103 protein-coding genes, 1 tRNA gene and 4 pseudogenes are annotated in these 112,412 nt (G+C 67.1%); 48 read left to right on the top strand and 60 right to left on the bottom strand.

The features are described 5' to 3' along the window. Positions 1-120 precede the first annotated feature (120 nt). Positions 121-357, top strand: a pseudogene (locus CEX88_RS18865) (DUF1707 SHOCT-like domain-containing protein); the annotation flags it as partial. An 11-nt stretch (positions 358-368) separates the two neighbouring features. Here the strand turns inward: CEX88_RS18865 and CEX88_RS18860 are convergent. From CEX88_RS18860 to sfnG, 8 genes and pseudogenes are all read right to left on the bottom strand, one after another. Beyond that, entirely contained in the window at positions 369-2,351 is a 1,983-nt protein-coding gene (locus CEX88_RS18860; protein ID WP_094294630.1) for a VWA domain-containing protein, read from the bottom strand. Beyond that, positions 2,344-3,726, bottom strand: a complete 1,383-nt coding sequence (locus CEX88_RS18855) for a sigma 54-interacting transcriptional regulator (protein WP_066841634.1) — start codon at positions 3,724-3,726, stop codon at positions 2,344-2,346. The genes CEX88_RS18860 and CEX88_RS18855 overlap by 8 nt, the downstream gene beginning before the upstream one ends. A gap of 92 nt (positions 3,727-3,818) precedes the next feature. Then, the gene (locus CEX88_RS18850) at positions 3,819-4,478 is read right to left on the bottom strand and encodes a hypothetical protein (protein ID WP_094294648.1); all 660 of its coding nucleotides are present in this window, start codon (positions 4,476-4,478) and stop codon (positions 3,819-3,821) included. 51 nt (positions 4,479-4,529) lie between these two features. Continuing rightward, positions 4,530-6,095: a bifunctional phosphoribosylaminoimidazolecarboxamide formyltransferase/IMP cyclohydrolase gene (gene purH, locus CEX88_RS18845; protein ID WP_094294628.1), complete on the bottom strand. Its 1,566-nt coding sequence runs from the start codon at positions 6,093-6,095 to the stop codon at positions 4,530-4,532. Then, entirely contained in the window at positions 6,092-6,721 is a 630-nt protein-coding gene (gene purN, locus CEX88_RS18840; RefSeq protein WP_066841586.1) for a phosphoribosylglycinamide formyltransferase, read from the bottom strand. Before purN ends, purH begins: the two co-directional genes overlap by 4 nt. 10 nt (positions 6,722-6,731) lie before the next feature. Next, on the bottom strand, positions 6,732-8,174 hold the full coding sequence (locus CEX88_RS18835; protein ID WP_094294627.1) for a cell division protein PerM: 1,443 nt from the start codon (positions 8,172-8,174) through the stop codon (positions 6,732-6,734). Between the two features lie 71 nt (positions 8,175-8,245). After that, complete coding sequence (locus tag CEX88_RS18830; protein WP_094294626.1) at positions 8,246-9,139, bottom strand: DUF5336 domain-containing protein; 894 nt, start codon at positions 9,137-9,139, stop codon at positions 8,246-8,248. A gap of 52 nt (positions 9,140-9,191) precedes the next feature. Then, positions 9,192-10,321 (bottom strand): annotated as a pseudogene (gene sfnG / locus CEX88_RS18825) (dimethylsulfone monooxygenase SfnG). Positions 10,322-10,425: 104 nt separating this feature from the next. On the opposite strand from sfnG, the gene CEX88_RS18820 reads away from it, so the two are divergent. Further along, complete coding sequence (locus tag CEX88_RS18820; RefSeq protein WP_064399500.1) at positions 10,426-11,274, top strand: LLM class F420-dependent oxidoreductase; 849 nt, start codon at positions 10,426-10,428, stop codon at positions 11,272-11,274. Here CEX88_RS18820 and modA read toward each other — a convergent pair whose 3' ends face one another. The 4 genes from modA to sucC form a co-directional block, all read right to left on the bottom strand. Then, positions 11,275-12,018 carry a molybdate ABC transporter substrate-binding protein gene (modA, locus tag CEX88_RS18815; RefSeq protein ID WP_238382114.1) on the bottom strand — a complete coding sequence of 248 codons (744 nt, stop codon included), beginning with the start codon at positions 12,016-12,018 and terminating at the stop codon, positions 11,275-11,277. A gap of 19 nt (positions 12,019-12,037) precedes the next feature. After that, positions 12,038-13,576: an acetyl-CoA acetyltransferase gene (locus CEX88_RS18810; RefSeq protein WP_094294625.1), complete on the bottom strand. Its 1,539-nt coding sequence runs from the start codon at positions 13,574-13,576 to the stop codon at positions 12,038-12,040. 186 nt (positions 13,577-13,762) lie between these two features. Further along, entirely contained in the window at positions 13,763-14,665 is a 903-nt protein-coding gene (gene sucD / locus CEX88_RS18805) for a succinate--CoA ligase subunit alpha (protein ID WP_094294624.1), read from the bottom strand. Positions 14,666-14,677: 12 nt separating this feature from the next. Further along, positions 14,678-15,859 (bottom strand): ADP-forming succinate--CoA ligase subunit beta, encoded by a 1,182-nt coding sequence (sucC, locus tag CEX88_RS18800; protein WP_094294623.1) that lies wholly within the window; start codon positions 15,857-15,859, stop codon positions 14,678-14,680. 282 nt (positions 15,860-16,141) lie between these two features. On the opposite strand from sucC, the gene CEX88_RS18795 reads away from it, so the two are divergent. After that, positions 16,142-17,206 carry a M23 family metallopeptidase gene (locus tag CEX88_RS18795; RefSeq protein WP_094294622.1) on the top strand — a complete coding sequence of 355 codons (1,065 nt, stop codon included), beginning with the start codon at positions 16,142-16,144 and terminating at the stop codon, positions 17,204-17,206. A gap of 9 nt (positions 17,207-17,215) precedes the next feature. Then, on the top strand, positions 17,216-17,869 hold the full coding sequence (locus tag CEX88_RS18790; RefSeq protein ID WP_369829760.1) for a hypothetical protein: 654 nt from the start codon (positions 17,216-17,218) through the stop codon (positions 17,867-17,869). Here CEX88_RS18790 and pcrA read toward each other — a convergent pair. Then, positions 17,866-20,196, bottom strand: a complete 2,331-nt coding sequence (gene pcrA / locus CEX88_RS18785; protein ID WP_094294645.1) for a DNA helicase PcrA — start codon at positions 20,194-20,196, stop codon at positions 17,866-17,868. The two genes, CEX88_RS18790 and pcrA, sit on opposite strands and share 4 nt — an antisense overlap. 225 nt (positions 20,197-20,421) lie before the next feature. On the opposite strand from pcrA, the gene CEX88_RS18780 reads away from it, so the two are divergent. Continuing rightward, positions 20,422-20,742 carry a chorismate mutase gene (locus CEX88_RS18780; protein ID WP_274381124.1) on the top strand — a complete coding sequence of 107 codons (321 nt, stop codon included), beginning with the start codon at positions 20,422-20,424 and terminating at the stop codon, positions 20,740-20,742. 64 nt (positions 20,743-20,806) lie between these two features. Here CEX88_RS18780 and CEX88_RS18775 read toward each other — a convergent pair whose 3' ends face one another. Both CEX88_RS18775 and CEX88_RS18770 read right to left on the bottom strand, forming a co-directional pair. Then, complete coding sequence (locus CEX88_RS18775; RefSeq protein ID WP_420799231.1) at positions 20,807-22,807, bottom strand: acyltransferase family protein; 2,001 nt, start codon at positions 22,805-22,807, stop codon at positions 20,807-20,809. Positions 22,808-22,865: 58 nt separating this feature from the next. Beyond that, complete coding sequence (locus CEX88_RS18770; RefSeq protein ID WP_094294620.1) at positions 22,866-24,314, bottom strand: NAD-dependent succinate-semialdehyde dehydrogenase; 1,449 nt, start codon at positions 24,312-24,314, stop codon at positions 22,866-22,868. Between the two features lie 48 nt (positions 24,315-24,362). Between CEX88_RS18770 and pgi the strand changes: the two genes are divergently transcribed. Continuing rightward, a complete protein-coding gene (pgi, locus tag CEX88_RS18765; RefSeq protein WP_094294643.1) occupies positions 24,363-26,030 on the top strand; it encodes a glucose-6-phosphate isomerase in 1,668 nt (555 codons plus the stop codon). Position 26,031: 1 nt separating this feature from the next. On the opposite strand, the gene CEX88_RS18760 is transcribed toward pgi, so the two are convergent. The 6 genes from CEX88_RS18760 to CEX88_RS18735 all read right to left on the bottom strand — a co-directional run bounded on the left by CEX88_RS18760 (position 26,032) and on the right by CEX88_RS18735 (position 29,749). Next, entirely contained in the window at positions 26,032-26,397 is a 366-nt protein-coding gene (locus tag CEX88_RS18760) for a hypothetical protein (RefSeq protein WP_064399493.1), read from the bottom strand. A 57-nt stretch (positions 26,398-26,454) separates the two neighbouring features. After that, a complete protein-coding gene (locus tag CEX88_RS18755; RefSeq protein WP_094294619.1) occupies positions 26,455-27,000 on the bottom strand; it encodes a hypothetical protein in 546 nt (181 codons plus the stop codon). Continuing rightward, complete coding sequence (locus CEX88_RS18750; protein WP_082962156.1) at positions 26,975-27,286, bottom strand: helix-turn-helix transcriptional regulator; 312 nt, start codon at positions 27,284-27,286, stop codon at positions 26,975-26,977. Before CEX88_RS18750 ends, CEX88_RS18755 begins: the two co-directional genes overlap by 26 nt. Before the next feature lie 215 nt (positions 27,287-27,501). Beyond that, on the bottom strand, positions 27,502-27,879 hold the full coding sequence (locus CEX88_RS18745) for a hypothetical protein (protein ID WP_094294618.1): 378 nt from the start codon (positions 27,877-27,879) through the stop codon (positions 27,502-27,504). 68 nt (positions 27,880-27,947) lie between these two features. Continuing rightward, positions 27,948-28,937: an NAD-dependent epimerase/dehydratase family protein gene (locus tag CEX88_RS18740; protein ID WP_094294617.1), complete on the bottom strand. Its 990-nt coding sequence runs from the start codon at positions 28,935-28,937 to the stop codon at positions 27,948-27,950. A 62-nt stretch (positions 28,938-28,999) separates the two neighbouring features. Next, positions 29,000-29,749 carry an SDR family oxidoreductase gene (locus tag CEX88_RS18735; RefSeq protein ID WP_094294616.1) on the bottom strand — a complete coding sequence of 250 codons (750 nt, stop codon included), beginning with the start codon at positions 29,747-29,749 and terminating at the stop codon, positions 29,000-29,002. 41 nt (positions 29,750-29,790) lie between these two features. Between CEX88_RS18735 and CEX88_RS18730 the strand changes: the two genes are divergently transcribed. Then, positions 29,791-30,357, top strand: coding sequence for a chorismate mutase (locus CEX88_RS18730; protein ID WP_094294615.1), 567 nt, complete (start codon positions 29,791-29,793; stop codon positions 30,355-30,357). On the opposite strand, the gene CEX88_RS26390 is transcribed toward CEX88_RS18730, so the two are convergent. The 3 genes and pseudogenes from CEX88_RS26390 to CEX88_RS18720 form a co-directional block, all read right to left on the bottom strand. Further along, positions 30,350-30,838 carry a zinc finger domain-containing protein gene (locus CEX88_RS26390; RefSeq protein ID WP_420799232.1) on the bottom strand — a complete coding sequence of 163 codons (489 nt, stop codon included), beginning with the start codon at positions 30,836-30,838 and terminating at the stop codon, positions 30,350-30,352. The genes CEX88_RS18730 and CEX88_RS26390 overlap by 8 nt on opposite strands. A 132-nt stretch (positions 30,839-30,970) precedes the next feature. Further along, positions 30,971-31,213, bottom strand: a pseudogene (locus CEX88_RS26385) (DNA-formamidopyrimidine glycosylase family protein); the annotation flags it as partial. A 16-nt stretch (positions 31,214-31,229) separates the two neighbouring features. Then, positions 31,230-31,622 carry a phage holin family protein gene (locus CEX88_RS18720; protein ID WP_064399488.1) on the bottom strand — a complete coding sequence of 131 codons (393 nt, stop codon included), beginning with the start codon at positions 31,620-31,622 and terminating at the stop codon, positions 31,230-31,232. A gap of 40 nt (positions 31,623-31,662) precedes the next feature. Between CEX88_RS18720 and CEX88_RS18715 the strand changes: the two genes are divergently transcribed. After that, positions 31,663-32,145 carry a nucleoside deaminase gene (locus tag CEX88_RS18715; RefSeq protein WP_068199451.1) on the top strand — a complete coding sequence of 161 codons (483 nt, stop codon included), beginning with the start codon at positions 31,663-31,665 and terminating at the stop codon, positions 32,143-32,145. Positions 32,146-32,193: 48 nt separating this feature from the next. Here CEX88_RS18715 and cobF read toward each other — a convergent pair whose 3' ends face one another. Together cobF and CEX88_RS18705 are read right to left on the bottom strand one after the other, a co-directional pair. Next, positions 32,194-32,985 (bottom strand): precorrin-6A synthase (deacetylating), encoded by a 792-nt coding sequence (gene cobF / locus CEX88_RS18710; protein WP_202931563.1) that lies wholly within the window; start codon positions 32,983-32,985, stop codon positions 32,194-32,196. 16 nt (positions 32,986-33,001) lie between these two features. Then, a complete protein-coding gene (locus CEX88_RS18705) occupies positions 33,002-34,054 on the bottom strand; it encodes a YihY/virulence factor BrkB family protein (RefSeq protein WP_066841569.1) in 1,053 nt (350 codons plus the stop codon). Positions 34,055-34,157: 103 nt separating this feature from the next. On the opposite strand from CEX88_RS18705, the gene CEX88_RS18700 reads away from it, so the two are divergent. Beyond that, positions 34,158-35,066: an AurF N-oxygenase family protein gene (locus CEX88_RS18700; RefSeq protein ID WP_094294613.1), complete on the top strand. Its 909-nt coding sequence runs from the start codon at positions 34,158-34,160 to the stop codon at positions 35,064-35,066. Continuing rightward, positions 35,063-35,335, top strand: coding sequence for a DUF4873 domain-containing protein (locus tag CEX88_RS26615; RefSeq protein WP_082961569.1), 273 nt, complete (start codon positions 35,063-35,065; stop codon positions 35,333-35,335). Before CEX88_RS18700 ends, CEX88_RS26615 begins: the two co-directional genes overlap by 4 nt. Positions 35,336-35,387: 52 nt before the next feature. Here the strand turns inward: CEX88_RS26615 and CEX88_RS18690 are convergent, their stop codons facing one another. Continuing rightward, entirely contained in the window at positions 35,388-35,654 is a 267-nt protein-coding gene (locus tag CEX88_RS18690) for a DUF4235 domain-containing protein (RefSeq protein ID WP_066841566.1), read from the bottom strand. A gap of 65 nt (positions 35,655-35,719) precedes the next feature. Between CEX88_RS18690 and CEX88_RS18685 the strand changes: the two genes are divergently transcribed. Further along, positions 35,720-36,586 (top strand): LLM class flavin-dependent oxidoreductase, encoded by an 867-nt coding sequence (locus CEX88_RS18685; RefSeq protein WP_094294612.1) that lies wholly within the window; start codon positions 35,720-35,722, stop codon positions 36,584-36,586. Between the two features lie 39 nt (positions 36,587-36,625). Beyond that, the gene (locus CEX88_RS18680) at positions 36,626-37,375 is read left to right on the top strand and encodes an STAS domain-containing protein (RefSeq protein WP_066841564.1); all 750 of its coding nucleotides are present in this window, start codon (positions 36,626-36,628) and stop codon (positions 37,373-37,375) included. On the opposite strand, the gene CEX88_RS18675 is transcribed toward CEX88_RS18680, so the two are convergent. Next, the gene (locus CEX88_RS18675; protein WP_238382113.1) at positions 37,325-38,488 is read right to left on the bottom strand and encodes a helix-turn-helix transcriptional regulator; all 1,164 of its coding nucleotides are present in this window, start codon (positions 38,486-38,488) and stop codon (positions 37,325-37,327) included. The genes CEX88_RS18680 and CEX88_RS18675 overlap by 51 nt on opposite strands. A 146-nt stretch (positions 38,489-38,634) precedes the next feature. Between CEX88_RS18675 and CEX88_RS18670 the strand changes: the two genes are divergently transcribed. After that, positions 38,635-39,639 carry a hypothetical protein gene (locus tag CEX88_RS18670; protein ID WP_094294611.1) on the top strand — a complete coding sequence of 335 codons (1,005 nt, stop codon included), beginning with the start codon at positions 38,635-38,637 and terminating at the stop codon, positions 39,637-39,639. Between the two features lie 56 nt (positions 39,640-39,695). After that, entirely contained in the window at positions 39,696-40,307 is a 612-nt protein-coding gene (locus CEX88_RS18665) for an FHA domain-containing protein (protein ID WP_066841562.1), read from the top strand. On the opposite strand, the gene CEX88_RS18660 is transcribed toward CEX88_RS18665, so the two are convergent. After that, positions 40,300-43,299: a serine/threonine-protein kinase gene (locus CEX88_RS18660; RefSeq protein ID WP_094294610.1), complete on the bottom strand. Its 3,000-nt coding sequence runs from the start codon at positions 43,297-43,299 to the stop codon at positions 40,300-40,302. The genes CEX88_RS18665 and CEX88_RS18660 overlap by 8 nt on opposite strands. Before the next feature lie 196 nt (positions 43,300-43,495). Between CEX88_RS18660 and CEX88_RS18655 the strand changes: the two genes are divergently transcribed. The 3 genes from CEX88_RS18655 to CEX88_RS18645 all read left to right on the top strand — a co-directional run bounded on the left by CEX88_RS18655 (position 43,496) and on the right by CEX88_RS18645 (position 45,443). Beyond that, positions 43,496-44,143: a VOC family protein gene (locus tag CEX88_RS18655; RefSeq protein WP_094294609.1), complete on the top strand. Its 648-nt coding sequence runs from the start codon at positions 43,496-43,498 to the stop codon at positions 44,141-44,143. A gap of 35 nt (positions 44,144-44,178) precedes the next feature. Next, the gene (rnhA, locus tag CEX88_RS18650; protein ID WP_094294608.1) at positions 44,179-44,631 is read left to right on the top strand and encodes a ribonuclease HI; all 453 of its coding nucleotides are present in this window, start codon (positions 44,179-44,181) and stop codon (positions 44,629-44,631) included. 119 nt (positions 44,632-44,750) lie between these two features. Continuing rightward, positions 44,751-45,443 carry a DUF1326 domain-containing protein gene (locus tag CEX88_RS18645; RefSeq protein ID WP_094294607.1) on the top strand — a complete coding sequence of 231 codons (693 nt, stop codon included), beginning with the start codon at positions 44,751-44,753 and terminating at the stop codon, positions 45,441-45,443. A 9-nt stretch (positions 45,444-45,452) separates the two neighbouring features. Here CEX88_RS18645 and CEX88_RS18640 read toward each other — a convergent pair whose 3' ends face one another. Continuing rightward, positions 45,453-47,729, bottom strand: a complete 2,277-nt coding sequence (locus tag CEX88_RS18640) for an ATP-dependent DNA ligase (protein ID WP_094294606.1) — start codon at positions 47,727-47,729, stop codon at positions 45,453-45,455. 34 nt (positions 47,730-47,763) lie between these two features. Between CEX88_RS18640 and CEX88_RS18635 the strand changes: the two genes are divergently transcribed. Continuing rightward, positions 47,764-47,991, top strand: coding sequence for a hypothetical protein (locus tag CEX88_RS18635; protein WP_064399473.1), 228 nt, complete (start codon positions 47,764-47,766; stop codon positions 47,989-47,991). A 138-nt stretch (positions 47,992-48,129) separates the two neighbouring features. Then, positions 48,130-48,995, top strand: a pseudogene (locus CEX88_RS26380) (hypothetical protein). 50 nt (positions 48,996-49,045) lie between these two features. Here CEX88_RS26380 and CEX88_RS18625 read toward each other — a convergent pair. The 5 genes from CEX88_RS18625 to CEX88_RS18605 are packed head-to-tail and all read right to left on the bottom strand — an operon-like array spanning position 49,046 to position 54,391. After that, the gene (locus CEX88_RS18625) at positions 49,046-50,125 is read right to left on the bottom strand and encodes an ABC transporter ATP-binding protein (RefSeq protein WP_094294605.1); all 1,080 of its coding nucleotides are present in this window, start codon (positions 50,123-50,125) and stop codon (positions 49,046-49,048) included. Positions 50,126-50,163: 38 nt separating this feature from the next. Beyond that, positions 50,164-51,033, bottom strand: a complete 870-nt coding sequence (locus tag CEX88_RS18620; RefSeq protein WP_094294604.1) for a carbohydrate ABC transporter permease — start codon at positions 51,031-51,033, stop codon at positions 50,164-50,166. Between the two features lies 1 nt (position 51,034). Continuing rightward, on the bottom strand, positions 51,035-52,009 hold the full coding sequence (locus CEX88_RS18615; RefSeq protein ID WP_094294603.1) for a carbohydrate ABC transporter permease: 975 nt from the start codon (positions 52,007-52,009) through the stop codon (positions 51,035-51,037). Beyond that, positions 52,009-53,361, bottom strand: coding sequence for an ABC transporter substrate-binding protein (locus tag CEX88_RS18610; protein ID WP_094294639.1), 1,353 nt, complete (start codon positions 53,359-53,361; stop codon positions 52,009-52,011). The genes CEX88_RS18615 and CEX88_RS18610 overlap by 1 nt, the downstream gene beginning before the upstream one ends. 25 nt (positions 53,362-53,386) lie before the next feature. Then, positions 53,387-54,391, bottom strand: a complete 1,005-nt coding sequence (locus CEX88_RS18605; RefSeq protein WP_274381123.1) for a sugar-binding transcriptional regulator — start codon at positions 54,389-54,391, stop codon at positions 53,387-53,389. Between the two features lie 106 nt (positions 54,392-54,497). Here CEX88_RS18605 and CEX88_RS18600 point away from each other — a divergent pair, with 106 nt between their 5' ends. From CEX88_RS18600 to CEX88_RS18535, 14 genes are all read left to right on the top strand, one after another. Beyond that, positions 54,498-55,499 (top strand): NAD(P)-dependent alcohol dehydrogenase, encoded by a 1,002-nt coding sequence (locus tag CEX88_RS18600; RefSeq protein ID WP_094294602.1) that lies wholly within the window; start codon positions 54,498-54,500, stop codon positions 55,497-55,499. Further along, positions 55,496-56,917: a mannitol dehydrogenase family protein gene (locus tag CEX88_RS18595; RefSeq protein ID WP_094294601.1), complete on the top strand. Its 1,422-nt coding sequence runs from the start codon at positions 55,496-55,498 to the stop codon at positions 56,915-56,917. Before CEX88_RS18600 ends, CEX88_RS18595 begins: the two co-directional genes overlap by 4 nt. Further along, a complete protein-coding gene (locus tag CEX88_RS18590) occupies positions 56,914-57,855 on the top strand; it encodes a carbohydrate kinase family protein (RefSeq protein ID WP_094294600.1) in 942 nt (313 codons plus the stop codon). The genes CEX88_RS18595 and CEX88_RS18590 overlap by 4 nt, the downstream gene beginning before the upstream one ends. Then, positions 57,855-58,814, top strand: a complete 960-nt coding sequence (gene ku / locus CEX88_RS18585) for a non-homologous end joining protein Ku (protein WP_094294599.1) — start codon at positions 57,855-57,857, stop codon at positions 58,812-58,814. The genes CEX88_RS18590 and ku overlap by 1 nt, the downstream gene beginning before the upstream one ends. Positions 58,815-58,998: 184 nt before the next feature. Then, entirely contained in the window at positions 58,999-59,790 is a 792-nt protein-coding gene (locus CEX88_RS18580) for an SDR family oxidoreductase (protein ID WP_094294598.1), read from the top strand. A 10-nt stretch (positions 59,791-59,800) separates the two neighbouring features. Beyond that, positions 59,801-60,877 (top strand): NAD(P)H-dependent amine dehydrogenase family protein, encoded by a 1,077-nt coding sequence (locus CEX88_RS18575; RefSeq protein ID WP_094294597.1) that lies wholly within the window; start codon positions 59,801-59,803, stop codon positions 60,875-60,877. Between the two features lie 33 nt (positions 60,878-60,910). Further along, positions 60,911-61,180 carry a hypothetical protein gene (locus CEX88_RS18570; protein WP_064426413.1) on the top strand — a complete coding sequence of 90 codons (270 nt, stop codon included), beginning with the start codon at positions 60,911-60,913 and terminating at the stop codon, positions 61,178-61,180. Positions 61,181-61,269: 89 nt separating this feature from the next. Then, a complete protein-coding gene (locus CEX88_RS18565; protein ID WP_066840852.1) occupies positions 61,270-61,503 on the top strand; it encodes a hypothetical protein in 234 nt (77 codons plus the stop codon). 77 nt (positions 61,504-61,580) lie between these two features. Then, complete coding sequence (locus CEX88_RS18560; RefSeq protein WP_094294596.1) at positions 61,581-62,807, top strand: Nramp family divalent metal transporter; 1,227 nt, start codon at positions 61,581-61,583, stop codon at positions 62,805-62,807. After that, positions 62,807-63,868, top strand: coding sequence for a poly-gamma-glutamate hydrolase family protein (locus CEX88_RS18555; RefSeq protein ID WP_094294595.1), 1,062 nt, complete (start codon positions 62,807-62,809; stop codon positions 63,866-63,868). Before CEX88_RS18560 ends, CEX88_RS18555 begins: the two co-directional genes overlap by 1 nt. Continuing rightward, positions 63,868-64,953 carry a serine hydrolase domain-containing protein gene (locus CEX88_RS18550; RefSeq protein WP_238382112.1) on the top strand — a complete coding sequence of 362 codons (1,086 nt, stop codon included), beginning with the start codon at positions 63,868-63,870 and terminating at the stop codon, positions 64,951-64,953. The genes CEX88_RS18555 and CEX88_RS18550 overlap by 1 nt, the downstream gene beginning before the upstream one ends. 44 nt (positions 64,954-64,997) lie before the next feature. Next, positions 64,998-65,771: a DUF1365 domain-containing protein gene (locus CEX88_RS18545; RefSeq protein ID WP_066807810.1), complete on the top strand. Its 774-nt coding sequence runs from the start codon at positions 64,998-65,000 to the stop codon at positions 65,769-65,771. Further along, complete coding sequence (locus CEX88_RS18540) at positions 65,768-66,349, top strand: sigma-70 family RNA polymerase sigma factor (RefSeq protein WP_094294594.1); 582 nt, start codon at positions 65,768-65,770, stop codon at positions 66,347-66,349. The genes CEX88_RS18545 and CEX88_RS18540 overlap by 4 nt, the downstream gene beginning before the upstream one ends. Further along, a complete protein-coding gene (locus CEX88_RS18535; RefSeq protein ID WP_094294593.1) occupies positions 66,346-67,068 on the top strand; it encodes an anti-sigma factor in 723 nt (240 codons plus the stop codon). Before CEX88_RS18540 ends, CEX88_RS18535 begins: the two co-directional genes overlap by 4 nt. A gap of 88 nt (positions 67,069-67,156) precedes the next feature. On the opposite strand, the gene CEX88_RS18530 is transcribed toward CEX88_RS18535, so the two are convergent. After that, on the bottom strand, positions 67,157-68,257 hold the full coding sequence (locus CEX88_RS18530) for a glutamate--cysteine ligase 2 (protein WP_094294592.1): 1,101 nt from the start codon (positions 68,255-68,257) through the stop codon (positions 67,157-67,159). Positions 68,258-68,440: 183 nt separating this feature from the next. On the opposite strand from CEX88_RS18530, the gene CEX88_RS18525 reads away from it, so the two are divergent. After that, complete coding sequence (locus tag CEX88_RS18525) at positions 68,441-69,259, top strand: LLM class F420-dependent oxidoreductase (protein WP_094294591.1); 819 nt, start codon at positions 68,441-68,443, stop codon at positions 69,257-69,259. Here CEX88_RS18525 and CEX88_RS18520 read toward each other — a convergent pair. Beyond that, positions 69,256-71,223 (bottom strand): flavin-containing monooxygenase, encoded by a 1,968-nt coding sequence (locus tag CEX88_RS18520; protein WP_202931561.1) that lies wholly within the window; start codon positions 71,221-71,223, stop codon positions 69,256-69,258. The two genes, CEX88_RS18525 and CEX88_RS18520, sit on opposite strands and share 4 nt — an antisense overlap. Before the next feature lie 126 nt (positions 71,224-71,349). Between CEX88_RS18520 and CEX88_RS18515 the strand changes: the two genes are divergently transcribed. Further along, positions 71,350-71,425, top strand: a tRNA-Arg gene (locus CEX88_RS18515). A gap of 33 nt (positions 71,426-71,458) precedes the next feature. On the opposite strand, the gene CEX88_RS18510 is transcribed toward CEX88_RS18515, so the two are convergent. Next, a complete protein-coding gene (locus CEX88_RS18510; RefSeq protein ID WP_094294636.1) occupies positions 71,459-73,135 on the bottom strand; it encodes a GAF domain-containing sensor histidine kinase in 1,677 nt (558 codons plus the stop codon). Positions 73,136-73,332: 197 nt separating this feature from the next. Next, positions 73,333-74,025, bottom strand: a complete 693-nt coding sequence (locus tag CEX88_RS18505) for a GAF and ANTAR domain-containing protein (protein WP_094294589.1) — start codon at positions 74,023-74,025, stop codon at positions 73,333-73,335. Positions 74,026-74,223: 198 nt separating this feature from the next. Between CEX88_RS18505 and CEX88_RS18500 the strand changes: the two genes are divergently transcribed. The 5 genes from CEX88_RS18500 to CEX88_RS18480 all read left to right on the top strand — a co-directional run bounded on the left by CEX88_RS18500 (position 74,224) and on the right by CEX88_RS18480 (position 81,882). After that, the gene (locus CEX88_RS18500) at positions 74,224-75,438 is read left to right on the top strand and encodes an acetyl-CoA acetyltransferase (RefSeq protein WP_238382111.1); all 1,215 of its coding nucleotides are present in this window, start codon (positions 74,224-74,226) and stop codon (positions 75,436-75,438) included. A gap of 1 nt (position 75,439) precedes the next feature. Next, positions 75,440-76,993, top strand: coding sequence for a carotenoid oxygenase family protein (locus CEX88_RS18495; RefSeq protein WP_094294588.1), 1,554 nt, complete (start codon positions 75,440-75,442; stop codon positions 76,991-76,993). A 45-nt stretch (positions 76,994-77,038) separates the two neighbouring features. Beyond that, entirely contained in the window at positions 77,039-77,905 is an 867-nt protein-coding gene (locus tag CEX88_RS18490) for a winged helix-turn-helix transcriptional regulator (protein WP_094294634.1), read from the top strand. Between the two features lie 109 nt (positions 77,906-78,014). Further along, complete coding sequence (locus CEX88_RS18485) at positions 78,015-78,464, top strand: Hsp20/alpha crystallin family protein (RefSeq protein ID WP_064399443.1); 450 nt, start codon at positions 78,015-78,017, stop codon at positions 78,462-78,464. A gap of 133 nt (positions 78,465-78,597) precedes the next feature. Further along, positions 78,598-81,882, top strand: a complete 3,285-nt coding sequence (locus tag CEX88_RS18480; RefSeq protein WP_094294587.1) for a LuxR family transcriptional regulator — start codon at positions 78,598-78,600, stop codon at positions 81,880-81,882. Here CEX88_RS18480 and CEX88_RS18475 read toward each other — a convergent pair. Together CEX88_RS18475 and CEX88_RS18470 are read right to left on the bottom strand one after the other, a co-directional pair. Continuing rightward, a complete protein-coding gene (locus tag CEX88_RS18475; protein WP_420799230.1) occupies positions 81,873-82,511 on the bottom strand; it encodes a GNAT family N-acetyltransferase in 639 nt (212 codons plus the stop codon). The two genes, CEX88_RS18480 and CEX88_RS18475, sit on opposite strands and share 10 nt — an antisense overlap. Further along, positions 82,475-82,891, bottom strand: coding sequence for a hypothetical protein (locus CEX88_RS18470; protein WP_094294586.1), 417 nt, complete (start codon positions 82,889-82,891; stop codon positions 82,475-82,477). The genes CEX88_RS18475 and CEX88_RS18470 overlap by 37 nt, the downstream gene beginning before the upstream one ends. 78 nt (positions 82,892-82,969) lie before the next feature. Here CEX88_RS18470 and CEX88_RS18465 point away from each other — a divergent pair, with 78 nt between their 5' ends. Next, positions 82,970-83,416 (top strand): cupin domain-containing protein, encoded by a 447-nt coding sequence (locus CEX88_RS18465; protein WP_064418962.1) that lies wholly within the window; start codon positions 82,970-82,972, stop codon positions 83,414-83,416. A 2-nt stretch (positions 83,417-83,418) separates the two neighbouring features. On the opposite strand, the gene CEX88_RS18460 is transcribed toward CEX88_RS18465, so the two are convergent. Further along, entirely contained in the window at positions 83,419-83,784 is a 366-nt protein-coding gene (locus CEX88_RS18460) for an RNA-binding S4 domain-containing protein (RefSeq protein WP_094294585.1), read from the bottom strand. Between the two features lie 119 nt (positions 83,785-83,903). Between CEX88_RS18460 and CEX88_RS18455 the strand changes: the two genes are divergently transcribed. After that, positions 83,904-84,482 carry an SDR family oxidoreductase gene (locus tag CEX88_RS18455; RefSeq protein ID WP_066840889.1) on the top strand — a complete coding sequence of 193 codons (579 nt, stop codon included), beginning with the start codon at positions 83,904-83,906 and terminating at the stop codon, positions 84,480-84,482. A 7-nt stretch (positions 84,483-84,489) separates the two neighbouring features. Here the strand turns inward: CEX88_RS18455 and CEX88_RS18450 are convergent, their stop codons facing one another. From CEX88_RS18450 to CEX88_RS18385, 14 genes are all read right to left on the bottom strand, one after another. After that, positions 84,490-85,263, bottom strand: coding sequence for a VOC family protein (locus tag CEX88_RS18450; RefSeq protein WP_094294584.1), 774 nt, complete (start codon positions 85,261-85,263; stop codon positions 84,490-84,492). A gap of 71 nt (positions 85,264-85,334) precedes the next feature. Beyond that, entirely contained in the window at positions 85,335-86,237 is a 903-nt protein-coding gene (locus CEX88_RS18445; protein ID WP_094294583.1) for an amidohydrolase family protein, read from the bottom strand. 167 nt (positions 86,238-86,404) lie between these two features. Next, complete coding sequence (locus tag CEX88_RS18440; RefSeq protein ID WP_094294582.1) at positions 86,405-87,841, bottom strand: aldehyde dehydrogenase family protein; 1,437 nt, start codon at positions 87,839-87,841, stop codon at positions 86,405-86,407. Positions 87,842-87,892: 51 nt separating this feature from the next. Continuing rightward, positions 87,893-89,608: a thiamine pyrophosphate-binding protein gene (locus CEX88_RS18435; protein WP_066840897.1), complete on the bottom strand. Its 1,716-nt coding sequence runs from the start codon at positions 89,606-89,608 to the stop codon at positions 87,893-87,895. 19 nt (positions 89,609-89,627) lie between these two features. Then, positions 89,628-90,581, bottom strand: a complete 954-nt coding sequence (locus CEX88_RS18430; RefSeq protein WP_094294581.1) for an acyl-CoA dehydrogenase family protein — start codon at positions 90,579-90,581, stop codon at positions 89,628-89,630. Continuing rightward, the gene (locus CEX88_RS18425) at positions 90,581-91,786 is read right to left on the bottom strand and encodes an acyl-CoA dehydrogenase family protein (RefSeq protein WP_094294580.1); all 1,206 of its coding nucleotides are present in this window, start codon (positions 91,784-91,786) and stop codon (positions 90,581-90,583) included. Before CEX88_RS18425 ends, CEX88_RS18430 begins: the two co-directional genes overlap by 1 nt. Further along, the gene (locus CEX88_RS18420) at positions 91,783-92,709 is read right to left on the bottom strand and encodes a Gfo/Idh/MocA family protein (RefSeq protein ID WP_066840903.1); all 927 of its coding nucleotides are present in this window, start codon (positions 92,707-92,709) and stop codon (positions 91,783-91,785) included. Before CEX88_RS18420 ends, CEX88_RS18425 begins: the two co-directional genes overlap by 4 nt. Further along, entirely contained in the window at positions 92,706-93,623 is a 918-nt protein-coding gene (locus CEX88_RS18415; protein ID WP_066840906.1) for an acyl-CoA dehydrogenase family protein, read from the bottom strand. Before CEX88_RS18415 ends, CEX88_RS18420 begins: the two co-directional genes overlap by 4 nt. Next, positions 93,620-94,759 carry an acyl-CoA dehydrogenase family protein gene (locus CEX88_RS18410; protein WP_202931564.1) on the bottom strand — a complete coding sequence of 380 codons (1,140 nt, stop codon included), beginning with the start codon at positions 94,757-94,759 and terminating at the stop codon, positions 93,620-93,622. Before CEX88_RS18410 ends, CEX88_RS18415 begins: the two co-directional genes overlap by 4 nt. 14 nt (positions 94,760-94,773) lie before the next feature. Continuing rightward, positions 94,774-95,991: a CaiB/BaiF CoA transferase family protein gene (locus tag CEX88_RS18405; RefSeq protein WP_094294578.1), complete on the bottom strand. Its 1,218-nt coding sequence runs from the start codon at positions 95,989-95,991 to the stop codon at positions 94,774-94,776. Then, positions 95,984-96,931, bottom strand: a complete 948-nt coding sequence (locus CEX88_RS18400) for an SDR family NAD(P)-dependent oxidoreductase (protein ID WP_094294577.1) — start codon at positions 96,929-96,931, stop codon at positions 95,984-95,986. Before CEX88_RS18400 ends, CEX88_RS18405 begins: the two co-directional genes overlap by 8 nt. Positions 96,932-96,993: 62 nt before the next feature. Continuing rightward, on the bottom strand, positions 96,994-98,838 hold the full coding sequence (locus CEX88_RS18395; protein ID WP_094294576.1) for a flavin-containing monooxygenase: 1,845 nt from the start codon (positions 98,836-98,838) through the stop codon (positions 96,994-96,996). 3 nt (positions 98,839-98,841) lie between these two features. Further along, positions 98,842-100,212 carry an aromatic ring-hydroxylating oxygenase subunit alpha gene (locus tag CEX88_RS18390; protein WP_094294575.1) on the bottom strand — a complete coding sequence of 457 codons (1,371 nt, stop codon included), beginning with the start codon at positions 100,210-100,212 and terminating at the stop codon, positions 98,842-98,844. A gap of 10 nt (positions 100,213-100,222) precedes the next feature. Then, positions 100,223-101,068: an SDR family NAD(P)-dependent oxidoreductase gene (locus CEX88_RS18385; RefSeq protein ID WP_094294574.1), complete on the bottom strand. Its 846-nt coding sequence runs from the start codon at positions 101,066-101,068 to the stop codon at positions 100,223-100,225. 138 nt (positions 101,069-101,206) lie between these two features. Between CEX88_RS18385 and CEX88_RS18380 the strand changes: the two genes are divergently transcribed. From CEX88_RS18380 to CEX88_RS18355, 6 genes are all read left to right on the top strand, one after another. Continuing rightward, entirely contained in the window at positions 101,207-102,814 is a 1,608-nt protein-coding gene (locus CEX88_RS18380) for a Vgb family protein (protein ID WP_094294573.1), read from the top strand. Further along, positions 102,811-103,548, top strand: a complete 738-nt coding sequence (locus CEX88_RS18375) for a GntR family transcriptional regulator (RefSeq protein ID WP_094294572.1) — start codon at positions 102,811-102,813, stop codon at positions 103,546-103,548. The genes CEX88_RS18380 and CEX88_RS18375 overlap by 4 nt, the downstream gene beginning before the upstream one ends. An 8-nt stretch (positions 103,549-103,556) precedes the next feature. Beyond that, positions 103,557-105,101 carry an AMP-binding protein gene (locus CEX88_RS18370; protein ID WP_094294571.1) on the top strand — a complete coding sequence of 515 codons (1,545 nt, stop codon included), beginning with the start codon at positions 103,557-103,559 and terminating at the stop codon, positions 105,099-105,101. A gap of 22 nt (positions 105,102-105,123) precedes the next feature. Continuing rightward, positions 105,124-105,903: an SDR family NAD(P)-dependent oxidoreductase gene (locus CEX88_RS18365; protein WP_068199549.1), complete on the top strand. Its 780-nt coding sequence runs from the start codon at positions 105,124-105,126 to the stop codon at positions 105,901-105,903. Beyond that, positions 105,900-107,372 (top strand): acyl-CoA synthetase, encoded by a 1,473-nt coding sequence (locus tag CEX88_RS18360; RefSeq protein WP_094294570.1) that lies wholly within the window; start codon positions 105,900-105,902, stop codon positions 107,370-107,372. The genes CEX88_RS18365 and CEX88_RS18360 overlap by 4 nt, the downstream gene beginning before the upstream one ends. A gap of 85 nt (positions 107,373-107,457) precedes the next feature. Beyond that, positions 107,458-107,745, top strand: coding sequence for a hypothetical protein (locus CEX88_RS18355; RefSeq protein ID WP_094294569.1), 288 nt, complete (start codon positions 107,458-107,460; stop codon positions 107,743-107,745). Positions 107,746-107,761: 16 nt separating this feature from the next. Here the strand turns inward: CEX88_RS18355 and CEX88_RS18350 are convergent, their stop codons facing one another. From CEX88_RS18350 to CEX88_RS18335, 4 genes are all read right to left on the bottom strand, one after another. Then, positions 107,762-108,211 (bottom strand): type II toxin-antitoxin system Rv0910 family toxin, encoded by a 450-nt coding sequence (locus tag CEX88_RS18350; RefSeq protein WP_068199551.1) that lies wholly within the window; start codon positions 108,209-108,211, stop codon positions 107,762-107,764. 3 nt (positions 108,212-108,214) lie between these two features. Beyond that, positions 108,215-108,484, bottom strand: coding sequence for an antitoxin (locus tag CEX88_RS18345; protein ID WP_094294568.1), 270 nt, complete (start codon positions 108,482-108,484; stop codon positions 108,215-108,217). 10 nt (positions 108,485-108,494) lie between these two features. Next, positions 108,495-110,879, bottom strand: a complete 2,385-nt coding sequence (locus CEX88_RS18340) for a cation-translocating P-type ATPase (RefSeq protein ID WP_094294631.1) — start codon at positions 110,877-110,879, stop codon at positions 108,495-108,497. Positions 110,880-110,893: 14 nt separating this feature from the next. After that, positions 110,894-112,412: serine hydrolase (locus CEX88_RS18335; protein ID WP_202931559.1), on the bottom strand; the 1,519-nt coding region annotated here is incomplete at its 5' end.

Raw genomic sequence — 112,412 nt, 5'->3', positions numbered from 1 at the left:
ATTCCTTTGCTCGAGTGACTTTGGACGGTCCCTCGAAGAATCACGCGATGACCTTCAATCACTCGGCTACGACACGCCGGTACCGCCGATCAGGTCCGACTCGTACACCACTCTGCTGGACGCAACCCCGACTTCACCTCACCGGAGGTGGAAATCCACTCGTACTCGATCTTCGGCGGCCAGACGATCCTGGTGCCGCCGGAGGTAAACGTCGACCTGCGTGGCGTCGGTGTGATGGGCACCTTCGACCGGTCCGTGGAGGGTGAGGGCTCGCCTGGCGCGCCGTGCGTGTGCATCCGCGGCTTCTCCCTGTGGGGCCGAGTCGGCGTCAAGCGCAAGAAGCGCAAGGCCACCTGATCCCACCGGCGTCAACGTCGTCGGCGAGACCTCAGATAGTCGCCGACAACCGCGGCGCCCAGCCCGTCGAGGTCGGGCACCACCACGCGGCCCTCCACCCGCCGCGCCACCTGGTCGATGAACCGGGCCAGCCCCGGATCGTTGCCCAGCCGGAAGATCGTCACCTGCGCGCCGAGCGCGGCGACCTCGTCGAAGCCCTTGACCGTGTGGGCGATCGTCCTCGGATGCGGCGGGTAATCGAAGAACACAGCAGAAGAGCGGTCGTCGTTCGCGCCGCGCTCCAAGTGTGCCGTCGGCTCCCCGTCGGTGACGACGAGCACCACCGGCTGGGCGTTGGAGTGACGACGCAGATGGCGCGCGGCCAACGAGAGCGCATGGTGCAGGTTGGTGCCCTGCTCGTACACGCCCTCCAGGCCGGTGAGCTCGGCGGCCGTCACGGTGCGGGCATAGCGTCCGAACGCGATGATCTGTAACGCGTCCGACCGGAACCGCGTGCTGACGAGATGGTTCAGCGCCAGCGCGGTGCGCTTCATCGGCAGCCACCTGTTCTCCATCACCATGGAGAACGACGTGTCGACCAGCAGCGCCACCGCCGCCTGGGTACGCGTCTCGGTCTCGGAGATCTCGACGTCCTCGACGGTGATCTGAATAGGTGAGGTCGGGCTCCGTTCTGGATTCCCGGCTTGCCGCAGCACCGCGTTGGTGAGGGTACGCGTCACGTTCCACGGCTCGGTGTCGCCGAACGCCCACGGCCGGGTCGCGCCCGTCAGCTCGCCGGCCGCGCCCGCCCTGCGGGTGTCACGCTCACCGTGTCTACCCGAAAGCTGTTGCGCCACATCGCGCAGCGCCGTCTGCCCGAGCTGGCGCATCGCCTTGGGCGACAGTCGCCACTGGCCATCGGACCCGCGGTCCAGGAACCCCTGGTCCATCAGCGCCCGTTCCAGCTCGGCCAGTGTGCGCGCATCGACGGCGGCGTCCTCCCCCAGCTGGCGGGCCAACATGTCGAGGTCGACATCCTCCATCGTGGCCCCGGCATAACTCTGCGACAGCGCCTCCGCCAACTGCTCGAGTTCGGCGATGTCGGCCATCGCCTGAGCGCCCTCACCCATGCCGAGCGGATTGTCCCCGGAGAAGTTCGACGAACCGCCCCAATCCTCCCCGGGCCGGGCCGCCTGCAGATGGGAGTCGAGGCGGTTCAGCGCGTTCATCAGGGAGGGGGAACCGAATGCCTGTTGCGCCAACGCATCCAGCTCCGCGCGCTGCTCGGCGCTCAGGCTGTTGCGGAAGCGCTGGGCGGCCGCTGCACGTTGGGCCAGCGAATCCAGCAGTTCGTCGACGTTGCGCGGGTTCTCCGGGAAGAACTCGCCGTGCTTGTTCATGAAGTCGTCGAAGTCTTCTTGGGAGTCCTCGCCCTTGGCATGCTTGTCCAGCAACTCGTTGAGGTCGTCGAGCATCTCGTTGACCCGCTGCCGGTCCTCGTCGGTCGCGTTCTCCAGCGCCTGCTTCATACCCGCGAACCGCTGGTCGAGCATCTCGCGGCCGAGCAGATCCTTGATCTGCTCGTACTTCTCGCGTCCCTCGGGGCTTCGCCATTCGTAGTCCGACAGCTCCTGGACGGCCTTGGCAGGCGACGGCGGCAGCGACTCGATGCGCATCTCGTTGAACCGCGCGTCGTCGTCGAGGGCACGCGCCAGCTCCTTGCGCTCGGCGAGCACCGCCTCGTCGAGGAGCTTCTTGACCTCGGCCAGTGTGCCGTCGAGGTTGTTGCGAGCCAACAACTCCCGGCGACGACGGTTGGCCTCGGCGGCGAGTTTGTCGGCGCCGCGCATATTCTTGGTGCCGCGGCGCAACATCTCCGACAGCGCGCGGCGCGGCGAACTGCCCTCCATCACGTCCTGGCCGATCTGCTCGAGTGCCTCGCGCAGATCGATCGGGGGCGCCAGCGGGTCGGGCCCGCCGGTGTATCGCGAATACCGCGAGATGTGTCTAGCCATAGGTCGTTTCGCCCTCGTCGGACACCTTGTCTATCCGCTTGGCCAGATACAGCGCCTCGAGGGCCAGCTCCACCGCGGCCGCTCGCTGCCCGTCGGACTTCGCGTCGAGCCGCTTCTGGATCTCGGCGATCGCGGGCACCTCCGGCACCGCGGCCAGCACCTCGCGCGCCGAGACCCGCTCACCGGTGGTGACGGCCGAGCCGTTCTCGATCGCGACCACCAGCGGTCCGACGTCGATGCCGCCGAGCAGGCGCTGCGCGGTGTCCGCGGTGGCCCGGCGCAGCAGGTGCTCGAGCACCGCCTGCTCGCGACCCTCCTCGCCGGACTCGAACTCGAGCTTGCCGCGCAGCACGTCGACGACCGAGCCCAGGTCGACCACGCGGGCCACCGGCTCCTGCTCCCCGAGCACCGCCGACCGGTGACGCGCGGCCGCGGCGACGGTCTCGGCCGCGGCGATCGCGAAGCGTGCCGAAACCCCTGAGCGCTGGTCGATCGACCGCGACTCGCGTAGATGACGGGCGAACCGTGCCAACACCTGGATCAGGTACTCGGGCACCTCGGCGGCCAGGTGCGCCTCTTGGGTGATGACGCCGACCTCCGCCTCGAGCTCGAGCGGGTAGTGCGTACGGATCTCGGCGCCGAACCGGTCCTTGAGCGGGGTGATGATCCGGCCGCGGTTGGTGTAGTCCTCGGGGTTGGCGCTGGCGACCACGAGGACGTCGAGCGGCAACCGCAACGTGTACCCGCGAACCTGGATGTCGCGCTCCTCCATCACGTTGAGCATCGACACCTGGATGCGCTCGGCGAGGTCTGGCAGCTCGTTGATCGCGACGATGCCCCTGTGTGCCCTCGGGATCAAGCCGAAGGCGATGGTCTCCGGATCGCCGAGGCTGCGGCCCTCCGCGACCTTGATCGGGTCGATGTCGCCGACCAGGTCGGCCACGCTGGTGTCGGGGGTGGCCAGCTTCTCGGTGTAGCGCTCGCTGCGGTGCCGCCACGCGATCGGCAGGTCGTCGCCCGAGTCCGCCGCGCGCCGGATGGACTCGGGGGTGATCGGGTCGTACGGGTGCTCGCCCAGCTCCGAACCCGCGATCACCGGGGTCCACTCGTCGAGCAAACCCGTCAGCGCGCGCAGCAGCCGGGTCTTGCCTTGCCCGCGTTCGCCGAGCAGCACCACGTCGTGGCCGGCGATCAGCGCCCGCTCCAGCTGCGGAATGACGGTGTCCTCGAAGCCGAGGATGCCCGGCCACGCGTCGCGTCCCTCCGCCAGAGCGGCCAGCAGGTTGTCCCGGATTTCTTGCTTGACGCCCCGCTCGCGATGGCCCGAGGCCCTCAGCTCGCCGACGGTGCGGGGTAGATCTTGGGGTTGAGTCACCACTCCAAGCTACGACTTGTCTCGCGAGCGTGCGGGTTTCCCATGCCTGCGGCGTTCACGTCCGCCCACTTCTGCACGCTCACCGCGGCGTCTCACCCCGCCGACGGCGGCAGAAGTTGGAACCCGTCGAGGATCGTCTGGCTGTCCCGCTGATACGTCGGGTCCTCGGGGACCAACGTCTGGACGGTCACGCTGACCGCGAAAGTCCGTCCTTCGGTGCGCATCACCGCGCCGAGCGCGACGGCCGGATGCGGCGCGACGTTGCCCATCACCGGCATCTGGTAGTCGAACATCCTGGCGGGCACGCCGCACACCGTGCCCCCGGTCTCGCGAACGTCCGTGGCGCCGATGCCCGACTCGAGCGCATCGCGCATGTTGGTGAAGATCAGGCCCGCGTCCTGCACACCGGGCGCGCTCTCGAGCGTCACCACGACGTTCGGCGTGAACCCCTGCGCGGTCAGGTCGTCGTTGCGCATGGCGAAGCGGATCAGTTCCGAATCCATCATTGTGGTCCGCTCCCACCCCGGCGGCGTCGGGATCCGCATCACCGGCTCGTTGTCGTTCTTGGCCGGGATCGTCGTCAATGGGTCGTCGACGGCCTCGCATTGCGACGAGTCGAGTGCCCCGGAATCGGCCGCCGCCGACAGGTCCTCACCCGCGACAGCGCGTGCGTCGTCCACGGTCCGCGTGCACGAGACCAGCACAAAGGTCGCCAGCAGCAGGGCGGCGGCGGTGCGCGACGCAGTGAACATGCTGTGCAACATAACCACCTCCCGCCGTCTTCGGCCGAGATCAACCAGACATCAGTGCGCGAAGTGCCGTGCACCGGTGAGGTAGAGCGAGATACCCGCTCTGGCAGCGGCTTCGGTGACCTGCTCGTCGCGCACGGAACCGCCCGGGTGGACGATCGCCTTGACGCCGCCTTCGGTCAGCACCTCCAGCCCGTCGGGGAACGGGAAGAACGCGTCGGAGGCGGCGACCGCGCCGCGTACCCGGTCGCCTGCCCGTTGCACCGCGAGCCGGGCGGCGTCGACGCGGTTCACCTGGCCCATGCCGACGCCGACGGTGGCGCCGTCCGCAGCGACGACGATCGCGTTCGACTTGACCGCCCGGCATACCCGCCACGCGAACTTCAGGTCCGCCAGGGTCGCCGGGTCGGCGGGCTCGCCGGTGGCCAGGGTCCAATTGAGCGGGTCGTCGCCGTCAGCGGTGAACTCGTCGCGTTGCTGTACCAGCAGACCACCGCTGACCTGACGGAACTCGGTGCCGCCTGGCTGCGGTTCGGCGGCCACCAGCACCCGGATGTTCTTCTTACGGGTGAGTACGTCCACCGCGCCGGCTTCGTAGGCGGGCGCGATGATCACCTCGGTGAAGATGTCGGCGACGGTCTCGGCCATCTCGACCGACACCGCGGTGTTGGCCGCGATCACACCGCCGAACGCCGACAGCGGATCGCATTCGTGGGCTTTGCGGTGCGCGTCGGCCACCGACTGCGACGAGATCGCGATACCGCACGGGTTGGCGTGCTTGATGATCGCCACGCAGATCTCGGGGTGGTCGAAGGCGGCCCGCCAGGCAGCGTCGGCGTCGGTGTAGTTGTTGTAGGACATCTCCTTGCCGTGCAACTGCTCGGCCTGCGCCAGGCCCGGCCACCCGGCGTCGTCGCGGTAGAGCGCGGCCTGCTGATGGGGGTTCTCGCCATAGCGCAGCACGGCGTTGCGCCGCCACGTGCCGCCCACCCACGCAGGCAGCTTCTGAGCCGGCTCCTCCGGCGCGAGCACGGCACCCATCCAGGAGGCGACGGCGACGTCATATTCGGCCGTGTGCCGAAACGCCAGAGACGCCAGGATCTTTCGTTCGGCCAACGTGAACCCGCCGGAGCGCACCGCGGCGAGCACACCGTCGTAGCCCAGCGGGTCGACGACCACCGCGACGCTGGGGTGGTTCTTCGCGGCAGCCCGAACCATCGACGGACCGCCGATGTCAATCTGCTCGACGCATTCGTCGATGCTCGCTCCGGAGGCGACGGTCTCGGCGAAGGGGTAGAGGTTGACCACGACGAGTTCGAAGGCCTCGACGCCGAGATCGGCCAGCGCCGAGACGTGTTCGGGCTTGCGCTGATCGGCGAGCAGTCCGGCGTGCACATGCGGGTGAAGGGTCTTGACCCGACCGTCGAGCACCTCGGGGAAGCCGGTGACCTCTTCCACGGGTGTCACCGGAACATCTGCGGCGGCAATGGTTTTCGCGGTCGACCCGGTGGAGACGATGCTGACCCCGGCCTCGTGCAGCCCGCGGGCCAGCTCGGCGAGGCCGGTCTTGTCGTAGACGCTGATCAGCGCCCGCCTGATCGGCCGCTTGCCCTCGGTCATCCCAATGTCGCCTTTCGTCCCGTCCAGGTCACACCGCGGACAGCCACCGCGGCCAGTATCTCGGCCAGAAGTCGCCGTTCGACGACCTTGATCCGTTCGTGCAGTGTCGCCTCGTCGTCGTCGTCGAGGATGGGCACCGCCTCCTGCGCCAACACCGGCCCCGTGTCGGTTCCCGCGTCGACCAGATGCACGCTGCAGCCGGTCACCTTGACGCCGTAGGCGAGCGCATCGGCCACCGCATGTGCGCCGGGAAAGGCGGGCAGCAGCGCCGGATGGGTGTTGATGATGTGGCCCATGAACCGCGAGAGAAAATGCGGCCCAAGGATTTTCATGAACCCAGCGGAGACGATCAGGTCGGGCTCGTAGGCGGCGGTGGCCTCGGTGAGCGCGGCGTCCCACGCCGCCCGGTCCGGGTAGTCGCGCAGTCGCACGGTGAAGGACGGAATCGAGGCGGCCGCGGCGATGTCGACGGCAGCGCAGTCGCGGTCCACGCCGACGGCGACGATCGATGCGGGGTATTCGCCCGCGGTGGCGTCCAACAGCGACTGCAGCAGCGAACCGGTCCCCGACGCCAGCACAACGACCCGCGCAGGAACCTTCGGCGGTACGCGGAGGGGTTGCTGCACGCCTGGCAGCCTAATGGGTGCCGGGCGGACCGTCGTCGTCCGCCATGAAGTGCTCTTCGGGGTCCTCGACCGTGTCGTTCGCGGTGTCGTTCGGCGGGTCCCCGGGGGTGTCAGCCTGGTCCGCGGCTTCGACGCCCGCATCAACGTCGGATTCGGCTTCGAGGGGCTCATCGCCGACGACCTCGGGCCCGGGTTCGGGTTCGGCGTCGTCAGATTCCAGTTCGGATTCGCGCTCCGCGGCTACTTCAGCCTCCACGTCGGACTCCGGGTCGACGTCGGGGTCAGCAGCGACGACCGCCTTGGGCGCCCGCGGCCTGCGGGCCACGCCGCCGGCCATCACCACCGTCAACGCGCCGATTCCGGCGAACCACAGGAACACCGCGGGCCCGAACGTCGTCTGATCGACGCCGACGTCGCCGAAGTTGCCCAGCCGTCCTCCGCCGGCGTAGCCGAGAAGCGCCATGGCGAGTGCGGCCAGCGCCGACGCGACGAGCAGTTTGCCCATCGCCGGGCCCAGCGGAAGCGGACGTCGCGCGCACTGCTGCCCGACCGCCACCGCCGAGGCCGCCGCGACGATGAGCAGCGCCACCCACACCGGGCCCAGCGGCGGCGAGGGCACCGCCGCGAGCACCGGCAGCGCCGGAATGTCGCCGCCGAAGACGGTGAAGGAACTGAAGGTGGCGAGCCCGACGTGTGCGCTCGACCCGACCGCCACCGCGGCCGTTCCGATCAGCACGTTCGGGATGTACAGCACCGACAGCACGGTCAGGCTGAACTGGCCGAACATCGAGTCGGTGATCGAGTAGAGCTCGTCCATCGTCGACCAGTGCACAACCAGCGAACCCGCCATCACCACACCCGACAGGCCGACGAGCGCGAGCACACCCGCGACCGCAGCGCGGAGCGCGTCGGGCAGCCAGGCGGGCAGTGAGGCATGACCCGAGGTCGGGGCCATCAGCCGCGCGCCGATCCGGGACCCGACGCCGACCACCGCGCCGATCGCGTGTACGGCCAGCACGCCGCCGAAGGCGCGCAACGCGTGCGGGGTCTGCAGTTCGGTGAGCACCGAGGCGGCGTCGTGGACGACGGCCAGCGCGATCGCGGCGATCAGCAGCGGCCCGCCCAACGCCGAGGCCACCACCCACCGCGTCACGAACCACGAGGCGTTCGGACTGGTCGCCGCCGCGGTGGTGCGCGCAGTGCCCCACACCATCGCCAGCGCGGGCATCAGCGGCAACACCCCGAGCTCGGCGCCGCCAATGGACACCGGCACCAGGTGCACGCCGAGCCACATGCTCGCGGTCGCGCCGAGGGCGCCGGTCATGTCGCTGTTGGCGATCAGCAGTTGCAGCAACACGATCGCCGCGATGACGACAAGCGCCACCAACGACGGCCCGAACGCGACCCGAAGCAGCTCACGCGCCTGGCGTGCGCCGACTGGCCGTTGATCCACTGGTTGAGCCGCTCCTGTGTCAGGCTGCCGTGCGGCGGTGACGCACGCGCGGCTCAGACTACTGGCTCACCTCAGGAAGGCGGCGGACCTGACTGCGAGGAAGACGACGGTTGCTCAGGGTTCTGCGTCGTCGGTGAGGACGTCTGCGAAGACGACGGCGACGGCGGTTGACCGTACGCGGGGAACCCCGTCGGCGGCGTCGCCGGACCCTGCTGCCCCTGCGGACCCTGCTGCCCCTGCTGGCCGTGTTGCTGGGCTGCCGGGTAGCCGCCGGTCGACGGGCCGCCCGGATAGCCGCCCGGGTACGTCGACGGGTATCCCGGCCGCTGCTGCGGTCCGCCGTGGTGCTGCTGGCCCTGGCCCTGGTGACCGTAGTACGGGCCCGGTGCGCCGTACTGCTGATGCCCGTAGGACTGGTCGTACTTGGGACGCGGCGCAGGCGGAGTGATGACACCCGACTCGAACAGCAGCGCAGCCACCGCGATGATCGCCTGGAACAGCGAGAACGCGATGATCAGGTACAGGCCCCAATCGATCGCGGCGCCGCTGGGCCGGTTGATCACCTCGGCGATGATCAGGAGGAACGCGGCGACCGCCAGCACTGCGTACACCGACGTGTGGACGCCCTGCCTCGGCAGGAGCGCCGTTCCGGCGAGCAGGCCCGCGACGAGTGACGCCGCGACGGCGAGCACCAGACCGAACGAGCTTCCGCTGATGGTGCCCAGGCCCGGGAAATCCGACGCGGAGATCGTGAACAGGGGCGCAAAGCTCGCGAGGTACACCGCCAGTCCCAACAGCGCCACGGCGGCGGCCAGGTAGAGAGGCAGCTTGCTCGCGACGTCGGAAGCCGAGGATGAGCTCTCCGGCGTCCTGCCGAACTGCTGCGTCGGCGCGGAGAACTGGGTGGTCGGCTGCTGTGCTTGCGGGTATCCCGGGCTACCGGGTGGTCCTTGGGGGTACGACATGGCCTCTCCTGTGCTCGGGCGGGCTTTGAAAACCACGCTAGCGCACAGCGCGTTATGCAGAGACCAGCACCGGTTCACCCACGGTGTCCTGTTCGGCCTGTTCGATTTCGCGGACCAGCGGCAACACCTTTGCGCCGAAGTATTCGATCTCCTCCTGGAAGTGCAGGAAGCCGCCGAGGATCAGGTCGACTCCGCGTTTGCGATACGCCGCAATGCGTTCGGCGATCTGCTCGGGTGTGCCGATCAGCTGCGTGCGGAAGCCGTCGTTGTACTGCACCAAGTCCTCGAACGTCGAATCCGTCCACATGCCGCGCCGATCCCCGGTCGAGTTGCCCGCCTGTTGGACCGCGGCGCGGAATCCCTCCACCGCGGGTCTGTTGGCCTTGGCGACGATCTCCTTGAGCGTCTCCTTCGCCTCTTTCTCGGTGTCGCGGGCGATGATGAAGCCGTTGAGCCCGAACCGCACCTCACGGCCGACCGTGCGGGCGTGCCCGCGAACGTCGACGATCTGCTCGGTCACCCCGTCGTAGTCCTTGCCGTTGGAGAAGTACCAGTCCGCATACAGACCACCGTTGCGCCGGGCGGCCGTGGAGTACCGCCTTGGAACAGTTCGGGATTGGGCCGCTCGGGGGTGTTGAGCGGTTTGGGTTTGAGCGTGAAGTCGTGGATGCGGTAGAAGTCGCCGCGGAAATCAACGTCGTCCTCGGTCCAGATCTTGCGAAGCACTTGGAGGAACTCCGCGCTGCGCCGGTAGCGCTCGTCGTGCTCGAGCCACGGCTCACCGAGGTGGATGAACTCGTCTTTGAACCATCCCGACACGACGTTGACCGCGAACCGGCCGCCGCTGAGGTGATCGGCGGAGGCGCCGAGCTTGGCCAGCACCGCGGGCTGCCACAGCCCCGGATGCACCGCGGCGATCACCTTCAGTTTCTGGGTGGCCAGCAGCAGCGCCAGTGAGAAGCTGGTCGACTCGTGCTGGTACTCCGCGCCATAACTCGCCTCATAACGCACCTGACTCAATGCGTACTCGAACCCGTTGTTCTCCGCGGTCTGCGCCAATTTCGCGTTGTACTCGTAGTTCCAGTCGGTGCGCTGCTCGATATCGCTCGTCACCAGTCCGCCACTGACGTTGGGCACCCAGTAGGCGAACTTCACGTGATCGGCGATGCGTTCGGTCGTCATGGTCTGACATGACAACAGTGACCGGGTCTCCCGTCGCCGGTATCGCTCGCGGTGAGGGAAACCCGTGCTTGCCCCCCAGACTGAAACACGTTCTAATTCTGGGCATGGATTACGGGCTCGTTCTGTTCACCAGCGACCGCGGGATCACGCCTGCGGCGGCGGCCAAACTGGCCGATGACCACGGTTTCACCACCTTCTACGTGCCCGAACACACCCACATCCCGATCAAGCGGCAGGCCGCGCATCCGACGACCGGCGACGAGTCGCTGCCCGACGACCGCTACATGCGCACGCTCGATCCCTGGGTCAGCCTCGGCACCGCGGCGGCGGTGACCTCGCGGGTCCGGTTGTCGACCGCGGTGGCGCTGCCGGTGGAGCACGACCCGATCACGCTGGCGAAGTCGATTGCCACGCTGGACCACCTCTCCGGTGGCCGCGTGAGCCTCGGGGTCGGGTTCGGCTGGAACACCGACGAACTCGCCGACCACAATGTGCCGCCCGGGCGCCGGCGCACCATGCTGCGCGAATACCTCGAAGCGATGCGGGCGCTGTGGACCCAGGAGGAAGCCTCGTACGAAGGCGAGTTCGTCAACTTCGGGCCCAGCTGGGCGTGGCCCAAACCGATCCAACCGCACATCCCCGTCCTCGTCGGAGCGGCGGGCACCGAGAAGAACTTCAAGTGGATCGCCCGGTCCGCCGACGGCTGGATCACCACACCGCGCGACTTCGACATCGACGAGCCGGTCAAGCTGCTGCAGGACACCTGGGCGGGCGCGGGCCGGGACGGAGCACCGCAGATCGTCGCCCTCGACTTCAAACCCGACCCCGAAAAGCTCGCCCGCTGGGCCGATCTCGGTGTTACCGAAGTGCTGTTCGGCCTCCCCGACAAGTCCGAAGACGACGTCGCGGCGTACGTCGAACGGCTGGCGGGCAAGCTGGCCGCCCTGGTCTGATCAGGGTTTACCGAAGCCTGCCGCGCCGAGCACCCGCCGTCCCGCGTCGCCGGTCACCGCATCGACGAACACCGGGGCGAGGTCGCGCTGCGACGAATCCTCCAGCGTCGCAATGGGATAGACGTTGACGATATCGGTGGCCTCGGGTACGGGCACCGTGGTGACGCGTGCACCGGCGCCTCGGGCATCGGTGACATAGACGATTCCGGCGTCGGCCTGACCGCTCGTCACCTTGTTCAGCACGTCGGTCACCGAGGACTCCTCGCTCACGGGCGACAGGTCGACTCCCGCAGCCACTTCGACCCTCCGTGTCGCCGACCCGCACGCGACCTGAGGGGCACAGACCACGACGTTGATCCCGGGTCGAGCCAGATCACGTATCGTCCTGACCTCCTTGGGATTTCCCGCCGCTACCACGATCACCATGGTGTTGGACGCGAAGTTCACCGGGTCACCGGCGAGCAGTCCGGCGTCAGCGACCTTGTCCATGTTCACGGTGTCGGCGGAGGCGAACACGTCGGCGCGCGCGCCCTGCATCAACTGCGTGGCGAGGTCGGAGGAACCGGCGAAGGAAAACTTCACCCGAGTGCCGGGGTGGTCTTTTTCGAACTGCGCACCGATCTCGGTGAACGCTGCGTTCAGCGAGGCCGCGGCGAACACCATCAGCGAATCACGTTCGGACCCTTGCCCGCATCCGGTGGCCAGGGTCAAGAGCAGCGCGGCCAGAAGCGAGAGGGGCTTCACGACTGCTCCTCCCTTGTGGTCAGGCCAGGCTGGCGCGGTTGATCTTCTCCGCCGGACGCACGGTGATGGCCGCACCGAGCGGATCACCGTCCGACATCAACGCAACGAGATCCTCCTCCTCGGAGATCGCCAGGAATCGCGAGTTGTCCGATTCGAGTCTGCCGATGATGATCCCGGTGCGGACCGGCCAGTCGTAGCGAACGGAGTAGGTCTCGATCGTCGCGCGACCGTCGGCCCGCTCGGTCACCGGAACCTTCGGCAGTGCCGCGACGTCCGCGTCGAGCTTCTCGCTGTCGTTCGTCCGCCAGTCGACAGGCCGCGTGGAATAGATGCCGACCGAGTACTTGCTCATCGTGCCGCCGTTGGCTCCCACGAAGCCGAATCGTCCGGGCTGATCGCGCATTTGGGTGACGGTCTCGGCGATGGCGTGCAGCGAGTAGCTGTTCCCCGGGCCGCCGAAGTACGGCAGGCCGCCGGTCACCGTCAGGCCCCGCGGGTCGTCGCCGTCGATGCCCAGCGCCTCGCAGGCGACGTACACCGGGAAGGGAAAGCAGCTGTACAGGTCGAAGGTGGCGATGTCGTCGACACCGATCTGGGCCACCCGCAGCGCTTCTCGCACGGCGTGCACGGTCGCGGGGCTGGCGCCGAGGTCGACGCGGTCCAGCAGGTCCTGCTCGGTCAGGTCCGAATGCCCGTGCAGGTACACCCATTTCTCCTCGGGCACCCCGAGTCGGCGTGCGGCCGCCACCGACATCATGATCGCGGCGGCGCCCTGGTTGACCTGATCGCGGGCCACCAGGAGGCGGGGGTAGGGGTCGCAGATCATCCGGTTGTCATCGGTGACGGTGACGATCTCCTGCACCGACCGTTCGACCGGCGACGACGAAAACGGGTTCTTCGCAGCGACTTTCGACAATGGCGCGAACAGTTCGGCCATCTGCCTGCGGTATTCGGCGACGCCGAGTCCCAACCGGCTGCGACGCGCGTTGTCCAGCAGCCCGTATTGCACTGCGGCGCCGGTCAATCCGTGGGATGCGGTGTACTCGGTGAAGTACTTGTGGATCTGGTGCCCGCGGTCCTCGAGCTGACCCTCGACGTGTTCGGTGAAGTCGGGTTTGGTCTGTCCTTGTTCGGCGGCGCGGCGCCAGTAGCGAGCCGTCGAACCCGGTTCGGAGCCGATCACCATCGCCACGTCGAACTCACCCGCCGCGATGGCGCTGCCCGCCTCGGTGACGAGCTTCTGCGGCCCCTGCCCGCCGACCGGCTCGAGCACGACACGGGCCGGATCGCCGCCGACGCGTCCCATCACCGACCGCGGATAGTTGTTCGACTTGCCCAGCGTCGCGGGCATCGGCCCGGAGATCTCGAACTGGCGCAGCGCGTACACCGTCTCGATGGCCTGTGCGGCCGCCTTGGCGTCGAGCCCGGTGTCGGCGAGCGCGGCACGCACCGCCTCGGTCGCGAGGTCAACCGCCGACATGCCCCGATAGCCGGGATCGTCGATGCGCTCGGTGAACTGCCCGACGCCGACGATGACCGGGGTCCGGGAATCGACCATTACAGACCTCCTGACAACTGTTAGTTCGTCAGGCTAATCGAGCAGGAGAACGTGTTCCTAATCCTGCGGCACACTTCACACCCCGCGCAGGGCCTCCCACAAGCCGCGAGCGACCGCTTTTGCACACCAGACCGCGGCGTGTCGCGCACAAACACGGTCGCTCGCGCCAAAGAGTGGAGCCGCGCGCTACAGGCTCTGCAGGATCTCCCTGGCCAGGTTGGCGGTCTCCGACGGTGTCTTGCCGACCTTGACGCCCGCGGCCTCCAGCGCTTCCTTCTTCGCGGCGGCGGTGCCCGAGGATCCCGACACGATAGCGCCGGCGTGGCCCATCGTCTTGCCCTCCGGCGCGGTGAACCCTGCCACGTAGCCGACGACGGGCTTGCTGACGTTTTCCTTGATGTAATCGGCCGCGCGCTCTTCGGCGTCGCCGCCGATCTCACCGATCATCACGATGACCTTGGTGTCGGGGTCCTTCTCGAACGCCTCGATCGCGTCGATGTGCGTGGTGCCGATGACCGGGTCGCCGCCGATGCCGATGGCGGTCGAGAACCCGAAATCGCGCAGCTCGAACATCATCTGATAGGTCAGCGTGCCGGACTTCGACACCAGGCCAACCGGGCCCGGACCGGTGATGTTGGCAGGCGTGATGCCGGCCAGCGCCTCGCTGGGCGTGATGATGCCCGGGCAGTTGGGGCCGATGATGCGGGTCTTCTGCCCTTTCTCAACGTTGTAGGCCCACGCATACGCGGTGTCCTGCACCGGAATTCCCTCGGTGATGACGACCAGCAGCGGGATCTCCGCGTCGATGGCTTCGATGATCGCGTCCTTGGCGAACCTCGGCGGCACGAACACCACCGACACGTCGGCGCCGGTCTCCTTCATCGCCTCGGCGACGGAGCCGAGCACCGGCAACTCGACGTCCTTGCCGTCCTTGTCCTTGTGCGAGACCGTCGTGCCGGCCTTGCGGGCGTTGACACCGCCCACCAGCTGCGTGCCGGCCTTGAGCATCAGCGCGGTGTGCTTGGTGCCTTCGCCACCGGTGATGCCCTGGACGATGACCTTGGAGTCCTTGTTCAAAAAGATCGACATGAGGTGCGTCCCTTACTTGTTCGCCAGCTCGGCGGCTTTGTCGGCTCCGGAGTCCATGGTGTCGGCCTGAATCACCAGCGGGTGATTGGCCTCGGCCAGGATGCGGCGACCCTCTTCGACGTTGTTGCCGTCGAGACGGACCACGAGCGGCTTGTTGGCCTCGTCGCCGAGGATCTTCAGCGCGTTGACGATGCCGTTGGCGACGGCGTCGCACGAGGTGATGCCGCCGAACACGTTGACGAACACGCTCTTTACCTGCTCGTCGTTGAGGATGACGTCCAGACCCGCGGCCATCACCTCGGCCGAGGCGCCGCCGCCGATGTCGAGGAAGTTCGCCGGCTTCACGCCGCCGTGCTTCTCACCCGCGTAGGCGGTGACGTCCAGCGTCGACATCACCAGGCCCGCGCCGTTGCCGATGATGCCCACCGACCCGTCGAGCTTGACGTAGTTGAGGTCGTGCTCCTTGGCCTTGAGTTCCAGCGGATCGGTGGCGTCGCGGTCCTCGAACTCAGCGTGCTCGGGATGCCGGAAGTCGGCGTTGCCGTCGAGCGTGACCTTGCCGTCCAGCGCCAGGATCTGACCTGGATCGTCTCCACCGCGGGAGGGCGTGCGCACCAGTGGGTTGACTTCCACCAGCGTCGCGTCTTCGCCGACGAACACCTCCCACAGCTTGGCGATCGTCACCGCGGCGGCGTCGAGCACCTCCTCGGGCAGGTGGCCCTTCTTGGCGATCTCACGGGCGAAGGCCTCGTCGACGCCTTTGGTCGCGTCGACGGGGATCCTGGCCAGCCGGTCCGGCTTGGTGGCGGCGACCTCTTCGATCTCCATGCCGCCCTCAACCGAGCACATCGCCAGGTACGTGCGGTTGGCGCGGTCGAGCAGGAAGGAGATGTAGTACTCCTCCGCGATGTCGCTGGCCTCGGAGACCAGCAGTTTCTTGACGATGTGGCCCTTGATGTCCAGGCCGAGGATGTTCTGGGCGTGGGTGAACGCGTCGTCAGCGGTGGCCGCGTACTTCACGCCGCCCGCCTTACCGCGGCCGCCCGTCTTGACCTGGGCCTTGACCATCACCGGCTTGCCGATCTCCTCGGCGATCGCCTTGGCGTCCTCGGCGGTGTCGGTCACCCGACCGGGTGTGGTGGGCACGTTGTGCTTGGCGAAGAGCTCTTTCGCCTGGTATTCGAAGAGGTCCATTGGCTGTGGAACGTCCCTGTCTCTAGCGCGTCGATTGCGGAGTTGTTGGGCCGAAGGCTCGGTGGAACTTTATCCACACGCCCAGAACGCGTTGGCACCGCCCACCGCTCCTGTGGTAGATCTCACCAGCTCGGCTCAGTGATACGAATCACAATCTCCCGCGGAATAGGCTCTCGGCTTGCAGCCGTCGTCGCGAGTTGGTTAACGTGCCTCTGGTCTCGATAACGCTTTGGTCACGACAGGCAATCCCGCAGGCTTCTCGACAGGCAAGGACACCCCAGGTTGGCTTCGCACCGTTCGTCCGGATCTCATCGCAGATCGTCGACGAACCGGCAAATCAACCGCCGTGCAAGCGAATCCCCCGCCGAAGTCACCGACATCATCCCGTTCAACGAGTTCGGCGATCTCGCTGACATCGACTTCCGCGAGAACAGCGCGTTCGACCGCGAAGCCCAGGTCATCCATGCCCCCGAACTCGATGACCTGACCGACACCGACGACCTCGTCCCGCTGCGTCTCGCCGTGCCGTCGGAGTTCCAGTCCGGAGCCCGGTCTGGTGCAAGGCACGCGCGCCGCTCGCACGCCTACCGCGACAGCCACACCGACACCAGCGACGGCATGGACGCGACCGACGTCATCCGCATCGGCAGCCGCACGCCTGCGCACCGCAAGCAGGAAGTGCCCGTCAAGGGCCGGCTGATGGTCGCCGCGATGGCCGTCGGCGCCACCGCCGCGGGCGCGTACTCGATGGCCAATGCGGCCCACGAGAAGTCCTCGGAGGCCGTCCTGGCCGTCGGCCAGTCCACGATGGCCAACCCGGTGAGCGAGACGTCAGGCGGTATGCAGGTGGTCGCCGTGACACCGGCCGCCAGCTCGGCAATGCACACCGAGGAGATCCAGAAGGCGGCCGCATTCGCCCAGGAGCGCGCCGAGCGCGAAGCCCGGCTGCAGCGGCCGATGTTCGTCACGCCCACCACCGGCGTGTGGACGTCGGGCTTCGGTTACCGCTGGGGCGCACTGCACGGCGGCATCGACATCGCGAACTCCATCGGCACGCCGGTGCTCGCCGCCTCCGACGGCGTGGTCATCTCGGCCGGGCCGTATGCCGGTTACGGCAACATGGTCAAGGTCCGCCACTCCGACGGCACGGTGACGCTCTACGGTCACCTCAGCTCGTGGTCGGTGAGTGTCGGCCAGCGGGTCTGGGCGGGTGACCAGATCGCCAAGATGGGCAACACCGGCAACTCGACCGGCCCGCACCTGCACTTCGAGGTGCACCTGAACGGCACCGACCGCGTGGACCCCGTGGGCTGGTTGGCCAAACGCGGCCTGTCGTTCGGCAACTAGTCTGGCTGAGTGGCCAGCGACGACGATTCCGATCTGACACGCCAATCACCCCACTCCCCGTCGAGCGCGGAAACGGGCATCATTCGTCGTCACCCATCCGGTGAGATTCCGACCGGCCAGGATCCGCAGACAAGCATCATCCGGCGCCATCCGACCGGCTCGATTCCGATCGCCGGCCCGCCGACGCAGATGGCGGACGGAGGCGCCACGCAGCTGTCCGACCGCGCCGCGCCCGAAACGGCCTACATACCGCGCGCCCGCCCGGTCGCTGTCTCCCCGACGGGATCGCCGCCGGCCAACCCGAAGACCGCGATCGCCACCGCGGTCGGCAGCATCCTGACCGGATGGGCCACCGCAGTCATCGCCACCGATCTGATCACCGGCTGGTGGCGCACCGACCAATTGTTCTGCGTCGCGGTCGGCTTCCTGACCGCGATCTCGGCGGCCGCCCTCATCGCCGGGCTGATCGGACTGCTGTTGCGCCGATGGGTGAGCCGCCTGCTGGTCATGGTGGGGTCGATGGTGGCACTGCTGATCTTCTCCAGCCTGTTCGTGGCCGGGGCCAAACTACCCGCCGTGGTGTATGCGATCCCGGTGTTGCCGCTGGCGACGATCGTGCTCGCCGCGCTGCCCGCCACCGGACGCTGGGAACGCTCCGGTTAGAGCTTGCTGATCGGTGCGTGGTTGTGCATCAGCTTGACCCGACCGGAGCTGCCGAAGTCGATCAGCGACATCGCCGACTCGCCGACGCCGCTCACCTCTTCCACCCGGCCCAACCCGTACTTGTCGTGCGTGACCCGGTCGCCGGGCTCGAGCACCAGCAGCGGGCGCTTGCCCGCACCGGACCGCGTGGGCGACGGCCGCGGTGACCCGAAGCGTCCCGCGCCGCTGGCGGGTGCGCTGAACGACGGTGTCGGGTCGGTGCGCCGCCAGTCGATCAGGTGTTGCGGAATCTCCTTGAGGAAGCGCGATTCCGGGTTCAGCATCGGTTGGCCCCATGACGAGCGGACCTTGGCTCGGCTCAGGTAGAGCCGCTGGCGGGCGCGGGTGATGCCGACGTAGGCCAACCGGCGCTCCTCGGACAGCTCGGCGGGATCGCCCAGCGCCCGCATGTGCGGGAACATGCCGTCCTCCCACCCGGTCACGAAGACGACAGGGAACTCGAGGCCCTTGGCGGTGTGCAGCGTCATCATCGTCACGACGCCCGCGCCGTGCTCGGGAAGCTCGTCGGCGTCGGCAACCAGTGAGACCCGTTCCAGGAACTGGGCCAGAACGCCGGTGTCGGGGATGTCCTCGTCCAGCTGCTCATCGTCGGCAAGCGCCTGCGCGTTGGCCAGGTCGGTGCTGAATTCGTGTGCGACGCTGACCAACTCGTTGAGGTTGTCCAGCCGCGCGAGATCCTGCGGATCGCTCGACGACTCGAGTTCGGCGCGATACCCGGTGCGGTCGAGCACCGCCTCGACCAACTCGCCGAGCTCACCGTCGAGGCGGCCGCGCAGATCGTCGAGCATCTCCACGAACGCCGAGATGCACTTCTCCGCACGGGTGTTGAGCATCGGCACCTTGCCCTCGGCAGCCGCCTGCAGGGCGTCGTTGAAGCTCAGGCCGGTGTTCTCGGCATACACAGCGACGCAGGCTTCGGCGCGGTCGCCGATGCCGCGGCGCGGAGTGTTCAGGATCCGACGCATGCTCACCGAGTCGCCGGGGTTGTCCAGCACTCGCAGGTACGCGACGATGTCGCGGATCTCCCTGCGTTCGTAGAACCGAACTCCGCCAACGACCTTGTAGGGGATGCCCGCACGGATGAACACCTCTTCGAGCGCGCGCGAGGAGTTGTTGGTGCGGTAGAACACCGCGACATCTGAGTAACTGCCACCGTCGTCGACAAGCGCGTCGATCTCCTGGGCGACGAACCGCGCCTCGTCGTGCTCGTTGTCTGCGACGTAGCCGACGATCAGCTCGCCCTCCCCCTCGTCGGTCCACAGCCGCTTCTCGCGGCGGCCGGCGTTGCGGGAGATCACCGCGTTCGCGGCGTTGAGGATGTTCTGCGTGGAGCGGTAATTCTGTTCCAGCAGAATGGTTGTCGCGTTCGGGTAGTCGCGTTCGAAATCCTCGATGTTGCGGATCGTCGCACCGCGGAACGCGTAGATCGACTGGTCTGCGTCGCCCACCACACACAGTTCGGCCGGCGGCACCCCGGCTGGATCATCTTGCGAGGCGGCCGTCCCCACGAGTTCCCGCACCAGCACATACTGGGCGTGGTTGGTGTCCTGGTACTCGTCGACGAGGATGTGCCGGAACCGCCGCCGGTAGTACTGGGCGATCTGTGGAAACGCTTGCAGCACAGCGACCGTCTCGCCGATCAGGTCGTCGAAGTCGAGCGCGTTGGCCGCGCGCAGGCGGCGCTGGTACTCGGCGTAGACCTCGGCGATGATGCCGGGCAGTTCCTCGCCCGCCTCCGAGGCCTCGGCCGCCGCCTGCTCCGGGCCGACCAACTCGTTCTTGTGGTTGGAGATGGCGTTGGACAGCAGCCGCGGCGAATACCGCTTGGTGTCCAGGCCCATGTCCTTGCCGATCATCAGCAGCAGGCGACGGGAGTCGTCGGCGTCGTAAATCGAGAAGTTCGAATTGAGGCCCTTGATCAGGGAGGCCTGGTTACGCAGGATGCGCACGCAGGTGGAGTGAAACGTCGACACCCACATGGCGCGGGCGCGGGGCCCGACCAGGCCCACCACCCGCTCGCGCATCTCGGCGGCGGCCTTGTTGGTGAACGTGATGGCCAGCACCTGCCCGACGCCGACGTCGCGGGCGGCCAGCAGATAGGCGATCCTGCGGGTGAGCACGGCGGTCTTGCCCGAGCCGGCACCAGCGACGATGAGCAGCGGCGAGCCCTCGTGCAGGACGGCCCGGCGCTGCTGCGGGTTGAGCCCCTCGAGCAGTTGGTCGGATTCGGTGGCACCGTTGGGTGCGATCAGGTTCGGTGCGCTCATGTCGGTATCGAACTTACCGCCGCGCAGGGACACGACCGCGGTCGAACCGCGCATCAACCCAGCGGTCGAACCGCGCATCGAATTCAGCGGTCGAGCCGCGCATCGGCCCGCGCCCGAACCGCGCATCGGCCCGCGGCCGAACTTCACACGGCTTTGCGCTGGCGCAGCGTTTGGTGGCACACTTTGTCCCGTGCTCAGCAAACAGCGATTCATCTACGGGTACCGATCCGCGGCGCCCGTGGGCTCGCTGCTTCCCGAGAGCTCCACGAGGCGGTGACACCCATGACGACCGGAACTGAGACTGTGCCCGATATCGATAACCTGCGCCGGGAGATCGACCGGCTGGACGCCGAAATTCTCGCTGCCGTGAAGCGCCGCACCGAGGTGTCGAAGTTGATCGGTCAGGCGAGGATGGCCTCCGGCGGAACCCGCCTGGTTCACAGCCGCGAGATGAAGGTGATCGAGCGCTACAGCGAACTCGGCCCCGACGGCAAAGACCTCGCAATGCTGTTGCTGCGGCTGGGCCGCGGCCGCCTCGGCCACTGACCTCCCGGGTGATTTCGGTGTAGTTGGTTACGGTGAGCGCGACTGTCGACACCGAAATCGCCGGTCAACGCAGCGCGTCGGTCAGCCACGGCGTCAACCATTCGACCGCCTCCGGCGTGGGATGCACGCCGTCGCTGCGGATGCGGATGCCGTCGATCCAGTTGGTGTAGCCGCCGTTCGGGCCGAGCTTGCGGTTCAGGTCGAGCACGGTGACGTTCGAGCGGTACTTGACGGCGCTGCGCAGCAACGCGTTCCAGTCGTCGACCCGATCTGGATCGTCCTCCGGGTACAGGCTGCCGTCGCGTTTCTCGGCGCGGCGGTTGTAGGGCTCGGTCGTGACGACGACGCGCGCGCCGGTCGAGGACAGGATGTCGAGCGCGCGGTTGAGCTCGGCGCGCAGGTACGCGTCATACGTCGATTCGCCGATGTGGGTCCAGCGGCCTTCGTTCATCCGGTCGACGACTTCCCACCGGCCCACGATCAGCAGCACCACGTCGGGCCGGTCGTGCTTGACCCGCTCCGACCACCTGCTCGGCCACGTGTCGCAGGCGGGCTTCTGGTTCAGCGTCTGGCCGACGTAGCGATACGGTCCGCCGCGCGCGATGCCGCATCCGATCGTCGTATAGTCGGTGAACCTCAGACCCGGTGTGTCCGGCAGGTAGCGCATCAACGTCCAGGCCACCGAGTCGCCGAACACCGCGACGGTCCTGGTGTTCGGATCGCGGTCGGCGCTCCGCTCCACGGGGATCGGCACCTCCGGCGCCACCAGCGCCGCGGAGTCGATGCTCGGGTCCTCCATCGGCGGTCCTGACGGCACGCCGACCGGCAGCACGGTCATCGTGATCACCGCGGCGGTGGCGGCCGTCGCACCGGCCAACGGCAGCATCGGCACGATCACCGGCCGCCAGCGCCGGATAGGTTGTTCGAGCAACCACCACGACAGCGTCGCGATCGCCAGCGTCGCCGCACACCGCATCGCGAACAGCGACCAGCCGGACCACCCGGTGCGCTCGCCGTTGATCGCCAGGAAGATCGGCCAGTGCCACAGGTAGACGCCGTAGGAGATCGCGCCCAGCCACACCAGCGGCCGCCACGCCAGCACCCGCGCGACCGGTCCTTCCTGATCCATCGCCGCCGCACCGATCACGCAGGCGGCGGCGAGCGCGACGATGATCAACAGGCCGTTTCGGAAGTCCCCGGCACTGCCGGTCGCCATGTGCACCGCGAACCCCAGGACGACGACACCGACGACGGACACCGCGCGGGCGACCCCACGCAGCCATCGGGTCCTGATCACCGGCCCGGCCAGCGTCACGGTGGTCCAGTCGCGCACCAGCAGGGCGGCCGCCGCAGCGCCGACGAGCAGTGCCTGCGCGCGGGTGTCGGTGCCGAAGTAGATCCGGTTCAGCGTCCCGTCGTCGATCAACAGAATCGCCGCCGCCGCCGAGGCGATCGCCCCCGCGGCGGCGACCCCCAGAACCGCCCATCGCAGATGGGTCGGGTTGCGACGACAGAAGACGAACGCGACGGCGATCAGCACCAGCGGCCAGAGCAGGTAGTACTGCTCCTCGACCCCCAACGACCAGGTGTGCTGCAGCGGCGAAGGTGGTGCGCCCTGGGAGAAGTAATCGGTGCGCTGGACGACGAACGCCCAGTTGGCCACCCAGAAGAACGACGCGACGGCGTCGTCGCGCAGGTTGGCGATCGCCTCCGTGGAGAAGAACTCCCGCGCCGCCACCACCGCGAGCACCATCACCAGCAGGGCGGGCAACAGCCGCCGGGCGCGACGTATCCAGAAGTCGCGCAGCTGGATTCGACCGGTGCGTGCGTGCTCGTCGAGCAGCAGCGAGGTGATCAGGAAGCCGCTGAGCACGAAGAACACATCGACGCCGAGGAAGCCGCCGTCGACGCCGGGAATGCCGCCGTGGTCGGCGAGCACGAGGGCGACGGCGACGGCGCGGATGCCGTCGAGGGCGGGGATCTCGCCACGCCGATGCGCACGCGAGGAGGGATGTACTGACAGCGGGCGGCGATCAGCGGGCGCGACGGAGCGACGCGCATTCACTTGCGAAATCTTGCCCGTGCGAGCCGACGTGCCGCGGCAGGCGCGGCGGCGTGTCGAACTACTTCGTCAGCGCGATGTATTTCACCTCGAGGTACTCCTCGATGCCCTCGAACCCGCCCTCGCGCCCGAAGCCGGACTCCTTGACGCCGCCGAACGGCGCGGCTGGGTCGGAGACCACGCCGCGGTTGATGCCGACGATGCCGGACTCGAGGCTTTCGGCGACGCGCAGCGCGCGGTCCAGCGACTGGGTGTAGATGTAGGCGGCCAGCCCGTACTCGGTGTTGTTGGCCGCGGCGACGCCCTCCTCCTCGGTGTCGAAACCGGTGATCGGCGCGACGGGGCCGAACACCTCCTCGGAGAGGATGCGGGCGTCGGCGGGCACGTCGGCCAGCACCGTGGCCGGATAGAAGCTGCCGGGACCGTCAGGGGCGACGCCGCCGACCGCGACGGTTGCGCCCCGCGACACCGCGTCGGACACCAGATCCTCGACGGTGGCGACCTGCTTGGCGTTGATCAGCGGCCCGAGTGTGGCCGACTCGTCGATGCCCTTGCCGAGGGTGAACTCGCTCATCCGCTTGACCAGTTTGTCGGTGAACTCCGCGCGCACCGAGTTCGCGACGTGGAAACGGTTGGCCGCCGTGCACGCCTCGCCACCGTTGCGCATCTTGGCCAGGATGGCGCCCTCGACGGCGGCGTCGACGTCGGCGTCGTCGAATACCACGAACGGGGCGTTGCCGCCCAGTTCCATCGACGTGCGCAGCAGTTTGTCGGCCGACTGTTTGACCAGCGTTTTGCCCACCCCGGTCGAACCGGTGAAGGTCAGCTTGCGCAACCGGCCATCGTCGATCAGCGCGGCGGTGACGTCGCCGGCGTTCTTCGTCGGGAGCACTGACAGCACGCCCTTGGGCAGACCCGCCTCGTCCATCAGCTTGGCCAGCAACAGCATCGTCAGCGGCGTGTCCTGCGCGGGCTTGACGATCATCGTGCACCCGGCCGCGAACGCCGGGCCGATCTTGCGGGTGCCCATCGCCAGCGGAAAGTTCCACGGCGTGATCGCATAGCAGGGCCCGACCGGTTGTTTGGTGACAAGGACACGTCCGCTGCCCGCGGGGCTCTGGGTGTAACGGCCCGCGACTCGCACCGCTTCCTCGGCGAACCAGCGGAAGAACTCGGCGCCGTAGGTGACCTCGCCCATGCTCTCGCGCAGCACCTTGCCCATCTCGAGAGTCATCAGCGTCGCGATGTCCTCGGCGCGTTCGGTGATCTTCTCGAACACCGCGCGCAGGATCTCGCCGCGTTCGCGCGGGGCGGTGGCCGCCCACTCGGCCTGCACGGCGCACGCGGCGTCGAGCGCGGCGATCGCATCGTCGGCGGTCGCGTTGGCGACGGAGGCGATCACCGAGTCGTCGGACGGGTCGAGCACATCGAAGGTGGACGCGCTCTCGCGTTCCTCACCACCGATCCACAGTCCGGTGGGCACTGACGACAGCAGCTTCGCGGTATCCATAACTCTTCTGTACACCTTTGGCCATTTCGCCGCACTAGGGTCATGTTCATGAGTGCCGACTCCGACCAGATACCCGATATCACCGCGACTCCGGCGTGGCAGGCGTTGCAGCGGCATCACGGTGATATCGGTGCGAAACACCTGCGCGAGTTGTTCGCCGAGGATCCGGCCCGCGGCACCGAGCTCGCCATGACGGTCGGCGACCTCTACATCGACTACAGCAAGCATCGGGTCACGCGCGAGACGCTGAGCCTGCTGGTGGATTTGGCCCGCGCGGCGCGCTTGGAGCAGAAGCGTGACGCGATGTTCTCCGGCGTGCACATCAACACCTCCGAGGACCGCGCCGTCCTGCATACCGCCTTGCGGTTGCCGCGCGGTGCCCAACTGGTCGTCGACGGGCAGAACGTCGTCGCCGACGTGCACGAGGTGCTCGACAAGATGGGTGACTTCACCGACCGGTTGCGCAGCGGCGAGTGGACCGGCGCAACGGGCGAGGCGATCAAGACCGTCGTCAACATCGGCATCGGCGGGTCGGACCTCGGACCGGCGATGGTCACCCTCGCGTTACGGCACTATGCCGACGCGGGCATCTCGGCGCGGTTCGTCTCCAACGTCGACCCTGCCGATCTGGTCGCCACCCTCGACGGGCTCGACCCTGCGACAACGCTTTTCATCGTCGCGTCGAAGACGTTCTCGACGCTCGAGACGCTGACCAACGCGACGGCGGCGCGTCGCTGGCTGACCGATGCGCTCGGAAACGCCGCGGTGTCACGGCATTTCGTGGCGGTATCGACGAACAAGAAGCTGGTCGACGATTTCGGCATCAACACCGAGAACATGTTCGGATTCTGGGACTGGGTCGGCGGCCGGTATTCGGTCGACAGCGCGATCGGCTTGAGCGTGATGGCGGTGATCGGCCGCGAGCGGTTCGCCGAGTTCCTGTCCGGGTTCCACATCGTCGACGAGCACTTCCGCACCGCACCGCTGGAGTCCAACGTACCTGCGCTGCTCGGACTGATCGGGCTCTGGTACAACGAGTTCTTCGGCGCTGAAACCCGTGCGGTGCTGCCGTATTCGAATGACCTGGCCCGCTTCGCCGCCTATCTGCAGCAGCTGACGATGGAGTCGAACGGCAAGTCGGTGCGCGCCGACGGTACGCCGGTCACCACGAGCACCGGTGAGATCTTCTGGGGCGAACCGGGAACCAACGGCCAGCACGCGTTCTATCAACTGCTGCATCAGGGCACGCGTCTGGTGCCTTCCGACTTCATCGGCTTCTCACAGCCCACCGACGACCTGCCGACCGCCGATGGCAAGGGCAGCATGCACGACCTGTTGATGAGCAACTTCTTCGCCCAGACGCAGGTCCTCGCATTCGGCAAGACCGCCGAGGAGATCGCCGCCGAAGGCACTCCGCCGGATGTGGTGCCGCACAAGGTGATGCCGGGTAACCGGCCCAGCACGTCGATCCTCGCGACCCAGTTGACCCCGTCGGTGCTCGGACAGTTGATCGCACTCTACGAACACCAGGTGTTCACCGAGGGAGTCGTCTGGGGTATCGACTCGTTCGATCAGTGGGGTGTCGAACTCGGTAAGACTCAAGCCAAGGCGCTGCTCCCGGTCATCACCGCCGACGGCTCCCCCGCCGAACAGTCGGACTCCTCGACCGACGCGTTGGTGCGCCGGTACCGCAGCGAACGCGGACGATCCGCCTGACTCAGCGTGCCGCGCGGGCCTTCACGAAGGAGCGCACACCGGCGATCAAGTACACCAGCAGCAGAACGAACATGATGGTGCTCGTGATGACGGCTGCGGGTCGCTCGGCCGTGCCCGCGAACACCTCGCCAAGACCGAACACGTTGCGCAGCGCGCCGAGCGCGGCGAGCAGCGCGATCACCAGGGCGGCGTGCATTGCGATCTTGCGGGCTTGATCGGAGCGGCGCCCGATCAGGGCGGCGATGAGCAGGAGGATGCCGACGAAGGCCGGAATCAGGGCGGTGACGCTGACCGCCCCGCTGGCGAAGTACGCGATCACCCCTGTCGCGACGAGCAGTCCTCCGGTCCAGGTGGTCAGGGCGAGCATCGGGATCCTTTCTACGGCTGTCGCCGACTCTACCGACGCAGGGATTCTGAACGCGGTTCAGGCGTCGGGGTCCGGCCGGGACCAGCCCAGGATCATCGCCGGCGCGCAACCGCCGAACACCAGGACGGCCAACGACATCAGCGCGCCCGAGTAGGCCACGTCGGTGTCGGTGTCCTGCAGATAGATCGACGCGACGAGGAGGTAGCCGATCGGGATCAGCATCAGGTACTGGGTGATCGTCAGACCGATCGAGCGGGCACTGTTGCGCTGCTGCACCTCGTATTCGTCGAGTGCGGCCTCCGGGGCGTCGCCCTGCCTGCCAGACACGATCTGCAGCATCGTCCACAGCGGGAGGAAGACGATGCACACTCCCAGCCAGAGCAGGGGTGCCCACCGCAGTCCGAATGCGCTCAAGACGCTCACCGCGAACAGGAACGCGAACGTGATGGCCAAACCCACGACGAGAAGCCGCCGCCGGGACTGCGTGCGCCAGCCGGGAAGCAGATTCGCGTATGTGCGCTCTCTTTTGAGGAACCGCCGGGTGCGGGACTCCTGGTAGCGGTCGAGCAACGTGTGGTCAGCCTGCCGGGTCGACGGGGACATCTCGGTCTCCTCCTTGCGATCGGGTGTTCGTGCGGTAGAGCTCGGTGGACAACGGGGTGAACTCCGTTCGGGAGAACACCGCCTCGACGGGGAGACCGAAGACATCGCAGATCCGGAACGCCAGGTCCAGGCTCGGATAGTGGTCGCCACGTTCGAGCGCGCCGACCGTCTGCGGGTTCACGTCGATCAGCGCGGCGAGCTCGGCTCGGGTCATCCGACGCTCTGCGCGCAGGACACCGATGCGGTTGTGGATGGGGAGCGTTTTTCCCCTTTTCACCGGACTCACACAACACAGTGTTGGGAAAACCCAACAAAATGTCAAACCGTTGGAACGTGCCTAGCTACGCGAAGGTGCGGATTCATACGTGACACGCCCTCGGATGCGGAGGAAACCGCACGTTCGGCGTTGAAGCCCGGGTCCCTACAGAAAAGCAACGCGGCGCACGCTCAGCGAAGAGCGTGCGCCGCGTTGGCTGGGCGCTGGATGGAGCTGGCTAGTGGTTACGGGGCAGGGATGTTGATGCAGCCGACGTTCGGCAGGCAGCCGCTCGCGCCACCGGGGCCGGCTGTTCCGCCAGGTCCGTTCGGAGCCAGCGAGCCGCTTGCGCCGCCGGGTCCGGCCTTACCACCGGGGCCACCGGGGATCACACCGGCCGCACCGCCGCCATCAGCGGTGCCTTGCGGACCACCGGGAACGTTCACGTCAGCACCGCCACCGGGAGAGGCGTCGATGTTGCCGGTCACCGCACACGGGGTGCCGTCGGCATTCAGACACGGAGGAGGCGCCGGCTGCGCACCGGCCACCGGCGCGACTGCGAAGGCAACTGCCGCGGCGCCCGAGAACAACAGGGGCATCATCTTCGTCAGTTTCACGTTCATGTCCTGAGGGCTACCACGTCAGGGGTTTACTGAAACCTTCAAACTTTCTTCGCCGGATGAGGCACCGGTCACAGCCTTCCGACTCGTCTCAACCCGGAAACGGTGTCCGCCAGCGTTTCCTGGGGATCGCGGTACGAGATTCCCAGTTCGGTCTCGCTGGGCGAATCGTCAGACGACGGCATCTGCGTGTAGTACTGCATCGCCGCCGCGGTGACCGGCGCGTCGAAGGGCAGAAGCGGGCCCACGACGTCGACTACCTTTCCGATGTTGCGCAACAACGTATCCGGTACCGGGTACACCCGCAGCGACATGTTCGCCGCCTTCCCGATCATCGTCGCCAGGTCGGCGATCGGAACTCGCTTGCCGCCGGCCATATATCGGCGTGGTCCCTTGCCCGGCTCGAGTAACGCCGCATGCAACGCGGCCAGGTCTCGAACGTCGACCACGATCCACGCGGCACCGCGGCCCGGCACCCCACGCATCTGGACCGCGGCTTGAACACCTTCTGCCGCTTCACCGAACTGGTTGCCCGCCGGCGGCCCCAGCACCATGCCCGGGTACGTGATGCTCACCGGCGCACCCGCATCCTGGAGGCCTCGCGCGTACTTCTCCACCTCCGCTTTCGACTTCCCGTAGCCGTCGGACCCGCCCACCACCGGGAGGTCGGCATGGAGAACGCTGCAGTTGGGGTCGAACAACGCCGTGAAGCTGGAGACGTGGATGATCGGGTCGAGGCCACGTTCCGCAGCCACACCGAGCACGTTGTGGGCACCGTCGAGGTTGGTCCGCAGCATCTTGTCGGCCTGCCGAGGGTCCACTGAAACCATTGCCGCCGAGTGGATTACGGCGTCGCAACCATCCATCGCCGCGGCGGTCGACTCGGCGTCGGCGATGTCGCCTACGGCGTAGTCGTCGGTCGCGACGCCGATCTCCGCGGCGCTCGTCTTGAGCCGGGCCGGATCGCGGACCAGAAACCTCACCTGGTGACCCGCATCGGCCACCGCTTTCGCCGTCCACGCCCCGACAAACCCGGTACCCCCGGTCAACAGCACCCTCATAGATACCTCCTCTAGGAACTAGCGCTGCGGGTTCCCCCAAGCGCCAGCCTCTACACGGAGGCTCAGGCGAACGGCGTTGTCAGTTGCGGCGGCAGTACCCGCAGGACTTTGACCAGCGGGGCCCACGGCCACCACGGAACCGCCGCGCGCCCACTTTCGCGTTCGATCGCGGCGACCATTGCCCGCACGCCGGTTTCGTTGTCCACCATCAACGTCGTCGACTGCGATTTCGCCGTCATCTCGGACTCGATGTAACCGGGTTCGAGCACCGTGACCTTGATCGGCCCGTGCGCGTACTCCGCGCGCAAGGATTCCCCGAGCGACGACACGCCGGCCTTGCTGGCGGCGTAGGCGGCCTTGACGCCGGGCACGCCCTTGTTTCCGAGAACCGACGAAACCAGCACCAGGTGTCCGCTGCCGGCCTTCTTGAACATCTCGAGCGCGGTCTCGATTTGGACAAGTGCCGCAACGAGATTCGTTTCGATGGTGGCTTTGTTCGCCCACAGTTTGCCCGAGCCCAGCGGCGCACCCTTGCCCACGCCGGCATTGACGATGACGCGGTCGATGCCGCCGAGTTCATCGCTGAGCTCGGCGAACACCTTGGGCACCTGCTCGTGATCGGTGACGTCGAGGGCGGCGACAGCGACGTTGATCCCGCGATGCCGCTCGAGCAGCTCGGCTTTGAGTTCATCGAGTCGGTCGATGCGCCGGGCACACAACGCCAGGTCACGGCCCTTTGCGGCGAATGCGCGGGCCATCCCGGCGCCCAGCCCGGAGCTCGCACCGGTGATCAATATCTTCTGCCGAGTCACCCCGACAGACTAAGCGAGGGAATCGCCGTCAGAATGACCGCATGATTCTTTTGCGGAGCGCTACATTCCTGCTCGTGGCCCTGTTCGTCGCGCTCTCCCCTGGGGTCGCCGCCGGTCAACCCGCTTCTGGGCTCTACCGGTTGGTCGACACCGCTGCGCAGCGCCTGGCGACGGCCGACGATGTCGCGGCCGCCAAGTGGATCAACGGCGGGCCGATCACGGACCGGCAGCGCGCCGATGCTGTCCTGGATGCTGTCGCCGCCGACGCCTCCGCGCGCGGCATCGACCAGGGGTATGTGCGCGCGGTCTTCACCAACCAGATCGACGCCACCGAGGGTGTGGAGTACACCCGCTTCGGTCAGTGGAAGTTCGACCCCGCCTCCGCCCCTAACACCGCACCCGACCTGAACGCGACACGTTCGCAGATCGACGAGTTCAACAAGGCCATGGTCGATGAGATTGCGCAGCAGTGGAATTCGCTGCACGCACCGAACTGCACGTTCGAACTCAAACACGCGATCGACGCCGTCGTCAACGCCCGCCAACTCGACCCGCTCTACCGGCACGCGCTGTCGGCGGCCACCCGGTCGTACTGCAAGCTCACTTGAGTAGCCGCGACAGCCGCCGATCGGCGAGCACCTTGCCGCCCGTCTGGCACGTCGGGCAGTACTGAAACGACTTGTCTGCGAACGACACTTCGCGCACGGTGTCGCCGCAGACGGGGCAGGGCAGCCCGGCTCGAGCGTGCACGCGTAGGCCGGACCGCTTCTCACCCTTGAGCGTCGCGGCCTGCTGGCCCACCGAGCGGGTCACCGCATCGGAGAGCACACCGATCATCGCGTCGTGCAGCGCCGACAGCTGCGCGTCGGTCAGCTTGGCCGCCGTCGCGAACGGGGAGATCCGCGCGACGTGCAGAATCTCGTCGCTGTAGGCGTTGCCGATACCCGCGATGACCTTCTGGTCGGTAATCACCGTCTTGATCCGCCCCCTGTTGGCCGCGAGCAACCCGGCGAGGTCGTCGGGCCCCAGCGACAGCGCGTCGGGACCCAGCGTGGCGATGCCGGGAACCTTGACCGGATCGTCGACCACCCACACCGCGAGCCGTTTCTGTGTGCCGGCCTCGGTGAGGTCGAAACCCGCGCCCTCGCCCGGGGGCCCGAGGTGTACACGCAACGCGATTGGCCCCTTGCCCGGCTTCAGCGGCGCCGCCGCCAGCTTGTCCGACCAGCGCAACCACCCCGCGCGCGACAGATGGGTGATCAGGTGCAGATCGCCGACCTTCAGACCGAGGTACTTCCCCCACCGGTCGGCTCCGGTGACGGTCTGACCGTGGAGCGCGGTGATCGGCGGGTCGAAGGTCTTGAGCACCGAGAACGCCGATACGTCGATGCGTCCCACCGTCTGGCCGACGGCGTGGCGGCGCAGGTGGTCGGCGAGTGCTTCGACTTCGGGAAGTTCGGGCATGGTTCCAGTGTGCCGGTCAATCGCGTCGCACGGCACCACCAGTGACCAGCGACAGCAGCCAACTCACGATCGACAGCACGATCGCGGCCCAGATCGCCGTCCACCAGAAGTCGTCGATGTAGAGGCCCCAGTGCGTCGTGTGCTCGGTGATCCACGACGTGATCCACAACATCAACGCGTTGATGACGATGTGGATCAGGCCGAGAGTCAGGATGTAGAGCGGGATGGAGATGATCTGCACGATCGGCTTGATGATCGCGTTGACCAGACCGAAGACCACCGCGACGACGAAGATGATGCCGATTTCCTGCAGTTGCGATTCGGCCCCCACGAACCTGATTCCTGGGACGAGCAGCGTCACCACCCACAGCGCGATGCCGGTCAAAGCGGCCCGCAAGAGGAACGACATCGCATTAGCCTAAACGAGTCGATGAACCGAAGGGGCAGCCGTGGATTTCGTACAACGGACCGTGGATCTGGCACGACGAAACGTCGAGGAGGGCGGTCGCCCGTTCGCGACCGTCATCGCCAGAGACGGTGAGGTGCTGGCCGAGAGCGCCAATCAGGTTGCCCAGACGCATGATCCGACCGCACACGCCGAGATCCTGGCGATCCGGAAGGCGTGCACGAAGCTCGGCACCGAGCACCTGACCGGCGCCACCATCTACGTTCTCGCCCACCCGTGCCCGATGTGTCTGGGCTCGTTGTACTACTGCTCCCCCGACGAAGTCGTCTTTCTGACCACCCGCGACGACTACGCCCGCTACTACGTCGACGATCGAAAGTACTTCGAGCTCAACACCTTCTACGACGAATTCGCCAAGAACTGGGACGAACGGCGGCTGCCGATGCGCTATCAGCCCGACGACGCCGCGATCGAGGTCTACCGGCTGTGGATGCAGCGCAACGACCCCGAGCGCCGGGGCGAGTGAGGGCTTTGACGGGTTGATCCCACGCACCCGGTGCGTGCAATCAACCCGTCAACCGTGTGCGTTCGCCGACCGCAGCAGATAGGTGTCCATGATCCAGCCGTGACGCTGCCGCGCGTCGGCGCGCACCCGGGCGATCTCTTCACCGACGTCACCGACGGTGCCGGCCATCAGCAATTCGTCGGGTGTACCGAGATAGGCGCCCCACCAGATGCGGGTGTCAGGCGGGCACGTCAGAAACGAACAGTCGGCGTCGAGCATCACGACCGCGCTTCCGGTCAGGCCGTGGTCGCGCAGTTGTCTGCCGGTGGTGACCAGCACCGGTTCGCCGACGTCGTTGAGGGGGATGCGATGTCGCGCGGTGAGCGCCTGGATCGCGGTGATGCCCGGGATGACGTCGCAGTCGATGTCGACGTGAATCGCGACGGTGTCCAGGATGCGCAGGGTGCTGTCGTAGAGCGACGGGTCGCCCCACGCGAGGAAGCCGCCAACGCCGTCGGGCGCGAGTTCGTTCTCGATCGCGTCGGCCCACACCCGCGCTCGCGCGGCGTGCCAGTCGGCCACCGCTTGCCGGTACGCCGGCCCGTCAGGGACGTCTCTGACCCGCGGCGGGTCGGACAGTTCGACGAAGCGGTATCCGGGCTCGCGGATGAAGCGTTGGCAGATGTGTCGCCGCAGCGCCACCAGGTCGTCCTTCGCTTCTGCATTTTGTCCTCCTCGCGTGCGGGATCCCTTGTCCATCGCGAAAAACACCTGCGTGTCGTTGAGCGCGGCCACCGCTTGGGCGGTGACGTAGTCGGGGTCGCCCGCGCCGATGCCGATGACGTGAATTCGACGGGTCACGCCCGCGAGTATGCCCTCAGTGTTTGCGCCCGCGGGACAGACGTAGCCGCCTGGCCCGCTTGGCATCCTTCTTCTCGGCAGCCTCTTCCTTGCGGATGTTGTGGTCGTCCTTGGGCGGTAACTGCAACTCGTGCTCGGCGGGCAGACCGGCCTGCAGTTGACGGCCTCGCTCGACCTCGGCGTCCACCTCCGCGCCGAACAGCAGCGCCAGGTTCGTGATCCACAACCACAGAAGGAACACGATGACACCGGCCAACGCGCCGTACGTCTTGTTGTAGCTGCCGAAGTTGGCCACGTAGAGCCCGAACCCCAGCGACGCGAGCAGCCACACGACGATCGCGAGCGCCGCGCCGCCGCTGATCCATCGGAATTTCGGCTGCTGGACGTTGGGTGTGACGTAGTACAGGATCGCGACCGCAAGCACGACAAAGAGCAGGATCAGCGGCCACCGAACCACGTTCCACGCCGTGACCGCCGCATCGCCCAACCCGATCGCATCGCCGAGCGCCTGGGCAACCGGTCCGCTGACCGCGAGCATGAACACCACGGCAGCCGCCATCACCAGACCGATCAGTGTCAGCAGCAGCTGCACCGGTCGCAGCTTCCACACCGGTCGGCCCTCATCGATTTCGTAGATGCGGTTCATCGCGCGACCGAACGCGCCGACGTAACCCGACGCGGTCCACAACGCGCCCACGATGCCCGCCACCAACGCGAATCCGGCCGTCGGCGCGTTGACGAGTTGTTCGATCGTCGGCCGCAGGGTGTCCAACGCCGACGCGGGCGCCACATCCGAGGCGATGTCGAGCAGCGCGTCCACCGTGCGCCTGCCCTGCCCGAACACGCCCAGCAGCGACACCATGACCACCAGCGCGGGAAAGATCGACAGCACTGCGTAGTAGGTCAGCGCCGCGGCCAGGTCCGTGCACTCGTCTTTTTGGAACTCGCGCACCGCCTTGCGCATCGAATACAGCAGGGACGGCCGGGTGAGATCGGTCGGCGACTCGGGTTTGCGGGGATCGTCGGGGTCAGGTGCCTGGGCAGTCCTGTCGTCCTCGTCGGTTCGCATACCACCCGATACCCTCACCCGCCCCCGGCAAACGCAACCGTTACCGCAAGTATGCGGTACCGCCGGTATTGACTTAAGTCTGCGGCCTACTTACCGTGAATCCATGACGACACCGGTCAGCAGCTCCCGCCCGACGCGCGAAAACATCGCAGAACGCCTGCTCAAAGGCTCCGCCAAGAAGTCCTATGCACCGGCCGTGGACATCGACTGGGACGCACCGCTTGACCCCGACAAATTCTTCCTGCCGCCGCACACCGTGACCCTCTACGGCACGCCGCTGTGGGACGCGATGACCCGCGAGCAGCAGATTGAGTTGTCCCGTCAGGAATTGGTCAACATCCTGTCGGCGGGTATCTGGTTCGAGAACATCCTCAACCAGGCACTCCTGCGCGACCTGATGCACCGGGATGTGAGGGCGTCATCGACGCACTACTCGCTGACCGAACTCGGTGACGAGACACGGCATATGGTCATGTTCGGCAAAGTGATCGAGCGGCTCGGCGCCGACCCGGTGCAGCCCCGCCGGTGGCAGCGGGCCGTCATCAACGCACTCCCGCTGCTGTTCCGCGGACCGATCCTGTGGGGTGCCGCACTGGTCGGCGAGGAGATCTTCGACGCGCTGCAGCGCCAGATCCTCGAGAATCCCGAATTGCAGCCAATCGTCCAGCGGCTCATGCGCATCCACGTGACCGAGGAGGCGCGCCACATCCAGTACGCGCGCGACGGGCTGCGTCGCACCAGGCCTCACATGGGCTTCACCCAACGATTCGTGATGAGCAACCTGCACGGCGTCGGAGGACCGTTCTACCGCTACCTGCTGACCATCCCCGCCCCGTACCGGCGCATGGGTCTCGACGCCCGTGCCGCCCGCCGGATGGCATTGGCCAACAACCACCATCGAAGTCGGAAAGAGGCCGGTTTCGCGCCGCTGGCATCGTTCTTCGAAGAGATCGATCTGATGGGGCCGATCGCCCGCCGGATGTGGCGCCGTAGCGGATTTCTGCCTCGATGAGTGATGTGTATGACGGCCTCGCGGCCCTCCGGATGAACGACACCGATCACGGCGTGCGGGTGCGCCTGACCGGTCACCTCGATCCGATCGACGGCCGATACCACTGGCGCGGAATGGTTTTCGATCTGGCATCCGAGATCCGGCTGCCCCAGGCCGTGCGCATCTCGATCGCCGACTGCACCGCAGAGGGCCAGCTGACCGAGGTGACGCCGTGGGGCACGCACTGTGTTGCGGGCGTCGGCGCACCGCCCTACCCGTTGAACGGCTAGGCCGGCGCAACCGTGCCACCATCGCGTCCGCGACGAGCTGGGTCGCTGACCGTTACTCGGGGTTCTCGTTGGTCAACGCCTGGAAGCTCTTCGCCTGGCCGCGCGCCAGCGCCGCGCGCACCACGCCCACGAGCAAGCCCTGTATCGCGGCGGCGATGAACACCTCCCGCGTCGACCGGTTGAGGTCCTCCGGATCCGGCTCTTCGTCGTCCGGGTGCATCCGTTGCCAGATCTCGGTGAAGATCTTGCCGGCGATGAGTCCGCCCGCGACGGCGCTCATCATCGAAAGGGGTTTGTACATAGCTTTGGCCGCACTCACGGCGTCCAGATTCCCGATGCGCCAATACCTAAACCAAGAACTAGAACACGTTCTAGTATTTCCGTGTGCGGTTCACCTATGCCGAAGCGATGACCGATCCGACGTTCTACATTCCACTGGCACAAGCCGCAGAGGCGGCCGGCTACCACGCGATGACGATCGCCGACAGCGTCGCCTACCCGTTCGAGTCGGACTCCAGATACCCCTACACCCCGGACGGCAGCCGCGAATTCCTCGACGGCAAGGCGTTCATCGAGGCGTTCGTGCTCGCAGGCGCGCTGAGCGCGGTCACCAGCACGCTGCGGTTCAACTTCTTCGTCCTCAAGCTCCCCATCCGGCCGCCCGCGCTGGTGGCCAAACAGGCCGGCTCGCTGGCCGCTCTGTTCGGGAACCGTCTCGGCCTGGGCGTCGGCACCAGCCCGTGGCCCGAGGATTACGAGCTGATGGATGTGCCGTTCGCCAGGCGCGGTAAGCGCATGGACGAGTGCATCGAGATCATCAGGGGGCTGACCACCGGCGAGTACTTCGAGTTCCACGGCGAGTTCTACGACATCCCGAAAACGAAGATGACGCCGGCGCCCACCGAACCGATCCCGATCCTCATCGGGGGCCACGCCGACGCCGCGCTCAAGCGGGCCGCACGCAATGACGGCTGGATGCACGGTGGCGGCGACGCCGAGGAGCTGGACCGACTCCTCAAGCAGCTCAAGCAGTTTCGCGAAGAAGAAGGCAGTACCGGGCCGTTCGAGATTCACGTGATCTCCGCCGACGCGTACACGCCCGACGGCATCAAACGACTCGAAGACAAAGGCGTCACCGACGTCATCGTCGGGTTCCGGATGCCCTACATCACCGGACCGGACGCAGAACCGCTAGGCACCAAGATCCGTCACCTGGAGAAGTTCGCCGAGAAGGTCATCGCCAAGCTCTGACTCGATTTGCGCACCGCCGAAGCGGGTAGACGACTCGCAATGCAGGGCGTCGAAGTGTCAACAGCTCCTTACGGTTCGGCAGTCGTCTTGAGGCCTCGCGGCGTGCTGGACGGCAGCACGTATCGCTCGCTGCGCGATCAGATCATCCAGACAGCGCTCGACGAACCGCAGGCAGTCTTGGTCGACATCGCCGGTATCGACGTTCCAGCCGCTTCTGCCTGGGCGGTGTTCAGCAGCGCCCGACGGCACGTCGACCGGTGGCCCGGCGTGCCCGTGGTGCTGCTGTGTGGGGATACTTCGACGCGCGCTGCCATCGATGACGCCGGCGTCACCCGCCACGTACCGGTCTTCGCCTGCGCTGGGTCCGCCATCGACCGACTCAATGCGACCAGCACGCCTCGACTTCGCAGGCGGGCACGCGCCGAGCTGCCCGCCGCGCTACCCAGCCTTCAGCGAGCCAGGGAACTGAGTGCAGAGTGGCTGACGACCTGGGCCCGCACGGAGATGGTCTCGACGGTGAAGGTCGTGGTCACGACGTTGGTCGAAAACGTCCTGCAGCACACCGACAGCGCTCCCGGTCTGCGGGTGGAGTGCAGCGGTCACTCGGTGGCGGTCGCCGTCAACGACACAAGCCGCGCTCCCGCCCTACTCAGGGAAGCGGCCACAGCCACGGGACGACCGTCGGGGTTGCGGATCGTCGCGGCGCTCTGTCGCAGCTGGGGGAACGCGCCGACGACGTCAGGCAAGACGGTGTGGGCGGTGATTGGACCGGAGAACGTGACGCCGTGAACCGCTGCTGTTCAGCGTGATGTGCGGGCTCTGGCCGTACATTTGTCGGTACAGCACCGCGAACCGACCCGTGTGCGCGAACCCCCATCGGGCTGCAATCTCGGTGACGGTGGCGCCTTGCCGTCCTGCCAGAAGTTCCCGGTGCGCGTAGTTCAACCGAGCCCTGCGCAGGTACTGAAGGGGTGTGGTGGCGCGGTGGCGCCTGAACATGTACTGCACCGCCCGGGGTGTGACGTGGACGGCTTCGGCGATATCTGTCAGGCCGATGTCCCTCTGCACATTCGCGTCGATGAACTCGATCGCACGACGAAGCAGAACCGGCTGGTGATCGGTGTGGTTGTGTGAGCACGACCGAGGAACCCGCGCCGAGTTCGGAAACGTCGACAACGTCACCGCGGCCAGCAGGCGCGTGGCGTGGCCGACGACCAACGGTGTCGCCAGCGCGTCATCGGCGAGCACGTTTTCTTTCACGTACACGACCGTGTTCTTCCACAGCCGCGCTGCGGCGGCGCCGACCGGCGTCAAACGGAAGAAGCGGATCGGGCCCTCGACCTCACCGAAAGACATGCCGTTGGCTACGCCGACCACGAGCGAAGGATTCAACACGACCGCGGTCGCCCGCAGATCCTCGGACCGTGCCATAAAGGGCAGATAAGGCTGCGACAGCAGCGCGACGTCATCCTTCGCGGCGCGGCACTCGAAGCCCTCACACGCGCTACTCACCCGCCCACCGGTTGGCCAGACGGCGACGACCTTGTTCGGTGCGTCGGCCCGGGCCTCCAGGTATCCAGCGACATAAATGTCGTCGATCGTCAATGGACCGACGGAGACGCGCGTGTGGCTTAGCAGAACACCTTTGGACGAAGACCAAGATTGGCTAGATAGCTGCAGGCAGACGCCGTAGGCGTCGCCAAGGTACTGGTTCGCGGTTGCGGGATCGGTGATTTCGATATGTGACCGTATGAGCGTGGGCGTGCCGGCGGCATCGGTTGGCGTCATTTTCAAGATCACCTTCAAAGGGTGATGCACGTGAAGGGCTTGTGGCTGTACCCCCGGAACCTTCGACCCTACTCCTCTTTTCGTTTCTCGGATTCTCCGGACGAAAAGCGCCACGCCCTCGGTGCGGCTGCGAGCTCTGTCGCCTTACTCGGCGGATAGGAAAACCTTCCCCACTCGGCAAGAACTCTGACGCTCAGGCGATTACGACATCGAGGCCTCCCCGCGACGATGAACTCGTCCCTCCGAGCCAAGGAAGCCCCATGACCGCGACAGCACCGACCGCAACCACCCGCCCCGACGAAACGGTGCGGCTGCGTCCCGGCGATCTGCCGGTGCGGCCCCGGCCCGTACCCGTCTCTCGCCCCGAGGTGAAGACGACGCGGTTGCGTCCTGTCGCTGCGCCGACGAAGCCGCTGCCGAAGGCCGTCAGCGCCTTCGACGGCAAGACGGTCCGGCTGCGTGCCCTGGAACTGCCGGTCGTCGCCAAGGTCACCAGCACCGTGCGGCAGCGGTACGTGGACCTGAACAAGGTCAAGAAGCCGCCGACCAAGTGGGACATCGCGCGACTCTCGCTGGTGATGCTGCTGGCTTCGATGCCGATCCTGGGCATCTCGGTCGACGTGTTCGGCTTGGTACCTCAGAACGTCACGTCGGTCGTCGTGATCGCGCTGTGCGCCGTGCTGGGAGCGCTGATCGCGTTCGCCCCGCATCGGATGGACATCTTCGTCGGGCGCGGCCTGATCGCAGGCATGGTGGCCTGCATCGTCTACGACGCCGCTCGGCTGTTCGCGGTGCACGTCCTGGGATTGATGGGCGACTTCATCCCCGTGATGGGATCCTTCGTCACCGGGGAGCCCGACACCGCGGGCAGCGCGGCGGTCGGTTATGTGTGGCGCTACATCGGCGATGGTGGCGGCCTGGGCGTGGCGTTCTTCGTCGTCGCGTTCACGTTGGGCATCGACCGGTGGAAGAACGTCTACGCGGTGCTGGCCTCGGTCGCCTTCGCGGTGTTCCCGACGTGGGCCGGGTTGATGGCGACGGTCGCGCTGGCCCCGCGTGGCGAGGAGATGATGTTCCCACTGAACGTCGCGACGGTGACGATCACGCTGGTCGGACACCTGATTTTCGGGCTGGTGCTGGGGTTGGCCTTCCTCAAGGCGCCGCGGGGCCGCGAACACAGCGAATGGCCCTGGCCGCCGCTGTTCGAGTCGGCCCAGGCCAAGCGGGTCATCCGCGCCTACAAGAAGTTCACCAATCGGCCGTAGCGTTCGTCGACCAGGGACCTCCTGTCTGGGCCAGAATTGCCTCGATAGGAGGTCCCATGTCGTCGCACCTGGAAATCTCGAGGCCGTCGGGGCGGGAGTTGGTTGCGCTCAGCGGTGAGCGGGTGACCCTCGGTAAGGCGTCCACCAACGCGGTGGCGCTGGAGCATGACGAAACCGTCTCACGGTTGCACGCCGTTCTGGAGAACCTCGGATTCGCCTGGTCCATAAGGGATCTCGGAAGCCGCAACGGCACCTACCTCAACGGCGAGCGGATCAGCGCCGAACGCGTGCTGCGGTCCGGTGACGAGGTGCGTCTCGGCAAGTCGCGGTTGGTCTTCTGGGAGGTGAGGGACAGCGGGGACGGCAAGCTCGACGAGGAGACGGTGACCGCCCAAGCCGTCGAACCGCCGCCCCGGCTGACCCGCCGCGAACTCGATGTCCTCGTGGTGTTGTGCAGACCCCTGGTCTCCGACGACCCGTTCCCCGAACCCGCGTCGGTGCGCCGGATGGCGGGCGAGCTGTTCGTCACCGAGGCCGCGGTCAAACAGCATCTGCAGAACCTCTACGACAAGTTCGCCATCCCGGCCGAAGGCGATCGCCGGGTCCGGCTGGCCAATGAGGCGCTGCGGCGCGGCGCCGTCACCCTCGCACAACTGCGTGCTACGTGAAGTCGAGGGCCTCGACGGTGGCGACAGGTCCTTCGTGGGTCGGCCGGTCGGCGCCGCCGATGCAGTACAGCGTCGGACCGACGGCGGCCACCACCTGGCCGTGCACCGGAGTCCCGATGGGCGCCGCCGTCGTCCACGTCCCGTTGGCGATGTCGTACATCTCGACCGTCGCCAGCACGCGCGTCGGCTCCTCTCCGCCCACCGCGACGATCCGGCCGTCGATGTAGGCGGCGCCGAAGCTGCCGCGGGCAGTCGGCATGTCCGTCAGCTTCTCCCACTCTCCCGACGACGGATCGAACCGCTCGAAGGCGGCGGTGTTCTCATCAGCGCTCAGTGACCGCCCGCCCACGGCGTAGACATAGCGGTCGTCGGACACCGCGGCCAGATGCTCACGCGCGGTGGGCATGTCGGCGGCCTGAGTCCAGGATTCACCGTCGAACACTTCCGTCGGTACGACGAGCTGTTTGTCGCTCTGCCCGCCGACGACCACCAGCTTGTCGCCGACGACGGCCGCCGCCGCGCCGGCACGGCCGTGCTGCAGAGCGGGAAGTTCGGTCCACTTGCCGTCGCGCAGTGCGAACACCTTGTCCGACGGCTCCCCGATGTTGTCGGTGGCGCCTCCGAGGACGACGACCTCCCCCTTGTAGGTGGCGGCTGTCGCGTGGTGCAGTCCGATCGGCAGCGACGGCGCAGGCTGCCAATCCTCCGTCTGCGCGTCGAAAGTCTCGACGGTGTCGAGGGTCTCGCCCTCGCGGATACCGCCTGCAATCCAGATCTTGTCGTCGAGCACCGTCCACGCCATCATCAACCGCGCCGTCGGAGCGTCCGGGAGCGCCCGCCACTGCGCTGCCGGTTGCGGTTGGCGTGCAGGAAGTTTCAGCGTCTCCGCCGACGAGGTGATCTTGCCGTCGCCGGCGCCCGTCGAGCCGCCGATCGCGTACACGCGACTGCCCACCGCGGCCACCGCCATACCGTGGCGCGCGGTGCCCATGTCGGGCAGACCGGACCAGGTCGTCGTCGACAGATCGAACGCGCGCACGCTCTTGAGCGCTTGCCCTCCGGACATGCCGCCCACCACGACCAATCGGTCGTCGGTGGCCGCGATGCCGAAATCGCTTCGCGCTTCGGGGAGTTCGGGCAGGGCCGTCCAGGTGTCGGCGGCGGGGTCGTACGCTTCGACGGTCGCCACGTCCGCGCTTCCCGTGGTGCCTCCGATCGCGTACACCAGCTTGTCGTCGGAGGCCGCGCTCAACATCTGACGCGGGGTCCGGATGGGCGCGCCGAGCTTCCAGGAGGTGCCGTCAAAGACCTCCGTCGTGTTCAGCAGCTTGCCCGCGGCGTCCACTCCGCCGGTGACGACGATCCTGTCACCGACCACGGCGGCGGCCGCGGCGGCCCGCGGTTGTAGCAGCGGCGGCAGTTCCGTCCAGCGACTGTTGACGACGCGCCACACCCGATCGGTCGCGATTTTCGCGTCGGCCCCTTCCGCGCGCCATCCGCCGAGCACCACCGGGTTCTCCCGCCATGTCACCGCCATCGCGCGCTGCACGGGGACGGGCAGGTCCTCACCACTTTTCCAGCTGTCGATCGCGGGGTCGTAGCCCTCGTGCCTGCCGCTGACGCGGCCATCGGCGCCGAGGCCGCCGAAGACCCAGATAGTGCCGTCAGCCTGGGTGGCGGCCACCGCGTCGCGGGCGACGCGCGCGTCGGCGATCGGCCGCCAGGCCGGTTGTGCCTCGGCGGCCTGCGGTGCGGGAGCAGCGGTTTGGTCGCCACCGGAGTCGCGCGTCCAGGCGATCACGAAGACTCCGCTGACCACCAGCAGCAGTACCCCCGCGATCGCACCCGAGACGATCAGGACCCGTTTACGGTTCCGCCGTCTCGGCGAAGCGGCCTCCGCTGACTCGGGCCGCAGACCCGGCGGCGGCTGCCAGGGGAGACTTGTCTGACTGATGGACGCGGTGTGGGCGAACATCCCCGGCTCGGGCAAGGGCCCGGCGGGTTCGCCGGACCGGGCGGGCCGCCGCGGCGGGGGCAGCGGCTCGGGTTGCGCGGATACGGACGGCTCGACGAGCTCGGAGATCGGCACCGCCTGCGTGCCTTCCGGCTGCTCCGGTGGGGCGCTCGGCTCGCCGAGCGCCATCACGTCGGCCGTCAGCCCGTTGTTCCGCTGCGCCAACTGCAGTTCATGACCGAAGTCCGCAGCAGAGGCGTAGCGGTCGGCGGGCTCGCGGGCCATCGCCTTCTCCACCACGGCACACACATCGGCGGGGATGCCCTGGGGGCGCAGGTCCGGTATGGGCGTCGAAGTGATGCGCAGGTAATGCGCGATGAGATCCTCGTCGTTCTTGCGCTCGTGCGGCGGCTTGCCCGCGATCAGCGCGTAGATCGAGGCTCCGAGCGAGTAGACGTCGGCCTCGACGGTCGGCGGGTTGCCCTCGAGAACCTCTGGGGCGGTGTAGGACAGCGTGCCGGTGAAGAAGCCGGTGACCGTCTTGTACCCGCCGGCGATGCGGGCGGTCCCGAAGTCGCTCAGCTGTGGTTCGCCGTAATCGTTGAAGAGCACGTTGGCGGGTTTGATGTCGCGGTGCAGGGTTCCGGTACGGTGCGCGGTTTCCAGTGCGCCGCAGAGCTTCACGCCGATGCGCAGGGCCTCGGGCCAGGCGATGCGGCCCTCGCGCCGCAACCGCTCCGCGAGCGATCCCTCGCGGTGGTACGGCATCACGATGAACGGCCGGTTGCTCTCGGTCACGCCGACCTGCAGGATGTTCACGATGTTCGGGTGCCCGGAGAGCGCACCCATGGCGTAGCCCTCGCGCAGGAAGCGTTCCCGGTCGTCGTCGTCGAGATCGGACGCGAGCACCTTGATCGCGACGCTCCGCGCCAGTGACTGTTGATAGCAGCGGTAGACGACGCCGCCGCCACCCCGGCCGATCTCGACCGCGTCGGTGAATCCGGCGGCCGCTAACTCATTCGCCATTCCAGAAGCCATGTGCCACCGCCCTCCGGTGAACTGCAGATCGTTCGCTCTCAACGTACCGAGCAAGCTCGCGCTGGACGCGCGATTCCACAGTTCCGGAGGACGTCCATACTGCGGGGTACGGGCGGCAAACACCGCGCGGATTGCGGTGGGTGAACTACGTCGCGCGGCGTCGCTCCGCGGCCGGGGCGAAGGCCATACTCGAGCGGTGACATCAGCCGCCGTCAGGATCGACGAGATCGAGGTCGCCGATCCGGCGGACGCATGGCGTCGGGCCGGTTTCACGATCGACGACGAGATGGTCTGCCGGGTCGGCGGCGTCCGCATCCGGCTTGTCGGCCCCGAGCGCGGTCGCGGCATCGTCGGGTGGTCGTTGTGCGGCCTGCCCCCGGACGCCGTGCGCTCCGACGTCGACGGCATCCCGACGTCGAGGTCCAGCGCCGCCGGTGCGACGCCCGCTGAGCACCCGAACGGCGTGGCCGCCATCGACCACGTCGTGCTGCTGTCACCCGATCTCGATCGGACCGTTCAGGCGCTCACCGCGATCGGCGTGGCCCCGCGACGAGAACGCGACGGTGAACTGGGCGGCCGGTCGATCCGCCAGATCTTCTTCCGGTTCGGCGAGGTGATCGTCGAGGTCGTCGGCTCACCGGGCACCACAAGCGAAGCGCCGTCGACGCTGTGGGGGATCACCTACGTCGTCGCCGACATCGACGCGACCGCGGCGTTCTTCGGGGAGCGCACGGGGCCGGTCAAGGACGCGGTACAGCCTGGGCGCCGGATCACCACGCTGCGCCATCAGGCGTTCGGGATGTCGGTCCGGACGGCGTTGATCTCGCCGTCCGCGCGTCGCTGAGTCGACGTCTCGGCCTCGACGCTTATCCTCGTCGGGTGAGCCAGGACCCGGTCGTCATACACACCGACGGCGGCTGCAGGCCCAATCCGGGTCCCGGCGGTTGGGGCGCGGTGCTGCGTCAGCATTCGCACGTGCGGGAGATGTACGGCGGCGAGGCGCAGACGAGCAACAACCGGATGGAGCTCACCGCGCCGATCATGGCGCTGGAGGCGTTGACGCGGCCCGTCGTGGTGCACCTGTACACCGACAGCACCTATGTCCGTAACGGCATCACCAAGTGGGTGCTCGGCTGGGAGCGCAACGGCTGGATGACCGCCGCGAAACAGCCGGTGAAGAACGTCGACCTCTGGACGAGGCTGCAATTGGCTTGCGCGTCACACCAAGTCGAGTGGTTCTGGGTGAAGGGCCATTCAGGGGTCGCCGACAATGAGTTGGCCGACCAGTTGGCGACGCGGGGAATGCAGGAAGCGCATCTGGCCGCGCACTGACACGCTGCTCGAGCTGTCGCCGCACCATATACCCCCGGGGGGTACTTGCACCTTTACATGGATCGCGCTACCGTTCGGTCATCCCCCTACCCCCGGGGGGTATATGAGGGAGGTCCGACATGAGCGCAACCACCCACTGGCACCTGCGAGGTGACTGGTTCGATGTGTGCAGCTGCAAGCTGCCCTGCCCGTGCAGCTTCGCACAGGCGCCGACGCATGGCGAGTGCCTGTTTACCCTCGTCTGGCACGTGCGCGAGGGCCACTTCGGCGATGTTGACCTCGCAGGCTTGAACGTCGTCTCGCTCGGGGAGTTCACGGGCAACATGTGGATCGGAGAACCGGACGCCAAGATGCGCCTGATGTTCTACATCGACGATCAGGCCGACGACGCCCAACGCGAAGCCCTCGAGCGCATCTTCACGGGGAAGGAAGGCGGCTGGCCTGCCGAGTTTGCCTCTCTCATCGAGGATCTACGCGGAATCGATTACGCGCCAATCATCTTCGACATCGCCGACGACCTCGCGCACTGGCGTGCCGAGATCCCCGGAAGGGTCGACGTGCGCATTGCCGCGCTGACCGGCCCCACGTCCGATCCGAACCGGCGCGTCACCACGACAAATGCCCCGGGTGCCGAGGTCGGACCCGGACAGGTCGCGACGTGGGGCGTCGTACAGAAGGACGAGGCAGTCGGGTTCGACTGGTCGCATGAGTACCGCGGCGGGTCGAGCAAACACTTCCCCTTCGACTGGCGGCCGAACGACAACGGCCACTCCTCCGCGCGGGGTGTACCGACGTGCGATTGCCACGCCTGACCAGGTGGGTTACTCCCAGGTGACCTCGCCGGGCTCCTTGTCGGGTCGCAAGCCACGCCAACTCGGTTGACGCAGACGGTTATCCGAGGTGCGTTCGCTGTAGCGGACCTCGCCGACGAGTTCGGGCCGCACGAACGTCACACCCTTGGCGTCCTGGCGCGGCAGCCGTTCGTTGAACGGGCTCTCGTCGGTCTCCAGCGGTTTGAGGGTCTTTTTGAGTTCGGCGAGCGCCTTGTCCGTGAAACCGGTTCCGACGCGGCCCACGAATTCCAGGCCCCCGTCGGCCGGGATCCCGAGCATCAGCGAGCCGATCCCGCTCGAACGTCCGCCGTCCCCCTGTCGCCAACCGGCGATCACGACTTCCTGTGTGTTCCAGACCTTGTCCTTGATCCACGACGACGACCGCCGCCCCGGCTGGTAGGTCGAGTCACGCTTCTTCGCGACCACGCCCTCCCACCGCTTCTTGCGGGCGTACTCCATCGCCGCGGGGCCGTCGCCGGGCAACGGATCCGGGACGATCAGGCCGCCGCCCTCGGCCAGCGCCTCGAGTATCTTGCGACGGTCGGAGTACTTGGCGCGCAACAGGGAGCGGCCGTCGAGGTAGAGGATGTCGAACGCCCAGAACTCCACGCGGGTCGACCGTGCACGGTTCTGCATCTCGGAGAAGCTCGGCACGCCGGACTCGTCGAGCGCGACCGCCTCACCGTCGAGGATCACGTGGTGATCGGCGAGATCGGCTGCCACCGCCTCGAATTGGGGGAACTCGGCGGTGACGTCTCGGCCACGTCGGGAGCGCACCGTGAGCCTGCCGCGATCCGCGTCGATGATCACGCGGTAGCCGTCCCACTTACCCTCGAACGCCCACTGGCTCGCCTTGAGCTTGGCGACCGAGCCTTCCGTTGACAGCATCGGCGCGAGGTCACCTGCTTGCGGGCGCTTCTGGTCCTTCATGCGGTGTGCGAGCCAGTTCTTGCCGTCGGTCTGGATCAGCGCATAGCGGCCGTCGATCTTCTTGCCGCGCAGGTTGATGATGACCTCGCCGCCCTCCGCGGTGCTGTCGGGTGATACGTCGTTGAACTTCTCGGCCTCATAAGTGCCGGTGTCCCAGATGATCATCTTGCCGCCGCCGTACTCGCCCTTGGGGATCTCGCCGTGGAAGGTGAGGTACTCCAACGGGTGGTCCTCGGTGTGGACGGCGAGGTGGTTGACCGACGGGGTGTCGGGCAGGTTCTTCGGAACCGCCCAGCTCACCAGCACGCCGTCGCGTTCGAGCCTCAGGTCGTAGTGCAGCCGTCGGGCGTGGTGTTCCTGGATGACGAACTTGTCGTTGTTCCCCGTCTTCGGCGGCTTGTTCGGCACCGGCTCAGGGGTTTTGGACGCGTCGCGCATGCTGCGGTAGGTGGTCAGCCGGTCCGGTACCGGTACCGCCTCGTCGAGCGGTGCGAGCAGGTCGCCCATCTCCTGCACCCGGTCGAGCACCTCGTCGAAGTTGAGGTGCCGCAACTTCGGATCCTCGATCTCGTCCCAGGTGCGTGGTGCGGCGACTGTCGGATGTTCGCGTCCGCGAAGCGAATACGGCGCGATCGTGGTCTTGGCGCCGTTGTTCTGGCTCCAGTCGACGAAAACCTTGCCGGTGCGCACGCTCTTGGTCATCGTCGCGGTCACGCGTTTGGGCATCGTCTTCTCGAGCTGTTGTGCGACCCGCCGCGCGAGAACCGATGCACCCTGCGAACTGATCGGTTCCTCGAGCGGGACGTACAGGTGCACCCCCTTGCTACCGCTGGTGAGCGGGAAGGTGGTCAACCCGATGTCGGTGATGAGGTCGCGCACCTCATGGGCGACCTCGCAGAGCTGGCGGAAGGACACCCCCTCGCCGGGGTCGAGGTCGAAGACGATGCGGGTCGCGGGGCCGGGCGTCGGTTGCCCGTCGTCCTTGCTGACGAACCGCCACTGCGGGACGTGCACTTCGAGCGCGGCCTGCTGCGCGATCCAGGCCAGACCTTCGGCGGTGTCGATCAGCGGATAGGTCGTCGTCCCCGAGCGATGCGTGACCGACGCGCGGTCCAACCAGTCCGGCGCCGACGAGGCGAGTTGCTTCTCGAAGAACGACGGCTCCTCGACACCGTTGGGCCAGCGCTTGCGGGTCACGGCGCGGCCCGCGATATGCGGGATCATCGCCTCGGCGATGCCGACGTAATAGTCGAACACCTCCGCTTTGGTGGTGCCCGTCGCCGGGTACAGCACCTTGTCCGGGTTGGTCAGCTTCACCCGGCCGAATCGATCCACAGTGTGAACGTATACCCGCTGCTACGTTGGATCCGTGGCGAGAATCTTCGCGGCGGTGCTGGTCGCGGTGGCTGCCCTGCTGGCGGCACCGCACGCCGCCGCGGATCCGCAGGATCTCGTCCCCTACTGCTCGGGTGACCAGACGCCGATGGACGACAACTGCCGCCCGCCGGCGCACCAGGAGTTCACCCACTCGCCCAGTGGCCTCGACCCGAATCTGCCCAGCGGCCTTGACCCGGGGAACGCGGCGGTCGTCGACTAGCGGCTAGGTCCGAGTACCACGGCTGCTAACGCCGCCGATTTCTGCGTCAGGGCTGCGATTTCGCGTTATCCACAGCCCTGCCGCAGAAATGGACGACGGGGTACGCGTTCTGTCGGCCGTCCCGTCCACGATCCGGTCATGTGGCAACCGTTTCTGGGCAGCGAGGCGATCAGCGATGGCCGACTCACGCGAGGGCAACTGCGCTGGAACCACTCCGCCGTCCTGCCGCGGGTCTACCGCCCAAACGACGCTGAACGCAATATCCACTCCAATGCCGTTGCGGCATGGTTGTGGACCGGTCGTAGAGGCGTGATCGCGGGGCGGGCCGCGGCAGCGTTCCACGGCGCAAAGTGGGTGGATGCGTCGACCCCGATCGAGGTGATCACCGCCCACACCCGCCCGCGCGAAGGCGTCATCGTCCGCGAAGAACGCTTGGCACCCGACGAGATCACCTACTTCGGGGAGATTTCCGTGGCGACCCCCGCTCGGACCGCGTGGGATCTAGCTCGCCACCTTCCGCGCGACAAGGCCGTCGCGCATCTGGACGCCCTGGCCGCCGCCACGGGGGTGTCCGCCGATGATGCCTTGGCGCTGAGCGATCGATATCGGGGCGCACGCGGAGTTCGTCGTGCCCGGACGGCGCTCTGCTTGATGGACGCAGGCGCGCAATCGCCCGAGGAGACCCGCCTTCGTCTGTTGCTCATCGACGCCGGATTGCCCACCCCGCGGACGCAGATCAGGCTCAGCGACGGGTACCAGGAGGCGTTTCTCGACATGGGGTACGACGAGCCGATGGTCGGTCTGGACTACGACGGAGTTCACCACAGCGAGAACCGACGGCAATACGTGTACGACGTGGGTCGTGCCGTGTTCGTCGATCGCCAAGGCTGGTCGACATCCATGTGCTCAAGGAACACAGCCGGCGATACATCTTGCATCGCGTCTTCGACGCGTTCACCCGCCGCGGTTGGACCCCGCCGAAATCTGCAAGAGGGTCGCGGTGAGGCGAAAATCGCAACCCTGGTGCAGAATTCGGCAGCGCTGAAAGGCGAAATCAGTCGATGCGTTCGCCGGTCTCCGGGTGGAACAGGTGCACGGACCCTTCCGGATGTCTGCGCAGCCGCACCGTCTCGGCGAGTTTGGGCGCCGTGCGCGGATTGCAGCGTGCGACCAGCTCGACTCCCGAACCCGCGTGCGTGTAGAGGTAGGCCTCGCTGCCGAGGTCCTCGACCAGGTCGACGACGACCTCCACCCCGCCGGTGTCGGTGAGCTCGAGTTGTTCGGGCCGGATGCCGAGCGTGACCTCCGAGAGGCCCGCGTCGCTCAACTTCGAAAGTCGCTCGCGTTCGAGCGGAAGCGTCGTGTCGCCGATGCGGACACCGTCGGCCGCGATCGGCAGCGTCACCAGATTCATGGCGGGTGAGCCGATGAAACCGGCGACGAACGCGTTGGCCGGCCTGTCGTAGAGTTCGTTCGGGGCGGCGAACTGCTGCAGTTTGCCGAACCGCAGGACCGCGACCCTGTCCCCCATCGTCATCGCCTCGATCTGGTCGTGGGTGACGTAGACCGTCGTGGTGCCGAGCCGTCGCTGCAGCGCGGCGATCTGGGTGCGGGTCTGCACGCGCAGCTTCGCGTCGAGGTTCGACAGCGGCTCGTCCATGCAGAACACCTGCGGCTCGCGCACGATGGCGCGGCCCATCGCCACACGCTGCCGCTGCCCACCGGACAGCTTGGCGGGCTTGCGGTCGAGGAACTCCGTGAGGTCCAGGATCTTGGCCGCCTCCTCGACCTTCTTTCGCCGCTCGTCGCGCGAAACCCCGCGCAGTTTCAGCGCGAAACCCATGTTCTCGGCGACGGTCTTGTTCGGGTACAGCGCGTAGTTCTGAAACACCATCGCGATGTCGCGATCCTTGGACGGCACACCGGTCATGTCGCGGCCGCCGATCTCGATCGCGCCCTCGTCGATGTCCTCCAGCCCGGCCAGCATGCGCAGGGCGGTGCTCTTGCCCGACCCGGACGGCCCGACCAGCACGACGAATTCGCCGTCGGAGATGTCGAGGTTGAGCGAATCGACCGCGAGCTTGTCCGAGCCTTCGTAGACGCAGGAGGCGTTGCGGTAAGTGATTGTTGCCATTGGTATCTCCGTGTCTCTCGTGATCGGGTCCGTACGGGTTACTTGATCGCGCCGAACGACAGTCCGCGCACCAGCTTGTTCTGGGCGATCCATCCGCACAGGATCACCGGCAGCGCGGCCATCGTCGCGGCCGCCGACAACACGGCCCAGTACTGACCCTCTCCGGCGATGAAGCCGACGAGGTACACGGGCATGGTCTGGGCGTTCACCGCGGTGAGGTTCACCGCGAAGAAGAACTCGTTCCAGGCGAAGATCACGCAGATCAACGCCGTCGCAGCGATACCCGGCGACACCAGGGGCAGGATCACCTCGCGCACCGACCGCCACAGGCTGGCGCCGTCCAGGCTGGCCGCCTCCAACAGTTCGCCGGGCACCTCGAGGAAGAACGACCGCATCATCCACACCGCGATCGGCAGGTTCATCGCCGTGTAGAGCACGATCAGCGCCCAGATGTTGTCCAGCAGCCCGATATTGGACACGATCACATACAGCGGCAGGATCACTGCGACGACGGGCAGCATCTTGGTGCTCATGAAGAAGAACAGCGCATCCTGGGTCTTGCGGACCGGCCGCAGCGACAACGCGAATGCGGCGGGGACTCCAAGCGCGAGCACGAGCAGCGTCGAAATCCCGGTCGCGAACAGCGAATTCAGCATCGCGGGCCCGATGCCCTGGTCGAAGACGGCAGAATACTGATCCAGCGTCGGGGAGAAGAACAGCTTCGGCGGGCTGGTGGCGGCGTCGGCCTCCTGCTTGAACGACGTCAACACCATCCAGAGGACCGGAAAGAAGAATCCGATCCCGACCAGCCACGCCACCAGCCCCCAGGGACTGAACGTGCGGGACTTCTTCTTTCTCTTCGCCACGGGTTGCGGTGTGGCTGCGGTTTTCTCGACGGTGGTAGTCATGTCAGGCCGTCTCTTCCTTCCCGGTGAACGACTTGAAGATCAATCGCAGCGCGAAGCTGGCGATGATGATTGTGAAGACGACCACCACCACTCCCATGGCCGCCGCCTGGCCGATGTCGAAGCCGAGGAACGCGCGCTGATAGATGTAGAACGGCAGGTTCGCGCTCGCGATGCCCGGCCCGCCCTGCGTCATCATGTAGATGGCATCGAACGTGTTGACCAGGAAGATCGCCCCGAGGACGACTCCCAACTCGATGAATCGCCGAAGGTGGGGAAGCGTCAACTCCCGGAAGAGCTGAAAGGCGTTCGCACCGTCGACTCGGCCGGCCTCCAGGATGTCGCGCGGCATCGACTGGAGACCGGCGAGGATCAGCAGCATCATGAACGGCGTCCACTGCCAGATCAGCATCACCATCACCATCGCCAGCGGAAACTGCCCGATCCAGTCCATCCGCTCGATCCCGACCAGCGACAGCAGCCAGTTCAGGATGCCGTTGTTCGGGTCGAGGATCGTCGTCTTCCAGATCAGCGCGGCTGCAACGGGTGTGACGAGGAACGGCGTGATCAGCAACGTCCGCACGATCCCACGGCCCAGGAACGCTCGGTCGAGCAGCAATGCCAGGAGCAGCCCGAAGAACGCGGAGATCAGCACCACCCCGACGATCAACACCACCGTGTTGAGCGCGACGGTCCAGAACTGACTGTCCTTGGCCACCGTGACGTAGTTCTGCAACCCGATGAACTCACGTGATCCCGGGCGAACCAGGTTCCACGACAGCGTCGAGTAGTAGAGGGTGAACAGGAACGGAACCTGCGTCACGACGATCATGAAGATCAGCGCCGGCAACAGCGGGCCCCGCCTGCGCCAAGCTTCGGCGCGGCTCACCCCGGTTTCCTTCGCCTCCCGGATCCTGCGAACCCGTTCTGCCACCGCCGTTTCGCTGGCGCCGGCCGTGGTATCGGCGGTTACGGTCATCACTTCTCCTGATATGTCTTGCCGACGACCTCGGCATACTGCTGCGCTTGGTCGAGCGCCTCGTTGACCGTCTTCTGACCGGCGATCGCGGCGCTGATCTGTTGGCTGACCCTGGTGCCCAGATCCTGGAACTCAGGTATCGCGACGAACTGGATTCCGGTGTACGGAACCGGTTGCACGGTAGGCTTGTTCGGGTTGGCGTTCTGGATCGAACGCAATGTCAACGGTCCGTAGGATCGCGAGATCTTCTCGTACTCCGGCAGTTCGGTGTAGGTGGATGTCCGGCTGCCCGGTGGGACCCTCGCCCAGCCGAGCTTCTCCCCCACCAGTTTCATGTAGTCCTTGCTCGTCATCCATGAGATGAACTTCCATGCGCCGTCGGGGTTCTTCGCCGACTTCGGGATCCCCAGCGCCCAGGTGTAGAGCCACCCGGAGTTCGGCTTCTCGGCGATGGGCGCGGGCAGATATCCGATCTTGCCGACCAGTTCCGGGTATTCCTGCGGATCTTCGAGGACCGACACCGCCGACGTGGCGTCGTACCACATGGCGGTCTGGCCCTGGCCGAACAGGTTCGCGCACTCCTGGAAACCGGTGGAGGCGGCGCCCAGTTCTCCGGAGCGCTTGACCAGGTCGACGTAGAAGTTGACCGCCTTGCGCACCTCGGGGCTGTTGAGCTGTGCGTTCCACTGCTCGTCGAACCACCGCCCGCCGAACGTGTTGATCACGGTGTTCAGCGGCGCGAGCACCTCACCCCATCCCGGCTTTCCGCGAAGGCAGATTCCCGCGCGGTCACCGGACTTCAGGGTGTCGGCCCACTGCGCGACCTGCTGCCAGGTCGGCTGGTAGTTCGGTGACTGGTCGACCTCGATCTCGGCTTGTTCGAAAAGGTCTTTGCGGTACATCAGAAACGACGACTCACCGTAGAACGGGACGGCGTACATGTCGCCGTCATACGAAAGCGACTCGCGCAGCGATGAGATGAAGTCCTCCTCGTCGTACCCCGGTGTCTGCGAGGCGTGTTCGGAGAGGTTCTGCAGCCAGCCGTCCTTCGCCCACTGCGGGGTCTCGAAGTTGCTGATCATCACGACGTCGAACTCGCTTCCGCCCATCGCGGTCGACATGGTGATCTTGGCGCGGGCCTGGTTCTCCGAGAGCGTGACGAACTTCAGCTTCGTGCCGGGGTTGGCCGCCTCGAACTCCGACGACAGATCCCTGGCGTCGGTCATCTGCGAGTTCGACACCATGGCGATGGTGACCTGGTTGTCCGAGGCGCCCAGGCTGCCCGCTCCCGAACATCCGGACGCCAGTACGACCCCGGACGCCGCGGCCACCGCCGCGAACCGCTTCATCATTGTCGGTCTCACCTGCGTCATCTCCTCACTGCGCCAACAACCAACGCGCACAATCGATGTCACACACCAACAGCCGGGCCAACCCGCCCCGCAGGACGGCCAGAGTGGCGTCGTACTTCGCGGCGCCGCTGGAGATCAGCAGCGTCTTCTCGCAGTTGCGGATGTCCTCGAGCGGCACGGACACCGCGCGCTGCTGGAGTTCGGTGTCGACGGGGACGCCGGCCGCGTCGAAGAACCGGCCGCCGATCTCACCCACCGCGCCGAGCAACTCCAACTCGTCGAGCATGCGGGTGTCGAGGAAGCTGCCCTCGAACAGCGTGGTCGACGTCGAGACGGCGCCGACGCCGAAGAGCATCATGTCCGCGTGCCGTCCCGCCTCCAACGCGCGGGAGATCACCGAATCGCTGCGCATCGACGCCACCGTCGACGGGTCGGCATACAGGGGTGCGGGCAGTCGTAACGTGCTCGCGCGCAACGTTTCCCCGCAGCGGCTCAAGATGAACTCGGTACCGGTCTGATACGCCGCGGTCGACATGGCGCCGTCGAGCTGCACCACCGCGCGGCAGCTCGCCACCCCGGGAACCAACGCGTTGGCCACCGCGACCTGCTCAGGCCCCCAGGTGAACCCGAGGACGTCGTCGGGTGTGAGACGCCGCATCAGCAGCGCTGCCGCAGCCCGGCCAACGCTGGCGTATGCGACGGGCCGACCGGGTGCGCCGATGTCGACGCCGTGGCCGGCGACCACCACCTCCGTCAGCCCGTAGCGCCGCTCGAGTTCTCGCTCCTCCTCGGCGTGCAGGTCCTCACTCAGCCCGACGGGCACGGCGATCTCGATGCGCACCAGACCCCGGGCCTTTGCGCGGGCGATCAATCGACCCGCCGTCGGGCGCGAGACACCCAAGCGGGTGGCGATCTCGGCCTGGGTCAATCCGTCGAGGTAGTACATCGTCGCCGCACGCAGGGCCAGGCGGACGTCCTGCGTCGGCACCGCAGCCCCGGCGAGGTCACCGGTCGACGTTGGAGCGGTCACCGCCCTGCCCTCCTCGGACTGTGAGCATCTGCTCAGGGGTGCGATTAGATGCTCATCACGTTAACATGGTGATGTGACGCACACAACACTCTCGCCGGACAGCCGGATGCGGGCGGCCGTGCTCGTCGAACCCGGGCGGATCGAAATGCAGGAGCGCCCTGTGCCCCGGCCAGACCCCGGTGACGTGCTGATACGGGTCTCGTCGGTGGGAGTCTGCGGATCGGACACGCACTATTACCGGCACGGGCGCGTGGGCGGATTCGTCGTCGAGGCGCCGTTGATCCTCGGCCACGAGGCCGCGGGCACGATCGTCGACGTCGGCGACAACGTCGACCCGTCGCGCATCGGCGAACGGGTGTCGATCGAACCGCAGCGCCCCGACCCCGACAGCGACGAAACCCGCCGCGGGCACTACAACCTGTGCCCGCACATGAGGTTCTTCGCCACCCCGCCCGTCGACGGGGCGCTCTGTGAGTACGTGACCATCGGCGCGGAGTTCGCCCACCGCGTGCCGGACTCGATCTCCGATGAAGCGGCGGCGTTGTGCGAGCCGCTCTCCGTCGGCATCGCCGCCGTCCGCAAGGCCGGTGTCGACGGACGGTCGCGGGTGTTGGTCACCGGCGCGGGCCCGATCGGCATCGTGGTGATCCAACTCGCGCGGGCCTACGGCGCGACGGACATCATCGTCAGCGATCCCGACGAGGCCCGTCGGCAACGGGCGATCTCGTTCGGGGCCACGGAAGTTCTGGATCCGACGACCCAGCCGATAGGTGATTTCGGGGTGGACGGATACATCGACGCCTCGGGCGCGCCGACGGCCGTGGCCGATGGCATTCGCGCGGTGCGACCCGCCGGCCGGGTGGTGTTGGTCGGCTCGGGTGCGGAGTCGATGGAGCTGCCGACGCAGGTGATCCAGAACCGTGAGCTGGTGTTGACGGGCGTCTTCCGCTACGCCAACACCTGGCCGACGGCGATCGCGCTCGTCGAGTCCGGCCAGGTCGATCTCGACGCGATGGTGACCGCCCGCTTCTCCTTGGAGCGCACCGCCGAGGCCCTCGACTCCGACCGCACGCCGGGCAGCGTGAAGTCGGTGGTGACGGTGTCATGAAACTCGACAACTCCACGCTCGCACAGCTTTCCACCGACAAGCCGACCTACGATGGATCCCAGATATCGGTCGGCATAGTGCATTTCGGAGTCGGCGGCTTTCACCGGGCACATCAAGCAATGTACGTCGACCGACTCCTGGAGAAGGGGCTGGCCAAGGAGTGGGGCATCGCCGGCGTCGGCGTGATGCCTGCCGACCGCAGGATGGCCGACGTGATGGCCGCCCAGGACGGCCTGTACACCCTGCTGCTGGAGAAGCCCGACGGTACCCGCGAGGCGCGGGTGATCGGTTCGATCGTCGACTATCGCTACGCGCCCGACGACCCGGAGTCGGTGATCGAACTGTTGGCCGCGCCGAGCACGCGGATCGTCTCGCTGACCATCACCGAGGGCGGCTACAACATCGACAACCTCGGTGACGGCGTGAACGTCTTCGGCCTGGTGGCCGAGGCGCTGGCGCGCAGGCGCGACCGCGGCATCACCTCCCCGACGATCGTGTCGTGCGACAACATCGAGGGCAACGGCGACGTCGCCCGCCACGCGTTCACCACCTACGCCGAGCGGGTGCATCCCGGCCTCGGCGAGTGGATCGGCGCGCACACCACGTTCCCCAACTCGATGGTGGACCGCATCACACCGGTCACCACACCCGACGTGATCGACGTCGTGGCAACCGAATTCGGTATCGATGACCAATGGCCGGTGGTGGCCGAACCCTTCACGGCGTGGGTGCTCGAGGACGACTTCGCCGACGGGCGACCACCGTTGGAAGACGTGGACGTGCTGATGGTCGACGACGTCACCCCGTACGAGCTGATGAAGCTGCGTCTGCTCAACGCCGGCCACCAAAGCCTCTGCTATTTCGGGTATCTCGCCGGTTACCGGTTGGTGCACGACGCCGCAGGCGACCCGCTGTTCGCTGACTTTTTGTTGGCGTACATGGACGACGAGGCCACACCGACGCTCAAACCCGTGCCCGGCATCGATCTCCCCGACTACAAGCGCACGCTGATCGAGCGGTTCGCCAACCCAGGCGTCAAGGACACCATCGCCCGGCTGTGTTACGGCTCATCGGACCGCATTCCGAAGTGGCTGCTGCCCGTCGTCCGCGAGAACCTCCGAACGGGCGCGCCGATCCGGTTGTCGGCCGCGACGGTCGCCAGTTGGGCGCGCTACGCCGAAGGGGTCGACGAGCAGGGGCAGCCGATCGACGTGCAGGACCAACTCGCCGACGTCCTGGTGCCGCTGGCAGAGGCTCAGCGCGACAATCCGACCGCATTCATCGAAAACACCGACCTCTTCGGCGATCTCGCCTCCGACCAGCGATTTGTCGACGCATACGTCTGGGCGCTGAACTCGCTGCACCGCGACGGCGCGAGGGCAACGCTGGAAGCGTTGATCCACGGGAACGAACCATGAACACGAACCGTGCGCTGGTGATCGGCGAGGCGTTGATCGACATCGTCGAGCGTGGCGGCGAGATCGCCGGTGAACACGTCGGCGGCAGTCCACTCAACGTGGCGGTCGGGCTGGGCCGGCTGGGCCGCGGCGTCGACTTCCTGACACACATCGGCGACGACGAACGCGGACGGCGCATCGTCGACCATGCCGAAACATCCGGAGTGCAACTCGTCTCGGGAAGTACGGACGCGGCGAGGACGCCGACCGCGTTGGCCACGCTCGACGAGCAGGGTTCGGCGCAGTACGAGTTCGACATCGAATGGCAACTGACCGGAACGCCCGAGGTGGGTCCCCCGCTGGTGGTGCACACCGGTTCGATCGCGGCGGTGCTCGAGCCCGGCTGCCGTGCCACCGCCGCACTGGTCGAGACGTATCACCCGTCAGCCACCGTGACGTTTGATCCGAATGTGCGGCCCGCGCTGATCGAGGACGCCGATGCCGCGCGCACCCGCATCGACCGGCTCATCGAGCGCTGCGACGTGGTGAAGGCCAGCGACGAGGACTTGCGGTGGCTCGACCCGGGCCGCGCCCCCGAGCAGATCGCGGAGACGTGGTTGTCGCTGGGCCCGTCGATCGTCGCGGTGACGGTGGGCGCGCAGGGGTCGTTCGCGCTGTGCGCGCAGGGCCTGGTGCGAGTGCCGGCGTTCGAGGTCGACGTCGTCGACACCGTGGGCGCCGGCGATGCGTACATGAGCGGTCTGATCGACGCGCTGTGGACGTTGGGGCTGCTGGGCGCTCAGCGGCGGCGTGACCTGGCGCGAATCAGTGCGGCCGACCTGACGCGTGTCCTGCGCACGGCCGCGATGTCGTCGGCGCTGACGGTCGCCCACGCCGGCGCCGACCTGCCCGATCGCGGTAGCCGCGATGCGGCGCTGGAATCAGCCATACTGGGTTGATGCGTTCCATATGGAAGGGTTCGATCGCGTTCGGCCTGGTGAACGTGCCGGTCAAGGTCTACAGCGCGCAGCAGGACCACGACGTGAAGTTCCACCAGGTGCACGCGAAGGACAACGGGCGCATCCGATACAAACGTGTCTGCGAGATCGACGGTGAAGAAGTCGAGTATCGCGACATCGCCCGGGCGTACGAATCCGACGATGGCCAGACGGTGATCATCACCGACGAGGACATCGCCACGCTGCCCGAGGAACGCAGCCGCGAGATCGAGGTGCTGGAATTCGTTCCCGCCTCCGACATCGATCCGATGATGTATGACCGCAGCTACTTCCTCGAGCCCGAGGGCAAGTCGTCGAAGTCGTATGTGCTGTTGACCAAGACGCTCAAGGAGACCGACCGGGTCGCGATCGTGCACTTCGCGTTGCGCAACAAGACGCGACTCGCGGCGCTTCGGGTTCAGGACTTCAGTAAGCGCGACGTCATGGTGATCCAGACGCTGTTGTGGCCCGACGAGATCCGCGATCCCGACTTCCCGGTGCTGGACAAGGAAGTCGACATCAAACCGGCCGAGCTGAAGATGGCCACCCAGGTCGTCGACTCGATGACCGACGACTTCAACCCCGACCGCTACCACGACGAGTACCAGGAGCAGCTGCGTGAGTTGATCCAGGCCAAACTCGAAGGCGGCGAAGCATTCACCACCGAGGAGCAGCCGCAGGAACTCGACGAGACCGAGGATGTCTCCGATCTGCTGGCCAAACTCGAAGCCAGCGTGAAGGCGCGACGCGAAGGCCGCAGCGGGTCAAAGGGTTCCGACGACGACAAGCCGGCCAAGAAGGCGCCCGCGAAGAAGAGTGCCGCCAAGAAGACCGCGGCGAAGAAGACGCCCGCCAAGAAGGCCGCGAAGAAGTCGACGGCCAAGAAGTCGACGGCGAAGAAGTCCGCCGCGAAGAAGTAGCCGCCCGCCAGGACTCGGGGCGTCGTAGAACTACTGTTCGCGAGACGTACACCAGGGCCGTGCTATCCAGTCCAAGCACCACCCTGGTGTACGTCTCGCGGCAATTAGAACGTGTTTCAGAAAGCCCTCACGCGCATCGTCGTGTCCTGTTACGGTTCGCCCGGCGAGGGAAGGATTCGGAAACGTGATTCTTGACAGATTCCGGCTCGACGATCAGGTCGCGGTGGTCACAGGCGCCGGTCGCGGCCTGGGCGCCGCGATGGCGCTGGCATTCGCCGAAGCCGGTGCAGACGTGGTGATCGCGTCACGCACACAGTCGCAACTCGAGGAAGTCGCCGAGCAGATCAAGGGCGTGGGCCGCAGGGCGCACGTCGTGGTCGCCGACCTGGCCCACCCCGCCGACACCGCCACGTTGGCCGGTGCCGCGATCGAGGCGTTCGGAAAACTAGACATCGTCGTCAACAACGTCGGCGGCACCATGCCCAACGCGCTACTGAACACCTCCACCAAGGACCTGCGCGACGCGTTCACCTTCAACGTGACCACCGCGCACGCCCTCACCACCGCGGCGGTTCCGCTGATGCTCGAGCACTCCGGCGGCGGCAGCATCATCAACATCACCTCCACGATGGGCCGGCTTGCCGGCCGGGGTTTTGCGGCCTACGGAACGGCCAAGGCCGCACTCGCTCACTACACCCGCCTGGCCGCGCTCGACCTGTGCCCGCGGATCCGGGTCAACGCGATCGCGCCGGGGTCGATCCTCACATCGGCGCTCGACATCGTGGCCTCCAACGACGACCTCCGTAAGCCCATGGAGCAAGCAACTCCGATGCGCCGACTCGGCGATCCGCAGGACATCGCCGCCGCCGCGGTGTACCTGGCCTCGCCCGCTGGCAGCTACCTGACCGGTAAGACGCTGGAGGTCGACGGCGGTTTGACGGTGCCCAATCTCGACATGCCCATTCCGGACCTGTGAGAGGACCTCCATGACGATCAAAGTGGCCGCGGTCGGCACCGGCAACGTCGGCAGGCACGCGCTGACCCAGCTCATCAACGATCCGCAGTACGAGCTCACCGCTGTCTGGGTGTCGTCGGAAACCAAGGCCGGCAAGGACGCGAGTGAGCTTGCCGGACAGCAGGTTTCGACCGGCATCACCGCCACGAGGGACCTCGATGCGGTGCTGGCGACCCGACCCGACTGCGTGGTGTACACCGCGATGGCCGACAACCGGCTGCCCGAGGCGCTCGAGGACTACCGTCGCATTCTGGCCGCGGGCGTCAACGTCGTCGGCAGCAGCGCGGTCTTCCTGCAGTACCCGTGGGAGGTGCTGCCCGACGAACTCGTCAAGCCGATCGAGGAAGCCACCCAGACGGGCGGATCGAGTGTCTTCGTCAACGGCATCGACCCCGGCTTCGCCAACGACCTGCTACCGCTCGCGCTCGCCGGAACCTGTCAGAGCATCGAGCAGATTCGGTGCATGGAGATCATCAACTACGACACCTACGACAGCGCCACGGTGATGTTCGACGTGATGGGATTCGGCAAGCCGCTCGACGAGATCCCGATGCTGTTGCAGCCCGGCGTCCTGAGCTTGGCCTGGGGATCGGTGGTGAGACAGCTGGCCGCGGGGCTCGGCATCGAACTCGACAAGGTGTCCGAAACCTATGTGCGCGAACCGGCTCCCGAGGATTTCGACATCGCAGCGGGCCACATCACCAAGGGCACCGCGGCGGCGCTGCGCTTCGAGGTCCAGGGCATCAAGGACGGCAAGGTCGCCGTCGTGCTCGAACACGTCACCCGGTTGCGCGATGACCTGCACCCGGACTGGCCGCAGCCCGCTCAGGAGGGTGGCTCGTACCGCATCGAGATCACCGGCGAACCGTCGTACACCATCGACCTCTGCCTGAGCAGCCCGAACGGTGACCACAACCACGCCGGACTCGTCGCGACAGCCGCCCGGGTCGTCAACGCGATCCCCGCGGTCGTGGCCGCGCCGCCGGGCATCCGCACCACACTCGACTTGCCGCTGATCACCGGAAAAGGGTTGTACGCTGTGCGTTGAAGCCGGGGGTCGATCAGAATCGAGGACGTGCCTATGCGGACCACCCTTCGTTATCTCGCACCGCTGATCGCTGCCGGCGGCATCGCCGCGGCACTCGCGGCGGCCTCGCCTGCCGCCGCCGAACCGGCCCCAAACCCCACCCTGCCGCAGTGCGTCGACACCGGCGGTGCCCAGGCCATCGGCGGGTCCACCACCGAATGCGCGTCGCCGGGCAACGTTTCGATCGACGCCACGCCCGCTCAGCAGGAGTACGTCGGCCCATGGGGAAGCATGTGGGAGGGCGACGGCTTCTTCTTCCCGTGACCGTTCGGGATTGACGCTCAACGTTATTCGCAGCGCTCGCCGTATGTGCGGCCGCTGACCAGAAGTGCCCCTGGCCGAGGAGGCCAACCATGAAGTCCCGATTTCGTTATCTCACAGCGACTCTCGCGGTCGGCGTCATCGGCGCGTTAGCACCCGTCGCCGGCGCCGCGCCCCAGTGCACCAACATCGCCCCCAACACCACGCAGTGCCAGACCAACGGAAGTTCACAGATCGTCACGTCACCGTCGGTGCAGACCAGCCCCTATTGGGGTTGGCCGTGGGGCGGCGGCCTCATCATCGGGCTCGGCGGCGGGCACAAATAACCCCACCCACCACCGACGGCCGTGGTTTCGGCTACCCTAACTTTTCTATTCGCAACCCCGGATAGAAAGAGGGTGGGGTGGCCCACAGCACCGAGGTGAAGGCGCGCCCGAGCTGGCTGCTGCTCGGACCGGCGTTCGTGGCGGCCATCGCCTACGTCGACCCCGGCAACGTCGCCGCCAACGTCAGCGCCGGCGCCCAGTTCGGTTTCCTGCTGATCTGGGTGATCGTGGCGGCAAACGCGATGGCCTGCATCGTGCAGTACCTCTCGGCCAAGCTCGGCTTGGTGACCGGCATGTCGCTGCCGGAGGCGGTCGGTAACCGCATGCGCCGCCGCACCCGGCTGACCTACTGGATGCAGGCCGAATTGGTCGCGATGGCAACCGATCTCGCCGAGGTCGTCGGTGGCGCGATCGCGCTGTACCTGCTGTTCGACCTACCGCTGCTGACCGGCGGCATCATCACCGGCGTCGTCTCGATGGTGTTACTGATGGTCAAGGACCGCCACGGCCAGAACTCGTTCGAACGCGTCATCACCGGACTGCTGGCCGTCATCGCGGTCGGCTTCCTTGCCAGCCTGTTCGTCGCTCCCCCACCGCTCGACGAGGCGGCGACGGGGTTGGTGCCGAAGTTCGCCGGCACCGAGAGCGTGCTGATCGCCGCGGCGATGCTGGGCGCGACCGTGATGCCGCACGCGGTGTACCTGCATTCGGGCCTGGCCCGGGACCGCCACGGCCATCCCGACCCCGGGCCGATGCGGCGGATGCTGCTGCGGGTCACGCGCTGGGACGTCGGCATCGCGATGGTGATCGCCGGCGCGGTCAACCTGTCGATGGTGTTGGTCGCCGCGACGAACCTGCGGGGTCAGGAAAACACCGACTCGATCGAGGGTGCGCACGCCGCGGTCGGCGAGACCCTGGGGCCGACGATCGCGCTGTTGTTCGCGATCGGCCTGCTCGCCTCGGGGTTGGCGTCGTCGTCGGTCGGCGCGTACGCCGGCGCGATGATCATGCAGGGCCTGCTGCACCGCTCCATTCCGCTGGTGCTGCGCCGCCTCATCACGCTGCTGCCCGCACTCGCGGTGTTGGCGATCGGCCTGGATCCCAGCCGTGCGCTGGTGTTGTCGCAGGTGGTGCTGTCCTTCGGGATACCGTTTGCGCTGATTCCGCTCGTGCGGCTGACCAGCGACCGCGCCCTGATGGGCGCCGACGTCAACCATCGGGTGACGACGGCTATCGGGTGGGTCATCGCGGGCCTGATTACTCTTTTGAACGTGATGTTGATCTATCTGACGCTGACGGGTTGATGCACACCTACTTCGCCTACGGCTCGAACCTCAACGTCCACCAGATGGCGTTGCGGTGCCCCGACGCGGCGCACCCCCGGCCGGCGATGCTGTCCGACCACGACTGGCTGATCAACGAGCGCGGCGTCGCCACGGTCGAACCGTTCCACGGCTCCGAAGTGCACGGTGTGCTGTGGCAGCTCAACGACCGCGATCTGGCGGTGCTCGACAGCGCCGAAGGCGTTCCGGTGCGTTACCGCCGCGACCGGCTCACCGTGCACACCAACGAGGGGCCCGCCGAGGCGTGGGTGTACATCGACCACCGCGTCGAACCTGGTCCGCCACGACCGGGCTACCTCGAGCGCATCATCGACGGCGCCCTGCACCACGGCCTGCCATCCCGCTGGGTCGACTTCCTCAAGCGGTGGGATCCGGCGCATTGGTCCGGTCGCTCCGACCGATCCGATATCCCTGCCCCAGAGTCGCTTTCGGAACTCCTGGCGCAGCCGGGCATCGTCGAGGAGCGGATCTTGCGGTCCCGCTTCGGTTTTCTGGCCATCCACGGCGGCGGCCTCGAACAGATGACCGACGTGATCGCCGAACGCGCCGCCGACGCCGCGGGCGCCTCGCTGTACACGGTGCGCCACCCCGACCACTATCCGCACCATCTGCCCTCGGCGCTGTACCGGGCGCAGGAGTCCGAACGTCTCGCGGAGTTCCTCGAGCACGTCGAGGTCGCGGTGTCACTGCACGGGTACGGCCGCGTCGGTCGCAGCACTCAGTTGCTCGCGGGCGGGCGCAACCGCGCACTAGCCGAGCACCTCGCCGAACACGTCGAAGTGCCTGGCTACCAAGTCATCACCGACCTCGACGCGATCCCGCGCGAACTGCGCGGGCTGCACCACGACAACCCCGTCAACCGCGTCCGCGCAGGCGGCGCGCAACTCGAGCTCACACCGCGGGTGCGCGGCATCAGCCCGCGCAGCCAACTACCCGGCGACGACGGGCTCACACCGGCGACCTCCGCGTTGATCCAAGGGCTCGTCGCCACCGCGCATTCCTGGGAACTACGCTCGGCCTAGTGCGTATCGCGACCATCGCGGCCCTGCTTCTCCTTGTGCTGACCGCCGCACCGGTTCATGCCCAGCCCGCCGCCGTCGACGCGACCCTCGAGCGTGCCGTCGCGGAGGAAGGACTCGCCGGCGGGATCGTCGTGATCCGCGATGGGCCACACCTCACCCGGTACTCCGCCGGGTACTCCGACCTCGACACCGAAGCCGGATTCGCACCGAACACCCGGTTGCGTGTCGGTAGCATCACGAAAACCTTTGTGGCCGCGACGATTCTGCAGCTGGTGGCCGAGGGCAGGGTCGGGCTCGACACATCGATCGAGACGTACCTGCCCGGCCGCATCCGGGGCGAGAACATCGATGCCACGGCGATCACCGTGCGCCAGCTGTTGCGCCACCAGAGCGGCCTGCCGGAATACTTCGACGACCTGACCGAGATCCCGGATGAGCCCGTGAGCGGCGATCAACTGCTCGACAGGGCGCTGGCTCGGCCCGCGCAGTTCGCCCCCGGCGCGACGATGAAGTACACCAACACCAACTACATCGTCGCCGGCCTGCTGATCGAGAGGGTGACCGGGAGACCGGCGGCCGACGAGATCACCGCGCGAATCATCGCGCCACTGGGGCTGTTCGACACGTACTCCCCCGCGCCGGGCGAGAACGGGCTGCGGGTGCCGTTCGCCCACGGCTACGAAGTGGTCGACGGCAGACGCACCGACGTCACCGACTTCAACGCCTCCGCGGCGTGGACCGCGGGCGGCCTGGTATCGACCGACGAGGACACGACGGCGTTCATCACCGCGCTGCTCGACGGGCGGGTGGTGCCGCGGCCTCAGCTCGACGAGATGATGCGGACCGTTCCCATGCCGGATACCGAGGGACTTCTCGAGTACGGATTGGGCCTCGGGCGCGTGTCATTGCCGTGCGGGGTGAACGCGTGGGGCCACGGCGGCGACATCGCGGGGTATCACAGTTTCGCGGTCAAGACCTTCGACGGGCCTGCCATCTCGGTGACGCTGACGCAGTCGCCGGAGTCGACGGCGCCCGCCGAGGATCCGCGCGGAGATGTCCTGACGGCGCTCTATTGTCCCGCCTGACCTGAGCACCCATCCGTCGCGCGTGCGGCTCCGAATACCTCCATGTGGATGGTTCCTACCTGTACCGCACCCGGACGGCGCACCTGCGTCGTGCGCCGGTGTATCACCATTTCGAGCATCACGGTTACAGCTGGCTGGTCGACGTCGACCGGCTTCCGCGGGTCCCATGGTGGCTGCGGCCCTTCGCGCGCTTCGACGCCCGCGACCACCTCCACGGCGCCCCGGGTGACTCGCTGCGCCAGCGCATCGACGCGTTCCTGTGGGACCGCGGTGTCGACCTGGGCGGCGGGCGGGTCACCGCGCTGCTGCAGGCGCGGGTGGCCGGCTACGCGTTCAACCCGGTGACGCTGTACTGGTGCCATGACACGGCGGGCGTCGTGCGCCACATCGTCATGGAGATGCACAACCACCGCGGTGAACGGCATGCGTATCTGCTGCCGCCGAGCCCGGACGGGACGTCGATGGCGCCGAAGAGGCTGCGGGTGTCGCCGTTCAACGGCACCGACGGTCACTACCTGGTGCGCGCGCCGCACCCTGGCGACGAGGTGAACGTGACCGTATCGCTGCACCGCGGCAACGGCCCGGCGTTCATCGCCACGGTGCGTGGCGCACGCAGGCGCGCGGGTGTCGCCGAGGTGCTGCTGATGCAGGCGAAGGCCCCGCTGGCGCCGTTGATGACGGCGCTGGAGTACCGGCTCCAGCACCTCACGCTGTGGCTGCGGCGTGTCCCACTGGTGCGCGGCGCCGAAGCGGTCGGCGAAACTGTCGCTCCGACAGCGGCTTTCGTCGGCAACACGGCCAGATCGCGATATTCATGACGGTGCCCACGCGGGTGGCTAGGCTACCGCTGGTGACCACGGACCTCGACGAGCTGCTTCGCCAGGTTGCCGAGGAGAACGTCGAGGCCTTCGCCACCTTCTACGACCGCACCCGTGCGCGGGTGTTCGGCCTGGTGACCCGGGTACTGCGCGATCCGGGGTACAGCGAGGAGACCACGCAGGACATCTACCTGCAGGTGTGGCGCACCGCGGGAACCTACGACCCTTCGGCGGGTTCCCCGCTCGCGTGGCTGATGACCCTCGCGCACCGCCGCGCGGTCGACCGGGTGCGGTCCGAACAGGCCGCGACACAGCGGGAGGACCGCTACGGCGCGGCCACCGTCGAACTGCCCTCCGATCACGTCGCCGACTCGGTGATCATGCGCGACGAGCGCCGCCAGGTGGCCAACTGCCTGGGATCGCTGACGGATGTACAGCGGGAGTGCATCCAGCTGGCCTACTACGACGGGCTGACCTACGCCCAGGTCTCCGAACGGTTGTCGGCGAACCTCGCCACCATCAAATCGCGGATGCGCGACGGCCTCCGCGGTCTCCGCAAGTGCTTGGGGATGGCATGACCGAGCCCATGGATAGCGACCTCGGCGCACTCGCGGCGCCCTACGCCCTGAACGCGATCTCGGATTCCGAACGCGAGGAAGTCGACCGCCGCGTCGCGGCCGCGCCCCCCGCCGTCGCGCAGGCCTTCGCCGACGAAGTGCGCAATGTCCGAGAGGCCATGGCGGTCGTGTCGGCCGCCACCGCCGCCGAACCGCCTTCGCATCTGCGCGAGCGCCTGCTGGCCGAGATCGGCGGCGGACGAGCGGAACCGGTACGCCAGTTGCGGCCGCGTCCGACGCGTTGGCAGAAGACCGCGCTGGCCGCTGCCGCTGTGGTCGTGGTCGGCGCGGGCGCCCTGGGCATCGGTTTGGCGCTGCGACCGGCCGACAAACCCTCGACCGCCGAGCAGGTGTTCGCCGCGCCCGACGTGCGCACCGTCTCGGGGGAGATTCCGGGCGGCGGCACCGCGACGGTGGTGTTCTCGCGCGAGAAGGATGCCGGGGTGCTGGTGATGAACAACGTCACCCCGCCGCAACCCGGCACCGTCTACCAGATGTGGCTGGTCGACGCGGAGGGTCCGCATCCCGCGGGCACCATGGACCCGCAGTCGGTGGCGCCGTCGACGACGGCCGTGCTGCCCGACCTCGGCGACTCGAGCACTCTGGCCTTCACCATCGAACCGCCCGGCGGTTCGGCGGAGCCGACCGGCGCGCCGTTCGCCGAGCTACCTCTGGCCTAGATATCTGCATCGATTTCTGCGAGACGGTCGTGATTTCCGCGGAAGCACAGCCCTGGTGCAGATTTCGGCGTACCCCAGGCCGGTCCGCCTACGCTCCCGCCAGCGTCGCCTCGGCCGCCTCGGCCACGACGTCGCCCACGTCCCGGCGGCGCTGCCACGCCCGCCGCTGCCGGATGGCGCCGTTGCCCTGGTCGGTGACGCGGCGCAACTCGTCGAACACCAGGTCGTAGTCGCCCACGGCTTCGAGCGCGGGCCGTACGTGCTCGACGAGCCGGTCCAGCAGCTCTCGTGCGGGCACCCGCTGATGGCTTTCCAGCAGGTCGACCGCATCGCCGTCGAGGCCGTCGCGCGCGGACTTCCAGTACGCGGCCTTGAGCGCATGCGCGGCGAGCGGCGGTGTCGGCTCGCCGCGCCGCTCGTCCTCCAACGCCGTCATCACCGCGGCCCGGGTCAACGCGGCCAGCAGGACGGTCTCGGCCGCCGTCGCGGGCACGTCGGCGACGCGCACTTCGATCGTCGGGAAGTTCTTCGACGGCCGCACATCCCAATAGACCATGCCGTCGTCGCGCATCGCGCCCGCCTGTTGCATCATCTGCACGACGGCGTCGTACTCGTCGACGGAGTCGAAGTGCGGCGGCGGGCCCGCGCTGGGCCACCGCGCCCACAGCACACTGCGCCAGCTGGCGTAGCCGGTGTCGGAGTTGCGGTAGATCGCGGAGTTCGCGCTCAGCGCCAGCAGGCTGGGCAACCAGGGCCGCAGCCGGTTGCTGACCCGGATCGCGGCTTCGCGGCTGGGCACCGCCACGTGCACGTGGCAGCCGCAGATGCCCTGCTCGTGCGCGATCATCCCGAACTTCTCGCCGATCTCCCGGTACCGCGGAGTGTCGGTGATCGGGAACTCCTGCGGAAGTGTGGGCGGCAGCCCGACCGCCAGCAGTTGCGCCCCGGCCGCGTCCGCGGCCTCGGCGGAGAGTCGGCGCAGCCGCAGCAGCTGGTCGCGTAGTTCGCGGGAAGAGGCGACCACCTCGCTGGTGGTTTCGACCTGGCAGGTGGTCAGTTCGAGTTGCAGCTTCACACCGCGCTTTAACGCCTCGCGGGCGACGACCTCGTTGAGCGCGACAGGTTCCCCGCTCGCGGGGTCAACGAGCAGGAACTCTTCTTCGACGCCGATCGTGGGATGCGTGGCCATGGGTCAACTCGTTGCCGAAATATTGATCCGGCCCGTCGGATGATTCACGACGGGCCGGATCGGGGCAATAAATCCTTCAGGTCCGGGGACTCCGATGATTCGAAGTCGGCGGCAGATGTATTGCCCGAAGCTTCTGCGCGCCAAACATCCTTTGTCGACCTGCGACCCTCCTACGATCGATCCGTGATGAAACCCTTCCGGTTCGGCGTCGGTCTGCAGGCCGCGCGCCGTCAGAAGTCGGTGCAGGACTGGGCGCGCCGCGCCGAGGACATGGGCTACGACATCGTCCACGTCGCCGACCACCTCTACACGACCGCGCCGTTCCCGATGATGACGGCGATGGCGATGGCGACCGAACGGCTCCGCGTGGGCACGTTCGTGCTCAATGCCGGCTTCTACCGGCCCGCGCTGCTCGCGCGGGAGGTGACCACGCTGCGGGACCTCAGCGGCGGGCGGTTCGACCTCGGGCTCGGCGCCGGCTATGTCAAGGAGGAGTTCGAACAGGCCGAGCTGCCTTATCCCACAGCCGGTCAGAGAGTGGACTGGCTGCGCCACGTCACCGAGCACATGAACGAGCACGCGCCCGATGTGCCGATCCTCATCGCGGGCAACGGCGACAAGCTGCTGACGCTGGCCGCTCAGCGCGCCGACATCATCGGGCTGACCGGCGGCGCCCCGATCACCGCGACGTCCGATCCGCTCGCCGACCGCATCGCGTTCCTGCGCCAAGCGGCCGGTGACCGGTTCGACGACCTCGAGCTCAACATCGCCGTCACCGCCATGCCGACCGACGATTCCGGCAGGCCCGACCTGTCGATCACGAGCCGGTTCCTCCCCCACTTGTCAGAAGAGGAACTGCTGGCTACCCCCGCGGTGTTGTCGGGGTCGACGAGCGAGATCGCCGACACGCTGCGCGGCTACCGCGAGACGTACGGCATCAGCTACATCACCGTCCAGCAGCTGCACGCCGAGCCGTTCGCGAAGGTGATCGCCGAGCTTTAAGAGTTTCGCGCTTGTGCGACAACGGATTCAACCGACCGCACCACGAGATCCGACCATTCCGGTTCGCGCACCGCGTCGTGGTATTCGTAGAGCTTCCACGGGCTGACGGTGTGGATCTCACCGCGGGCGTTCTTGAAGTAGGAATGCTCGATCGACGGGTGCGACCAGACCGTCATCTTGATCGCCTCCTGCGACCGGCGACGCCAGTCGTCGGTGGCGTCGGCCTTCGGCTCGATCGAGTGCAGCCCGTCGGCCAGGGCGCGCAGACACTGGCCGATGTAGCGCATCTGCAATTCGGAGTTGAAGATGAGGCTGCCGCCGTGTGCCAGATGCGTGCCGGGGCCGTAGGTGAGGAAGAAGTTCGGGAAGCCCGGAACCATGATCCCTCGGTACGCGTACGGCCGGTCGCCCCAGACGTCGCGCAGGTCGATCGGATTGCCGTCGCCGTCGCGGCCGGTGATCCGCAGCGGCCACAGCACCTCGGTCGCGCGAAAACCGGTGGCGTACACGATGATATCGGCGTGCCGTTCCTGGCCGTCGGCGGTCACCACACCCGTCGGCGTGATCCGCTCGATCGGCGTGCGGATCAAGTCGACGTTGTGCCGGCGAAGGGTTCGCAACCAGGTGCCGTCATCCTGCAGCGTGCGCTTACCCGTCGCCGGGTAGTCGGGCAGAACCTTGGCGAGCAGCTCTTCGTCCCCCTCGACCTGGGTGGTGATCCAGTCGGTGAACATCATCCGCGCGGCGGCGTTCATGTCGCTGACCGCGTAATCGCCTTGCTCGTAGGCGGGATCCACACGTGCGGCGTCCAAGCCCTTGTCGGCGCCCGGCCACAGCAGCAGGAACCGGTACCAGCGGCTGTAGAACGGCAGGTGTTCCATCGCCCAGCGGGTGCCGTCGCCAACTTCGTTGTGGTACATCGGGTTCGGGAACATCCACTGGGCGGTGCGCTGGTAGACGGCGAGATGCTCGACCCGGTCGGCGATCGCGGGCGCGATCTGGAAACCGCTCGCGCCCGCGCCGATCAGCGCGACACGGCGGCCGGTGACATCGACGCCGTGGTTCCACGCGGCGGAGTGAAAGGCCGGTCCGGCGAACGTGTCAGCCCCTTCGATATCGGGGATCTGAGGCCGGTTGAGTTGGCCGACCGCGCTGATGATCGCACGCACGGAGATTCTGGAAACCCGGCCGTTCTTCGCGCGCACGGCGACCGACCAGGTCCCCGAGTCGTCATCCCATTCGGCCGAAACCATCTCGGTCTCCCACCGCACGTGCTCGCCGATGCCGTGTTTGTCCATCACGTCGACGAAGTACTGACGCAGCTCGGGCTGCTCGGCGAAATAGTGGCTCCACTTGTTGCTGGGTTCGAAGCTGTAGCAGTAGAAGTGGTTGGCCACGTCGACGCGGGCGCCCGGATAGCTGTTCTCCCACCAGGTTCCGCCGGGGCCTGCGTTCTTCTCCACCACCGTGAACGGCAGACCGGCCTGCTTGAGCCGGATGGCGGCGAGCAGCCCGGACTCGCCGCAGCCGATGACGAGCACGGGAAGCGTTGCCGCCGCGTCTGGATCGATGGGCTCGGGCTTGCGGGGGTCGACGCCGTCGAGGTCGAGTTCCTCGGTCAGCAGCGGCAAATACTCCTCGCCGACGGGTTCGCATGCGGCCCAATCCATCATCTGCTTGACGACGGACGCGTCCAGCGGTGCGGGTTCGGGGCAGCCGCGGTCACGGTAGGCCGTGATCACCTCCAGCGCCTCGGCCCTGGCCCGAGCCTTGTCCTCTTCGGACATGAAGCCCTGCACCTCGTTGAGGAACAACCCGGCCTGGGCGTAGTCGCGGATGAAGCGGGTGTCGCCAGTGATGTGCACGAGGCTGAGTAACAGCGTCGGGACGCTGACGTCCTCGAGCGCCCGCTGGATTTCGTCGGTGGGCGTTGTGAACGGCGTGCCGGCGTAGCGACTGCGCACGACATCTCCTCCTGACCGCGACGGCCGCATCCAATTACGGAACTTAAAGTAGCGTAATCGACGGGGGCCTCCGGCAGTGACGTTTGATTCGCAGCGGCCGGCCAGCCGGTAAGCTCCCAGCGGTCCGCCCTCGTAGCTCAGGGGATAGAGCACGGCTCTCCTAAAGCCGGTGTCGCAGGTTCGAATCCTGCCGGGGGCACCACGTGTTTTCGCAGCTCAGACGGCGTTTTAGACCTCAGGTCAGCGGGGCGCACCACGTCAGACTGGTTCCGCCGTGCGGGGCACCCTCGACGGAGAACTGGCCTCCGACCTCCTCGGCGCGGGCGCGGAGGTTGGCCAACCCGCTCGGTGTCACGTCGGCGGCGATGCCACACCCGTTGTCGACGACCTCGATACACAGGTCGTCCCCGACGGTCACGCCGATCTGCAACGTACTGGCGTTCGCGTGCCGCACGGCGTTGCTGACCGCCTCGCGCACCACCGCTTCCGCGTGCTCGGCCAGTTTGTCGCTGACGACCGACAGCGGACCCGAGAATCTCGTTGTGGTGCGCATATCCGGATCGGCGAACTGATCGATCGCCTCGTCGAGCCGCTGCCTCAGCGTGACGCCCGGCTGCGCATGGTGCAGGTCGAAGATCGCGGTGCGGATCTCCTGGATGACCTCTTGAAGGTCGTCGACGCATCCGATGAGCCGCTCCTGCACCTCCGGCGTGCGCGCCCGTGGGATCGTCCCCTGCAATGCCAGGCCGACAGCGAACAGGCGCTGGATGACGTGATCGTGCAGGTCGCGGGCGATGCGATCGCGATCGGTCAGGACATCGAGCTCTCGCATCCGGCGCTGGGTGCTGGCCAACTGCCACGCCAGCGCCGCCTGGTCGGCGAAAGCCGCCATCATGTCCATGTTCTCGTCGGTGAACGGCGACGCGCCGACCGGTCGAAGCGCAACCAGCACACCGGCGACGGCGTCGCCCGCGCGTAGCGGTAGCAACAGTGCGGGACCCGTCTGGCCCCCATCCACGCCGAGCCCGAGTCCGTCGAACCGCATCGGCGTACGTTGCGTGAACGCCTGGCCGATCGGGCTGTCGGCGACGGGAACCGCGTCCACACCCAATGCGGGAACGTCGCCCGCGGTGGCGGCGACGACGAGTTCGGTCGCCTCCGAGGGCAGCACGTCGCGGTCGGTCGGAACGAACACGGCGGTCAGGCCGGCCCCGCTGAGCTGACGTGACTTGTCGGCGACCTGCCGGAACACCTTCACCGGTTCGGTTCCCGACAGGAGCTCGGTGCCGATGTCGCGGGTGGCCTCGATCCACGACTGCCGGTGCTTGGCTTGTTGGTAGAGCCGCGCGTTATCGATCGCGATGCCCGCGGCCGCCGCGAGCGCCTGGACGAGAACCTCGTCGTCCTCGCTGAACGGCTGACCACCGGCCTTCTCGGTCAGATAGAGGTTGCCGAACACCTCGTCGCGGATTCGGACCGGTACGCCGAGGAAGGTGACCATCGGCGGATGGTTCGGTGGAAACCCAACGGACGCAGCGTGATACGCGATGTTGTCGACCCTGATCGGCTTCGGGTCGTCGAGGAGCAGGCCGAGGACGCCCCTGCCCTCCGGCAGGTGGCCGATCGCTCGGGCCGCCGCGTCGTCGATTCCGTCGTAGACGAACTCGACGAGTTCGTGGCCTCGACCGCGAACGCCCAACGCCCCGTACTGCGCATCGACCAGATCGATGGCCGTTCGCACGATGGTGCGAAGGGTTTCGTCGAGTTCGAGGCCGGACGTGACGACGAGCATCGCCTCGAGCAGTCCGTCGAACCGGTCCCGGCCCTCGACGATCTCTTCGATGCGATCCTGGACCTCGGACAGCAGCTCACGAAGCCGCAACTGCGACAACGTGTCCCGAAGCGATCGCATACTCGCGTCGGCGCCAGACTGAGCCTTGTCGGTCACTGCCCTGCCGTTCCGCTCCTCTTATCGACGACCGACGTCGTCGTGGCCGATGCTACGCGCTCCCGACATGCCGCTGCGCGAGGTCGACGGGTGCAGCTGGACCGGCGACAGCGCACGCCGCATGGCAGGTTCCGAACTACGCAACCGGCTGAAGTCGCCGCTCAGATACCGCTGCGCGTTTCGATGACGCGCTGCGCGACCTCCGCGAGTTTGACGTTGCTGTCCTGGGAGAGCTGTTTGAGCATCTCGAACGCACGCACCTCGTCCACGCCGTATCGCTCCATGATGATGCCCTTGGCCTGGCCGATGCGATCCCTGGTGGCCATCGCCGACTTCAGCTGTTCGCCTTCCCGACTGGCGAGGAGCGCTGCGGCGGCGTGCGCGGCCAGAACTGTGCCGATCATCTCGTCGTCAGCGTCGAAAGCGCGCGCTTTGAAGCTGAACATGTTCAGCGCTCCGGCGGTGCGATCGGCCGTGTACAGCTTGATCGACAGTCCGCTGAGCACACCGTGCTCTACCGCGGCGGCCGAATACAGCGGCCAGCGGTCCTCTACGCGGAAGTCATCGGTCCGAAGAATCGACTCGTCCAGCGCGGCCTCCACGCAGGGACCCTCGCTGAATTGCATCTGGATTTCGTCCAGCGTGTGCGGCAGCTCCGACGTCCCCGCGAGCGATTCGAACTTTCCTGCCCTGCCGATCAAGAGCACACCTACGGTGTCCGCGCCCGTAATCAGCTCACGCGCGGTCTCGGTGACGTCTTTCAGCACGTCGTCGACCGTGCTCGGCGGGGCGGAAGCCCGCGCCAACTCGGCCATTCGTTCGGCCAGGTCCTGGGTGCGGGAGGACGGGGTCATGCTGAGAAGTCTTCCCTATCGGTCGCCTGACTACACGATTGTTTGCTTCTCGGGTCAGTGGGCATGTCCTGGGCAGGCTCGGGTGACGGTCGACCGTTTCTCGCGCTGAGGTCTCGTCGGTTAAGACAGAGCCGACGGGACCGACCCCTATGGTTGTTTGCGCAGAGTCACTCTCTTAGCTGTAGTAGCGTTGCGGTTGTGCGCGCACCCGATGTCTGGATCCTCGGCGGCTATCAGAGCGACTTCGCCAGGAATCTCACCCGCGAAGGCAGAGATTTCGCGGACTTGAGCAGCGAAGTTGTCGAGTCGACGCTGGCGGCGGCCAAGGTCGACGCCCGCGATGTCGAGGTGGTGCACGTCGGCAACGCGTTCGGCGAGCTCTTCGCGTTCCAGGGGCACCTGGGGGCGATGCCCGCATCGGTGCACGACGGGTTGTGGGGCAAACCGGCGACACGGCACGAAGCCGCCTGTGCGTCGGGCAGCGTCGCAGCGCTGTCTGCCATCGCGGATCTGCGGTCGGGGGCCTACCGGGCGGCACTGGTGCTCGGTGTCGAGCTGGAGAAGACCGTCGCAGGGGATACCGGCGCCCGGCACCTCGGCGCCGCCGCGTGGACCGGTCACGAGGGCGCTGATGCGACGTTCATGTGGCCTCACATGTTCGACCGGGTGGCCGCCGAGTACGACCGGCGCTACGGCATCGACGAATCGCACCTGCGGGCCATCGCGGCACTGAACTTCACCAACGCGCGCGCGAACCCGAACGCGCAGACTCGCGGATGGAACGTGCCGGATCCGCTGACCGACGACGACGCCACCAACCCCGTCGTGGAGGGACGGTTGCGCCGATTCGATTGCAGCCAGATGACCGACGGCGGCGCCGGCGTCGTCCTGGCCACCGACGAGTTCCTTCGCGACCATCCGGGCTTGCGTCCGCTCGGCCGCATCGCCGGCTGGGGCCACCGGACGGTGGGGTTGGGCCTGCAGCAGAAACTCGACCGTGCCGCCGACGATCCGTACGTGCTGCCGCATGTCCGAGCTGTGGTGCTCGACGCCTTCGATCGCGCAGGCGTCACGCTCGACGATGTCGACGGGTTCGAGGTCCACGACTGTTTCACCCCCAGCGAGTACCTCGCGATCGATCACCTCGGTATCACCGGGCCTGGCGAATCGTGGAAGGCCATCGAGAACGGCGAGATCGAGATCGGCGGACGGCTGCCGATCAACCCCAGCGGCGGCCTGATCGGTGGCGGCCATCCGGTCGGCGCCTCCGGGGTGCGGATGCTGCTCGATGCGGCCAAGCAGGTCAGCGGCGGCGCCGGCGACTACCAGGTCGAGGGTGCAACGACGTTCGGCACCTTGAACTTCGGCGGTAGCACCGCCACCACCGTCAGCTTCATCGTCGGGAGGGCATGACATGGGAAGCGCGAACGTGGAGATCGTCGGCAAGTACCTGTCGACGCTTCCGGACGACGACGACCACCCGTACCGCACCGGACCGTGGCGTCCCCAGAACACCGAATGGGACGCCGACGATCTCGCGGTGGTCGAGGGCGAGATTCCGTCCGACCTGGACGGTGTCTACCTGCGCAACACCGAGAATCCGCTGCACCCGGCGCTGAACTTCTACCACCCCTTCGACGGTGACGGAATGGTGCACGTCGTCGGGTTCCGCGACGGAAAGGCGTTCTACCGCAACCGCTTTGTCCGCACCGACGGCCTGCTCGCCGAATACGATGCCGGCGGTCCGCTGTGGCCTGGGCTGGCCGAGCCGATCGAACTGGCTAAGCGTGATCACGGCTGGGGTGCACGGACTTTGATGAAGGACGCGTCGAGCACCGACGTCATCGTCCATCGCGGTGTCGCGCTCACCAGCCACTATCAGTGCGGCGACCTGTACCGCGTCGACCCGTTCTCCGGCGACACCCTCGGCAAGGAGGACTGGCACGGGAGGTTCCCCGCGGACTGGGGCGTTTCGGCACACCCGAAGGTCGACGACCGCACCGGCGAGCTGCTGTTCTTCTCCTACAGCAAGCAGGACCCGTACCTGCGCTACGGCGTCGTCGACGACGGAGGCAACCTCGTCCACCTCACCGATGTCCCGCTTCCCGGCCCGCGCCTGCCGCACGACATGGCGTTCACCGAGAACTACGCGATCCTCAACGACTTTCCGATGTTCTGGGATCCCACGCTGCTCGAAGCCGGGATCCACTTGCCGGGCTTTCACCCCGACATGCCGTCGCGGTTCGCCGTGATCCCCCGCCGCGGTGGGCCTTCCGACATCCGGTGGTTCGAGGCCGACCCGACGTTCGTGCTGCACTTCACCAACGCCTACGAGGACGGTGATGAGATCGTCCTCGACGGCTTCTTCGAAGGCGACCCGTCCCCGGGCGACACGAGGGGAGGCGACCGGTGGCAGCGGGCATTTCGGTTCCTGGCGTTGGACCGGTTGCAGACCCGGCTGCACCGCTGGCGGTTCAACCTCGTCACCGGGCAGACCACCGAGGAGCAGCTGACCGACTCCATCACCGAATTCGGCACGATCAACGGCGGTTACGCAGGGCTCCCCTACCGCTACACGTACGCCGCCACCGGTAAGCCGGGCTGGTTCCTGTTCGACGGGTTGGTCAAACACGATCTGCGCACCGGCGCCGAACAGCGGTTCCGCCTCCCCGACGGTGTGTACGGCAGCGAGACCGCGATGGCACCCAGGTCGAACGTCGCCGTCCCGGCTCCGGGAATCGACGGCACCGCCGAAGACGACGGGTACCTCGTCACGCTCACCACCGACATGAACGCCGACGCCTCCTACTGCCTGGTGTTCGACGCGGCCCGGGTCGACGACGGCCCGGTGTGCAAACTGGCTCTACCGGAACGCATCTCCAGCGGGACACACTCGACGTGGGCTCCGGGATCGGAACTGCGGAGGTGGCGGGAAACCGATTCGGCGGCCGAGGCCGTCGGCCTGTAGGTGGCCCCGCCCGAGTCCGTGCCCGAGCCGAACGCCGTCGCCCGCATGCTCGGCTTGCTCGGCGACGAGTGGACTCTGCTCGTCATGCAGCAGTCGCTGCTGGGTGCGACCCGTTTCGGTGACTTCAAGTCTCGCCTGCCGATCTCCAACAATGTGCTGACAACCCGACTCCGAACGCTGACCGCCGCGGGACTGCTCGAGCGTCGCCAATACCAGGAAGGGCCACAGCGTTTCCAGTACATCGGCACGCCGCGCGGCCGGTCGCTGTGGCCGGTGCTGCTGTCGATTTGGGAGTGGGAGCGCCACTGGGTCCCCGATCACGCCGAGCCGCTGCCCGCCATGCGCCATGCCGCATGCGGCGCCGATTTCACACCGATGGTGACGTGCCGTTCGTGCGGCGAGAGTGCCGGCGACAAAGACGTTGTCCCCCAATGGGGTCCGAGTGGGTCGTGGGAGCGGTCGGTGCCCTCGGCCACCGCGACACGCAGGCGCTCGGAGGCCGATCAGCACACGGCCGCGGGTCTGTTCCCGCAGACAATGAGCATCATGGGAAACCGCTGGGGCTTCGCGCTGCTGGTGGCGGCATTCGTCGGCGTCCGGCGGTTCACCGACTTTCAGGCTCAACTCGGAGCGCCCCCCGGATCGATTGCCGACCGGCTGACCACGTTCACCGCCAACGGGGTGCTCGCCGACGTCGGCGACCGGTACGAACTGACCGACAAGGGCCGCGCCCTATTCCCGATCCTGATCTCCGCTCTGCAGTGGGCCCAGCGCTGGTTCACCGACCCCGACGGCACCGCGGTCCTGCTGACGCACACCGCCTGCGGGCAGCGATTCACCGCCGTCTTCGCATGCGACCGATGCCGTCGACCGCTCGCCGGCGCGCAGGTATCAGCCGTCGAAATCTCGTAAAAAAACTTCTAGCACTCCCTGGTGGCGAGTGCTAACATCGCAGGTGCGCACAGTGATTTGGCTGCCCGCCAGGGTGGCGGGCTCTGAGTGACATAGGAGGTGAATTGCTGTGCTTCGCTTTGATCCGTTCACCGAACTTGATGCTCTGACCCGGGGTCTTCTGACGAACCAGACCGGATCAAATCGTTCCCCCCGGTTCATGCCGATGGACCTGTGCAAGGTCGACGACCACTATCTGCTGACCGCCGATCTGCCCGGCGTTGATCCCGGCTCAGTGGATGTCAACGTCGACAACGGCACGCTGACGATCTCGGCACACCGCACCGCACGGTCGGACGACGGTGTGCAGTGGCTGGCCAACGAGCGGTTCTTCGGCACTTACCGCAGGCAGCTGTCCCTCGGCGAAGGTGTTGACGCGTCGAAGATTTCGGCAACATACGAGAACGGCGTGCTGTCCGTGACCATCCCGATGGCCGAACGCGCCAAGCCGCGCAAGATCGACGTCGCCCACGGCGGCGGTCAGAAGTCGATCGAAACCACGACCGTCGAGGCCGGGTAACCGCGCCTAGCCGCAACTGCGGTCAGATCGACTGCGATCTGGCCGCAGTTCGGCGTGCCTACGCGCCCCCCTACGGCAGATTTACGCATCCACGCCGATGTTTTCCCATGCTCACGGCCACAGGCTGGCTAGCATGGCTGGAATCGACGCGGCGCCGTTGAACTGGAGCGACTTGGGCGTGAGCGAGCTGGTACCGACCGGGACGGTGACGCTGCTGCTGGCGGACGTCGAGGGGTCGACCCGGCTCTGGGAGACCCAGGCCGATGACATGACGGCGGCCTTCGCGACCCTCGATCGAACCCTCACCGAGGTCATCGGCGCACACAGCGGCGTCCGGCCCATCGAACAAGGCGAAGGTGACAGCTTCGTCATCGCGTTCGGTCGTGCGAGCGACGCGGTGGCATGCGCCCTTGACCTGCAGCGGGCCGCACTGGCGCCGATCCGGCTGCGGATCGGCCTGCACACCGGCGAGGTGCAGCTGCGCGACGAGGCCAACTACATCGGTCCCACCATCAACCGCACTGCGCGCATACGCGATCTTGCCCACGGCGGGCAGACCGTCTTATCGGGTACGACAACCGATTTGGTATCTGACCGATTGCCGGTCGATGCATGGCTGGCAGATCTCGGCACGCATACTGTCCGCGATCTACCTCGGCCCGAACGCGTGGTACAGCTCTGTCATCCCGATATCCGGAATGAGTTTCCACCGCTGCGTACCGCCAAACGCTCACGCTCGCATAATCTTCCGGCGCAACTGACCAGTTTCGTCGGGCGAACTCAACAGCTTGAGGAGGTATGCCAGCTACTTGCCGACAATCGCCTAGTCACCCTGACGGGAGCGGGCGGCGCCGGCAAGACCCGCCTCGCGATAGAGACCGCGAATGCATTGTCCGAGGAATTCGATGATGGCCTGTGGTGGGTCGACTTGGCGGCCATCGCTGATCCAACCGTCGTCTCGATCACAGTCGCCCGCACACTCGGCCTGCCCGACCAACCCGGACGGTCCCCCCTGGACACGGTGCAGCGGTTCATCGGCAATCGGGAAATCCTTCTCCTACTGGACAACTGCGAACATCTCTTGGACGCCTGCGGCGACGTGATCACACGATTGCTGAACAGCTGCTTGCGCTTGACGATTCTCACCACCAGCCGTGAAACGATCGCCGTGTCGGGTGAGGTCACCTGGCGGGTGCCCTCGCTGACGTTGGAGGACGAGGCCGTAGCGCTGTTCACCGAACGTGCTCAACGAGCGCGGCCCACCTTCCACGCGGCAGCCGACGACCTAGCGCTCGTGGTGGACATCTGTCGGCGACTCGACGGAATGCCGCTCGCGATCGAGTTGGCGGCGGCGCGGGTCCGCGCTCTGTCGCTGCGCCAGATCGCCGACAGCCTCAACGACAGGTTCCGGCTCCTCACCGGCGGCGCCCGAAACACCATGCGCCGCCAGCAAACCCTGCGGGCCTCCGTGGACTGGTCTCACGCGTTGTTGACCGACGCCGAGCAGATCCTGTTCCGCCGACTGGGCGTATTCATGGACGGGTTCGACTTCGAAGCCGCCCAAGCTGTCGCCGCCACCAACGAAGCCGAGCAGTTCCAGATTCTCGATCAGCTCGCCCTGCTGGTCGACAAGTCACTTGTGACCGCTGACGAGGAATCAGGCGCTATGCGGTATCGCCTACTCGAGACGGTCCGTCAGTACGCACTCGAGAAGCTGACCGAATCTGGCGAAGCCACCCTGATGCGCGGGCGCCATCGTGACCATTACGTCGCGACAACGGCCCGCCTCGAGGGTGACGAGCGGCTCATCGGCTGGGCCGAACAGGAGACCGGGAACCTGCGCGCTGCCCACGCCTGGAGCATCGACTGCGGGGAGTTCGAGCCAGCGCTTCGGCAGATCTCGGCCCTGCAAAGGCTCTGGGAAACACGCGGCAGGATGCGAGAGGGCATCGCCGCATTCGATCTCGCGTTCAATGACAGGCGTTATCAGGACGACGACGTCGCTGCCCAAGTCTGGATCCGCGCCGTCGCCGACAGAAGCATCCTGACGGCCTGGACCGCTGAAGCAGCGAGCTTGGAGCGCGGCGAGGAGGCGTTGGCGGCTGCCCAGGGCCAGGACGACCAAGGACTCATTGCGTCATGCCTAGCGGCCTGCGGTGCGCTGGCTTACTACAACCCCGAGGTGTCACAGGCATATTGGGCCGAAGCGATCGATCTCGCGCGGAAGACCGGGGATCGGTCACGACTCTGCTACTTCCTCAGCTGTTTGGCCGTCGCGACGAATGTGGCCGGCCAGCCCATCGCCTCGCAATTGGCGGCAGACGAGGGGCGTGGCGTCGCCGAGGCGATCGGCGACGGGTTTGTGTCGCGGCACTGCCGGATCTGGCTCGCCACCGCGATGGGCTGGCGAGGCGGTGTGCGGGGAGCCGACGACGTGCTCCGGGGGGTCGGCGAAGCGGCACACGCTGCCGGCGAACCGATGCTCGAGTTGTTCGCCTTGACGGCCGAGAGCAGCTGGTTCGCATTCGAGGGGAGGGCGTCGGCGGCTCGGACGAAATCCGAAGAAGCACGCGCCGTCTCGATCGCGATGGGCGGTTTCCACGAGGACAAGATTCACATCACCGCGGCGCTTGCAGCCCTGGCTGCCGGACAGGGCGCGGAAGCAAAGGCCGAGAGTGAGTCGGCGATAGGGCAAACCGTTCCCGAGCAGATGCCCTATATACGAGCCCTCACTCCGATGACCCTTGCGCTGCTCGCGTGCGGTGAACTCGCCGCCGCACGCCGGTGGGTCGACGAAACCGTCGCGCTCACGGCCGGCAATTACCAACTGAACGCGCTCGTCGCGCGAGCTCACGTAGCGCTTGCCCAGGGCGAACGCGACCAAGCCGAGCGGGACGCCCACGACGCCCTGGTGCTCGCACTGGCGACCAGAGCGTTATTGCATGTTCCGGAGGCGTTCGAAGCTCTCGGACGTTGTGCGGCTGACTTTGGCAATTATCGGCGCGCGGCCCGGCTCTTCGGTGCAGCCGCGGCCGCCCGGATCGTGATGGGCTTAGCTCGATGGCCGGTATACGCGATCGGATACGACGATGCGGTCGCACAGTGCCGAGAAGCCATGGGGGAAGATGACTTCAACGCCGCCTGGACGGAGGGTTCGGCCATGTCGACCGAGGAAGCCATCGCTTACGCCCAGCGCGGACGTGGGGAACGGAAGCGGCCCGCCAGCGGCTGGGAGTCGCTCACGCCCACCGAGCGGGATGTCGTCCGCCACGCCGTCGAAGGCTTGGGCAACAAGGACATCGCCGAGCGCATGTTCATCTCGCCGCGCACGGTGCAGACGCACCTGACCCACGTCTACGCCAAACTCGGATTCACCTCGCGGATTCAGCTCATTCAAGAAGCCGCACGTCACGCGTGACGGCTCAACCGGTACCGCAGGTTGTTGCGCACGGCGGGCCATTCGATGTCGAGGATCGAATAGACCACGGTGTCGCGGCGTGACCCGTCGGGCAGCACCTGGTGGCTGCGCAGGATCCCGTCCAGCTTGGCGCCGAGACGCTCGATCGCTTCTCGGCTGGCCGCGTTGAAGAAGTGTGTGCGGAACTCGACTGCGACGCAACCCAACTCGTCGAACGCGTGGCCGAGCATCAACAGCTTGGTCTCGGAGTTGACGCCGCTGCGCCGTGCGGCCGCCACGTACCAGGTGTTGCCGATCTCGAGTCGCCGGTTGACGCCGTCGACATTCATGTAGCTCGACGACCCGACCAGTGTTCCGTCGTGGCGGCGCACCACGAAGGTCAACCCGCTCTCGGGCGCCTGCACCGCCAGCCTGGCGTCCACCCACCGCTCGACGGCGTCGGGTGCGGGCGCCGCGGTGAACCACAGCCGCCCGAGCTCACCGTCGGACGCGACGGCCACGATCTCCGAAATGTGTTCACGGCGCAGCGGTTCCAACGTCACCCATCGGTCCCCGGTCAGAACAACAGGTTCGACGAACCCGGGCGCGCCGCCTACGAGACCGTTGCCCACGAGGCCGCCATCGCCCACACCGACAAGACCACCGCGACCACGGCGATGCCGGCGCCGAGGTAGAGCCCGTAGCCGGCAGACACCGGTGAGTACACGTATAGCCGGTAGTACCAGAGGGACAGGACCACCAGAAGCACCGAAATCGCCAACGCCGCAGTCGATGCGATGCGAGCCGAGAACCCCCTGGCCGACATCGCACCGGCGACGATCAGCAACGACGCCAGCAGCACGATCAACTGGCCCACCCCGAATCCGGGCTTCGGCGCGGGCAGGTCGCCGAAGATGCCGCCGATCGCGCTGACCCGGCCGCCGTTGGCGGTCAGCCACGGCAGCCAGGCGCTCACCGAGACGATCGCCCCGCACAAGGCGACCAGCCATCCGGGGCGCACTCGCGACATGACACGAGCCTATCGGCTGGATCGCAGGGCACCGGTCTCTAGTCTGGAGTGTCCGACACCGAAAAGGCAGGTACTGGAATGACCGATCTTCCGGAATGGGCCCAGCGCCTCGACCTGTCCCCGCATCCGGAGGGCGGCTGGTACAGGGAGACGTGGCGCAGCGACCTGACCGTGCCGCAGTCCGCGCTGCCGCCCGACTACACCGGCCCGCGCAGCGCGGGTACGGCGATCCTCTTCCTGCTGATGCCCGGTCAGCAGTCGGCCTGGCACACCGTGCGCAGTGCCGAGCTGTGGCTGTTCCACGCGGGCAGCCCGCTACTGCTCGAGGCCGGGCCCGAACAAAGCAGTGCCACAACGCATCTTCTGGGTGTCGACATTCTCGCAGGCGAGCAGCCCCAGTTCGTCGTGCCGCCGGGCCACTGGCAGCGCGCCCGACCTCGCGACGACGAGCCGAGCCTGGTCAGCTGTGTGGTGGTGCCGGGATTCGACTTTGCCGACTTCGAACTGGCAGCGCCGACCGCCTGAAGTCACAGCCGGCCCGCACGCAGCCTGTCCAGCATCCGGCGGTCCCGCTTGGTCGGTCTGCCCGCACCGCGGTCGCGGGCGGCGAACTGCACCGTTTCGGTGACCGCAGGCTTGAGTGTCCGGTCGAGATAACACGTCGACGCGTCGGCCGCGCCGACCCGCTTCTGGATCACCCGCAGCACCTCGACGACCCGAGTGGTCTGCCCGATGCGGGCCCGCACCTCGTCGCCGGGAGATACCGGGGTAGCCGGCTTGGCGGGCCGCCCGTTGACCCGAACGTGCCCGCCCCGGCATGCCTCGGCGGCATCGGGCCTGGTCTTGGCCAACCGGACCGACCACAACCACCTGTCTATGCGGGTCGACTCCACGCCACCATCATGAACCCTCCGACGGCGACCTTATTGTGACCTTAGATAGACCTTATTTTTCTTAGAAATAGGTGTACGGTTGGGGCCACGCGGGCGCGCAGCGACGGAAGGAGCCCGACATGGATCACCAACCCGAACGAATCGTCCTGGTCACCGGAGGCTCGAGGGGCCTCGGCGCGCGGGTCGCGCGCCAGCTCGGCAGCGTGGACACCCACGTCGTCGTAACGCGCGACATCTCCGACGAGGTCGAATCCGCAGAGGTGATCGACGGCATCGCGTCGCGTTTCGGTCGGTTGGACACCTTGATCCTCAACTCGTCGGATGCGCTGGATACCGGCGCTGATCCCGAGTGCGCGATGCGCCTCAACCGCGACGCCCAACGCCGGCTCGCCCTGGCGGCCCTGCCGCTGATGCCCGTCGGCGGACGGATCGTCTTCGTCACCAGTCACCAGGCCCACTTCTTCCCCGACAAGGCGGTGCCCAAGGGCTACACGGCCGTCGCGGCGAGCATGCGGGCCGGCGAAACAGCCCTGCTGACACGGCGTTCGGAGTTCCGCCAGGCCGGCGTGCAGCTCACGGTGGTGTCAGGCGACATGAGCCACATGACCTTCGCCGACGCCGTCGTCGACGCGGCCACCACGCCGAACCCGGCGAGCATCGTCTTCGTCGGCAGGACCGACTACCTGATGACGGCCTGACGATCGCCTACCGCAGCGACGACAGGTTGAAGGCCGCCCCGGTGCAGTCGGCCACCGCGGCCAACCGCCCGTAGGGCGTGTCTTCGGCGCCGCGGATCACGCTGCCGCCGTTGTCGAGGACGAACTGCACGGTCTTGTCGACGTCGTCGGCGCCCAGGAAGAAGTTCCAGTTCGACGGCTCCCCTTCCGGAAGGAAGGCGCTGCCGTCCATCAGTCCGAGCAGCGCCTCACCGTCGAAGTTGGCCGTGCTGTAGCGGAATTCGTCGGTGTCGGACACGGCCTCGATCTGCCAGCCGAACAGGTCGCGGTAGAACTGCTGCGACGTGGCGTAGTCGCGGCCGGTCCACTGGAAGTACACCGGCGCGCCGTGTTCGTTGACCACTTCGAATCCTCGGTGTCCGTCCGGCTGCCACAGCCCGACGAACGCGCCGCTGGGGTCGGACAGCATGCCCATCCAGCCCTTGTCCTTGATTTCCATCACGGGTGCGCCGCATGAGTGCGCACCCGCGGCGACCGCGGCGTCGAGGGTGGCTTTGGCGTCGGTGGTGTGGAAGTAGGTGGTCCAGCCGTCCGGGCTGTTCCACTGCGGGTCGTTGAACATCAGGCCGGCGACCGGCCTGCCGTCGCGGGAGGCGGTCACGTAGCCGCCGTAGTCGGGGCCCGACGAATCGAACGTCCAGCCGAACACCTCGCCGTAGAAGGACTGCGAGCGTTCGACGTCCGAGGACGCCAGGTCGATCCAGGTCGGGGCGCCAACGGGGGCGGAATTGCGGACGGGCACGGCGGTCTCCTTCTGGGTGAGTGGTCAGTCACCGATGCAGACCGCCGCCCCCGCGAAAACTCATCGCGCCGTCAGCGCGCGATACCCAGGACGCGCAGCGCGTTCTCCTTGTAGATCAGCGCCTGCACCGCCGGGTCGATGTCGAGGGTGTCGAAGTCGGCGCGCCACCGGTCGATCTGGATGTAGGGGAAGTCGGTGCCGAACAGGACTTTGGTGCGCAGCTGTCTGCTCATGGCGCGGACCAGCTGCGGCGGGAAGTACTTCGGGCTCCACCCGGACAGGTCGACGTACACGTTGGCCTTGTGTGTGGCGATCGCGATCTGCGAGTCGACCCACGGCACCGCGGGGTGGGCCATCACGATCGTCATGTCCGGGAAGTCGGCGGCGACGTCATCGAGCAGCATCGGATCGGAGTAGCGCAGCTTGATGCGGTGCCCACCCGGCAGCCCCGACCCCATCCCCGTCTGCCCGGTGTGGAACAACGCGGGCAGCCCGGCCTCGGTGATCGCCTCGTAGATCGGGTAGAAGCGACGGTCGTTGGGTTCGAACGCCTGCATGCTCGGATGGAACTTGAAGCCCTTGACCCCGTAGTCGCGGACGAGTTCGTGGACCCGGTGCACCGCCCGGCGCTCGTGCCACGGGTCGACGCTGCCGAACGGGATCAGCACGTCGTTGTTGCGCGCGGCGCCCGCGACGAGGTCCTCGATCGAGTTCGGCACGTGGCGCATCGCCGTTCGCGCGTCGATGGTGAACACGACGGCGGCGGTGTTGTGCTGCCGGTACAGGTCGGCGACCGCGTCGACGCCTGCCGTCGCGCCCGGTGGCATCTTGAAGTACTTCTCGGTCGCCTCCACGAGCTCGTCGACGTAGGCCTTGTGGCCGTGGCAGTCGATCTCGACGTGGGTGTGGATGTCGATTGCCGCGATGCGGTCGAAATCGACGCCGTATTCGTACTTCTCGCCGCGTACCGTCACCCACGTGACGATATATGCGCTGAACCTCTTCGAAACGTTCGCCCGCGGAGGTCACCAGGCACGGCGGTCGCTGCTCAAGCCATGATCTGCGCCGATTGTGCGGTTGACGACGGAAATCGGGCGAAATCCGTCGCGAACCGCACAATCGGCGAAGGTGGACCGGACGGTTATCCGGCTGCCGCCTCCGGCGCGTAGCCCAGCGCGGCCTTGATCTCCAGGAACTCGTCGAACGCGAAGTGTCCCCACTCGCGTCCGTTACCGCTGCGTTTGTAACCACCGAACGGAGCGGCCATGTCGAAGCCGTGGTTGATCGCGACCGAGCCGGCCCGGATCCGCCGCGCCACCGCGCGGGCCTTGTCCAGGTCGGCACCCGAAACATAGCCCGCCAGACCGTATTCCGTGTCGTTGGCGATCTCGAGCGCCTGGTCGAGGTCGTCGTAGCCGAGGATGCACAGCACCGGGCCGAAGATCTCCTCGCGGGCGATCGTCATGTCATTGGTGACGTTGGCGAACACCGTCGGCTTCACGTAGTAGCCCTTGCTCAGACCCTCCGGTCGACCGGTGCCGCCGATGGCGACGGTCGCGCCCTCGTCGATGCCCGTCTGGATCAGGCCCTGGATCTTGTCGAACTGCGCCTTGGACGCGACGGGCCCGATCGCGGTCTTCTCGTCGGGATCGCCGACCTTGACTCCGCCGGCGACCTCGCGGGCGATCTCGATCGCCTCGTCCATGCGGGAGTTCGGCACCAACATGCGCGACGGCGCGTTGCAGCTCTGACCGCTGTTCATCATCATCACCGAGACACCCGCGGTCACGCTCTTGGCGAAGTCGTCGTCGTCGAGCACGATGTTCGGGCTCTTGCCGCCGAGTTCCTGGGTGACGCGTTTGACGGTCAGCGCGGCGTTCTTGGCGACGTCGACGCCGGCCCGCGTCGACCCGGTGAACGACACCATGTCGATGTCGGGATGGGCCGACAACGCCGCCCCGACGCCCGGCCCGTCGCCGAACACCATGTTGTACACCCCGGCGGGAACGCCTGCCGAGTCGAGGATCTCGGTGAAGATCTGACCCGAATACGGTGCGACCTCCGACGGTTTGAGCACCATCGTGCAACCCGTCGCCAGCGCCGGGAACACCTTGCAGGCGATCTGGTTGATCGGCCAGTTCCACGGGGTGATCAACCCGCACACCCCGATCGGCTCCTTGACCACCAGCGTGGCCCCGTGCTGCTCCTCGAACTCGAAGTTCTTCAGCACGTCGATGGCCGTGGCGAGGTGACCGAGTCCGAGATTGACCTGGGGGCCGGCCGCCAGCGACGCCGGGGCGCCCATCTCCTCGTTGACCGCCTCGGCGAGGTCACCGGCTCGCTTCTGGTACTCGCCCATGATCGCCTGCAGCAACTCGAGGCGCTCGTCGCGGCTGGTCTGCGACCAGGTGGCGAAGGCTCGGCGGGCGGCCTGCACGGCCACGTCGACGTCGGCAGCGGAACCGATCGCGATCTTGCCGGAGGCCTCCTCGGTGGTCGGGTTGTCGACCTCGAGGGTGTTGGGCCGGATCGGGTCGACCCACTGGCCGTCGATGTAGAACTTGAGATACTCGCGCATGTCTCCACTCTTCCCTAGAACTTGACCCTATTCGCGGTTCGACCGCGGGCGCTACTGGGTGCCTTCTGCATACCAGGTGCGGAATCGGTCGTACTTCGGCATCTCCTCGGAGTTGGCTTTCGGGTCGATGCAGACGTGGACGACGGCGGTCTTGCCGCTGGCGAACGCCCGCTTGATCGCCGGGCCGATCTCGTCGTCCTTTTCGACGTACTCGCCGTGGCACCCGAAACCCTCGGCGACCTTGTCGAGCCGGACGTCCTTGCTCCAGTGCACACCCGGCTGCGGGGACGGCTGCTCGAACGTGCGCTTGTAGACGCCCACCTCCAGGCCCCATTGGTGGTCCACGCCGACGACACAGACCAGCGGCACGTTTTCCCGGACCGCGGTCTCGAGCTCGGCGATGTGGAACAGGAACGCCGAATCGCTGGTGAGCAGCATGACCGGACGCTTGCGCCCCTCGGCGACCGACGCGCCGACCGCATACGGCAGACCGGTGCCCAGATGACCGAAGTTCTGATTCCAGATCACGTCTCGCGGCTTCGTCTGCGAGTACGTCCACTGGAAGATCACCGTGGCGCCACCGTCGCGGACCAGGATGCCGTCCTCGGTGCATTCGTCGAAGGCCTTAGTGGCCTCGACGACGTAGCGGGCCGGGTGGATCGGCGCGCGACCACTCGGCGCTTCGGCGGCCACTCGGGCGATCTCGGCGGCGTCGGCCTTGATCAGGGCCTCGAAGTCGGCCGACGGGGTACGCGGGGTATCGCGCAGCGCCGCGACCAGTTGCGGCACCACGCCGCGAAGATCGCCCACCAGCGGCACGTCGATCGGCCGGTTCACCCCGATTGCGGTCGGATCCTGTTCCACGAGCACCCATTTGCGGTTGGCATCGTTGCCCGCCCAGTGCTGGGTCCTGCCGTAATGCATGGGTTCGCCGAGCTCGGTTCCCAGCGCCACGCACAGATCGGACTTCTCGACGGCCTCGTTCGCCGCAGGAGAGAACAGGTACGGGAAGGTGCGGTCCTGCAGGCCGGGGATGAACGAGGTCCCGCCCGACGTCTGGATCACCGGGCAGGCCATCAGCTCGGCCAACTCCCTGACCTGCTCCTGGGTGCGCGAGGTGTGAACTCCGTGACCCACCAACAGGACTGGGCTCTTCGCCTCGCGGATCAGTCTGACCGCCTCGGTGACCTCACGTTCACCCGCACCCTGGTTGACGAGCCGATACCGGCGCGGCGGCAACGGATCCGGCACGTCGAGCTCTTCGAGGATGACGTGGGACGGATACTCGATGTAGCAGGGGCCGGGGGTGCCCGACATGGACTGGCGGATGGCTTCGCGGATGATCTCGTCGGTCTGGTCGGCGTACTCGATCGAGCTGCTGAACTTGACCGAGTTCTTGAACAGGTCCTCCTGCTGGACGAACTGGATGCGCCCGCGCCGCACCCGCCGTTCGGTGATGCGGGCCCGCTGGCCGCCGAGGAAGATGACCGGTGAGTTCTCGACAAGCGCGCACTGGATCGCACCCGCGATGTTGGCCATGCCCGGTCCGAGGGTTCCGATGCACAGCCCCGGCGTGCCCGTCATCCGCGACGCCGCCTCGGCCATGAACCCCGCGCTCAGCTCGTGGTGCGGCGCGACCACCGACCAGCCGCGCGCGTCGGCCTCGGTGAACATGTGCACGAAATTGGGATCGGGAATGCCGAACAGCGTGTTGACGCCCTCGGCCTCGAAGAGATCGAGTATGCGCTTGTATACGGGTACACCCACGGGAAACTCCTTGATTTCTCTACAGATAGCGTTGCGCTAGTCGTTTTCGGTGTGCTGACGGAGAGCCGAACAGTGATCGGTTGAGGGTGGCGCGCTTGAGGTAGACGTGGATACCGCTCTCCCACGTGTATCCGATGCCGCCGTGCAATTGCATGGCCTTGCCGGCGATGTCGACGGCCGCCGCGCAGGTGTACGACTTGGCCATCGAGACGGCGACCCCGGCATCCGGCGCGTCCTCGGCCACGGCGCGGACCGCGGCGTCGACGAGTTGGCGCGACACGGAGATGCTGACGAGCATGTCGGCGCAGGCGTGTTTGACGGCCTGGAACGAGCCGATGGCCCTGCCGAATTGGTGACGCACCTTCACATATCCGACGGTCGCGGCGAGCATGGCCTCGCTCAGGCCGAGGCTGTCGCACGCGAGGGCCGCCGCGGCCCGGTCGTGTAACCGCTGCACCGCGACCGCGGGATCGTCGGTGAACGGCAGGGTTTCGGTGATTGCAGTGTCCGGGTCGATCGCGGCGAGGTTGCGCGTCTCGTCGACGACGGGCCGCGGCGTAGCCCGCTGCTCGGACACGGCGATGCCGCGGTCGGTGACGATCAGGATGCGGTCCGCGCCTTCGGCGTCGGGCACGAAGTCGTACGGTTCCAGCGCGACGACGACCCGCGTCGCACCGCTGGCCAGTTCGGTGAGCAACGTGTCGCGGGTATCGCTGGGCTGCACCGCGTTCAGCGCTCCGACGGCCAGCACGGCGCTGCCGAGGAAGTCGGTGGTGCTGGCGGTGCGGCCGATCTCTTCGCAGATGACCGCGACTTCGGCGAACGACGCACCCGCCCCGCCGAGCTGCTCGGGCACCTCGAGTCCGACCCAACCGGCTTCGACCAACGTGGACCATTCGAGGCTGCGGTCCTTCGCGAGCAGATCGCCTGCCACGGAGCGTAGTTCGTCGTGGAATTCGGTGAAGTCGGTCATCAGACGGCACTCGGTTCTCGCGGCAGGCCCAGTCCGCGCTCGCCGATGATCGTGCGCTGAATCTCGCTCGCGCCGCCGGGGATCGTCCATTCCCACGATCCGATGAAGTCGAGCACCCACGCACCCGACTCCCAGCCGCTGGAGGCCGGCTTGGCGAGTTCAAGGTGGGCGGCCAACCCACCGATCTCGGCACCGAAGTCGGTCATGCGCTGCAGAAGTTCGCTGTAGAACAGCTTGACGATCGAGGCGTCGGCCGGGTCGGCGGTACCGTTCTCGTTATCCTCGACCACCTTTCGGCACAGCGCCCGCAGCCCCGCGATCTCGGTTTCGAACTGCGCCAGCCGGTCGGCGACGATCGGATCGTCGGTCGGCGCGCTGCGCACCAGCCATCGGAAGCCGGCGTTGCCGAGGCGCTCGGCGAGTTCCAGCATCGTCATGCCGCGCTCGGCGCCGAGGGTCGCCTGCGCGACCCGCCAGCCGTCGTTCTCCGCACCGATCAGGTTGGCCGCGGGGATCGACACGTCATTGAGGAAGATCTCGCAGAAATGGGAGTCGCCGATCGCATTGCGGATGGGCCGGACCTCGATGCCGGGTGTCGTCATGTCGAGCAGGAAGTACGAGATGCCCTTGCGTTTCGGCGCATCCGGGTCAGTGCGGGCCAGCAGCAGGCACCAGTCGGCGTGTTTACCTCCGCTGGCCCACAGCTTCTGTCCGTTGGCGATGTAGGAGTCGCCGTCTTTGCGCGCGGTGGTGCGCAGGCTGGCCAGGTCGGATCCGGCCTCGGGTTCGGAGAAGCCCTGCACCCAGATCTCGCCGTCGAGGATCGCTGGCAGGTGCCGTCGCCTCTGCTCTTCGGTGCCGGCGACCAGCAGCGTCGACGCGGCATGGTGGATGCCGACGAACGCGAGAACCAGCCGCGGCGCGTCGTGGGCAGCCAGTTCCTGGTACAGCACCACCTGCTCGGCCACCGACATGCCACCGCCCCACTCGGCGGGCCAGTGCGGGACGGCGTAGCCGGCGCTGTGCAATTCGGTGAACCACTGCTTCTGGAAGGCCACGAACTGCTCATCGCTTGCGCCGGTCTGGGTTTCGCGCCAATCCGTGGGGATGTGCTCGACACACCATTGCCGCACCTGTCGCCGAAACTGAACTAATGCTCGACTTTCGGACGCTTCTTGAGGCATATCTTCAGAGTCGGCGCTCATAGCCGCACCGCCCTGGCCCGCAGGTGGTCCATGGCGCGCGCGACGGCCAGACCGTCGTCGAAGGACGGGGTGATCTGCGTACCGGTGCGCAGCGCATCGGCGACGTGTCCGAAGAACGTCGACAGCGCGGGCGGGGGTGAGCGCCGCGGCGGCGGTGCGAACTCCGTGGTCTCGGGATCGGCGCCTTGTCGACGAACGACAAGCGTGGTGTCGGCCGTCAGTTCGATGGTGGCCTCGCTGCCCAGCAGCGTGACCGACGGCGGTGAAGGGACAGCGGCCGCGAAGCCGGTGTCGTGAGTAGCGGTGCAGCCGTTGGCCATTGCGAACCACGCCGCGTACGCGTCCTCGGCGGTGGCCTGCTCGGGCGATCCGTCGATCCGGGTGACGCCGCCGCAGTCGGTGATCTCGCTGCCGAAGAGCCACTGGGTGAAGTCGATGAGGTGCGAGCCGTAGGCACCGATCCAGCCGCCGCCGAGGTCGCGGTCGTTGATCCAGCCGAACTTGCGGCCGCGCAGCCCGCTTCCGAAGAACGTCCAGTGCAGGTGCCGCGGCGCGCCGATCGCCCCGCTGTCGGCCAGTTCCTTGAGCCGCGCCCACGACTCGTTGAACCGGAACTCGAAGTTCAGGAAGTGCAGCACACCGGCATCGTGGGCCAGGTCGCGCATCTGGGCCGCCTCGTCGGCGTTGCGGCCGAACGGTTTGTCGCACACCACCGCATGCCCGTGCTCGAGCGCGCCGGTGACGTGCTCGAGGTGCAGGAACGGCGGGGAGTGCACGGAGATCAGGTCGACATCCGAAGCCAGCGCGGCCTTGACCGCGGCGTCGTCGCGGGGGCTTACGACCTCGACGTCGAAGCCGGCTTCGGCGTACGCGGGAGCCGCCGCGTGCTTGCCGAAACCGGTGCCGATCACCGCGACCCTCATGCGTACAGCCCCGTCAGTCCCCCGCGGCCTGCTGTGCGGGTCAAGGCATCCCGGGTTGCGGACAGCCCGAGCGGAAGCCGCCGCAGCGGTTGGCTGTAGCGCGACAGCCACGACAGGGTGGTCTCGTCGCAGAAGCCGACCGCGCCGTGCAGCTGGTGGCAGACGCGGAACACCACCTCGGCCGCCTCGAGCGCCGACAACCGCAACGCGAGTGCGTCGGTGAGCGCCTCAGGACGGTCGGTGGCGATGCTCCACAGCGCGTACTTGGCGAGAATGTCCAGTCCGCTGCGCTCGACTTCTGCGTCGGTCAGCTGGAACTGCACGCCCTGGAACGACGACAGCGTCTGCCCGAACTGCTTGCGCAGGGTGACGTGCGCGACGGTCAGTTCGATCGCCCGGTCGAGCATGCCGAGCAGTGTCCAGCAGGGCAGCACCAGCCCGAGCGCGACATCGGCGGCGCCTTGGTCGTCTAAGACAGTCGTCTGCAGTTCGGAGACGAAGCCCGGCCCGACGGGCCCCATCCCGGTCACGATGCTGCGGGTGCCATCCAAGGTGACTGTGGTCCAACGACTCTCGAGTCCACCCATGGCTGCGGCGGGCCGGTTGCCGGCCACCACGATCAAGCCGTCGGTGTCGAGGTCGGTCGGGGCGGCCAGTCGTTCCGCGACCGGATACGGCAGCGCCCAGTATCCCGCGCTGCGGCACAGCGCCGCGGCCGCCTCCAGGCCGTCGGCGTCGGTGCGGGCGTCGAGGTCCCATGCGCCGATCCCCGCGAGGCTCGGCCCGACCAACGACTCCCGCGCCTCGGGTTTGGCCTCGACCTGCTGGACCAGTTCATCGCCCCCGGCGGCCTCGAATGCGCGCAGCGCTTGGCGGCCGTACTCCTGGGCATCCTCGGACAGGTCGAGATTCACCGCGCCACCGCCAGCATTGCGCGCGACAGCAGAATCCGTTGCATCTCAATACTTCCCGACGAGACGGTCGAAGCCTGCGAGTACTTCCAGTGGTCCTCGACCTCACCGAGGAACCAGGCGGCCCGCGGGTCGTCGTGGGATACCTCGGCCGCGATGTCCATCAGCACCTCGGCGCTGTCCTGGTCGAGCTTGGTGACCGCGATCCGGTAGGCCGCGGCGTCACCCGGTTGAATGCGTCCGCTGCTCTGCAGGGACACCACGCGGTAGGCCATCAGCCGGGCCCGCCGGCAGTGGGTCAGCATGCGGATCCAGCGGCCGCGCAACTCTCCCGGAAGGTCGTCCCACCGGTCGCCGAGCACCGTGGGCGCGGCGGCGAGCAGTCGTTCGCAGCGTGCGTAGCGGGCAATGCCGACCCGCTCGAACGCCATCACGTCCTGCACCACCGACCAGCCCGCATCGACCGTCCCGAGCACGTCGGCCTCGGTGACACGCAAGTCGTCGAAGAACACCTCGTTGAGGTGGTGCGGGCCCATCATGCACCGGATCGGCCGGACTTGGATCGCCGGATCGTCCATCGGCACAAGGAAAATCGTGAGGCCTTGCTGCTTTTTCTCAACGCGTGACGTACGAGCCAGCAGGAAGCACCACTGCGCCATCGTCGCGTACGACGTCCAGATCTTCTGCCCGCTGACCAGCCAGCCGTCGCCATCGGGGCGGGCGGTGGTGCGCAGCGAGGCCAGGTCCGAGCCGGCCTCGGGTTCGGAGAAGCCCTGGCACCAGATGACCTCCCCGCGCGCGATCGGCGGCAGGTGCTTGCGCTGCTGCTCCTCGGCGCCGTGGCGCATGATGATCGGGCCGACCCAGTTGACCCCCATGTACTGGGCACCACGCGGTTCGTGATGCGCCCACATCTCCTCGCGTACCACGGTTTGTTCCCACACCGACGCCCCACCACCGCCGAACTCCTTCGGCCAGGACAGGCACAGCAGTTCGCGTTCGGCCAGCATGCGGCAGAACCGTTGCGCGACCTCGAGATCGGCGGGGTCGTCGGTGAACGCACCCAGATAGTCGTCGGGCACATGCTCTTTGACCAGCGCCCGCAGCTCGCCGCGCAACTCCGCGGCCTTGTCGCCCATCGCGAAATCCACGCCTACCCCCGCTCCGACGCGCCGACACTGGGGTTGTCGACGAGATCCGCCCCGTTTCCGTCAGAAGCCACGGAGCCGAGCGCGGTGAGCCCCAACTCGTCGAGCACCGCGTCGGTGTCGGCGCCCAGCGTCGGGGCGGGACCTGCGACCTTGCCGGGTGTGCGCGAGAACCACGTCGGCACACCAGGAAAGCGCACCGGTCCGTCCGCGGTCTCGACGGTCTCGAAGAGTCCGACCGCGTTCAGGTGTTCGTTGTCGAACAACGCGTCGGGGGTGTTCAGCGGCGCGGCGGGAATCTCGAGTTTCCGGAACAGGTCCAGCCATTCGGCGGTGGTGCGCTCTTTCATGGTCTCGGCGAGCAACCCGTAGACGACATCGATGTTGTGCGCACGCTTCTCGAGGGTGGCGTAGGACTCGTCGTTCCACGCCGGACTCACCGCGCCGATGAACGCGTTCCAGTGTTTGTCGTTGTAGATCAACGCGGCGATGTAGCCGTCGCTGGTGCGGTACGGCCTACGGTTGGGCGCGACCGTGCGCGGATACACCGCGGGCCCCAGCGGGGGGTCGAACATGGCGCCGTTGGCATGTTCGACCAGCATGAACGACGCCATCGTCTCGAACATGGCGACCTCGACCTCTTGCCCCTCCCCGGTCCGCTCACGATGAAACAACGCCATCATCGTCGCGTAGAGGGCCGTCAGCCCGCCGACCTTGTCGGCCATGATCGTGCCGACGAAGTCGGCCTCACCGGTCAATTGCTGTTGTACCGCGGGCAATCCGGCCTCGGCCTGGATGGTGTCGTCGTAGGCGGGACGGTCGCGGTCGGGCCCCCGGCGGCCGTAGCCGTAGCAGTTGGTGTAGATGATCGCGGGGTTGACGGCCGCGACGTCGTCGTAGCCGAAGCCCAGCTTGGCGACCGCCTTGGCGCGCATGGAGTGGATGAACACGTCGGAGCGCTCGATGAGCGCCCGCATCGCCGCCTTGCCGGGTTCGGTCTGCAGGTCCAGCACCACGCTGCGCTTACCACGGTTGACGTTGACGAACACCCCACTCATCCCTGGTGAGGGGCCCACCGAGATGAAGCGGGTGTTATCACCCTGCGGTGGTTCGACTTTGATGACGTCGGCGCCCATATCCGCCATGATCTGGGTGCAGTACGGCCCCATCACCATCGCGGTGAGGTCGACGACGCGCACGCCGGTCAGCGGCCCGCTAGGCATGGACACCGCCCTTCTGCGCCATGGCGAAGCTGTACTTGATGTGGTCGTTGTGCCCGTCGGGCACCACGGGGAACACCACGGGTTCGGACATGTCGCGGATCGCGGCGATCTGCGCGCCGACCTCCTCGATCGACCACGACGGCCGGTAGACGCCGGGGGTCTCCGCGAGCACCGCCCGCGCGATCCGGCCGGCCAGCGCGATCAGCGCTTCGCCGGTGATCGAACATGATTCGTGTGCCAGCCATCCCACCGCCGGTGCGACCAGTTCCGCGCCCATCGGCGGGTACGCCGACGTGTCGATGCCCTCGGCCATCCGTGTCACCGCGGCGGGCACGATCACGTTGCTCTTGACGCCGTGGGCGGCGCCCTCCATGGCCGCCACGTTGGACAGTCCGATCACGCCCGCCTTGGCCACCGCGTAGTTGGCGACGCCGTGATTGCCGTACAGGCCACCGATCGAGGACGTCAGCACGATGCGGCCGTAGCCGGCGTCGCACATCGACGGAAACGCCGGGCGCACCACGTGAAACGCGCCGCGAAGGTGGACGTCGAGCACCGCCTCGAAGTCGTCGTACGTCATCTCTGCGAGTGGGGCTCGGCGCACGATGCCCGCGTTGTGGATCAGGACGTCGAGGCGCCCGTAGCGCTCGAGAGCCGATTGCACGATCGCCTTGCCGCCGGCCGGGGTGGCCACCGAATCGGTGTTCGCGATGGCTTCGCCTCCGGCAGCGGTGATCTCGCGCACTACCTCTTCGGCGGGGCCGGGCGCCTCAGACGGCGGGTGGACGGGATCGTAGTCGTCACCGGTCAGGCTGCCGCCCGGATCGTTGACGACGACCTTGGCGCCGCGCTGGGCGAGCAGCATGGCGTACTCGCGGCCCAGCCCCCTGCCGCCGCCGGTCACGACGGCCACCTGACCGTCGAAGCGCAACTCACCCATCGGCGTACCTGCGATCTGTGTGCGATGAGGAGCGCTCACCGCTCCCGAACGCACACAAATCGCTACTTCTCGAGTACCAGGCCATCGAGGTCGCCCTTGTCGCGCCACTCTTTGAGCAGATCGCCGAACGCGTAGAAGCCCGGGCCGTAGGGCTCGCCGAGGTGTGAGCGGATGCCCTCACCGCCACCGCCGCCCTCGTTGTTGTAGTAACCCGGAGTGCAGGATGCGTCGAAAGCCGAGTTGTCGACCGCGGATTCGCGGATGGTCTGGCACCACTGCTCCTGCGCGTCGTCGGTCGGCTCGACGACCGTTGCGCCCCGCTTCAACGCCTCGGCGACGATGTAGGCGATGTGCTCACCCTGCAGTTCGTAGTTGGCCGCGATGTTGGCCGAGATGCCGACCTGGGTGAAGCCGGTGAAGAACTGGTTCGGGAAGCCGCGGCTGGTCATGCCGTGCAGCGTCTTGTAGCCGTCGTGCCAATAGTCGTAGAGCGACAGCCCGTCGCGGCCTTCGATCGCGTCGATCGAGTAGCGCCTGCTGATCTCGGTGGTGATCTCGAAGCCGCTGGCGTAGATGATGCAGTCGACCTCGTACTCCTGGCCGTTGGCGACGAATCCCTTCTCGGTGATCCGCTCGACCCCCTTGGTGTCGGACACGTCGATCAGCGTCACGTTGGGTCGGTTGAAGGTGGGCAGGTAGTCGTCGTTGGACAGCGGACGCTTGCACAGGAAGCGGTAGTACGGCTTGAGCGCCTCGGCCGTGTCGGGGTCGTCGACGGTCTCGGCGATCCGGCGGCGCAGCCGCTCCATGATCTTGTAGTCCTCTTCCTCGCGGATCGCCATGAACTGCTCGGGCGTCAGCGTCGACGGGTCCTCGAGTGAGAGCACCCGCGCAGCGGTGTTGCGGCCAAGTTCGGTCCAGAAGTCGCACACCAGATCCGGCTGCCCGGGCGCCATCCCCTCGAACGTCCACGAGTGGAAGTTGCGCTGGCGTTCCTTCTGCCAGCCGGGCTGCAGCGTCTTCACCCAGTCGGGGTTGGTCGGGGTGTTGTTGCGCGCGTCGACCGTCGACGGGGTGCGCTGAACGACATATAGGTGCTTGGCATCTCGGGCCAGGAACGGCACCACCTGAATGCTGGTGGCGCCGGTGCCGATGATCGCGACACGCTTGTCGGCGAGCTTGTCCATGCCGCCGGTGTAGTCGCCGCCGGTGTAGTCGTAATCCCAACGCGACGAGTGGAAGCTGTGTCCCTTGAAATCCTTCATGCCCGGGATGCCCGGCAGCTTCGGCCGGTGGAACGGCCCGGACGCCAGCACCACGAACCGCGCGCGGATGTCGTCGCCGCGGTTGGTGGCGATGCGCCACCTGTTGATCTCCCCGTCCCAGCGCATATCGCGCACCTGGGTGGAGAAGATCGCCGAGTCGTAGAGGCCGAAGTGCTTACCGATGCGCCTGCAGTGCTCGTAGATCTCGGGTCCGTCGGCGAACTTCTTGCTCGGGATGTAGTCGAGCTCTTCCAGAAGCGGGATGTAGCAATAAGACTCGTTGTCGCACTGGATGCCCGGATACCGGTTCCAGTACCAGACCCCACCGAAGTCGCCGCCCAGCTCGATGATCCGGACGTCCTCGACCCCGGCCTTCTTCAGATGCGCCGCCGACAGCAGCCCGCCGAATCCGCCGCCCAGCACCGCGACGTCGATGTCCTCGACGATCGGGTCACGCGGCGCGGCCGGGGTGTACGGGTCGGTCTCGTAGTAGCCGGCGAAGTCGTCGGTCAACTCGACGTACTGCTTGGAGCCCTCGGGCCGAAGCCTTTTCGCCCGCTCCTGGGCGTACTTCTCCCGCAGCGCGTCGATGTCGATGTCGTCAGGGGTCTCCGTGGGTCCGCAGGTGTCGGACATTGTCATAGCTCAGAGCTCTTTCGGTTCGCCGGTGCCCATGTACTTGGACAACTGATAGTGCAGGTTCACGGTGCTGCGTTCGCGGTACGGGTTGGGCCTGGTGCCGGGGAAGCCCAGCGACTTCATGCCCTGCTGCACCGCGGCCATGTTCGAGAAATCCTGGGGAAGCACCGAAAGCCAGTTCGGGCTGTCCTTGGGCGTGTACTCCCAATGCGTCTGCGGCTCTTGATCCTTCGGGAACAGCTCCAAGGTCGCCACCTCGAAGATGCATTTGTTCGGATCGTAGGTCGGATGCGGCCGGGCGCCGTAGCACAGCGCGGTCGTCAGGCCCTGGCCGACCTGGAAGTTGGGGAAGATCTGCCACGCCGTGCCCGCCTGCCCGAGGATGTCGGGCGGAATGGTCGGCCACACGACGCCGCGGGCCTCGTCGTCACGCCTGGCCGATGCCAACCAGTGTTCGAGAACCTTGTCCGGAGGTGTGCCCTCGGGCAGTTCGTCGACCAGCCTCTTGGCCGCGTTCACCAGCGTCTCGGTGGTGGTGGCGTTGGTCTGCTCCCAGGTGTACATCTGCATCTCGGCGGTGGAGACGCGGGGATCGTCACCGGTGCCCAACCGGATCTTGGACCTGGTGGCCTCCATGTCTTTCGGCGCGTCGTATCCGATGTTGCTGTGCCTGCCCTGCGCCTTGGCCCAACCCTTGAACTCGCCGAACTTGTTGAACTCCGGATGGGTGGTGAACACGTGGTAGGTCTCGTTGAAGGCCTCGAGCGCGACCTTCCAATTGCAGTCGAAGTACAGCCATTTGCGCCACTTGTAGCGCATGTTCTCCAGCCCGAACGGATCGAGGATCTTGGCGGCCGGGAACAGGTAGTCGGCAAGCGGTTCGCAGTCGGGGTCCATGTTGATGAACAGCCAGCCGCCCCACGTGTCGACCTGGACGGGGACGAGGTGGGTGTTCTGCGGGGTGAGCGCGCCGTTCCAGTCGTCCTGTTCGCGGATGTGCGTGCAGGCACCGTCGAGTCCGTATGTCCAGCCGTGGAATCCGCAGACGAACGATTTGCGGGCGCGGCCGACGGCGTTCTTGTCCCCGTCGGGGGTGTCGACGAGGCGGCGGCCGCGGTGCATGCACACGTTGTGGTGCGCCCGAAACTCGTCTGCCCCGGTGCGCACCACGATGATCGAGTCGTCGAGGACGTCGTAGGTCAGGTAGCTGCCGACCTCGGGAAGCTCCTCGACGCGGCCGACCTGCTGCCATACCTTGCGCCACAACTTGTCCCGCTCGGCGCGCGCATACTCCTCCGAGACGTACGCCTCCACCGGGATCGTCATCGGTTCGCAGAGCTCTTCTGGCGCTTCAATCCTGGCCTGCGTATCGGTCATTTCAAACTCCTTAGAACCGACTTATTTCTGCGCGGAAGGTTTCGTCTTTGAGGAACAGCGAGGTGTTGTCGGCACCGAGGTGCGTCCACTTCAGGTTGAGCCCACCGTCGACGAGAAGCGTCTGCCCGGTGATATAGCTCGACAGGTCCGACAGCAGGAACAGGATCGCCCCAGCCTGCTCTTCGGGCCGACCCCGCCTGCCCATCGCGATCGCCCGCCGGTCCCGGTCGGGGTCGACGTCGACGTAGGTGCGCGACGCGGCGGTCTCGGTCACCCCGGGCGCCACCGCGTTGACGCGGATGTTGTCGTGCGCCAACTCGGCGGCCATGGTGCGCGTCATCGCGACCACCGCCGCCTTGGCCGTGCCGTAGGCGATGTGGAACGGCGCGGTGTTCATCCCGCTGATCGACGACACGGAGACGACCGAGCCCTTCAGGCCGCGGGCGCGGAGTTCTGCGCATACCGCCTGGCTCATGAAGAACGCCGTCTCGAGGTTCGCGGTGAACAACTCCCGCCAGTCCGAACGCGTCACCCGGGTCGACGGCATCCACGTCGACGGCGCGGCGCCGCCCGCGATGTTCACCAATCCGTACAGATCGCCGTCGGTTCGCCGGACCCGCTCCATCACGGTGGCAATGCCGGCGTCGGTGGAGGCGTCGGCCGACACCGCGACGACGGGCAGCCCCTGATCGGCCAGGGGACCGATGTGTTCGTCGAGGTTTTCTTTCGACCGGCTGACGGCCACCACCGTGGCACCGGCCTCGGCCGCCATCCGGGTGACGGTGGTGCCGATTCCGCCGCCGCCGGCACCCGACACCACGACGATCCGGCCGTCCAGCCTCAAGAGGTCGTCCATGCTATTTGTCCGGACAACGAGTGTTGCTCTCCATGTTGCAGAACACTATTCCCCAGCGTTAATCGGCCCGTCAAGGGCGAAACCAGCTCTCTCACGCCCTATTGTCTGGACTAAGCGGAGTTGCTAACGTGCCAGGTCATGACGCAATCGGCGACGGGATCCCCGCAGCAGTCTCGCTATCCGGGCGGAAATCCGACCGCGACGGCCGGGTGGCGTCTCGAGCGGATCACCGCCCCGAGTCGGCTGTTCGGTGCGAACGGTCTGCGCACCGGCCCGGACGGCCGCGTCTATGTCGCCCAGGTGACGGGCAGCCAGATCAGCGCGCTGGATCTGGGCACGGGGAATCTGGAGACGGTCAGCGCCAAGGGCGGTGACATCATCGGCCCCGACGACGTCGCCTTCGACAGCGACGGCAACCTCTTCGCAACCGAGGTGATGGACGGACGGGTCAGCGTGCGCGACGCCGCGGGCCGCACGCGGGTGCTGCGCGACGACCTGCCGTCCGCCAACGGCATCACCGTGCACCAGGATCGCTTGTTCGTCAACGAGTGCCGCGACGGCGGACGGCTGATGGAACTCGACCGCGCCACGGGCGCCGAGCGGAACCTGTTGGAGGGCCTACCTTCACCGAACGCCATGGAGGTCGGCCCGGACGGCTTCCTGTACTACCCGCTGATGACGGCCAATGAGATCTGGCGCATCGACCTCGGCGGCGGTGAGCCGCAACGGGTGGCCGCCGACCTCGGTGTGCCCGATGCGGTGAAGTTCGACCCGCAGGGCAATCTCGTCTCGACGCAGGTGGCCAGCGGCCAGGTGCTGCGTATCGATCCGCGAAGCGGCGAGAAAACCCTTCTGGCTCAGCTCAACCCGGGATTGGACAACCTGACCTTCGTCGGGGACCGCCTGTTCGTCTCGAACTTCACCGGTGAGATCACCGAGATCGTCGGCGCTGGCGAAACCCGCACGCTGCTCGGCGGCGGGTTGAACTGGCCGCTCGATCTGGCGGTGGGCGAGGATGGCCAGCTCTACGTTGCTGACGGCACCTACTTCTACGCCGTCGGCGATGACGGATCGCTGCAGACCGTCGGCATGCTGTTCTCCCCCGGCTACCCGGGCTTCCTCCGCGGGCTGGCCCCGGTTGCAGGCAATGCGTTCGTGGTGGCCACCTCGGGTGGCCAGATCGCTCGGTACCGCCCCGCCGACGGCGAAACCGATTACCTGGCAGACGGTTTCGACCAGCTCTACGGTGTGGCCGTCGGGCCGGGTGAGCGGATCGTGTTCACCGAGCTTGGCACGGGGCGGGTGCATGCGCTGGCGTCGGGCAGCGCCGAGGTGCTGGCCTCGGATCTGCGGGATCCGGTCGGCGTCGCATTCGACGACGACGGCCGCGTGCTGGTCGCCGAATCAGGGGCCGGACGGGTGATCGCGGTCGGCGACACGACGCAAACCGTGGTCGACGGCCTGTCACGCCCGCAGGGCATCGCGGTCGCCGACGGCGTGCTCTACATCGTCGACGCGGGCTCCAAGGAGGTGATCGCGGTAAACCTGAAAACCAACGCGCGCACCACGATCGCTTCGGATCTTCCGGTCGGGCCGCCGCCGGGCGTGGAGCCCAAGCCGCTCAAAGGGATGCCGCCGTTCTCCGGACCGCAGGGGCCGTTCGCCGGTATCACCGTCGGCCGTGACGGCACCTTGTACGTGTCGGCCGACGGCGAGGGCAGCGTGCTGGCGCTGCGGCGGACATGACCGTCAGCCCCACCGACCATCGCTACCTGCAGGTGGCGCGCACCTTACGCAAGGAGATCGTCGACGGGATCTACCCCGTCGGCTCACAGCTGCCGACCGAACAGCAACTGTGCGAACGCTTCGCGGTCAGCCGCTACACCGTCCGCGAGGCGCTGCGCCGGCTGCGGGAGGACAACCTGGTCGCGTCGCGGCCACGGGCAGGCACCCTCGTGGTCCCTCGTCCCGCATCCAATTCGTATGCGCAAGACGTCGTTTCGATCGATGACCTGCTGGCGTTCGCGGCCGGCGCCCAGCTCACGATCGAGTCCAACGCGATGGTCACCGTCGACGACGAACTGGCTGACCGCACCGGGCTGGAGGCAGGTACGCAGTGGCTGGCGGTCCGCGGCTGCCGGCAGAACGAGGGCAGCGACACACCCGTCTGCACCACCGAGTACTACATCAATCGGGCGTTCGCGGCGGTTGGGCGGCTGTTGCAACGCCATTCGGGACCGATCTTCCCGCTGATCGAGGACCTGTTCGGGGTCAGCATCGTCGAGGTGCATCAGGAGATGGCGGCCATCACCGTGTCGCCGGATCTCGCCAGGGCGCTCAAGGTCGATGCGGGCAGCGCGGCTCTGGAGATGCGCCGCGCCTACACCACCTCCGACGGCGAGGTCGCGCAGGTGACCATCAACACCCATCCCTCGTCGCGGTACCGGCACTCGATGACGATGCGCCGGATCAAGGGTTAGGCCGGGCAGTGCGTGTCGACGAGAAGCGCAGCGCCGACGCCTACCGGCGCGGCCTGTGGGTACATGACACGCTGGCCGACGCGCTGCGCGACGCGGCCACCTCGACGCCCGACCGGACCGTGTTGGTGGACGGCGACATCCGGCTCACGTGTCGCGAGCTGTATGACCGCGCCGTGGCGCTGGCGCACACGTTGATGTCCCGCATGCCCGCGGGCAGCGTGGTGTCGTTCATGCTGCCGAACTGGCACGAGGCCGCGGTCATCTACCACGGGGCGACGTTGGCGGGCATGGTGGTCAACCCCATACTGCCGTCGCTGCGCGACCACGAGCTGACGTTCATCCTGCAGGATGCCGACGTTCGGGCGGTCTTCGTGCCGTCCGCCTTCAACAAACACGACTACGTGGCGATGCTGGATCGCGTCACCGGTGCGATGTCCGCCCCGCCCGAAGTCGTCGTCGTGCGGGGTGACGCGGGCGACCACACGCCGTTCGAGACCCTCTTGGGCAGCGGTGGCGCGGGCGTCCTGCCGGTGTTGAACGCCGACACGGTGCGGATGATCCTCTACACCTCGGGGACCACCGGCCGGCCGAAAGGCGTGCTGCACACCCACAACTCGATCCATGCGCTGATCCGTCAGATCGGCGAGCACTGGCGCGTCGCGGCGGGCGACACGTTCCTCGTACCGTCCCCGATCGCGCACATCGGCGGGTCGATCTATGCGTTCGAGTGCCCCCTGTTACTGGGCAGCACCGCGGTGCTGATGCAGCGCTGGGATCCGGATGCCGCGGTGACGTTGATGCTCGACGAGCGGGTCACGCATATGGCGGGGGCCACGCCTTTCCTCGACGGGTTGCTCGCCGCCGCCGAGCGGGCCGGAACGCGACTACCGGAGCTGAAGGTGTTCATCTGCGGTGGCGCGTCGGTCCCGCCGTCGCTGATCCGCAGCGCCACCGCCTATTTCGAAAGGGCGGCGGTGTCCCGCGTGTACGGTTCGACCGAGGTCCCGGTGACCACGGTCGGCTCACTCGACGACACCGAGCACGCCGCCGACACCGACGGCAGGCCGGGTATCGCGGACATCGAACTGATAGGCGGCGAGATCCGCGCCCGCGGGCCGCAGATGCTCGTGGGCTACCTGCATCCCGAAGACGAGACCGACGCGTTCGACGGCGACGGCTACTTCCGCACCGGTGACCTCGGTCGGTGGGTCGACGACGGCTTTCTCGTCGTCACCGGTCGCGCCAAGGACATCATCATCCGCAACGGGGAGAACATCTCGCCCAAGGAAATCGAGGACATTCTCATCGGCCATCCCGGCGTCGCGGAGATCGCCGTCGTCGGCATACCCGACGAGCGCACCGGCGAGCGGGCGTGTGCCGTCGTCGTCGCGACCGATCAGCCGACTCCCGACGTGGCGGGCATGCGGAGGCTTCTGGAGGAGCACGGCGTGGCCCGCTTCAAAGCACCCGAGCAGGTGGTGGTGTGGGAGGCGTTGCCCAAGAACGACGCCGGAAAAGTGTTGAAGCATCGGATACGAGCGGCCCTGACATGACCGCCGGACACGAGGAGCAAGAATGGTTCAGGTAGCGATCGTGACCGGGGCGAGCAGCGGCATCGGATTCGGTTGCGCGACCAAACTGGCCGAGGCGGGCATGGCGGTGCTCGGTACCGGCCGCGACGGCACCCGGCTCGCCGGGCTGGAGAAGGCGATCGGTGACACCGACCGCGTCGCGACGGTCGCCGTCGACCTCACCGCCGACGAGGCGCCACAGACCATCGTGCAAGCCGCGCTGGACCGTTGGGGCCGCATCGACTTCCTGGTCAACAATGCCGGCGTCGGAAGCCCCAAGCCGTTGCACGAAACCGACGACGAATCCCTGGACTACTTTTTGGGATTGATGCTGCGGGCACCGTTCCGGTTGGCCCGCGACGTGATCGAGCACATGGAGTCCGGCTCCGGGATCGTCAACGTGACATCGACGTTCGCCGTCGTCGGCGGCCTTCGCGGTGGTGCATACTCAGCGGCCAAGGGCGGCTTGACCTCGCTGACCCAGCACATCGCATGCCAGTACGGCCCACAGGGAATCCGTTGTAACGCAGTGGCTCCCGGGGTCACGCTGACGCCTATGGTGGCGACACGCCTCGAAGACGAGCGATTCCGCAAGATCAACACCGAGATGACCCCGTACCCGCGGTTGGGCGAGGTTAACGACATCGCCAGCACCGTGGCGTTCCTGTGCTCGGAGGGTGCGAGCTTCATCAACGGTCAGACGATCGTCGTCGACGGCGGCTGGAGTTCGACGAAGTACTTGTCGGACTTCGCGCTGACCTCCGAGTGGGTGGCCCGACAATGAACCTGTTCGCGCTGCTCGATCAGGCCGCCAGCCGCTTCGGTGACCGAGGTGCGGTGTATCACGGTGAGCGCCAACACCAAACGTGGGCACAGCTGCGGGAGCGGTCCCTGCGGTTGGCCACCTCGCTCGGTGCGCCGGGCACGCGGATCGCCGTCGCCAGCGAGAACTCTCCGCAGATCATCGAGCTGATGTTCGGGGTGTGGGCGGCCGAATGTGTGTACGTTCCCATCAACTACAAGCTGCACCCGCGGGAGATGGTGCAGATCCTCGAGGATTCCGGCGCGGCGCAGGTGTTCGCCTCGCCGAAGATCGCGTCAGCGCTCACACCGGAAACGGACGTCCCGATCACGGTCGTCCGCACCGACGACTACGAAACCTGGTTCAGCGCGGGGCTTTCGGAACCGCCGACCACCGATCCCGAGACCTTGGCCTGGCTGTTCTACACCAGCGGCACAACCGGGAAGTCCAAGGGTGCGATGCTGTCGCACCGCAATCTGATGGCGATGACGGTGTCACACCTGGCCGACTTCGACTCCCCCGACGAGAACTGCACCCTGGTGCACGGCGCGCCGATGTCGCACGGCTCGGGACTCTACATTCCGCCGTACGTGCTGCGCGCGGCGCGCCAGGTGATCCCCGAGTCCGGGGCGTTCGAGCCGAACGAGTTCCTCGACCTGTGCGAGCGCCATCCCGGCTGCAGCGCGTTCCTCGCGCCCACCATGGTCCAGCGCCTGGTGCAGACCGGCCGCGCCTGCCCGGACAACCTGCGAACCATCGTCTACGGCGGTGGTCCGATGTACGTCGAGAGCCTGAAGAAGGCGATGGCCGCGTTCGGCCCGGTCTTCGTGCAGCTGTACGGCCAGGGGGAAGCGCCGATGACCATCACCGGGCTGCGCCGAGCCGATCACGTCGGCGCCGACGATGCGGTTCTAGGATCGGTCGGCTACGCCCGGTCCGGGGTGGACGTCGCGGTGCGCAGGGCCGACGGGATACCGGCCGAGGTCGGCGAGATCGGCGAGATCGTGTGCCGCGGCGACGTCGTCATGTCGGGCTACTGGGAGAACCCGCAGGCGACCGCCGCGACCCTGCAGAACGGCTGGCTGCACACCGGCGACATGGGTTCGTTCGACGACCGCGGTTTGCTCACCTTGCGGGACCGGTCCAAGGACGTCGTGATCAGCGGCGGCAGCAACATTTACCCCCGCGAGGTCGAGGAGGTGCTGCTCGAACATCCCGGTGTCGTCGAGGCCGGCGTGGTCGGCGCGCCGGACGAGGAGTGGGGCGAGGTGGTGGTGGCGTTCATCGTCGGGTCGGCGTCGGCCGACGAGTTGGATGCGCATCTGCTCGACCGCATCGCCCGGTTCAAGCGCCCGAAACGCTACGAGTTCATCGATGAACTGCCGAAGAACAGCTACGGCAAGGTGCTCAAGCGGGAGCTGCGCGACCGGGTGCGATCAGTGCCGCGGTGACGTATGTGTCTGGTGTCACAGATGATCTTGGTTTGGTGCTGATTCCGCACGGGTATGAAGCGAGTTGCTCTTCTGGAGGATGACAATGACCAACCACATGCCGACCGCCGACGGGTCGCCTGCCTCCGACGGGCTGGCCACGCTGGCGCTGCTTCTGCATGCGGCAGCCTTGTTCGCCTCGACCGCTTGCCTCGCCGCATTCCTCATCGGGCACTCGACCGTCGCCCTGATCGCCGGAGTTCTGGCGGTACTTCACCTCGTCGGCGCCAGGGCCACCCTTTTCCTCGACGGCAGCCTCGAGAAGCGCCGCCTCGTCCGGGAGGCATCGGCCGAGCCGTTCGGCGAGTACGCCCTCGCCGGCGGCTCGCTCTAACCCGATCCCCACTCGCCTACTGGGCCGGCGCGAACACCGACTTGAACCTGTTCAGTGACTCCTGGATGTCGCCCTTGAGCGCTCCGGCGACCACCATGCCGATGGGGCCGAACAGCGCGGGACCGCCGAGATGCACGTCGAACGTGACCGTCGATCCGGCGGGGTCCTTCTCGGCAGGGCGCACCTTGCCGATCAGCTTGACCTTGACGCCGCCCTTGCCGTCGCCGTTGAGCGTCATCGACTCCGGCGGACGGTAGTGCACGATGGTCCATTTGATCCGGTTCGGCATGCCCTTGACCTCGACGATCGACTCCAGCGTCGTGCCCTTCTCCAGCGTTTCGGGCAACTTGCTGCGCCACACCCGGTGGATGCTCAGCCACTCCTTGTAGCGGGCGAGGTCGGATGCGCACGACCAGGCCTGCTCCGGCGGCAGGGGTACGTCGACGGATACGGAGAGTTTGGCCATGCGCTACGAGGTGGGCGGAGCAGTCGGAGGCTGTTGGGGCGGTGGTGGCGGCTGCTGCGGCGGCGGAGCCTGGGGCGGCTGCTGCGGTGCGCCCTGCGCCGACGGGTTGTCCTTGTTGACGTAGTTGCGCGCCGCGTCCTGGACCTTGTCGACGTGCTGAGCGTATTTGCCCTGCGTCTTGCGGTCGACGATGTCACCGGCCTTGTCGATCGCGGTGTCCACCTTGTCGGCGTTGCGGGCCAGCAGATTCTTCACCTTGTCGAGAAATGCCATGCGTCCAAGGCTACTCGGCGCGCCACAGCCGACGGCGCTCTCCCAGCACCGCACCCTGCACCCACCAGATCACCTCGATCGCGGCGGCCGTGACCACGCCGATGGCCAACGCGATCGACGTCGTCTTGACGTTGGAGATGTCGAGCATGAACAGCTCCTGCGCCAGCGGTATGGAGAAGATCACGACATAGGCCAGGCCGGAGAGGGCGACCAACGCGACCCGCCACCACTCGTAGGGCCGCGCCACCACTGCCAACACCCAGATGGCCCCGACCAGCAAGGTGATCAGCGCCGCGGTCGACGCCTGGGTCTGCTCGACAGCCGTGGCCTCGCGACCCTGATACGCGGCCAGATACGAGGTGAACGTCGCGACGCCGATGACCAGACCCGACGGCAGGGCCGCCGTCATCACCCGCCGCACGAACCCCGGATGGGCGCGCTCCTTGTTCGGGGCCAGCGACAGGATGAACGCCGGGATTCCGATCGTGAACCACGCCGCGATCGTGACGTGGATCGGCTGGAACGGGAACAGCAGCGGGTCGGTGCCGAAGAACTTCGACGCCAGACCGGCCAGGCCGACGAACGTCGCCAACAGCACCGAGTACACGGTCTTGGTCAGAAACAGGTTCGAGACGCGTTCGATGTTGCCGATCACCCGGCGACCTTCGCCGACGACATACGGCAGCGTCGCAAATTTGTTGTCCAACAACACGATCTGAGCCACGGCGCGCGACGCCGAGCTTCCCGACCCCATCGCGACGCCGATGTCGGCATCCTTGAGCGCGAGCACGTCGTTGACCCCGTCACCGGTCATCGCGACCGTGTGCCCCCGGGACTGCAGGGCGTGCACCATCGCTCGCTTCTGGTCGGGGCGGACTCGACCGAAGGTGGTGTGCGATTCGAGCGCGTCGGCCAGCGCCTCGGTGGACTCCGGCAGGTTCCTGGCATCCATGCACTCGCCGTGCAGGCCCAGCGATCCCGCGACCGCGCCCACGGACACCGCGTTGTCTCCGGAGATGACCTTGATCGAGACCTTCTGGGAGGCAAAGTAATCGAGTGTGTCGTGCGCGTCGGGCCGCATGCGCTGCTCGAGGACGACGAGCGCGGCTGGGGTCACGCAGCCGGGGGCGTCGGGGTGGTCGACGGGCAGGTCGCTGGCCCCGAGCAACAGCACCCGCAGGCCGGAGGAGCCGATCCGTTCGGCCTGTTCGGCGATCGGCGAGCCCGGTGCGCACAGCACGTCAGGGGCGCCGATCACCCAATTGCCGTGCTCCCCATAGGACGCGCCGCTCCACTTGGTGGCTGACTTGAACGGCGCGGTGGCCGTCGCTGTCCAGCCGGGCGGCATCTTGTATGCCTCGGCGATGGCCTGCATGCTCGCGTTCGGGCGGGCATCGTCGGCGGCGAGCTGCGCGAGGATGTTTCCGACGTCGGCCTCGTCGAGCTGCTCGAGATCCGAGACGCGCATACCGTTCTCGGTCAACGTGCCGGTCTTATCGGCGCAGACGACGTCCACGCGCGCCAGGCCTTCGATCGCGGGCAATTCGTTGACCAGGCACTGCCTGCGGCCCAGCCGAATCACGCCGACAGCGAACGCGATCGACGTCATCAAGACCAGGCCCTCGGGCACCATCGGCACCAGCGCGCCGACCATCGCCAGCACCGACCGCTTCCATCCGGACTCCGTGGTGAACAGCTGGGTGTAGATGGTCAGCAGCCCGGCGGGAATCAACAGGTACGTGATGAACTGCAGGATCTTGTTGATGCCGCTGCGCAGTTCGGAGTTCACCAGCGTGAACTTGCTGGCCTCCTCTGCGAGCTTGGCCGCGTACGCCTCCCTGCCGACCTTGGTGGCGCGGTAGGCGCCGGTGCCCGCGACGACGAAGCTACCCGACATCACCCGGTCGCCCGCGTCTTTCGCGATCGGGTCGGCTTCCCCGGTGAGCAGCGATTCATCGACCTCGAGGTTGGCCTCCTCGAGCACCTCGCCGTCGACCACGATCTGGTCGCCGGGTCCGAGTTCGATGATGTCGTCGAGGACGATGTCGCTGGGGCTGAGCTGTTGGGCAGCCGATCCGGCGCCGGTCTGCCTGCGCACCAACGGTTTCGTCTGACCGACAATCGCGAGCTTGTCCAGTGTCCGCTTGGCCCGCAACTCCTGGATGATGCCGATGCCGCTGTTGGCGATGATGAGTAACCCGAAGGCGCCGTTGATGATCGAGCCGGTGGACAGCACGATGATCAGCAGCACCCCGAGGATCGCGTTGATGCGGGTGAACACGTTGGCCCGCACGATGTCGGACACGCTGCGTGCCGCCCGCGTCGGGACGTCGTTGGTCTTGCCTTCGGCGATGCGTTGTGCGACCTCGGGTTCGGTCAGCCCGGTGGCCTGAATCTCGGGTGCGGCTGTCACTTGACGAACGTGCCCTTCTTGAACGTGTCGAAATACTCCAGCGTGAGCTTGTCACGATCGACCCCATCGAACACCGCGGTGGAAACCGTTCCCGGCGGCGCGTTCTCGGTGATGAAGGAGAACGTGAAGGTGTTGCCGTCCCAGTGTTTGAGCGGCACATCGAGCTTCGAACCCAGCGCCAACCGCAGCTCGCCGTCGCGTTCGGTGATTCGGGCGGGCCCCCAGTAGTCGTTGCGGTAGGTGCCCACGTACGACGCGAGCGGCGCAGCGGGCACAGGATTGGCCGGTGGCTGCTTGCCGACCAGGGACCCCACCGGCTTCTCCATGTCGGCGAACGCCGCGCTGTAGAGGCCGTACCAGTCCTCGCGCACCTCGCCGAACTGCACCAGATCGGCGAACTGCGCGGTCAGTGCCTCCGAGACCCCAGAAGGGGTGGCGTTGGTGAGCGCGACGATCGCGACGTCGGCCGACGGCAGGATCAGGAAGGTCGTTCCGGTGCCCAGTTCGAAGGCGCCTGAGTGGCTCAGCTCCATGCGCGCCGCCGAGGTCGAGCTGACGTTGAAACCGAACCCGTAGAAGCCCGACCGGGCCGCGGGTTCGCTCGCCGGGCTCGACACGATCTGCGGTGTGAGTGCGGGCAGCAGGGCCTTCGGGGCGACGATCTGTTTGCCGTCATGACTTCCGTTGGCCAGCACCATGGCCAGCCATCGGGTCATGTCGTTGACCGACGAACTCGCCCCGCCCGCCGGTGCTTCCGGGTCGGCGTCACGGACGAAGGCCGGTTCGTAGCGCCCGTCCATGTGGATGTGGCCGGCCGCGCGGTTGGGTCGCGCGCGATAGTCGGTGAACCGGTAGCTGGTCTGCCCCATACCCAGTGGACGGAACAGCACCTCGTCGGCCAACACCTCCCACGGCTTGCCCGCGCCGACCGCGACCGCCTCGGCCCCCGCGGTGTACCCGAAGTTCGTGTACGCGTACGAGATCCGGAACGGGTCCAGCGGAAGCTGGCGCATCCGGTCCAGCACCTGCCTGCGGTCGAATCCGAGATCCTCGAGCATGTCGCCGGCGTGATCGGGCAGTCCGGAACGGTGCGACATCATGTCCCCGACGGTGACCATCGAGGTGACCACGGGATTGGACAGCGCGAACCAGGGCAGCTCGGACACGATCGGGGTGTCCCAGCTGACGGCGCCGACACCGACCTGGTGGGCGACCACGGTCGCCGCAAGAGACTTCGACACCGAAGCGAGTTGGAACACCGTGTCGGGGTCGACGCGGTTCTCGTCCTCCTCCGGTTTGGTGGCATCCTTGACGCCGAACCCCTTGGCGTACACGGTCTTTCCGCCGTGCACGACGGCGACGGCCATACCGGGGATTCCCGACTTGCGCATCAGGTCCTCGGCCATGCCGTCGAGTTCGGCCACCGCGTTGTCGACCGCGTTCTCCGGTAGGGGCATCGCGGGCACCAGTGGGGGCGGGACGTCGGCCTGGGCGCCCGGCGCGCCCGGCGGGGAC

This window comes from Mycobacterium neumannii (assembly GCF_002245615.1).
In the GTDB taxonomy this organism is placed as follows: Bacteria; Actinomycetota; Actinomycetes; order Mycobacteriales; family Mycobacteriaceae; genus Mycobacterium; species Mycobacterium neumannii_A.
Note: the sequence above shows the minus strand (reverse complement) of the source record. Positions and strands in the feature narration are given on the sequence as shown.

Bases quoted from the DNA above. Each gene is read 5' to 3' on its own strand.
- CEX88_RS18860 (WP_094294630.1), bottom strand. From the start codon at position 2,351: ATGGCTAGACACATCTCGCGGTATTCGCGATACACCGGCGGGCCCGAC.
- CEX88_RS18850 (WP_094294648.1), bottom strand. From the start codon at position 4,478: ATGTTCACTGCGTCGCGCACCGCCGCCGCCCTGCTGCTGGCGACCTTT.
- purH (WP_094294628.1), bottom strand. From the start codon at position 6,095: ATGACCGAGGGCAAGCGGCCGATCAGGCGGGCGCTGATCAGCGTCTAC.
- CEX88_RS18830 (WP_094294626.1), bottom strand. From the start codon at position 9,139: ATGTCGTACCCCCAAGGACCACCCGGTAGCCCGGGATACCCGCAAGCA.
- CEX88_RS18820 (WP_064399500.1), top strand. From the start codon at position 10,426: ATGGATTACGGGCTCGTTCTGTTCACCAGCGACCGCGGGATCACGCCT.
- CEX88_RS18810 (WP_094294625.1), bottom strand. From the start codon at position 13,576: ATGGTCGATTCCCGGACCCCGGTCATCGTCGGCGTCGGGCAGTTCACC.
- sucD (WP_094294624.1), bottom strand. From the start codon at position 14,665: ATGTCGATCTTTTTGAACAAGGACTCCAAGGTCATCGTCCAGGGCATC.
- sucC (WP_094294623.1), bottom strand. From the start codon at position 15,859: ATGGACCTCTTCGAATACCAGGCGAAAGAGCTCTTCGCCAAGCACAAC.
- pcrA (WP_094294645.1), bottom strand. From the start codon at position 20,196: ATGAGCGCACCGAACCTGATCGCACCCAACGGTGCCACCGAATCCGAC.
- CEX88_RS18770 (WP_094294620.1), bottom strand. From the start codon at position 24,314: ATGGATACCGCGAAGCTGCTGTCGTCAGTGCCCACCGGACTGTGGATC.
- pgi (WP_094294643.1), top strand. From the start codon at position 24,363: ATGAGTGCCGACTCCGACCAGATACCCGATATCACCGCGACTCCGGCG.
- CEX88_RS18760 (WP_064399493.1), bottom strand. From the start codon at position 26,397: ATGCTCGCCCTGACCACCTGGACCGGAGGACTGCTCGTCGCGACAGGG.
- CEX88_RS18755 (WP_094294619.1), bottom strand. From the start codon at position 27,000: ATGTCCCCGTCGACCCGGCAGGCTGACCACACGTTGCTCGACCGCTAC.
- CEX88_RS18745 (WP_094294618.1), bottom strand. From the start codon at position 27,879: ATGAACGTGAAACTGACGAAGATGATGCCCCTGTTGTTCTCGGGCGCC.
- CEX88_RS18740 (WP_094294617.1), bottom strand. From the start codon at position 28,937: ATGAGGGTGCTGTTGACCGGGGGTACCGGGTTTGTCGGGGCGTGGACG.
- CEX88_RS18730 (WP_094294615.1), top strand. From the start codon at position 29,791: ATGATTCTTTTGCGGAGCGCTACATTCCTGCTCGTGGCCCTGTTCGTC.
- CEX88_RS18720 (WP_064399488.1), bottom strand. From the start codon at position 31,622: ATGTCGTTCCTCTTGCGGGCCGCTTTGACCGGCATCGCGCTGTGGGTG.
- CEX88_RS18705 (WP_066841569.1), bottom strand. From the start codon at position 34,054: ATGCGAACCGACGAGGACGACAGGACTGCCCAGGCACCTGACCCCGAC.
- CEX88_RS18700 (WP_094294613.1), top strand. From the start codon at position 34,158: ATGACGACACCGGTCAGCAGCTCCCGCCCGACGCGCGAAAACATCGCA.
- CEX88_RS26615 (WP_082961569.1), top strand. From the start codon at position 35,063: ATGAGTGATGTGTATGACGGCCTCGCGGCCCTCCGGATGAACGACACC.
- CEX88_RS18680 (WP_066841564.1), top strand. From the start codon at position 36,626: ATGCAGGGCGTCGAAGTGTCAACAGCTCCTTACGGTTCGGCAGTCGTC.
- CEX88_RS18670 (WP_094294611.1), top strand. From the start codon at position 38,635: ATGACCGCGACAGCACCGACCGCAACCACCCGCCCCGACGAAACGGTG.
- CEX88_RS18665 (WP_066841562.1), top strand. From the start codon at position 39,696: ATGTCGTCGCACCTGGAAATCTCGAGGCCGTCGGGGCGGGAGTTGGTT.
- CEX88_RS18660 (WP_094294610.1), bottom strand. From the start codon at position 43,299: ATGGCTTCTGGAATGGCGAATGAGTTAGCGGCCGCCGGATTCACCGAC.
- CEX88_RS18645 (WP_094294607.1), top strand. From the start codon at position 44,751: ATGAGCGCAACCACCCACTGGCACCTGCGAGGTGACTGGTTCGATGTG.
- CEX88_RS18625 (WP_094294605.1), bottom strand. From the start codon at position 50,125: ATGGCAACAATCACTTACCGCAACGCCTCCTGCGTCTACGAAGGCTCG.
- CEX88_RS18620 (WP_094294604.1), bottom strand. From the start codon at position 51,033: ATGACTACCACCGTCGAGAAAACCGCAGCCACACCGCAACCCGTGGCG.
- CEX88_RS18615 (WP_094294603.1), bottom strand. From the start codon at position 52,009: ATGACCGTAACCGCCGATACCACGGCCGGCGCCAGCGAAACGGCGGTG.
- CEX88_RS18610 (WP_094294639.1), bottom strand. From the start codon at position 53,361: ATGATGAAGCGGTTCGCGGCGGTGGCCGCGGCGTCCGGGGTCGTACTG.
- CEX88_RS18600 (WP_094294602.1), top strand. From the start codon at position 54,498: ATGCGGGCGGCCGTGCTCGTCGAACCCGGGCGGATCGAAATGCAGGAG.
- CEX88_RS18595 (WP_094294601.1), top strand. From the start codon at position 55,496: ATGAAACTCGACAACTCCACGCTCGCACAGCTTTCCACCGACAAGCCG.
- CEX88_RS18590 (WP_094294600.1), top strand. From the start codon at position 56,914: ATGAACACGAACCGTGCGCTGGTGATCGGCGAGGCGTTGATCGACATC.
- ku (WP_094294599.1), top strand. From the start codon at position 57,855: ATGCGTTCCATATGGAAGGGTTCGATCGCGTTCGGCCTGGTGAACGTG.
- CEX88_RS18575 (WP_094294597.1), top strand. From the start codon at position 59,801: ATGACGATCAAAGTGGCCGCGGTCGGCACCGGCAACGTCGGCAGGCAC.
- CEX88_RS18570 (WP_064426413.1), top strand. From the start codon at position 60,911: ATGCGGACCACCCTTCGTTATCTCGCACCGCTGATCGCTGCCGGCGGC.
- CEX88_RS18565 (WP_066840852.1), top strand. From the start codon at position 61,270: ATGAAGTCCCGATTTCGTTATCTCACAGCGACTCTCGCGGTCGGCGTC.
- CEX88_RS18555 (WP_094294595.1), top strand. From the start codon at position 62,807: ATGCACACCTACTTCGCCTACGGCTCGAACCTCAACGTCCACCAGATG.
- CEX88_RS18540 (WP_094294594.1), top strand. From the start codon at position 65,768: ATGACGGTGCCCACGCGGGTGGCTAGGCTACCGCTGGTGACCACGGAC.
- CEX88_RS18535 (WP_094294593.1), top strand. From the start codon at position 66,346: ATGACCGAGCCCATGGATAGCGACCTCGGCGCACTCGCGGCGCCCTAC.
- CEX88_RS18530 (WP_094294592.1), bottom strand. From the start codon at position 68,257: ATGGCCACGCATCCCACGATCGGCGTCGAAGAAGAGTTCCTGCTCGTT.
- CEX88_RS18510 (WP_094294636.1), bottom strand. From the start codon at position 73,135: ATGCGATCGCTTCGGGACACGTTGTCGCAGTTGCGGCTTCGTGAGCTG.
- CEX88_RS18505 (WP_094294589.1), bottom strand. From the start codon at position 74,025: ATGACCCCGTCCTCCCGCACCCAGGACCTGGCCGAACGAATGGCCGAG.
- CEX88_RS18495 (WP_094294588.1), top strand. From the start codon at position 75,440: ATGGGAAGCGCGAACGTGGAGATCGTCGGCAAGTACCTGTCGACGCTT.
- CEX88_RS18490 (WP_094294634.1), top strand. From the start codon at position 77,039: ATGCTCGGCTTGCTCGGCGACGAGTGGACTCTGCTCGTCATGCAGCAG.
- CEX88_RS18480 (WP_094294587.1), top strand. From the start codon at position 78,598: ATGGCTGGAATCGACGCGGCGCCGTTGAACTGGAGCGACTTGGGCGTG.
- CEX88_RS18470 (WP_094294586.1), bottom strand. From the start codon at position 82,891: ATGTCGCGAGTGCGCCCCGGATGGCTGGTCGCCTTGTGCGGGGCGATC.
- CEX88_RS18465 (WP_064418962.1), top strand. From the start codon at position 82,970: ATGACCGATCTTCCGGAATGGGCCCAGCGCCTCGACCTGTCCCCGCAT.
- CEX88_RS18455 (WP_066840889.1), top strand. From the start codon at position 83,904: ATGGATCACCAACCCGAACGAATCGTCCTGGTCACCGGAGGCTCGAGG.
- CEX88_RS18440 (WP_094294582.1), bottom strand. From the start codon at position 87,841: ATGCGCGAGTATCTCAAGTTCTACATCGACGGCCAGTGGGTCGACCCG.
- CEX88_RS18430 (WP_094294581.1), bottom strand. From the start codon at position 90,581: ATGACCGACTTCACCGAATTCCACGACGAACTACGCTCCGTGGCAGGC.
- CEX88_RS18425 (WP_094294580.1), bottom strand. From the start codon at position 91,786: ATGAGCGCCGACTCTGAAGATATGCCTCAAGAAGCGTCCGAAAGTCGA.
- CEX88_RS18420 (WP_066840903.1), bottom strand. From the start codon at position 92,709: ATGAGGGTCGCGGTGATCGGCACCGGTTTCGGCAAGCACGCGGCGGCT.
- CEX88_RS18410 (WP_202931564.1), bottom strand. From the start codon at position 94,759: ATGGGCGACAAGGCCGCGGAGTTGCGCGGCGAGCTGCGGGCGCTGGTC.
- CEX88_RS18405 (WP_094294578.1), bottom strand. From the start codon at position 95,991: ATGCCTAGCGGGCCGCTGACCGGCGTGCGCGTCGTCGACCTCACCGCG.
- CEX88_RS18400 (WP_094294577.1), bottom strand. From the start codon at position 96,931: ATGGGTGAGTTGCGCTTCGACGGTCAGGTGGCCGTCGTGACCGGCGGC.
- CEX88_RS18395 (WP_094294576.1), bottom strand. From the start codon at position 98,838: ATGACAATGTCCGACACCTGCGGACCCACGGAGACCCCTGACGACATC.
- CEX88_RS18390 (WP_094294575.1), bottom strand. From the start codon at position 100,212: ATGACCGATACGCAGGCCAGGATTGAAGCGCCAGAAGAGCTCTGCGAA.
- CEX88_RS18385 (WP_094294574.1), bottom strand. From the start codon at position 101,068: ATGGACGACCTCTTGAGGCTGGACGGCCGGATCGTCGTGGTGTCGGGT.
- CEX88_RS18380 (WP_094294573.1), top strand. From the start codon at position 101,207: ATGACGCAATCGGCGACGGGATCCCCGCAGCAGTCTCGCTATCCGGGC.
- CEX88_RS18375 (WP_094294572.1), top strand. From the start codon at position 102,811: ATGACCGTCAGCCCCACCGACCATCGCTACCTGCAGGTGGCGCGCACC.
- CEX88_RS18365 (WP_068199549.1), top strand. From the start codon at position 105,124: ATGGTTCAGGTAGCGATCGTGACCGGGGCGAGCAGCGGCATCGGATTC.
- CEX88_RS18360 (WP_094294570.1), top strand. From the start codon at position 105,900: ATGAACCTGTTCGCGCTGCTCGATCAGGCCGCCAGCCGCTTCGGTGAC.
- CEX88_RS18355 (WP_094294569.1), top strand. From the start codon at position 107,458: ATGACCAACCACATGCCGACCGCCGACGGGTCGCCTGCCTCCGACGGG.
- CEX88_RS18350 (WP_068199551.1), bottom strand. From the start codon at position 108,211: ATGGCCAAACTCTCCGTATCCGTCGACGTACCCCTGCCGCCGGAGCAG.
- CEX88_RS18345 (WP_094294568.1), bottom strand. From the start codon at position 108,484: ATGGCATTTCTCGACAAGGTGAAGAATCTGCTGGCCCGCAACGCCGAC.